The 105,472-nt window shown below is 71.7% G+C and carries 87 protein-coding genes, 1 pseudogene and 1 riboswitch (1 of these 89 only partly in view); of the genes and pseudogenes, 34 read left to right on the top strand and 54 right to left on the bottom strand.

Annotated features, from left to right (window positions below; genetic code table 11):
• From AB0F56_RS07245 to ptsP, 3 genes are all read left to right on the top strand, one after another.
• On the top strand, positions 1-182 hold a 182-nt coding region (locus tag AB0F56_RS07245), incomplete at its 5' end, for a hypothetical protein (protein ID WP_362005067.1).
• Positions 183-524: 342 nt separating this feature from the next.
• On the top strand, positions 525-974 hold the full coding sequence (locus AB0F56_RS07240; protein ID WP_362005064.1) for a PTS glucose transporter subunit IIA: 450 nt from the start codon (positions 525-527) through the stop codon (positions 972-974).
• An 81-nt stretch (positions 975-1,055) separates the two neighbouring features.
• The gene (gene ptsP / locus AB0F56_RS07235) at positions 1,056-2,726 is read left to right on the top strand and encodes a phosphoenolpyruvate--protein phosphotransferase (RefSeq protein WP_362005062.1); all 1,671 of its coding nucleotides are present in this window, start codon (positions 1,056-1,058) and stop codon (positions 2,724-2,726) included.
• A gap of 81 nt (positions 2,727-2,807) precedes the next feature.
• Here the strand turns inward: ptsP and AB0F56_RS07230 are convergent, their stop codons facing one another.
• Positions 2,808-3,704, bottom strand: coding sequence for a hypothetical protein (locus AB0F56_RS07230; RefSeq protein ID WP_362005060.1), 897 nt, complete (start codon positions 3,702-3,704; stop codon positions 2,808-2,810).
• A 22-nt stretch (positions 3,705-3,726) separates the two neighbouring features.
• The gene (locus AB0F56_RS07225) at positions 3,727-5,010 is read right to left on the bottom strand and encodes an MFS transporter (protein WP_362005058.1); all 1,284 of its coding nucleotides are present in this window, start codon (positions 5,008-5,010) and stop codon (positions 3,727-3,729) included.
• A gap of 47 nt (positions 5,011-5,057) precedes the next feature.
• On the opposite strand from AB0F56_RS07225, the gene AB0F56_RS07220 reads away from it, so the two are divergent.
• Positions 5,058-6,386, top strand: coding sequence for an aminotransferase class I/II-fold pyridoxal phosphate-dependent enzyme (locus tag AB0F56_RS07220; protein WP_362005056.1), 1,329 nt, complete (start codon positions 5,058-5,060; stop codon positions 6,384-6,386).
• Positions 6,387-6,655: 269 nt separating this feature from the next.
• Here the strand turns inward: AB0F56_RS07220 and AB0F56_RS07215 are convergent, their stop codons facing one another.
• A complete protein-coding gene (locus tag AB0F56_RS07215) occupies positions 6,656-8,626 on the bottom strand; it encodes an acetoacetate--CoA ligase (protein ID WP_362005053.1) in 1,971 nt (656 codons plus the stop codon).
• A 217-nt stretch (positions 8,627-8,843) separates the two neighbouring features.
• Between AB0F56_RS07215 and AB0F56_RS07210 the strand changes: the two genes are divergently transcribed.
• A complete protein-coding gene (locus AB0F56_RS07210) occupies positions 8,844-11,198 on the top strand; it encodes a glycoside hydrolase family 31 protein (RefSeq protein WP_362005050.1) in 2,355 nt (784 codons plus the stop codon).
• A gap of 122 nt (positions 11,199-11,320) precedes the next feature.
• On the opposite strand, the gene AB0F56_RS07205 is transcribed toward AB0F56_RS07210, so the two are convergent.
• Positions 11,321-11,881 carry an NUDIX domain-containing protein gene (locus tag AB0F56_RS07205; protein WP_362005048.1) on the bottom strand — a complete coding sequence of 187 codons (561 nt, stop codon included), beginning with the start codon at positions 11,879-11,881 and terminating at the stop codon, positions 11,321-11,323.
• Between AB0F56_RS07205 and AB0F56_RS07200 the strand changes: the two genes are divergently transcribed.
• From AB0F56_RS07200 to AB0F56_RS07190, 3 genes are all read left to right on the top strand, one after another.
• A complete protein-coding gene (locus AB0F56_RS07200; protein ID WP_362005045.1) occupies positions 11,880-12,689 on the top strand; it encodes a M15 family metallopeptidase in 810 nt (269 codons plus the stop codon). The genes AB0F56_RS07205 and AB0F56_RS07200 overlap by 2 nt on opposite strands.
• A gap of 183 nt (positions 12,690-12,872) precedes the next feature.
• A complete protein-coding gene (locus tag AB0F56_RS07195; RefSeq protein ID WP_362005042.1) occupies positions 12,873-13,373 on the top strand; it encodes a zinc ribbon domain-containing protein in 501 nt (166 codons plus the stop codon).
• Positions 13,370-14,557 (top strand): lipid-transfer protein, encoded by a 1,188-nt coding sequence (locus AB0F56_RS07190; protein ID WP_362005041.1) that lies wholly within the window; start codon positions 13,370-13,372, stop codon positions 14,555-14,557. Before AB0F56_RS07195 ends, AB0F56_RS07190 begins: the two co-directional genes overlap by 4 nt.
• A 21-nt stretch (positions 14,558-14,578) precedes the next feature.
• Here the strand turns inward: AB0F56_RS07190 and AB0F56_RS07185 are convergent, their stop codons facing one another.
• Genes AB0F56_RS07185 through AB0F56_RS07170 form a run of 4 tightly spaced genes read right to left on the bottom strand, consistent with a single transcriptional unit; the run spans position 14,579 to position 18,818 of the window.
• Complete coding sequence (locus tag AB0F56_RS07185) at positions 14,579-15,181, bottom strand: ATP/GTP-binding protein (RefSeq protein WP_362005038.1); 603 nt, start codon at positions 15,179-15,181, stop codon at positions 14,579-14,581.
• A complete protein-coding gene (locus tag AB0F56_RS07180) occupies positions 15,162-15,623 on the bottom strand; it encodes a DUF742 domain-containing protein (RefSeq protein WP_362005036.1) in 462 nt (153 codons plus the stop codon). The genes AB0F56_RS07185 and AB0F56_RS07180 overlap by 20 nt, the downstream gene beginning before the upstream one ends.
• Before the next feature lie 13 nt (positions 15,624-15,636).
• Positions 15,637-16,077 carry a roadblock/LC7 domain-containing protein gene (locus tag AB0F56_RS07175; RefSeq protein WP_362005033.1) on the bottom strand — a complete coding sequence of 147 codons (441 nt, stop codon included), beginning with the start codon at positions 16,075-16,077 and terminating at the stop codon, positions 15,637-15,639.
• On the bottom strand, positions 16,074-18,818 hold the full coding sequence (locus AB0F56_RS07170) for a nitrate- and nitrite sensing domain-containing protein (protein ID WP_362005031.1): 2,745 nt from the start codon (positions 18,816-18,818) through the stop codon (positions 16,074-16,076). The genes AB0F56_RS07175 and AB0F56_RS07170 overlap by 4 nt, the downstream gene beginning before the upstream one ends.
• Before the next feature lie 428 nt (positions 18,819-19,246).
• Here AB0F56_RS07170 and AB0F56_RS07165 point away from each other — a divergent pair, with 428 nt between their 5' ends.
• Positions 19,247-19,675, top strand: coding sequence for a hypothetical protein (locus AB0F56_RS07165; protein WP_362005119.1), 429 nt, complete (start codon positions 19,247-19,249; stop codon positions 19,673-19,675).
• A gap of 139 nt (positions 19,676-19,814) precedes the next feature.
• Here AB0F56_RS07165 and AB0F56_RS07160 read toward each other — a convergent pair whose 3' ends face one another.
• The 5 genes from AB0F56_RS07160 to AB0F56_RS07140 form a co-directional block, all read right to left on the bottom strand.
• Positions 19,815-24,494, bottom strand: coding sequence for a hypothetical protein (locus tag AB0F56_RS07160; RefSeq protein ID WP_362005028.1), 4,680 nt, complete (start codon positions 24,492-24,494; stop codon positions 19,815-19,817).
• 60 nt (positions 24,495-24,554) lie between these two features.
• Positions 24,555-25,523 (bottom strand): hypothetical protein, encoded by a 969-nt coding sequence (locus AB0F56_RS07155; RefSeq protein WP_362005027.1) that lies wholly within the window; start codon positions 25,521-25,523, stop codon positions 24,555-24,557.
• Positions 25,520-25,852 carry a hypothetical protein gene (locus AB0F56_RS07150; protein ID WP_362005025.1) on the bottom strand — a complete coding sequence of 111 codons (333 nt, stop codon included), beginning with the start codon at positions 25,850-25,852 and terminating at the stop codon, positions 25,520-25,522. Before AB0F56_RS07150 ends, AB0F56_RS07155 begins: the two co-directional genes overlap by 4 nt.
• Positions 25,849-27,384 (bottom strand): hypothetical protein, encoded by a 1,536-nt coding sequence (locus tag AB0F56_RS07145; RefSeq protein WP_362005022.1) that lies wholly within the window; start codon positions 27,382-27,384, stop codon positions 25,849-25,851. Before AB0F56_RS07145 ends, AB0F56_RS07150 begins: the two co-directional genes overlap by 4 nt.
• 113 nt (positions 27,385-27,497) lie before the next feature.
• Positions 27,498-28,220 carry a GntR family transcriptional regulator gene (locus tag AB0F56_RS07140; RefSeq protein WP_362005020.1) on the bottom strand — a complete coding sequence of 241 codons (723 nt, stop codon included), beginning with the start codon at positions 28,218-28,220 and terminating at the stop codon, positions 27,498-27,500.
• A 182-nt stretch (positions 28,221-28,402) separates the two neighbouring features.
• Between AB0F56_RS07140 and AB0F56_RS07135 the strand changes: the two genes are divergently transcribed.
• The 4 genes from AB0F56_RS07135 to AB0F56_RS07120 all read left to right on the top strand — a co-directional run bounded on the left by AB0F56_RS07135 (position 28,403) and on the right by AB0F56_RS07120 (position 32,018).
• The gene (locus AB0F56_RS07135) at positions 28,403-29,683 is read left to right on the top strand and encodes an MFS transporter (protein WP_362005018.1); all 1,281 of its coding nucleotides are present in this window, start codon (positions 28,403-28,405) and stop codon (positions 29,681-29,683) included.
• A gap of 87 nt (positions 29,684-29,770) precedes the next feature.
• Positions 29,771-30,535 (top strand): 5-oxoprolinase subunit PxpA, encoded by a 765-nt coding sequence (locus AB0F56_RS07130; RefSeq protein WP_362005017.1) that lies wholly within the window; start codon positions 29,771-29,773, stop codon positions 30,533-30,535.
• A complete protein-coding gene (gene pxpB / locus AB0F56_RS07125; protein WP_362005015.1) occupies positions 30,532-31,158 on the top strand; it encodes a 5-oxoprolinase subunit PxpB in 627 nt (208 codons plus the stop codon). Before AB0F56_RS07130 ends, pxpB begins: the two co-directional genes overlap by 4 nt.
• Positions 31,155-32,018, top strand: a complete 864-nt coding sequence (locus AB0F56_RS07120; RefSeq protein WP_362005014.1) for a biotin-dependent carboxyltransferase family protein — start codon at positions 31,155-31,157, stop codon at positions 32,016-32,018. Before pxpB ends, AB0F56_RS07120 begins: the two co-directional genes overlap by 4 nt.
• A 50-nt stretch (positions 32,019-32,068) precedes the next feature.
• On the opposite strand, the gene AB0F56_RS07115 is transcribed toward AB0F56_RS07120, so the two are convergent.
• From AB0F56_RS07115 to AB0F56_RS07090, 6 genes are all read right to left on the bottom strand, one after another.
• Positions 32,069-35,656, bottom strand: coding sequence for a hydantoinase B/oxoprolinase family protein (locus AB0F56_RS07115; protein ID WP_362005013.1), 3,588 nt, complete (start codon positions 35,654-35,656; stop codon positions 32,069-32,071).
• A complete protein-coding gene (locus AB0F56_RS07110) occupies positions 35,653-36,690 on the bottom strand; it encodes an SGNH/GDSL hydrolase family protein (protein WP_362005010.1) in 1,038 nt (345 codons plus the stop codon). The genes AB0F56_RS07115 and AB0F56_RS07110 overlap by 4 nt, the downstream gene beginning before the upstream one ends.
• Positions 36,687-37,865 (bottom strand): glycosyltransferase, encoded by a 1,179-nt coding sequence (locus tag AB0F56_RS07105; RefSeq protein WP_362005007.1) that lies wholly within the window; start codon positions 37,863-37,865, stop codon positions 36,687-36,689. Before AB0F56_RS07105 ends, AB0F56_RS07110 begins: the two co-directional genes overlap by 4 nt.
• Positions 37,862-38,989 carry a glycosyltransferase family 1 protein gene (locus AB0F56_RS07100; protein ID WP_362005004.1) on the bottom strand — a complete coding sequence of 376 codons (1,128 nt, stop codon included), beginning with the start codon at positions 38,987-38,989 and terminating at the stop codon, positions 37,862-37,864. Before AB0F56_RS07100 ends, AB0F56_RS07105 begins: the two co-directional genes overlap by 4 nt.
• A gap of 314 nt (positions 38,990-39,303) precedes the next feature.
• Complete coding sequence (locus AB0F56_RS07095; protein WP_362005001.1) at positions 39,304-40,719, bottom strand: HEAT repeat domain-containing protein; 1,416 nt, start codon at positions 40,717-40,719, stop codon at positions 39,304-39,306.
• A 253-nt stretch (positions 40,720-40,972) separates the two neighbouring features.
• Complete coding sequence (locus AB0F56_RS07090; RefSeq protein ID WP_362005000.1) at positions 40,973-41,365, bottom strand: ankyrin repeat domain-containing protein; 393 nt, start codon at positions 41,363-41,365, stop codon at positions 40,973-40,975.
• Positions 41,366-41,745: 380 nt separating this feature from the next.
• On the opposite strand from AB0F56_RS07090, the gene AB0F56_RS07085 reads away from it, so the two are divergent.
• Together AB0F56_RS07085 and AB0F56_RS07080 are read left to right on the top strand one after the other, a co-directional pair.
• Positions 41,746-41,940 (top strand): hypothetical protein, encoded by a 195-nt coding sequence (locus AB0F56_RS07085; protein WP_046907412.1) that lies wholly within the window; start codon positions 41,746-41,748, stop codon positions 41,938-41,940.
• Between the two features lie 37 nt (positions 41,941-41,977).
• On the top strand, positions 41,978-43,591 hold the full coding sequence (locus tag AB0F56_RS07080; protein WP_362004997.1) for a hypothetical protein: 1,614 nt from the start codon (positions 41,978-41,980) through the stop codon (positions 43,589-43,591).
• A 60-nt stretch (positions 43,592-43,651) separates the two neighbouring features.
• Here AB0F56_RS07080 and AB0F56_RS07075 read toward each other — a convergent pair whose 3' ends face one another.
• Positions 43,652-45,151: a PLP-dependent aminotransferase family protein gene (locus AB0F56_RS07075; RefSeq protein ID WP_362004995.1), complete on the bottom strand. Its 1,500-nt coding sequence runs from the start codon at positions 45,149-45,151 to the stop codon at positions 43,652-43,654.
• Between the two features lie 102 nt (positions 45,152-45,253).
• On the opposite strand from AB0F56_RS07075, the gene AB0F56_RS07070 reads away from it, so the two are divergent.
• From AB0F56_RS07070 to AB0F56_RS07055, 4 genes are all read left to right on the top strand, one after another.
• Positions 45,254-45,934 (top strand): hypothetical protein, encoded by a 681-nt coding sequence (locus tag AB0F56_RS07070; protein WP_362004993.1) that lies wholly within the window; start codon positions 45,254-45,256, stop codon positions 45,932-45,934.
• Positions 45,931-46,695 (top strand): glycerophosphodiester phosphodiesterase family protein, encoded by a 765-nt coding sequence (locus tag AB0F56_RS07065; protein WP_362004991.1) that lies wholly within the window; start codon positions 45,931-45,933, stop codon positions 46,693-46,695. The genes AB0F56_RS07070 and AB0F56_RS07065 overlap by 4 nt, the downstream gene beginning before the upstream one ends.
• Positions 46,696-46,736: 41 nt before the next feature.
• Positions 46,737-48,101 (top strand): MFS transporter, encoded by a 1,365-nt coding sequence (locus tag AB0F56_RS07060; RefSeq protein ID WP_362004989.1) that lies wholly within the window; start codon positions 46,737-46,739, stop codon positions 48,099-48,101.
• 255 nt (positions 48,102-48,356) lie between these two features.
• The gene (locus AB0F56_RS07055) at positions 48,357-48,731 is read left to right on the top strand and encodes an RNA polymerase-binding protein RbpA (RefSeq protein WP_026278069.1); all 375 of its coding nucleotides are present in this window, start codon (positions 48,357-48,359) and stop codon (positions 48,729-48,731) included.
• A 105-nt stretch (positions 48,732-48,836) separates the two neighbouring features.
• Here the strand turns inward: AB0F56_RS07055 and fxsA are convergent, their stop codons facing one another.
• From fxsA to AB0F56_RS07035, 4 genes are all read right to left on the bottom strand, one after another.
• A complete protein-coding gene (gene fxsA, locus AB0F56_RS07050; protein WP_362004987.1) occupies positions 48,837-49,430 on the bottom strand; it encodes an FxsA family membrane protein in 594 nt (197 codons plus the stop codon).
• A 79-nt stretch (positions 49,431-49,509) separates the two neighbouring features.
• Entirely contained in the window at positions 49,510-50,289 is a 780-nt protein-coding gene (locus AB0F56_RS07045) for a polyprenol monophosphomannose synthase (protein WP_362004985.1), read from the bottom strand.
• A 465-nt stretch (positions 50,290-50,754) separates the two neighbouring features.
• The gene (locus AB0F56_RS07040; protein ID WP_362004982.1) at positions 50,755-52,380 is read right to left on the bottom strand and encodes an amidohydrolase; all 1,626 of its coding nucleotides are present in this window, start codon (positions 52,378-52,380) and stop codon (positions 50,755-50,757) included.
• Between the two features lie 66 nt (positions 52,381-52,446).
• Positions 52,447-52,887 carry an Lrp/AsnC family transcriptional regulator gene (locus AB0F56_RS07035; RefSeq protein WP_362004979.1) on the bottom strand — a complete coding sequence of 147 codons (441 nt, stop codon included), beginning with the start codon at positions 52,885-52,887 and terminating at the stop codon, positions 52,447-52,449.
• A 245-nt stretch (positions 52,888-53,132) separates the two neighbouring features.
• Between AB0F56_RS07035 and AB0F56_RS07030 the strand changes: the two genes are divergently transcribed.
• Positions 53,133-53,501, top strand: coding sequence for a hypothetical protein (locus AB0F56_RS07030; RefSeq protein ID WP_362004976.1), 369 nt, complete (start codon positions 53,133-53,135; stop codon positions 53,499-53,501).
• A gap of 6 nt (positions 53,502-53,507) precedes the next feature.
• Here the strand turns inward: AB0F56_RS07030 and AB0F56_RS07025 are convergent, their stop codons facing one another.
• Both AB0F56_RS07025 and AB0F56_RS07020 read right to left on the bottom strand, forming a co-directional pair.
• The gene (locus AB0F56_RS07025; protein WP_362004973.1) at positions 53,508-54,608 is read right to left on the bottom strand and encodes a phosphotransferase family protein; all 1,101 of its coding nucleotides are present in this window, start codon (positions 54,606-54,608) and stop codon (positions 53,508-53,510) included.
• 37 nt (positions 54,609-54,645) lie between these two features.
• The gene (locus tag AB0F56_RS07020) at positions 54,646-55,767 is read right to left on the bottom strand and encodes a hypothetical protein (protein WP_362004971.1); all 1,122 of its coding nucleotides are present in this window, start codon (positions 55,765-55,767) and stop codon (positions 54,646-54,648) included.
• Positions 55,768-55,946: 179 nt separating this feature from the next.
• Between AB0F56_RS07020 and AB0F56_RS07015 the strand changes: the two genes are divergently transcribed.
• Positions 55,947-56,252, top strand: coding sequence for a hypothetical protein (locus AB0F56_RS07015; RefSeq protein ID WP_362004969.1), 306 nt, complete (start codon positions 55,947-55,949; stop codon positions 56,250-56,252).
• Here the strand turns inward: AB0F56_RS07015 and AB0F56_RS07010 are convergent.
• From AB0F56_RS07010 to AB0F56_RS07000, 3 genes and pseudogenes are all read right to left on the bottom strand, one after another.
• A complete protein-coding gene (locus AB0F56_RS07010) occupies positions 56,215-57,387 on the bottom strand; it encodes an acyl-CoA dehydrogenase family protein (protein WP_362004967.1) in 1,173 nt (390 codons plus the stop codon). The genes AB0F56_RS07015 and AB0F56_RS07010 overlap by 38 nt on opposite strands.
• Positions 57,388-57,576: 189 nt before the next feature.
• Positions 57,577-57,723 carry an SCO1431 family membrane protein gene (locus tag AB0F56_RS07005; protein WP_362004964.1) on the bottom strand — a complete coding sequence of 49 codons (147 nt, stop codon included), beginning with the start codon at positions 57,721-57,723 and terminating at the stop codon, positions 57,577-57,579.
• 72 nt (positions 57,724-57,795) lie between these two features.
• Positions 57,796-57,939 (bottom strand): annotated as a pseudogene (locus AB0F56_RS07000) (peptidase C39 family protein); the annotation flags it as partial.
• 309 nt (positions 57,940-58,248) lie between these two features.
• Here AB0F56_RS07000 and AB0F56_RS06995 point away from each other — a divergent pair.
• From AB0F56_RS06995 to AB0F56_RS06980, 4 genes are all read left to right on the top strand, one after another.
• The gene (locus AB0F56_RS06995; protein ID WP_362004963.1) at positions 58,249-58,485 is read left to right on the top strand and encodes a hypothetical protein; all 237 of its coding nucleotides are present in this window, start codon (positions 58,249-58,251) and stop codon (positions 58,483-58,485) included.
• A gap of 66 nt (positions 58,486-58,551) precedes the next feature.
• Positions 58,552-58,929: a hypothetical protein gene (locus tag AB0F56_RS06990; protein WP_362004961.1), complete on the top strand. Its 378-nt coding sequence runs from the start codon at positions 58,552-58,554 to the stop codon at positions 58,927-58,929.
• Positions 58,930-59,145: 216 nt separating this feature from the next.
• Positions 59,146-60,042, top strand: a complete 897-nt coding sequence (locus AB0F56_RS06985) for a hypothetical protein (RefSeq protein WP_362004959.1) — start codon at positions 59,146-59,148, stop codon at positions 60,040-60,042.
• A gap of 99 nt (positions 60,043-60,141) precedes the next feature.
• On the top strand, positions 60,142-60,651 hold the full coding sequence (locus tag AB0F56_RS06980; RefSeq protein WP_362004956.1) for an SUKH-4 family immunity protein: 510 nt from the start codon (positions 60,142-60,144) through the stop codon (positions 60,649-60,651).
• Positions 60,652-60,674: 23 nt separating this feature from the next.
• Here AB0F56_RS06980 and AB0F56_RS06975 read toward each other — a convergent pair whose 3' ends face one another.
• The 6 genes from AB0F56_RS06975 to AB0F56_RS06950 all read right to left on the bottom strand — a co-directional run bounded on the left by AB0F56_RS06975 (position 60,675) and on the right by AB0F56_RS06950 (position 75,446).
• On the bottom strand, positions 60,675-61,202 hold the full coding sequence (locus AB0F56_RS06975; RefSeq protein ID WP_362004953.1) for a transposase: 528 nt from the start codon (positions 61,200-61,202) through the stop codon (positions 60,675-60,677).
• Complete coding sequence (locus AB0F56_RS06970; protein WP_362004951.1) at positions 61,199-61,738, bottom strand: winged helix-turn-helix domain-containing protein; 540 nt, start codon at positions 61,736-61,738, stop codon at positions 61,199-61,201. Before AB0F56_RS06970 ends, AB0F56_RS06975 begins: the two co-directional genes overlap by 4 nt.
• A gap of 763 nt (positions 61,739-62,501) precedes the next feature.
• Positions 62,502-62,744: a hypothetical protein gene (locus tag AB0F56_RS06965; protein WP_362004948.1), complete on the bottom strand. Its 243-nt coding sequence runs from the start codon at positions 62,742-62,744 to the stop codon at positions 62,502-62,504.
• Between the two features lie 100 nt (positions 62,745-62,844).
• Positions 62,845-69,243 (bottom strand): RHS repeat-associated core domain-containing protein, encoded by a 6,399-nt coding sequence (locus AB0F56_RS06960; RefSeq protein WP_362004946.1) that lies wholly within the window; start codon positions 69,241-69,243, stop codon positions 62,845-62,847.
• A gap of 239 nt (positions 69,244-69,482) precedes the next feature.
• The gene (locus AB0F56_RS06955) at positions 69,483-73,070 is read right to left on the bottom strand and encodes a LamG-like jellyroll fold domain-containing protein (RefSeq protein WP_362004943.1); all 3,588 of its coding nucleotides are present in this window, start codon (positions 73,068-73,070) and stop codon (positions 69,483-69,485) included.
• A 1,014-nt stretch (positions 73,071-74,084) separates the two neighbouring features.
• A complete protein-coding gene (locus AB0F56_RS06950; protein WP_362004940.1) occupies positions 74,085-75,446 on the bottom strand; it encodes a peptidase C39 family protein in 1,362 nt (453 codons plus the stop codon).
• Positions 75,447-75,653: 207 nt separating this feature from the next.
• On the opposite strand from AB0F56_RS06950, the gene AB0F56_RS06945 reads away from it, so the two are divergent.
• Together AB0F56_RS06945 and AB0F56_RS06940 are read left to right on the top strand one after the other, a co-directional pair.
• Positions 75,654-76,319 carry a hypothetical protein gene (locus AB0F56_RS06945; RefSeq protein ID WP_362004938.1) on the top strand — a complete coding sequence of 222 codons (666 nt, stop codon included), beginning with the start codon at positions 75,654-75,656 and terminating at the stop codon, positions 76,317-76,319.
• Between the two features lie 365 nt (positions 76,320-76,684).
• Positions 76,685-78,580, top strand: coding sequence for an AAA family ATPase (locus AB0F56_RS06940; RefSeq protein ID WP_362004936.1), 1,896 nt, complete (start codon positions 76,685-76,687; stop codon positions 78,578-78,580).
• A gap of 43 nt (positions 78,581-78,623) precedes the next feature.
• Here the strand turns inward: AB0F56_RS06940 and AB0F56_RS06935 are convergent, their stop codons facing one another.
• The 10 genes from AB0F56_RS06935 to ribD all read right to left on the bottom strand — a co-directional run bounded on the left by AB0F56_RS06935 (position 78,624) and on the right by ribD (position 87,157).
• Positions 78,624-79,700: a hemolysin family protein gene (locus tag AB0F56_RS06935; protein ID WP_362004935.1), complete on the bottom strand. Its 1,077-nt coding sequence runs from the start codon at positions 79,698-79,700 to the stop codon at positions 78,624-78,626.
• Positions 79,697-81,037 carry a hemolysin family protein gene (locus tag AB0F56_RS06930; RefSeq protein WP_362004933.1) on the bottom strand — a complete coding sequence of 447 codons (1,341 nt, stop codon included), beginning with the start codon at positions 81,035-81,037 and terminating at the stop codon, positions 79,697-79,699. The genes AB0F56_RS06935 and AB0F56_RS06930 overlap by 4 nt, the downstream gene beginning before the upstream one ends.
• Positions 81,038-81,294: 257 nt before the next feature.
• Positions 81,295-81,756 carry a PH domain-containing protein gene (locus AB0F56_RS06925; RefSeq protein WP_362004930.1) on the bottom strand — a complete coding sequence of 154 codons (462 nt, stop codon included), beginning with the start codon at positions 81,754-81,756 and terminating at the stop codon, positions 81,295-81,297.
• A 35-nt stretch (positions 81,757-81,791) separates the two neighbouring features.
• Entirely contained in the window at positions 81,792-82,640 is an 849-nt protein-coding gene (hisG, locus tag AB0F56_RS06920) for an ATP phosphoribosyltransferase (RefSeq protein WP_362004927.1), read from the bottom strand.
• A 63-nt stretch (positions 82,641-82,703) separates the two neighbouring features.
• A complete protein-coding gene (locus AB0F56_RS06915; RefSeq protein WP_053643769.1) occupies positions 82,704-82,976 on the bottom strand; it encodes a phosphoribosyl-ATP diphosphatase in 273 nt (90 codons plus the stop codon).
• 35 nt (positions 82,977-83,011) lie between these two features.
• Positions 83,012-83,497 (bottom strand): 6,7-dimethyl-8-ribityllumazine synthase, encoded by a 486-nt coding sequence (gene ribH / locus AB0F56_RS06910; RefSeq protein WP_260231098.1) that lies wholly within the window; start codon positions 83,495-83,497, stop codon positions 83,012-83,014.
• A 45-nt stretch (positions 83,498-83,542) separates the two neighbouring features.
• A complete protein-coding gene (locus tag AB0F56_RS06905) occupies positions 83,543-84,820 on the bottom strand; it encodes a bifunctional 3,4-dihydroxy-2-butanone-4-phosphate synthase/GTP cyclohydrolase II (protein ID WP_362004923.1) in 1,278 nt (425 codons plus the stop codon).
• The gene (locus AB0F56_RS06900) at positions 84,817-85,413 is read right to left on the bottom strand and encodes a nicotinamide mononucleotide transporter family protein (protein WP_362005117.1); all 597 of its coding nucleotides are present in this window, start codon (positions 85,411-85,413) and stop codon (positions 84,817-84,819) included. The genes AB0F56_RS06905 and AB0F56_RS06900 overlap by 4 nt, the downstream gene beginning before the upstream one ends.
• A gap of 44 nt (positions 85,414-85,457) precedes the next feature.
• On the bottom strand, positions 85,458-86,066 hold the full coding sequence (locus AB0F56_RS06895; RefSeq protein WP_362004921.1) for a riboflavin synthase: 609 nt from the start codon (positions 86,064-86,066) through the stop codon (positions 85,458-85,460).
• A gap of 2 nt (positions 86,067-86,068) precedes the next feature.
• Positions 86,069-87,157: a bifunctional diaminohydroxyphosphoribosylaminopyrimidine deaminase/5-amino-6-(5-phosphoribosylamino)uracil reductase RibD gene (ribD, locus tag AB0F56_RS06890; RefSeq protein WP_362004919.1), complete on the bottom strand. Its 1,089-nt coding sequence runs from the start codon at positions 87,155-87,157 to the stop codon at positions 86,069-86,071.
• A 163-nt stretch (positions 87,158-87,320) separates the two neighbouring features.
• Positions 87,321-87,450, bottom strand: a riboswitch (FMN riboswitch).
• Between the two features lie 242 nt (positions 87,451-87,692).
• Between ribD and AB0F56_RS06885 the strand changes: the two genes are divergently transcribed.
• Positions 87,693-90,062 (top strand): chitinase C-terminal domain-containing protein, encoded by a 2,370-nt coding sequence (locus AB0F56_RS06885; protein WP_362004916.1) that lies wholly within the window; start codon positions 87,693-87,695, stop codon positions 90,060-90,062.
• Between the two features lie 128 nt (positions 90,063-90,190).
• Entirely contained in the window at positions 90,191-90,988 is a 798-nt protein-coding gene (locus tag AB0F56_RS06880) for an NAD(P)H-binding protein (RefSeq protein WP_362004914.1), read from the top strand.
• 5 nt (positions 90,989-90,993) lie between these two features.
• Here AB0F56_RS06880 and AB0F56_RS06875 read toward each other — a convergent pair whose 3' ends face one another.
• Positions 90,994-92,133 (bottom strand): ROK family transcriptional regulator, encoded by a 1,140-nt coding sequence (locus AB0F56_RS06875; RefSeq protein ID WP_362004912.1) that lies wholly within the window; start codon positions 92,131-92,133, stop codon positions 90,994-90,996.
• Positions 92,134-92,233: 100 nt separating this feature from the next.
• Here AB0F56_RS06875 and AB0F56_RS06870 point away from each other — a divergent pair, with 100 nt between their 5' ends.
• The 3 genes from AB0F56_RS06870 (at position 92,234) to AB0F56_RS06860 (ending at position 95,788) form a co-directional block, all read left to right on the top strand.
• Positions 92,234-93,454 carry an MFS transporter gene (locus tag AB0F56_RS06870; RefSeq protein ID WP_362004911.1) on the top strand — a complete coding sequence of 407 codons (1,221 nt, stop codon included), beginning with the start codon at positions 92,234-92,236 and terminating at the stop codon, positions 93,452-93,454.
• A gap of 123 nt (positions 93,455-93,577) precedes the next feature.
• The gene (locus tag AB0F56_RS06865) at positions 93,578-95,014 is read left to right on the top strand and encodes a solute carrier family 23 protein (protein ID WP_362004908.1); all 1,437 of its coding nucleotides are present in this window, start codon (positions 93,578-93,580) and stop codon (positions 95,012-95,014) included.
• A 75-nt stretch (positions 95,015-95,089) separates the two neighbouring features.
• On the top strand, positions 95,090-95,788 hold the full coding sequence (locus AB0F56_RS06860) for a DUF5995 family protein (protein ID WP_362004905.1): 699 nt from the start codon (positions 95,090-95,092) through the stop codon (positions 95,786-95,788).
• A 32-nt stretch (positions 95,789-95,820) separates the two neighbouring features.
• Here the strand turns inward: AB0F56_RS06860 and AB0F56_RS06855 are convergent, their stop codons facing one another.
• Complete coding sequence (locus AB0F56_RS06855) at positions 95,821-97,518, bottom strand: NAD(P)/FAD-dependent oxidoreductase (protein WP_362004902.1); 1,698 nt, start codon at positions 97,516-97,518, stop codon at positions 95,821-95,823.
• 58 nt (positions 97,519-97,576) lie between these two features.
• Positions 97,577-98,383 carry a carbon-nitrogen hydrolase family protein gene (locus AB0F56_RS06850; protein WP_362004900.1) on the bottom strand — a complete coding sequence of 269 codons (807 nt, stop codon included), beginning with the start codon at positions 98,381-98,383 and terminating at the stop codon, positions 97,577-97,579.
• Positions 98,384-98,671: 288 nt separating this feature from the next.
• Here AB0F56_RS06850 and AB0F56_RS06845 point away from each other — a divergent pair, with 288 nt between their 5' ends.
• On the top strand, positions 98,672-99,220 hold the full coding sequence (locus AB0F56_RS06845; RefSeq protein WP_362004898.1) for a Repetin: 549 nt from the start codon (positions 98,672-98,674) through the stop codon (positions 99,218-99,220).
• Positions 99,221-99,315: 95 nt separating this feature from the next.
• Here AB0F56_RS06845 and AB0F56_RS06840 read toward each other — a convergent pair whose 3' ends face one another.
• Both AB0F56_RS06840 and AB0F56_RS06835 read right to left on the bottom strand, forming a co-directional pair.
• Entirely contained in the window at positions 99,316-99,771 is a 456-nt protein-coding gene (locus tag AB0F56_RS06840) for an Lrp/AsnC family transcriptional regulator (protein ID WP_015032260.1), read from the bottom strand.
• A gap of 10 nt (positions 99,772-99,781) precedes the next feature.
• Positions 99,782-101,263 (bottom strand): amino acid permease, encoded by a 1,482-nt coding sequence (locus AB0F56_RS06835; protein ID WP_362004896.1) that lies wholly within the window; start codon positions 101,261-101,263, stop codon positions 99,782-99,784.
• 354 nt (positions 101,264-101,617) lie between these two features.
• Here AB0F56_RS06835 and AB0F56_RS06830 point away from each other — a divergent pair, with 354 nt between their 5' ends.
• The gene (locus tag AB0F56_RS06830) at positions 101,618-102,637 is read left to right on the top strand and encodes a GDSL-type esterase/lipase family protein (RefSeq protein WP_362004895.1); all 1,020 of its coding nucleotides are present in this window, start codon (positions 101,618-101,620) and stop codon (positions 102,635-102,637) included.
• Positions 102,638-102,670: 33 nt separating this feature from the next.
• Here AB0F56_RS06830 and AB0F56_RS06825 read toward each other — a convergent pair whose 3' ends face one another.
• The 4 genes from AB0F56_RS06825 to AB0F56_RS06810 all read right to left on the bottom strand — a co-directional run.
• Positions 102,671-104,113, bottom strand: coding sequence for a GuaB1 family IMP dehydrogenase-related protein (locus tag AB0F56_RS06825; protein WP_362004892.1), 1,443 nt, complete (start codon positions 104,111-104,113; stop codon positions 102,671-102,673).
• 105 nt (positions 104,114-104,218) lie between these two features.
• Positions 104,219-104,575, bottom strand: coding sequence for a barstar family protein (locus AB0F56_RS06820; protein WP_362004890.1), 357 nt, complete (start codon positions 104,573-104,575; stop codon positions 104,219-104,221).
• Complete coding sequence (locus AB0F56_RS06815; protein ID WP_362004888.1) at positions 104,562-104,963, bottom strand: ribonuclease domain-containing protein; 402 nt, start codon at positions 104,961-104,963, stop codon at positions 104,562-104,564. Before AB0F56_RS06815 ends, AB0F56_RS06820 begins: the two co-directional genes overlap by 14 nt.
• A gap of 68 nt (positions 104,964-105,031) precedes the next feature.
• A protein-coding gene (locus tag AB0F56_RS06810) for a sugar-binding domain-containing protein (protein WP_362004885.1) crosses the window boundary here: on the bottom strand, positions 105,032-105,472 show its final stretch. The gene runs 609 nt beyond the window's last position; the window shows 441 of its 1,050 coding nt (coding positions 610-1,050); its start codon lies beyond the right edge, outside the window — the gene reads right to left on this strand; it ends in the stop codon at positions 105,032-105,034.

The raw sequence follows: 105,472 nt of genomic DNA, 5'->3' as shown, positions 1-105,472 counted from the left end.
CAACTAATCTGGCGTTGATTTTTGGCACGCTGTTGAGTTCTCAAGGAACGGACGCTTCCTTTGTACTCACCCTCTCGGGCTTTCCTCCGGGCTTTCCCTTCGGTCTTTCGTGTTTCCAGCTTAGCAGACCCGATTTCTCGTTTCTGCCACCCGCTGGAGCGGGCTGCCGTTTTCGGAATTAGCTTTTCGCGCTTTCCCTTGCGGCGGGGTCAAACACTACCAGGCTTTTTCAGTCCCCCTGACCACCCCTCCGCAGGCATGCAGAGGTGTAGACCACTGGGGTTAGGATCTGGCTCGATAGGTGCTGCCGACCCACGACTCAAAGCCGCGTTGGGGTCAGGCAGGAGTACGACAGTACATCCCACCGTCAGCTGAGGCAAATCGTTTCCGGGTAGTCCCTAGGTCCGCCAACTGGTACGTCTCGTGCGGAACCGGGACTTCCTATGACTTAGGCTTCTGAACAGTACGCCGTCCAGGACAGGCAGTGACGGCGCCACACAATCTCCGCCCCTGGGAGGCTTCCCATGACATCCGTGACGTCGCCGCTTGCCGGAAACGCCATCGGTCTCGCCGCTGTACCCGACCCGGTCTTCTCCGGCGCGATGGTCGGTCCCGGCACCGCCATCGACCCCGTACGTGAGCCGTCGGAGGCCGTGTCTCCGGTCGACGGCGTCATCGTCTCTCTGCACCCGCACGCGTTCGTCGTCGTCGACGGCGAGGGTCACGGTGTGCTGACGCACCTCGGTATCGACACCGTTCAGCTCAATGGCGAGGGCTTCGAGCTGCTCGTCAACAAGGGCGACACCGTGCAGCGCGGACAGGCCGTCGTCCGCTGGGACCCGGCCGCCGTCGAGGCCGCCGGCAAGTCCCCCATCTGTCCCGTCGTGGCCCTGGAGGCCACGGCCGACTCCCTCTCCGATGTCGTCGAGAGCGGCGACGTGAAGTCCGGCGACGCGCTCTTCGGCTGGCGCTGACGACTGCGTCGTCCTCGGGACGACCACGGTTCGACATTCATCGCGGCGGCCGGATGCCGCCGCTCTATCGGAGACGGTGAGATGGAGACAACGCTGCGAGGCGTCGGCGTCAGCCACGGAGTGGCGATCGGCGAGGTCCGGCACATGGGTACGGCGGTTCTCGAGCCCCCGGCCAAGCAGATTCCGGCCGAGGAGGCGGAGCGCGAACAGGGGCGCGCCCGTCAGGCCGTGGAGGCTGTGGCTGCCGACCTGATTGCGCGCGGCAATCTGGCCGGTGGCGAGGCCCAGCATGTGCTGGAGGCCCAGGCGATGATCGCCCAGGACCCCGAGCTCATCGCGGACGTCGACCGCCGGATCGCGGTCGGCAGCACGGCCGAGCGCGGTATCTACGACGCGTTCTCCCACTACCGCGAGCTGCTCGCGGGCGCGGGTGAGTACATGGCCGGGCGGGTGGCCGACCTCGACGACGTGCGGAACCGTATCGTCGCGCGGCTGCTCGGAGTGCCGATGCCGGGCGTGCCGGACAGTGACGAGCCGTACGTACTGATCGCGCGGGACCTGGCTCCCGCCGACACGGCGCTGCTCGACCCGACGCTGGTCCTCGGCTTCGTGACCGAGGAGGGCGGGCCGACCAGCCACAGCGCGATCCTCGCGCGGGCGCTGGGTGTGCCTGCCGTGGTGGCGCTGCCGGGCGCGGGTGAGATCGGCGAGGGCACGGTCATCGCGGTGGACGGTTCCACCGGTGAGATCTTCGTGGAACCGAGCGACGAGAAGAAGGCGGTGCTCACGGCGGCCGCCGCCGAGCGCAAGGCGGCGCTCGCCGCGTCCAGTGGTCCGGGTGCGACCTCGGACGGGCACAAGGTGCCGCTGCTCGCCAACGTCGGTGGTCCGGCGGACGTGCCGGCCGCGGTGGAGGCCGGTGCCGAGGGTGTCGGTCTGTTCCGTACGGAGTTCCTCTTCCTGGACGACAGTAAGAAGGCGCCGACCGAGGAGAAGCAGGTCGAGGCGTACCGCAAGGTGCTCGAGGCCTTCCCCGAGGGTCGTGTGGTCGTGCGTGTGCTTGACGCCGGTGCGGACAAGCCGCTCGACTTCCTTACGCCGGCGGACGAGCCGAACCCGGCTCTGGGTGTACGCGGGCTGCGTTCGCTGCTCGATCACCCGGAGGTGCTGCGGACGCAGCTGACCGCGCTGGCGAAGGCCGTCGAGGGTCTGCCGGTGTACCTGGAAGTCATGGCTCCGATGGTGGCGGACCGTACGGACGCGAAGGCGTTCGCCGACGCGTGCCGTGAGGCGGGGCTGCAGGCCAAGTTCGGTGCGATGGTGGAGATCCCCTCCGCCGCGCTGCGGGCTCGTTCGATCCTGCAGGAGGTGGAGTTCCTGTCTCTGGGCACCAACGACCTGGCGCAGTACACCTTCGCCGCCGACCGTCAGGTCGGTGCGGTGTCGCGGCTGCAGGATCCGTGGCAGCCGGCGCTGCTCGACCTGGTGGCGCTGTCCGCCGAGGCGGCCAAGGCCGAGGGCAAGAGCTGTGGTGTCTGTGGTGAGGCCGCAGCGGATCCGCTGCTGGCCTGTGTGCTGACGGGTCTGGGTGTCACCTCTCTGTCGATGGGTGCCGCGTCCATTCCTTATGTGCGGGCGACGCTGGCGAAGTACACGCTGGCGCAGTGCGAGCGGGCCGCTGCCGCGGCTCGGGCCGCCGACACGGCCGAGGAGGCGCGGGTCGCCGCGCAGGCGGTGCTGTCCGGGGAGTGATCCCCGTGCGTTAGTGGGTGTCTTGGAGGGGCTCTCCGTCACTGGTGTGACGGAGAGCCCCTTCGGCGTGTGTGGCGCCCGTCAGTGGTGGGTGGGCCAGTCGTCCTCGTCGGGGGCGAGGGGGAAGCCGGCCCGGTGGTCGACGCCCGGTTCGGGGGCGATGGGTTCTCCGGTGCGGGCGTCGGTGCAGTAGGCGCTGAAGACTTCGGCTTCGGTGAGGGGGTGCAGGTTTCCGGCGGTGAGGCGCCAGCCGTGGAGGCGGTCGCGGGTTCCTGGGGTGGTGGTGCGCAGGACGACTCCCCCGGGGGTGTCGAGGGCGATGCCGACGGCGAGGACGGTGGCGAACTCGGCTGCTTCGTCGCGGTCGAGGTAGGCGGGGCCGTTGTCGTCGCGGGTCGCCTGGAGGACGGCGAGGAGGTGTTCGTCGTCGGCGGGGACGCTGCAGACGAGGTGGTGGGTGCCGGGGCCGGCTGCTTCGAGGAGTCGGGTGAGCTGGCGTGAGGCGTGGGCGAAGGCCTCGCGGCCGATGTCCTGTCCGCAGGTGGCGCAGTCGCCGACACCGGAGAGGAGTGTCGTGGCGTACTCCCAGGTGGCGTGGCGGACGGCGGTGTCGATGAGGGTGGGGACGAGGGTGGTCATGGGTTGTCCGGTGTAGGCGACGAGGGCTCCGGTGGCGGCCAGTTCGGCGGTGTAGCGGCTGCGGCTGGCGGGGCGGTCGGGGTCGAGGCCGGTCTTCTCGCAGAACTCCTCGTACTCCTCGGGGTCGAAGAGGGCGACGGTGGTGTGGCCGCCTTGGGTGGCGAGGGACTTGAGGAGGCCTTCGATCTGCTGGAGGTAGGCGGGGTGGTCGTCGAAGGCGAAGGTGGCGTACCGGCGCATGGCCGTGAAGTCGTCCTCGTCGGCGAGGAGGCCGACGGTACTGGGGACTTCGCGGCGCAGGGCGCGGCGCATCGATGTGGTGGTGCCGGGTCGTGTCATGTCTCCCCCTGGGCGCTGTCGATCAGTGCTCACTCACCGTAACCTTCGGCACTGACAGTGATGGTTTGGTGAGGCGGTCGCGGATCAGCCGGTGCTGTGCGGCGCCCGCTGCGACCAGGCCGAGGCCGAGCAGGGGCCAGGCGAGCGGGCCGGCGGACATGACGCCGGTGACGAGGAGGGGGCCGGCGAATCGCTGGGTGGACTGGGCGAGTCCGTGGACTCCGAGGTAGGAGCCCTGCGCGTGGGCGGGAGCCAGGGCGACGGAGAGTTCCCAGGAGGCCGTCGCGTGGATGATCTCGGCGAAGGTGAGGGCTACGACCGCGACGACCAGGGCCGTGACGGCGACGGCGGTGCCGCCTGCGGCCGAGGCGGCGAGGGCGAGGGTGCCGACGAGGAAGAGGGCGGTGAGGGGGACGAGGAGTCGGCGGGCGGCTCTCGTGGTGGCTCCGAAGCGGGCGAGCGGGACCTGGAAGAGGACGACGAGGACGGTGTTGAGGACGAGCAGGAGCGGGGCGAGTCCGACGGGTGCGGTGGTGGCGTGGACGATCCAGAGGGGGACGGCGACCTGGAGGATCGTGTCGTCGAGGAAGAGGACGGCGTCGGTGGCGGTGTAGCCGAGGAAGGTGCGGTCGCGCCACGGGGAGGTCGGTGGGGTGGGCGTACGGTCGTCCGCTCCGGCGGATGTGGCGGCGATGCGGGCGGGGGCCGGGGGTTCGGCGCAGCGGAGGGTGAGTGCGGCGATGACGAGGTAGGTGACGACGTTGCCGATGAGGAGCAGTGCGTACGCGCGGGTGCTGCCGGTGGCGAGCGCGGCGGCGGCGCCGAGGCCGCCGATGGACCAGCCGATGTTGACGGTGGTGCGCTGGATGGCCTGGTAGCGGACGCGGTCGGGGCCGGCGAGGCGGGCGGCGTAGAGCTTGATGAGGACGCTGCCGGCTCGGTCGGGGAGGGCGCCGAGGGCGGAGTAAAGCGTGAGGAGGAGCAGGTGGTCGGTGGTGAGGAGGAGCAAAAGGGCGGCGCCGCGCAGGAGTTGGGCGCCGACGATGATCTTGACGAGGGGGAAGCGGTCGGCGAGGCGGCCGGCGAGTGGCGCGCCGGCGATGCCGACTCCGCCGGAGACGGTCATGAGGAGGCCGACCTGGCCGAGGCCGAGGCCGGAGACGTAGGTGAAGTAGAGGACGGTGCAGCCGGCCCAGAGGCCGGTGCCGGTCTTGTCGATGATGCTGACGACGAGCATGCGGCGGCCGTCGCGACCGCCGGGTATGCGGTTGAGGACGGTGCTGGGCCACGGAGTCGGGCGGCTCACTCGGTTCCCCCTTGACCTGAGTATTGTATTGATACATAGTTTGGAACGTGGCAACACAATATTCGATCCAGGGGACGACGGCCAAGGGGATTGCCGCGTCCGTCGAGCGCGGTGTGACCGAGGGCGAGCTCGCGCCGGGGGACGCGCTGCCTCCGGTGCGGCGGCTCGCGGACGAGTTGGGGATCAGCCCCGGTACGGTCGCGACGGCGTACAAGGAGCTGCGGCGGCGCGGTCTGGTGGTGACGCGTGGGCGGGGCGGCACGGTGGTCGCGGAGGCGCCTTCGGTCGCGTCGCGGCGGCCGCCGCGCGTGCCGCCGGGGCTTGTGGACCTGGCCAGCGGGCTTCCCGATCCGGCCTTTCTGCCCGTCCTGCGGCCGCCGGCCGAGGTCCGGCCGGTGTACGGCTCGCACCGTGCCGTGCCCCGGCTCGCCTCCCTGGAGGAGCTCACGCGCGCGTGGTTCGCTCGGGACGGCGTGCCGGCGGAGCGGGTGACGTTCGCGCACGGGGCGCTCGACTGCGTCGCGCGGCTGCTCTCCGTGGAGCTGCGGCCGGGGGACGCGGTGGCGGTGGAGGATCCCGGGTTCCACCATCTCCTGGACCTGGTGCCGGCCTTGGGCCTGCGGATGGTGCCGGTGGCGGTGGACGGCGAGGGAATGACGCCGGAGGCGCTGGGGGCCGCGCTGCGTACGGGGGTGCGGGCGATGGTGTGCAGTCCGCGGGCCCAGAGCCCGACGGGGGCGTCGTTCACGGCCGGGCGGCGGGACGAACTGGCGGCGATGCTGCGGGAGTTCCCGGAGGTGCTGGTCGTCGAGGACGACTACAACGTGGAGCTCGCGGGTCCGGTGGCGCCGACGCTGGCCGCGGTGGGGCTGGAGCGGTGGGCGCAGGTGCGGACGGTCTCGAAGCGGTTGGGCGTCGACCTGCGGTGGGCCGGGGTCACCGGGGATCCGGTGACGCTCGCGCGGCACGACGGGCGGATGCTGATGACGTCCGGCTGGGTCAGCCACGTCCTTCAGGAGACGGTCGTCGGGCTGTTCTCCGACCCGGCGGTCGCCCGTCTTGCGGCGGCGGGCGAGGCGGCGTACGCGGAGCGGCGGGCGGCCCTTGTCGGCGCGCTCGGTTCGTACGGCGTGGGGGTGAGCGGGGGCGGCTCCGCGAGCGGGCTCAATGTGTGGGTGCCTGTACGGGACGAGTCGGCGGTGGTGAACGGGCTGCGGACGAGGGGGTGGTGGGTGGCGGCGGGGGCGCGGTTCCGGATCGCGTCGCCTACGGCCGTGCGGATCACTACGGCGACGCTGGGTGTGGCGGAGGCGGGGCGGTTGGCGTCGGACTTCGCCGATGTGTTGGGTGAGGCGCAGGCGACGTACGGGGGGTAGGGGGGTCTCCCCCATCCCACCCCTTCCCGAAACTCTGACGAGACCGGGGGCTGCGCCCCCGAACCCCCGCGACGCGGCAGCTCCGCGCCGCGGGGTGGGTTGGCGGCCGGGGGCCGGAGGTCGGGTGGGGGTGGGCTCCGCACACGGGCGCGGGGCGCGGCGGGGACCCGAGCTCTGGGTGTGGGGCGGCCCGTCCACAGCGCGCGGGCCGGAGTTCGGGGTCGCCTCCCAGCCCTCGCGGTGCGGGGCTGGGAGGGGCGCGCTGGGAGTTACTTGTTCCGGGTTTGGGCCAGGGATTCGTAGAAGTGGAGGAGGTCCAGGTTGTCCACCGAGCCTGGGTTGACGGCCTTCGACAGGGGGGTGCCCTGGAGGAGGCGTTTGATGGGGACCTCGATGCGCTTGCCGGTGAGGGTGTGGGGGACGGCGGGGATCTCGATGATCTCGTCGGGGACGTGGCGCGGGGAGAGTTCGGTGCGGATCGTCTGCTTGATGCGGGCGATCAGCGCCTCGTCCAGGGTCGCGCCGTCCGCGAGGTGGACGAAGAGCGGCATCCAGTAGCCGCCGTCCGGCTCTTCGAGGCCGATCACGAGGGATTCGCGGATCTCCGGGAGGCGTTCGACGGCCTCGTAGATGTCCGCGCTGCCCATGCGGACGCCCTGGCGGTTCAGGGTGGAGTCGGAGCGGCCGTGGATGACGACCGAGCCGTGGTCGGTGATCGTGATCCAGTCGCCGTGGCGCCAGACGCCCGGGAACATCTCGAAGTAGCTGTCGCGGTAGCGGCTGCCGTCCGGATCGTTCCAGAAGCGGATCGGCATGGACGGCATCGGGTTGGTGACGACCAGCTCGCCGACCTCGCCGATCAGCGGCTTGCCGGACGGGTCCCAGGACTGGAGGTCCGTACCGAGGCCGGCCGCCTGCAGTTCGCCGATGTGGACGGGGAGCGTGGGTACTGCTCCTGCGAAGCAGGAGCAGACGTCCGTGCCGCCGCTGACCGAGGCGATCCAGAGGTCTGCCCGTACCTCGTCGTGCAGCCAGCGGAAGCCGTCCGGCGGGAGCGGGGAGCCCGTGGTCGCGACGCACTTGATCGCGGAGAGGTCGAAGTCCCTGCCGGGGTGGACGTCCGCCTTCGCGCAGGCCATGACGTATGCGGCGGAGGTGCCGTACAGGGTGGCCCCGGTCCGTTCGGCCACGCGCCACTGGGCGCCCGTGTCGGGGTAGCCGGGGCTGCCGTCGTAGAGGACGACCGTGGTGCCCGTGAGGAGGCCCGAGACCAGGAAGTTCCACATCATCCAGCCCGTGGACGTGTACCAGAAGAACACGTCCTCGGGGCCCAGGTCGCAGTGCAGGCCGAGCTGCTTCAGGTGCTCGATCAGGATGCCGCCCTGGGACTGCACGATGGCCTTGGGCAGGCCCGTCGTACCGGAGGAGTACAGGACCCAGAGGGGGTGGTCGAACGGGACCTGCTCGAAGGTCGGTTCCGTGTCGGCCGCCGTGAGCGCCGACCAGGCGAGCGCTCCCTCGGGGGGCTCGGTGCCCAGGACCGGGATGTGGACCACGGCACGGAGGGTGGGGAGTTCGGCGCGGAGTTCGGCGACCGTCTCGCGGCGGTCGTGCTCCTTGCCGCCGTAGCGGTAGCCGTCCACGGTGAACAGGACGACCGGCTCGACCTGCTGGAAGCGGTCGAGGACGCTGCGGGCGCCGAAGTCGGGCGCGCAGGAGGTCCATACGGCGCCGACGGCGGCGGCGGCGAGCAGGGCCACGACCGCCTCGGGGATGTTGGGCAGGTAGCCGCTGACGCGGTCGCCGGGGCGCACGCCGAGGGCTCGGAGTTCGGCGGAGAGGGAGCCGACCTGGCGGCGCAGCTCAGCCCAGGTGATCGGACGCGGCTCATGTGTTTCGTCCACATGGAGCAGGGCCGTGTCGTGGGGGCGCTCGGTGGCGGCGCGCAGGGCGTGCTCGGCGTAGTTGAGGGCGGCTCCCGGGAACCACTCGGCGCCGGGCATCGAACGGTCGCCGAGGACCCGCTCGTACGGGGTGGAGAAGCGGACGTCGAACCACTCGGCGACGGCCCGCCAGAAGGACTCCAGGTCCTCGACCGACCAGCGGTGCAGGGCCGGGTAGCCGCCCGTGGCCGGGGCTCCGTGGTGTTCGGCGGCCCAGGCCTGGAAGCGGGTGACCGCGGCGGCGGCGATGTGCGCCTCGTCCGGCTGCCAGAGCGGTTCGGTGTGCGCTGATGTCATGTGGGGTGGCTCCCTGGGCGTACGCGGGGTCTGCGTGTGTCCCGCGCACGTGCTGGGGTGTGCGCGTGACGCGGCTGACAGGGACGATGCCATGGGAGCGGCGTTCGCACCAGGGTTCCCCGCCCATGGTCGGGCTGCTGAATATGTGCTCTCACCACGGGTGAACGGCAGTTGAACGAACCCCGCCAGGCCCAGGCCCAGTGGCAGGCTGAGCAGCATGGACGGTCGTGAGCTGGTGCGTTCGGTGAGGGTGTTCGGTTCGGTGCGGGGATTGCGGGCGGTGCGTTCGGCGTGGCGGCAGCGCAGGACGGACGCGTGGGGGTTGCCGCCGAGGGGTGAGGAGCGGGCGCGGGTGCCGGGTCCGGTGGGCGAGGCGGAGCCGCTGCCGGGCGGCGGGATCGTCAGTTTCGCCCGCTCGGAGCTGCGGATCAGCGTCTCGGCGGGGGGCACGGTGTTCTGGGGCTGGGACGGGGCCGAGCAGCTGCCGTCGTACGCGCTGGCCGGTCAGGCTCCGGAGCCGGATCCGCGGGCCCGGCTCGAACCGGACACCGACGGCGGCTGGCGGGTCGTCTCCGAACGGGTGACGGTCGCGGTCTCCCGGCACGGGGCGGTGGAGCTCCGTACACCCGGTGGGGTGGTCCTGCGCCGGGATCTGCCGCCGCGCTGGTGGGAGCCGGTGGCGGGCGGCCCCGCGCGGTGGGTGCAGCGCAGCGAGGTGCCCGCGGACGCGCGGTTCTTCGGGCTCGGCGGGCGGGCCTCGGGGCCGCGGCTGCGGGACGGCACGTACCGCCTCTGGAACACCGACCCGAAGGGACGCTTCTCCCCCGGCGACGATCCGCTGTACATCACGATGCCGGTGCAGTTCGTCGTCGCCGACGCGGGCACCCATCTGGCGTTCCACGACAGCACCTGGGACGGGCAGGTCACCCTCACCGAAGGTGAGGAGGGGGCCGGTTCGGGGCACGACCGGCCGGGGACCAGCGAGGTCCGGATGAGCGGGGGGCCGCTGCGCTGCTGGGTGGTCGTCGGGACCCCCGCGCGCGTGCTCCACGGCTGGGCGGCGCTCACGGGTGCGCCGGCGCTGCCGCCGTCCTGGGCCCTGGGGCCGCAGCACGCGCGGTGGGGGTTCGGCAGCGAGCGGGAGGTACGGCGCGTGGTGGCGGGCTACCGCGAGCGGGGGCTGCCGTTGTCCGTGCTCCACCTGGACATCGACCACTACGACGCGCATCAGGTGTTCACGGTGGACCGCGAGCGGTTCCCCGATCTGCCGGGGCTCGCGGACGAGCTGCGGGAGCAGGGCGTACGGCTGGTGTCGATCGTCGACCCCGCGGTGAAGGCGGAGCCGGGGAACGCCGTCTACGACTCCGGGACGGCGGCCGGGGCCTTCGTCCGCGACGGGCGGGGCAACGAGGTCCACGGGGTCGTGTGGCCCGGCGAGTGTGCCTATCCGGACTTCACGGACGCGGCGGTACGGGAGTGGTGGGGCGGTCTGTACGAGGAGCGACTCGCGCAGGGCTTCTCCGGGGTCTGGCACGACATGAACGAGCCGGTCTCCTTCTCCCCGTTCGGCGACCAGACGCTGCCGCGCTCGGCCCGGCACGCCCTCGATGGGCGCGGCGGGGACCACCGCGAGGGCCACAACGTCTACGGGCTGACGATGGCGCGGGCCGGCTACGAGGGGCTGCGCCGGCTGCGGCCGGACGAACGGCCGTTCCTCTTCTCCCGCTCGGGGTGGGCGGGCATGCAGCGGTACGGGGGGACCTGGTCTGGCGATGTGGCGACCGGGTGGCCGGGGCTCCGGGCGTCCCTGTCGCTGGTCCTGGGGCTCGGGCTGTGCGGGGTGCCGTACTCGGGTCCTGACGTGGGCGGCTTCGACGGAAGCCCCTCGCCGGAGCTGTTCCTGCGCTGGTACCAGCTCGGGGCGTGGATGCCGCTGTTCCGTACGCACGCGGCGATCGAGGCCGGGCGCCGCGAGCCGTGGGAGTTCGGCCCCGAGGTCCTGGAGCACGCGCGCGTGGCGCTCGCCGAACGGGAGCGCATGCGGCCGTACTTCGTGACCCTCTCCCAGCTCGCGCGGCTGACCGGGGCCCCGTACATCCGGCCCGTGTGGTGGGGGGCTCCGGAGGACCGGGCCCTGCGGGACTGCGACGACGCGTTCCTCGTGGGCGACGCGCTGCTCGTGGCCCCTGTGCTCGCCCGGGGCACCGACCGGCGGGCGGTGCGGCTGCCCCGCGGCCGCTGGTACGACACGGCGACGGGGCAGGCGTACGACGGGCCGGGCCAGGTCCTGCTGGACGCGCCCTGGTCCCGTATCCCGGTGCTCGCGCGGGCGGGGTCGGTGATTCCGGTCCGGGGCGAGGACGGGGAGCTCGCCCTGGAGGTGTGGGCCCCGGCCGCCGGGCGGACCGGTGGCGGACTCGTCGTACGGGACACCGGTGACGGGTGGGAGCCCGGCGAGATCGAGCGGTACGCGTCGCGCCTGGTGGACGGGCGGGTGGTGGTGGAGCGGGTGACGGACGACGGTGCGGCCGAGGTGGAGCTGCCGGTGCGGGTGCGGGGGGTGGAGGGGTAGGGCGGCCCGGCGGGAAGTGGGGGATCGAGGATCGGAGATTGGATATTGGACATCGGATATTGGATCCATGATCCGATATCCATGATCCAATCTCTGGATCCGATCTCCGATCCCCTTGGGCCTCAGGTGTACTTGCCGGCGAACCAGCGGCGGGCCGCCTCCGTGTGCAGGGGGAAGGCCAGTTCCGTCGGGGCGCGGAGGATGTGGTGGCCGCTGGTCTCGTCCGTCGGGGCGGAGGGCGGCAGTTCGTCCGCCGCGCGGGTGGGGAGCAGGCCGAAGAGAAGCAGGTGGCCGCCCGGGGAGCTGAGCGCGTCGGCGAGGCGTACGTCCTCCGCGGACGCCTCGATCCAGGTCTCCTCGCGCAGTTCGCGGACGACGGCGTCCCGCCAGTCCTCGGATTGGTCGATGAAGCCGCCGGGGAGGGCGATGCCGCCCAGCGCCGGTTCGATGGTGCGTGTGATGACGACAAGTCCGGTCCCCCGCGCGTCCGTGACGGGGAGCAGGGCGATGGCGACGGGCAGCGGGTTGCGGTAGGCGACCGCGCCGCAGGCGGCGCAGGTGCGGGGCCAGTCGGTCGGTTCGGCGTAGCGGGCGCCGCAGCTGGAGCAGTAGGTGTCCTTCACGTCTGGACCGTACGCGATCACTCTTTCCCGTACCCCGCGAACCTGATAGACGGTGCGCATGACGAGATTCGCATCTGCCTTACGTACGCTCGGTGTTCTCGCGGCCGCGGGGCTGCTTGCCGGCACAGCCGCCGCGCCGTCCGCGCAGGCCGGGCCGGAGCCGGAGGCGCCGAAGGAGTTCGTGGCGCTGAGCTCCGTGGACCGGACGATCCTTCAGGAGATGCGCTACACCACGGTGCACAACTTCGTGGGTGAGCGGGTCGACGGCTACCGGCAGCCGCTCTGCATCCTGACCCGTCCGGCCGCCGAGGCGCTGCACCGGGCCCAGGTGAAGCTGCGCGCGCGGGGCTACACGTTGAAGGTCTACGACTGCTACCGGCCTCAGCGGGCCGTCGACCACTTCGTGCGCTGGGCGAAGGACCTGGAGGACGAGCGGATGAAGAAGGAGTTCTATCCACTCGTCGACAAGTCGAGGTTGTTCGCGGACGGTTACATCGCGGAGAGGTCGGGGCACAGCCGGGGCTCGACGGTCGATGTGACGATCGTGCGGCTGCCGGCTCTGCCCACGCGCCCGTACGTGCCCGGTGAGCCGCTGGTGGAGTGTTCCAAGCCTCGGGTCGAGCGGTTTCCGGACAACTCCGTGGACATGGGTACGGGCTTCGACTGCTTCGACACGCTCTCGCACACCGACGATCCGCGGATCCAGGGGGCCCAGCGGGCGAATCGGCAGCTCCTGAAGGAGACGCTCGCCGGGCAGGGCTTCGTGAACCTGCCCGAGGAGTGGTGGCACTTCACCTTCAAGCCGGAGCCGTTCCCGAGCACCTTCTTCGACTTCCCGGTGGCCCGGCGGTCCGTGGCCGGGCACTGACGGAGGGGCGACGAAGGGACGAAGGAAGGAACGAGCGGCCGGGACCACCCCCGTGGGCCCCGGCCGCCCGTTCCGTACGTAGGGACGCGATAAAGGCCCGTACGGTTCTCAGCGCGCGGCATCCATGACAAACTTCCTGACGCTTCGTCAGGTACAGGTGATCTCGGGGTCGGGGAGGCCGTCGTGACACGGACGCGCAGGCCGGTGGTGGCCGGATGGTTCACGGACGACAGCGGCGGGGCCGGGCCGGGCGGGGAGGCCGAGTTCCGGCTCCTCGGGACCCGCTGCACGGCCTGCGCCTCGGTCTTCTTCCCGCGCGAGGACGGCTGGTGCCGCAACCCCGGCTGCGCGGGCGGCGGAACGCTCGTCGAGACGCCGCTCTCGCGACGGGGCCGGGTGTGGTCCTACACCGACGGCCGCTACCGACCGCCCGCGCCCTACGTCTCCGACCCGGACGCTCCCTGGGAGCCGTACACCCTCGTCGCCGTGGAACTGGAAGCGGAGGCGATGGTGGTGCTCGGGCAGGCGGCGCCGGGGGTGCGGACCGCGGACCTCGCCGTCGGCATGGAGGTCGAGGTGGTGCCGGGCGTCCTCAACGAGGACGACGAGTACATCTGGACCACGTGGAACTGGCGGCCCGTCCACGCGCGCGTGGAGCGCGAGGCAGAGGGGGAGCGGTCATGAACGACATCGCCGTCCTCGGTGCCGGGATGCACCCGTGGGGCAAGTGGGGCCGGAGCTTCGTCGAGTACGGAACGGCGGCGGCGCGGGCGGCCCTCGCGGACGCCGGCATCGGCTGGCGGGACGTCGGCTCGGTGGTCGGCGCGGACACCGTGCGGTGCGGGTACCCGGGCTACGTGGCGGGCGCGACGTTCGCCCAGGCGCTCGGCTGGCAGGGGGCGCGCGTCACCAGCGTGTACGCGGCCTGTGCCTCGGGCGCGCAGGCCGTCGGCACGGCGCGGGCCCAGATCCTGGCCGGCCTTGCGGACGTGGTCCTCGTCGTCGGCGCGGACTCGGCGCCCAAGGGGTTCTTCGCCCCGGCGGGCGGGGACCGGCCCGACGACCCCGACTGGCTCCGGTTCCGCGTGCTCGGGGCGACCAACCCGGCGTACTTCGCGCTCTACGCCCGCCGCCGGATGGCGCTGTACGGCGACACGGTGGACGACTTCGCCCAGGTGAAGGTGAAGAACGCGGCGGCCGGGGCGCTCAACCCGCTGGCCCGCTACCGCAAGACGGTCAGCGCCGAGGAGGTCGCCGCCTCGGCCGTCGTCGCCGATCCGCTGCGGCTGCTCGACATCTGCGCCACCTCGGACGGGGGCGCGGCGCTCGTGCTCTCCAGCATCGAGTTCGCCCGCCGCCACGGGCACCCGGACCCGGTCCGTATCCGGGCCGTCTCCACCGTCACGCCGACGTACCCGAAGGCCGTCCTCGACCTGCCGGACATCGCGACCGACTCGGCCGTCGCCGTCTCCCCCGCGCCGCACACCTTCCGCGCGTCGATCGCCCGCGCGGCGTACGAGGAGGCGGGGCTCGGGCCCGAGGACCTGTCGCTCGCGGAGGTGTACGACCTGTCCACCGCGCTGGAACTGGAGTGGTACGAGGACATCGGCCTCTGCGGGACCGGTGAGGGCGCGAAGCTGGTACGGGACGGGGTCACGGCCCTCGGCGGCCGTGTCCCGGTCAACACCAGCGGTGGTCTGGGGTCGTTCGGCGAGGCCGTGCCCGCCCAGGCCATCGCGCAGCTCTGCGAGCTGACCTGGCAGTTGCGAGGCACGGCCGGAGACCGGCAGGTGCCGGGAGCCCGTGCCGGCATCACCGCCAACCAGGGGCTGTTCGGGCACGGTTCGGCGGTCGTCGTGGTGCGGTGAACTCAGCGGGTGTCCCGCCGATCAGGGGGCCACGGGCGCGCCCTGGTCGGCCAGGACGAGGGCGTGCTCGACGACCGCGACGAGGACGTTCTTGACCGACTCGCGGTCGCGCGCGTCGCACATCAGCAGCTCGACCTCCGGGTCGAGGTCGAGCGCGCCCCGGACGGTCTCCGTGGGGAACCGCCGGGCGCCCTCGAAGCAGTTGACGGCGACCGTGAAAGGGATGCCGCGCCGTTCGAAGTAGTCGATCGCCGCGAAGCTGTCCTCCAGGCGCCGGGTGTCCGCGAGGACGACCGCGCCGAGCGCGCCCTGTGCGAGCTCGTCCCAGAGGAACCAGAACCGGTCCTGCCCGGGCGTGCCGAACAGATAGAGCACCAGGTCCTCGCGGAGCGTGATCCGGCCGAAGTCCATGGCGACCGTGGTCGTCGACTTGTTCTCCACGCCGTGCAGATCGTCGACGGGCCGGCCGGCCTCGCTGAGGATCTCCTCGGTGCGCAGGGGTCTGATCTCGCTGACGGCGCCGACCAGCGTCGTCTTGCCCACCCCGAAGCCGCCCGCGACCAGGATCTTCAAGGTCACCGGTTCGACGAGCGGCTTGGTGCGGCTAGAGCGCCCGAAGGCCATTGATCACCTCGCGGAGAATGCTCACGTCCGGCAGCTCGGCCGGCGGAACGGGGCGGGTCACATGGACGAGTTCGTCCTCGACGAGATCGCCGACGAGGACCCGGACGACCCCGACGGGGAGGTCGAGTCCGGCGGCGAGTTCGGCGATCGACTGGGGGGTGTCCGAGCAGCGTTCGACGATCTCCACGTGTTCCGGGGACAGGGTCTGGTCCCGGCCGGGGTCGTCGGCGGCGAGCTCGGGCACCACCAGGGCGATCAGGTCGAGACGGTGGCGGGTGGCGGTGCTGGTCCGGCCGCGGGTCATCGCGTACGGACGGACCACCGGCCCGGCGTCGTCGTCGAACCAGTGGTGGGCCGGCTGGGCGCTCTGGTCCCACGAGTCCGGGGCGCGCTCGCCCTCGGCCGTGCGCCCGACCGTGCCCTCCGTCGTGCCGTCAGTCATGGTGTCCCCCCACTCACCCTCCGGCGGTCAGCCCGGAGCGAGGCGCCGTCCCCAGGTGGATGCCGACCCGCTTGACCATCAACGTCATCTCGTACGCGACCTGGCCGACGTCCGAGTCGGCCTCGGCGAGCACGGCGAGGCAGCTGCCGTCGCCCGCCGCCGTGACGAAGAGGAACGCGTCCTCCAGTTCCACCACCGTCTGGCGGACCTTGCCGGCCTCGAAGTGGCGTCCGACGCCCTTGGCGAGGCTGTGGAAGCCGGAGGCGACGGCGGCCAGGTGCTCGCCGTCCTCCCGGGTCAGGTCGGCGGAGGCGCCGGTGGCGAGTCCGTCGCTGGAGAGCACCAGTGCCTTGCGGATGGACCCGACCCGCTGGACCAGCTCGTCGAGGAGCCAGTTCAGCTCGCCGTTGCCGTTTCCGGAGGTGTGGGTTGCTGCGGCGTTCGGTGCGGTCATCGACCGTCCCCCTCGGGTGTCGTTCCTGGTGCTGTCGTCTCGGCGTTCTGCCGTCGTCCGCGCTGCCAGCCCCGTTGCATCGAAGCCATGCGGTCGCGCACTTCCTCGGCGTCGCGCTCGAAGTCCGTGCCGGCCGGGGCGGTGGAGCCCGTGGCGGCCGTGGAGTCGGTACGGTCGTCCGTCTCGCGCAGCTGGGGCGCGAGGCTCGCCTGCCGGACCCGGCGGGGCAGCCCGCCGAACGGCGCCGGGCCGTCGGGCGGTACGGGGACCAGGGTGGGCGGGGTGGGCGGGGTGCCTCCGCTTCCCCTGCCCCTGCCCTTGCCGCTGCCGGTGCCGCCCGTTCCCGGGGCCTCGGGGTCCTGCGCGGGGATCGGGTGGGCGCGGCCGGGCTCGTCCACGCGGCGGCCGCGGTCCACGACGAGCGTGGGCGGACGGCGCCGGGGCAGCGGTACCGGGCCGCGGTCCTGGGACCTGTCGGGCGACTGGTCCGGGGTCTGCTGGTGCTGCTCGCCGTCCGGCGCGGGGGCCGGGGCGAGGCCGCGACGGTGGCCCCGGGGCCGGAAGAGGCCGCCGCGCTCGCTGTCGGTGTCCTCCACGTCGGCCGCGGAGGGCTTGAGGAGCTCGTCGAACCCGGCCGTGCCCAGGGGCGCTTCGAGCTCGACGGGGCCGTCGAGCGGCACGCGGAACGGCGTGTCGAGCCCGCCGTCGGAGCCGCCGTCGAGCAGCGAGTGGGCGCCGGACCGGGTGGGTCCGGTGACCGGTGCGGCACCGCCCGGGACCTTGGTGAGCGCGGGCCTGCGCTCCGTGGACATCCGGTCCAGGCGGAAGCCGGCGCCCTCCGTCTCGGGGGCGTCGGTGAGCAGGGCGGCCGGGATGAAGACGACCGCGGTGGTCCCTCCGTACGGCGAGGGCTGCAGCGAGACCCGGACGTTCTGGCGCTGGGCGAGTCGGCTGACCACGAAGAGGCCGAGGCGGTCGGTGTCGGAGAGCTCGAACTCGGGGGTCTCCGCGAGGCGCAGGTTGGCGTCGAGCAGCAGGTCGGGGTTCATGCCGAGGCCGCGGTCGTGGATCTCGAGGGTGAAGCCGTTCGCGACCCGCTCGCCGAGGACCTGCACGGCGGTGTGCGGGGGCGAGAACACCGTGGCGTTCTCCAGGAGTTCGGCGATGAGGTGGGTGAGGTCGGCGACGGCGGGGCCGCCGACGCCGAGCCGGGGCAGGCGCCGTACCTCGATCCGCTCGTAGTCCTCGACCTCGGCGACGGCCGCGCGGACCACGTCCATGAGCTGGACGGGCTTGCGCCACTGACGGGAGGGCGCGGCGCCGGAGAGGATCACCAGGCCCTCGGCGTGGCGGCGCATGCGGGTGGTCATGTGGTCGAGGCGGAAGAGGTCTGCGAGTTCCTCGGTGTCCTCGGTGCGCCGTTCCATGGTGTCGAGGAGGGTCAGCTGGCGGTGCAGCAGGACCTGGTTGCGGCGGGCGAGGTTGACGAAGACCTCGGAGACACCGCGCCGGAGTTCGGCCTGCTTGACGGCGGCCTCGACGGCGGCGCGCTGGAGGGTGTTGAGGGCCTGGCCGACCTGGCCGACCTCGTCGTCCTCGTACCGCAGGTGCGGCACCTCGGTCTCGACGTCGACGAGTTCGCCGGCGGCGAGGCGGCGCATCACGCTCGGCAGCCGTACGCCGGAGACCTCCTGGGCCTCCTTGCGGAGCCGGCGCAGGTCGCGGACGAGGTCGCGGCCGACCCGGACGGAGACGACGACGGAGAGGAGCAGGGCGAGGAAGCCGAGGACGCCGGCGATGCCGGCCTTGAGGAGCACGCTGTAGGCGGCGGGCTGGACGCGGTCCTGGTAGCGGTCGCCCGCGGCGGTGTTCTCCCGCGCGAGGTCGTCGAGGACCGGGGTGGCCCGTTCCTCCCAGCGCGCGGCGGTGACGGCGCGCGGGTTCTTGGTGGGACCCGCGGCGATCAGGTCCTCCTCGGCGCTGCGCAGCGGCTCGGTCTCGGGGCTGCCCCAGTAGCGCTCGAACCGCTCGCGTTCGACGGTGGGGAGGATCTCCAGGTTGACCTCGTACAGCAGCTTGCGCTGGGCGACGAGATCGCTGATCGCGCGGATCTCCTCGGCCGTGACGCGCTCGGACTTGAGCGCGGAGAGGACCAGGGCGTCCTCGCGGGAGAGCATCTCGCGGCCGCGCGTGACACCGACGAGGGCCCGGCCCTGCTTGTCCATCTCCACGTTCTCCAGGGCGTGGAGGGTGGTGAGGAAGCTGTAGCAGGGGTCGACCAGGCGGTTGTAGAAGTCGAGCGCCTGAATTCGGCCGATGCTGCGGTTCTCGACGGAGCGGCGCAGGGCGTCCAGGCCGTCGAGGGCCGTGAGCAGCGAGTCGAGGCGCTGCGAGGCGACGGGCCGCATCTCGTCGCGTACGCCGGAGTCGGCGGCGTTGCGCCGGACCAGGGCGATCTGACGGTCGGTGGCCTCGCGCTGCTTGCGCAGGGTGGTGAGTGCGTCGGAGGCGCGCGGGTCGGCAAGGTAGACGAGCGACTCGCGGCGCTCCTTCTGGATGACGCGCGCCGTGTCCTCGATCGGGTAGCCGACCTTCTCGACGATGTAGCCGACGTCGAGGAGTTGGTCGGCCTCGCGGCCGGTGAGCACGGTTGCGAAGCCCCAGAGCGCGGTGAGGGAGACGAGCGGTACGAGCAGCAACGCCACGATCTTCCGGCGGATGGACTTCCCGCGAAAGCGCATGGCCTCCCCCAGTTCGGCAGGCCCCCGCCCGGCGCGGAGGTCCTCCTGTGCGACGCGCGGCGTCAACACACAGCGTCAACCCAGGGCGTCAACCATCAGCTTCAACAATTGGCGGCGCGAGCCTACTACTGCATCACAGCCAACTCGAAGGCGCATCCAGGCGATTTTCAGCCTCTTGAGTGAGTGTTGATCTGGAGATGTCCCGCTATCCGGGGAGTTGAGATTCCGCAATGTGGCGCAGGACACGTGGCTGAACCTTGCGGTAGGCCGTCGAACGGATGGCTGGAATTTTTCGTTCCGGTATGGGGGTGGGGAAACCTTTTCCCCCCGCTGAGCGTCTTTGTCCGTGGGGAGGGGTGCGTCCGAGTAAAGCCGCTCAAGACGGGCAGCCACCCCTGAGGACGTCTGCGGTGGGGAGTGACGAAGCGATGGAGCACGAGGCGCGGTCCGCGCGGCAGTTGTGGGTGGAGGACGAGAAGGCCCGGCGCCGTATGCCGGACCCGGTGCGTACCGCCGCCGTACGAGCCGTGATGATCACGTCGATCACACTGGTACAGGCCGTGGTGGCCTTCTTCTGCGCGGTCACGAGTTCGTGGCTGGCGTTTCCGATGCTGCTGTCCACCGTGGGCAGCACGGTCGTGGCGACCTGGAGCGTGCTCGATGTCTGGGTGACGCGCCAGGTCTGGCGGCAGCGGAACGGCGTGGTGTCCGAACCGAGCAGCACGGCGCGCCCGTCGCGCCGCGAGCGGCGCCGGGAGCAGAAGGCCGCTCGGACCGTCTCGGAAGGCGACCCGGGCGGACACGGGGCCCCGGTCCTACGGCGCGCGGAGACACCGGCGCTGTCCGAGGCGGCCTGAGGGCCGGAAGGATCGACGGCCTATCGACGGCCTGAGGAACGGACGGCATGAGGGCCTGACGGCCTGAAGAACGGACGAGAACGGCCCGGTCCCCTTGCGGGGCCGGGCCGTTCGCCGTTGGACGCGCTATCGGGCCGCGTCACCTCTGCGCGGGCTCCGGCTGCTCCTCCGGCGAACGACGGAACATCCGGGTCGCGGTGATCTCGCCGTGGACGGCGCCGTCCTCGACGGTCGGCTGCGGAAGGCCCGGCCGCAGGTGCTCCTCGACGCTGATGTACTTCAGTCCCGCCCGCAGGTCCGCGTCGTTGCGCAACCGGATGACCAGCGGGAACTCGGCGAGCGCGGTCGTGTCGAACAGACCGGTCGTGTACAGCAGCTGGACGCCGAGAGCGTCCGAGACGGCCCGCTGGAGTTCCAGCAGGTACGTGGCGTTGGCGCGGCCGATCGGGTTGTCGAGGAACAACGTGCCCGCGTGGCGGTGCTTGTCTCGGCCCCGGTCGTTGGAGCGCAGCGCGGCCATCGTGCAGTAGAGGGCGATGGCGGCGGTGAGGAGCTGGCCGCCCGAGAAGACGTCGCCCATCTGTCCGACCGGCACGCGCTCGGCCCTCAGCACGGCGTCCGGCTTCAGGATCTCGACCGCGATGCCACGCGGCTCCAGAGCCGCCTGAACACCCCGCAGGAGCAGGGACATGCCGTCGCGGCGCAGGTCGGAGTTCTTCTTTACGGCGGCCCGGGTCGCCTCGTCGATGACCTCGCCGAGCCGCTCGGTGAGCGTGGCCTGGTCCGGCTCCTCGAAGCGGATGCGCAGGAACTCCTGGCCCGACCACTCGCCGAGCCCCTCCGGCAGCCGCGACAGACGCTGCGCGGAACGGAGCGTGGTCAGCGCGGACTCCACGAGCCCGCGCAGCCGGTCGACGATGGAGTCGCGGTTGCGCTCCAGCTGCTCCAGCTCGTCGGTGAGGACGCGGAGCCGGGGCGCGAAAGCCTCGGCCCACTTCGCGGCGTGCTCGGGGAGCGCGGCGGCGGGCAGTTCGCGGATCTGCTGCCGTGCAGGAGTACGTACCTGCTCGTAGCGGGTCGAGTTGGCGTGCCGGACGAGGATGTCGCTCGCCTCGCGGACGGCCGCGTCGGCGCCGGAGAGGTCGGCCGAGCAGCCGCGCAGCGAGCGGCGGGCCTCGGCGGCGGTCTGCCGTGCCTCCTCCAGCGTGCCGGGGTACGGCTCCGGGCCGTCCTCCTCGTCCTCGGTGTGGTCGCGCATCAGGTCACGCAGGAGGGCCGCCGTCTCGTCGAAGCCGCCGGCGGCGTCCTCGGCGGCGCGGTGGGCGCGCAGGAGACCGGTGTGCGCGGTGCGGGCCGCCTCCAGGGCGTCGCTGCGGGCCGCGAGTTCGGTGGTCGCGGTACGGAGCAGGGCCTGGGCGTGCTCGGCGTCGGCGGGGACCAGCTCCTCGGGGAGTTCGGTGTGCGCCTCGCCGTCCTCGGGGGCCAGCCGCTCGGACTCGCCGCGGAGCCGGCCGAGCTTCTCGCTCGCCTCGGTCGCCCGGCTCTCCAGCATCTGCACGAGGGACTCGGCGCGGGCGGCGGCGGCCTGCCGGGAGGGGCCGTCGGCGCCGTCGGTGGACTCCAGGAGCTGTTCGGCGCGGACGCGGACCTTGTTGGTGAGACGGTCCAGTTCGGCGAGGGCGGCGGACTCGTCGCTCTCGGCGCGCGCCTGTTCGGCGCGGAGGTCGGCGCCGACGCCGACCTTCTCGTACAGCTGGGACGCGGCGCGGTAGGCCTCCCGCAGGGTGGGGAGCGCGGTGCGCGGGGCGTCCGCGTCCTCCTCGGGGAGCTGGTCGGGGGCGCCGGCGATCTCGGCGCGCTCGGCGCGCAGGGCCCGGGCGGTGCGGTGGGCGTCGTCGGCGGCGCGCTGGGCGGCGCGGCGGTCCTCGTCGGCGGCCCTGGCGCGCTCCAGGCAGGTCTGGGCGCGGGCCTCGGACTCGGTCGCGTCGTCGGCCAGTTCGCGGAGCTTGGCCTGCCAGGCCGAGCGCTCGCGCAGCCGGAACGCCAGGCCCGCGAGGGCGTCGGCGGCGCGGCGGGCGCGCTGCGCGGCCTCCTGCCGTTCGTCGCGTACGCGGGCGGCGTCGGCGGCGACCTCGTCGGCCTCCGCCCGTACCGTACGGGCCTCGGTGAGCGTGACCGCGGCCGCCTCGGCGGTCTCGCGGGCGGTGGTGGCGACGGCGGCCAGCTCGGCGAGCATGCCGGGCGGGCAGTCGGCGCGCCAGGAGCCGATCCGGGCGGCGAGCGAGCGGTCGCCGGTGAGGCGGGCGGCGAGCGTACGGATCTCCTCGTCGCGCGCGGCGGCGCGGGCGCGCAGGGCGTGCCGCTCCTCGTCGGCCGCGTGCTCGTCGTGCATGGCCGGGTTCGGCGGGACGAGGAAGACGCCCTGGTCCTCGCCGGATTCCGGGCTCGGCACGGGTGCCAGGAGCGCGGCGGCGGTGCCGACGGCGACCGTGGAGCGCGGCAGCAGGGCGGCCGTGCTCAGCACCTCGCGGGCGCGGGCGTACGAGACGGGGTCGGTGATCACGACACCGTCGACCAGCTCGGGGCGGGCGGCAAGGACGGCGGCGTGGTCGGCGGGGTCGACGGCCTGGGCGAGGTAGCGCCAGCCGGGGAGGGCCGGGATGCCCTGCTCGCCGAGGTACTCGACGGTGTGGAGCACGTCCGGGCCGGGCGGCAGAAGCCCGCCGTCGCCGAGGGCGCCGAGGATGCGGGAGTCGTCGGCGGCGGCGGTGCGCAGGTCGAAGAGCTGGCGCTCGGCGGAGGCGATGGACTGGTCGAGCAGGCTCCGCAGTTCGTCGGCGTAGCGGTCGAACTCGGTGACGGTGAGCGGGCCGGGGGTCCCTTCGGGACCGGTGATTCCCTCGGGGGCGTCCGGGGCGGCAGCTCCGGGGCCGTCCTCCCCCGCGCGCTGACCGGGCAGCGGGGAAGCGGCCTGCGGGGGCAGGCTGAGGAGTTCGGCGAGGCGGGCGTCGTCGGCGAGGGACTCGGCCGCGCGGCGCTCCGCGCCGTAGGCGTTCTCGGCGGCCTCGGCGGCGTCCGTGGCGCGGGCGGCGGCGAGTTCGGCGCGGGACTCGGCGGAGGCGGCCTCGCGGGCACGGTCGGCCGCCTCACGGGCGGCGTCGCGGGCCGCGTCCCAGGCGGCGACCGCGGTCTTCTCGGCGTCGCTCGCGGCGAGGGCCGCGCGGGCCGGGTCGGCGTCCGGGGCCGAGTCGTCGAGCCAGCCCGCGCGTACCGCCTCGGCCGTCTCCTGCTCGACCTCGGCCAGGCGCTGGCGCAGGTGCCCGGCCTCGCTGCGGGCGCGCTGGGCCTCCGTCGCGGCGACGGTCGCGTCGCGGTGGGCGGTCTCGCCGGCCTCCTGGAGGGCGGCGGAGCGCTCCTCCTCCTCGGCGGCGTGCCGCTCACCGTCCTCGGCGGCCGCGTGCAGGGCCCGTACGAGGTCGGCGGCGGCCTTGGCGCGGGCTGCGAGCGCGGGGGCGGCGTCCCGTTCGGCCTCGCGGATCGCGGCGGCCACGCGCGCGGAGCGGTCGCTCGCGGCCCGGTGGCGGAGCACGGCCTCGGCGGCCTGCCAGGCGGAGTGCAGCGTGCGGGCCTCGATGAGCTCGCGCCGCTGGGAGGCGGCGCCCTTCTCGGCGACGGTCAGGGCCAGGGAGGCGTGCCGGAAGGCGAGTTCGGCCGCGATGAGGGAGCTGCGGCCGCGGGCGGTCTCGGCCTCGGAGACGGCGTGCGCGGCGGAGGTGACCTGCTGGGCGAGTTCGGCCGTACGCGCGCGTTCCTCGGTGGCGCGGGCGGAGAGCCGGCGGGCGAGCGTACGGGTGCGGCGCTCGGCCCCCGCGTGGACGTCACGCGCGCGTGCCCGGGTCTCGGCGGCCTCGACGATGCGGCCGAGGAGGTCGACGGAGCCGGCGGTGAAGTCGCGTTCGGCGGTGAGTTCGGCGCGCCGGCCGAGCTTGTTGCCGAAGCCGCTGACCAGGTCGGCGAGGCCGTCGGTGTCCCGGGTGTCGGTGACGGCCCGCAGGAGCAGGTCGGTGAAGTCGGAGTCCTTCTTGACCGCGAAGAGGCCGGCGGCCTCGCCCTCGTCGGCGTTCATCTCCCGCTGGTAGCGGAAGAGTTCGGGGTCGAGGCCCAGGTCGCCGAGGTGTTCGTTCCAGCGGTCGTGGATCTCCTCCCAGTAGACCTCCAGGTGCGGGTACGCCTTGCCCGCCTCCGTGATCGCGTCCCGGAAGCCCTTCATGGTGCGGCGGCGGCCCTGCGCGCCGGAGGCGCCCTCGACGGGCGGGCGTACGGACGTGGCCTCCGCGACGGGCAGGTTGTCCAGGCTGAGGCCGGGTCCGGGGCGGAAGGAGTACCAGGCCTCGGCGAACTTCCGGGGGTCGTTGGAGACCTGGCGTCCGCGCCACTCGCTGGCCTTGCCGACGACGACGAGCTCGCCGGTGAGGGTGTGCTGCCACTCCAGGGCGACATGGCCGCAGTCGTCGGCGAGCAGGAACTTGCGGAGCACGCCGGAACTGGCGCCGCCGAGGGTGTTGCGGTGGCCGGGGAGCATGACCGAGAAGATCAGCTTGAGGAGGACGGACTTGCCGCCACCGTTCTCCAGGAAGAGCACGCCCGCGGGGGCGGGGCGGCGCGGCGGGCCGACCGGCTCCTCCTCGAAGAACTCCGCCTGGGTGGGCGCGGGGTGGGGCACGGGCGCGCCGACTCCGCGCAGGTCCAGGACGGTGTCGGCGTAACGCGCACCGGCGGGACCGATGGAGTAGAGGCGGACCCGGGACAACTCGTACATGGCGGCGCGGCTCTCAGTCGTCTTCTGAAGCTTCTGAAGTCTGGTTCTGCGGTCTGGCGGTCAGGCGTGGAAGGGCAGGCCGGCGTCGGCGGCGAGCTCCAGGTCGTCGCCCTCGGGCGGCGGGAGGAGCGTCGCGGTGCCGTCGCTGACGGGGACCACGCCGAGGTCGATCAGCTCGGCCATGGCGGCGCTGCCGGCCATGTCGCGGACCTGGAGCTGGTAGCGGGCGGTGGTGCGGTAGGCGCCGCCCGCGTCGTCGCCGGTGCGCTGGAGGAAGCCGGATTCGGTGAGGAAGGCGACGGCCTTGCCGACGATGCCGGTGGTGGAGCCCGCGAGGCGGCGGGCGTCCTTGGTGGCGCCGGTGGAGCTGCGGCGGGCGTAGATCCGCCAGGCGGCCTCCAGGCCGGGGGCGTCGGAGGCCGGGTCGGTGTTCTCGCCCTGCTCCTCGGCGCGCTCTTCGAGCCGGCGGCAGGCCTGGCGTACGAAGGCGTCGACGCCGTTCACGGTGAGCCGGCCGATGTAGCCGTCGTCGGCGAGGTCCTCGGGGCGGGGGAAGGCCATGGCGGCGACGGCGAGGTGGGCGAGGCCGTGCAGGAAGCGGTCGGCCGAGTCGGTGTTGGCGCGGCGGGCGTAGTCGCCCATGCGGACGGCGAAGACGGAGTCCTCGCCGGCGGTGACGGCCATCCCCGCGCGCGGGGAGACCTCCAGGACGACGAGGCCGAGGCCGGTCGCGACGGCGTCGGCGAGGCGGGCGAAGGCGGGGTCCTCGCGGTAGCGCCGGAGCAGCTCGGTGTACTCGGCGTCCCGGGCCGGCAGCAGCTTGGGCTGGAGTCCGAAGGACACGAGCCGCGCGGCGTCGGCCGCGTCGGCGGGGGTCACGGCGTGCGGTGCGGCGGGGGTGGCGGTGTGCGCGTGGGGTGCGGCGGGGGTGACGCCGTGCGCGTGGGGTGCCGCCGGGTGGGCGGCGGGGGTGTGCGGGGGCTCCGGCTCGCTCCACGCGTCGGCGTGCTCGGCGTGGTGTTCGCTCACGGCTGGGGCTCCTCGGTGGGGGTGGTCGGCGGTGCGGTCGGTTCGGGGCGGGGCAGCGGGAGGCGGACCGGGGTGACTCGCACGGCGGGGCGCCGCGGCGCCGGGGCGGGCTCGACCGGGCGCGTGACGGTCAGGCGCATGGCCCGCACGTACGGCGCGGGGCTCCGGCGAACCGGCGCGGGTGGGGGCACGGGGACGACCCCCATGACCATGGGCGGCCGGGGCGGCGCGGGGACGGCCTCGACCGGGGCCGCGTCCGCAGTCGCGCCCGAAGCGCCCGAATCACCCGGCTCGGGAGTCGTCCGGGGGACCGTCTGCTCGGTGGTCATGAGGCCTCCGAGCGGTCCGCCGCCATGCCGAGCGCGTCAAGGAGCGCCGTACCGACTATCAGGTCGGCGCCGCCGAACTCCGGGTCGTCGAGCTGCGTGCCGTCGTCCACCGCGAAGAGCAGCCGCTCCTCGCCCTGGCGGTACGCCGTGCCGACCGGCGGGCTCGCGGCGTGCACGGCGAGGAGAGCGACCAGGTACGGGAGGTCGGGGTCGCCGGGGGCGCGGAGGCGGGCCTCGGCGAGCAGGCCGGAGAGGCGGCGCGGGGCGTCGTGCTCCAGGTCGAGCAGCTCCTTCGCGCTCGCCAGCTGCCCGTCGCTGAAGCGGCTGTCGTCGGGCGTGGCGATCAGGTCCGGCTCGGGCATCTCCGCGCCGAGGTGCTCGCGCTCGACGGGCGGGGTGAGGAGCATCTCGACGAGGTCGCCGACGCGCACGGACGCGGGGGTGCGCAGACCGGTGCCCCGGGCGAAGAACGCGTCCGTGACCCGGGTCGCCCGCTCGACGGGGAGCGGCAGGATCGGCGCGACGAGCTGCCCGTACAGGTCTATCCCGGTGTACGAGGTCGGGGCGGCGAAGGCCTGCCGGTCCTGCTCCGCGCGGAAGAGCGGTCCCGCTTCCAGGAGCCGGGACTGGAGCTGGGTGTGGCGGCGGATGCAGTCCTTGACGATGTCGACGAGCTCGGCGGCGCGGCGCTTGTGCTCGGGGTCCTCGGCCTCGTCGCGGGCCTTGCGGATATTGGTGAGGATCGCGTTCTCGTGGCGGTAGCGGTCGGCCACGTGGTCGAGGGCCTCGGCGATCATGTCCGGGACGGCTTCGAGCCAGTCCACCGCGCGCACGTTCCTGCGGGTCGCCTCCAGGGTCTTGCGGAGGGTCTCGGCGTACTGGACGGTGCGGTACCGCGCCTGCTCGGCGGCGAGCTGGGCGTCGGCGAGCCGGCCCCGGCTGATCAGCACCTCCAGCTTCACCTCGGCGGCGATCTGGGCGCTGGTGACATCGGTGTCCAGGGCGCCGACCAGGACGTTGACCGCTTCGTCGGTGGTACGGAGGTAGACCCCGCCGCCGTAGCCCGGGACCTCTTCGATCAGCTTGAAGTCGTAGTCGCGGCGGGTGTAGACGCCGTCGGCGCCGAAGGTGCCGTAGACGGCGCGGAAGCCGCGGTCCACGCTGCCGACGTTGATCAGGTTCTCCAGGACCCAGCGGGCGACCCGCTCGTGCTCGGCGGCGGGGCGGGCGGGGGCCTGGGCGGCGACACGGGGAAGCAGGCGCGAGACGATCTGCTCGTGGTCGGCGCCCGTGTCGAAGTCCATGTTGAGTGTGACGAGGTCGATGGCGGAGAGGGCGACCTCGGCCATCGCGTAGACCGAGTACTCACCGGCCAGGTTCGCCTTGCGCGTGTCCAGGTCGTGCAGCGGGGCGGTGCACGCGAGCGCGCGGAGGCGCCGCGCGAGCCCTTCGTCGGCGGCCGGACCCGGCGCGGGCCGCGGCCCCGCGCTGAGCTGGGGCGGAACGAGGTCCGTCGAGGCAGGCGAAGTCACGGTGCACAGATTAGGTCCTCGAACTGACAACGGTCGAAACGGCGCAGATACGACCCGGCCGCACCCGGGCCTCCGCCCCTGCAGGGTCTCGAGGCCGTCCCCACGCCTCCGCCCTACGTCTCCGCCCGCTCCGGTTCGTCGACCGCCTTCGCGTACGCCTGGGCGACCCGGGTGCGGGAGTCGTCGAGGTAGCCGGCCAGGAGCCGTTCCGCCGTCTTCCGTTCCCCGGCGAGCAGAGCTTCCAGAATCTCCTGGTTTCGTACGAGATAGGGCTCGTGCAGCCCGCGCGGGTCGTCCACGATGTGGAAGGCGAGCCTGAGTTCAGCGAGGACGCCCCGCATCAGCTCGTCCGTGCGCGCGCTGCCGGCCAGGGCGACCAGTTCGCGGTGGAAGTGGATGTTGGCGGTGGAGACGCCCTTCCAGTCCTCGGCGCGGGCCGCGGCCCGGCCCTCCTCGACAGCGGCGACGAGACCGTCCACGGCGAACGGCGGCTCCCCAAGGCCGTGGACGACGGCGCACTCGACGAGCCGGCGGGTGCGATAGATGTCGGCGACGTCCTCGACGGCGAGCACCCGGACGAAGACGCCCCGGTTGAGTTCGTGGACGAGCAGCCGCTCGTGGGTGAGCAGCCGGAACGCCTCGCGCAGGGTGTTGCGGGAGACCCCGAGCGCGCCGCCGATGCTGTCCTCGGAGAGCCGGGTGCCGGGCGGGAAGAAGCCCTCGGCGATCCGGGTGCGGAGGATGTCCGCCACGCGTTCCGCCGTGCTGGTCCGCCCGAGCAGGGCCCGGTCGTCGGCGAGTTCGCCGAGTTCACCGGATTGCCCGATTCCACCCATTCCGCCCACCGCGCCTCGTTCCTCTCGTCGTTCGCGGCCGAGTCAATCGCAGGTCGTGCCCGGAAACAAGAACGTGACGACATACCTCTTGTCGGATCGTTCAACGATCCCCTACCTTGACGACACCGCACGGTCCTTCAGCACGTCTCTCAGGCACGCTCCTCCCCCTCTGCGAGGTGCAGATGAGCACGACACAGACCCAGCAGCAGGCCCAGGGCGAACGGCCCGACGACACGGGCGCGTTCGCCTGGCTGCGCGCCCTCGGGCCGCGCGGCCGCCGCGCCTTCGGCGGCGCGTTCGGCGGATACGCCCTGGATTCCTACGACTTCTTCACCCTGCCGCTCTCGATGGTGGCCATCGCCGCCTACTTCAGCCTCGACAAGGGCCAGACAGGTCTGCTGACCACGGTCACCCTGGTCGTCTCTGCGATCGGCGGCGCGCTCGCCGGCATCCTGGCCGACCGCATCGGCCGGGTGAAGGCGCTGATGATCACGGTCATCACCTACGCGCTCTTCACCGTCCTGTGCGGCTTCGCGCCCAACTACGAGACCCTGATGGTCTTCCGCGCCCTCCAGGGCCTCGGCTTCGGCGGCGAGTGGGCGGTCGGGGCGATCCTGGTCACCGAGTACGCCTCCGCCAAGCACCGGGGCCGTACGCTCGGCGCGATCCAGAGCGCGTGGGCGGCCGGCTGGGCGCTCGCGGTCATCGTCTACACGCTGGTCTTCGCGTTCGTCGAGGCCGACCTCGCCTGGCGGATCATGTTCTGGACGGGCGCCCTGCCCGCGCTGCTCGTGGTGTACGTCCGGCGGAACGTCGAGGACGCCCCGCAGGCCGCCGAGATCCGGCGCGGCTCGGCCGAACGCGGTTCGTTCACCACGATCTTCAAGCCGCCGCTGCTGCGCACCACGCTCTTCGCCGTACTGCTCTCGACCGGCGTCCAGGGCGGCTACTACACCCTCGCCACCTGGGTGCCGACCTTCCTGAAGACCGAACGGGGACTGACGGTCGTCGGCACCGGCGGCTATCTGACGTTCCTGATCTCCGGGGCCTTCATCGGCTATCTGACCGGCGGGTACCTCACCGACCGGCTCGGCCGGAAGAAGAACATCGCGCTCTTCGCGGCCCTCTCGGCGCTGTCCGTCCTCGCGTACACGAACATCCCGCCCGGGGCGAACACGCTCCTCCTCGTCCTCGGATTCCCGCTCGGCTTCTGCATGTCGGCCATCTTCAGCGGGTTCGGCTCCTTCCTCGCCGAGCTGTACCCGACGGCGGTACGGGGCACGGGCCAGGGCTTCACGTACAACACCGGCCGCGCGGTGGGCGCGATCTTCCCGACCCTGGTGGGCTTCCTCGCCGAGAGCTGGGGCGTCGGCGGCGCGCTGGTCTTCGGGGCGATCGGCTACGGTCTGGCGGTCCTGGCGCTGCTCGGCCTGCCGGAGACCCGCGGAAAGGAACTGGTATGACCTGCGCGGTCACCGATGTGCGCGAGTCCGAGCACCGCGTCGCGGCCTGAGCCGCCCGCACCGCCGCACGTGACGGAAGGAACCACCATGACCCGGGTCTCGATCGACCTCAACGCCGACCTCGGCGAGGGCTTCGGCCGCTGGACGCTGACCGACGACGAGGAGCTGCTCTCCGTCGTCACCAGCGCCAACGTGGCCTGCGGCTTCCACGCCGGGGACGCGGTCACCATGCGCCGCGTCTGCGAACTGGCGGCGGCGAACGGCGTGACGATCGGGGCCCAGGTCTCCTACCGGGACCTGGCCGGTTTCGGCCGGCGCTCGATGGACGTCCCCGCGGACGAGCTGGCGGCCGAAGTCGCGTACCAGATCGGGGCGCTCGAGGTGTTCGCGCGGGCGGCCGGGTCGCGGGTCGCGTACGTCAAGCCGCACGGCGCGCTGTACAACCGGGTGGTCCGGGACGAGGCGCAGGCGGCGGCGGTCGTCGACGGGGTGCTGCTCGCGGGCGGCGGGCTGCCCGTGCTCGGGCTGCCCGGTTCGCGGCTGCACGAGGCGGCCGGGAAGGCGAGCCTGCCGGTGGTGACCGAGGCGTTCGGCGACCGGGCGTACACGGCCGACGGTTCCCTGCTGCCACGGGGGCAGGAGGGGGCCGTCGTCACCGATCCGGCCGAGGTCGTCGAACGGTCGGTTTCCATGGCCCGGTTCGGGGTCGTCACCGCGCACTGCGGCCGGTCCGTCGCCGTACGGGCGCGCTCGCTCTGCCTGCACGGGGACACCCCGGGCGCGGTGGGCCTGGCCCGGCGGGTGCGCGCCGAACTGGAGGCGACGGGAGTCAGGGTGGAGGCGTTCGCATGAAGGCGCGACGGGTGTACCGGGTGGGCGAGCGGGCGCTGCTCGTCGAGTTGGGGAGCGGTACGGAGACGGAGGCGTTCCACGCCGAGCTGCTGCGGCGGCGGGCGGGCGGTGTGCTGCCGTCCGTACGGGAGATCGTGCCGGCGGCGCGGACGGTGCTCCTCGACGGGGTCGACACGCCGGATCTGTTGGCGGGGCAGTTGCGGGAGTGGTCGATCCCGCCGCTCCACGCGCGCGTGGAGCGGGCCGTCGAGGTTCCGGTCCGTTACGACGGTCCCGATCTGGCCGAGGTCGCCGCGCTCTGGGGGGTGTCCGTGGAGACGGCGGTCCGGATCCACTCGGCCACCGAGTTCCGGGTCGCGTTCTGCGGGTTCGCGCCGGGCTTCGGCTATCTGACCGGGCTCGGCGAGCAGTACCAGGTGCCGCGCCGGGCGACTCCGCGCACGTCCGTCCCGGCCGGGTCGGTCGCGCTGGCGGGACCGTACACGGGGGTGTACCCGCGCTCCTCCCCCGGCGGCTGGCAGTTGATCGGTTCCACGGACACGGTGCTCTGGGACGCGGGCCGTGAGCCCGCAGCGCTGCTCACGCCCGGTGCCCGGGTGCGCTTCGTCGTGGAGAGCCGGTGACCGATCGTGCGTTGGCGGTGGTCCGGGCAGGCGCGCTGACCACCGTGCAGGACCTCGGGCGGACCGGGTACGCGCATCTGGGCGTGCCCCGCTCCGGGGCGCTGGATCCGGGCGCGGCCCGACTGGTGAACCGCCTCGTGGGCAACCCGGAGGACGCGGCGGTCCTGGAGACCACGGTCAATGGGTGCGCGGTGCGGCCCCGTTGCCCGGTCACCGTGGCTGTGGGCGGGGCGCCGTGCCCGGTCACGGTCGACGGCAGGCCGGCCGCCTGGGGAACGGCGGTACGTGTGCCGGCGGGGGCGCTCCTGGAGATCGGCCGGGCCACCCGTGGCCTGCGCGCGTACGTGGGGTTCGGCGGCGGGCTCGCCGTCGAGCCCGTCCTCGGCAGCCGCTCCACCGACCTGCTGTCCGGGCTCGGCCCGGCGCCGCTGGCGGACGGGGCCGTGCTGCCGCTGGGAGCGGAGTCGGCCGCACGGGGGTGGGTCGACTCTCCCCCCTGGCCGGGTCCGACGGACGAACTCGTCCTCCGGGTCCGGCTGGGCCCGCGTCACGACTGGTTCACCCCGGCGGCCCTGCGCACCCTGTCCACGCGCGCGTACCGGGTCTCCCCGGCCACCAACCGGATCGGTCTGCGCACCGAGGGACCGCCTCTTGAGCGGGCCGTGACGGCCGAACTCCCCAGTGAGGGCATGGTCCTGGGCGCGGTCCAGGTGCCTCCTGACGGCCGCCCGGTGATCTTCCTCGCCGACCACCCGACGACCGGCGGCTATCCGGTCGTGGCTGTGGTGCGGGAGGCGGACCTGGCGGCAGCGGCGCAGGCGGTACCGGGGACGGTGGTGCGGTTCGTACCGATGGGCTGAGGCGGTCGGTCTCTTCCTCTCCGTCAGACGGTGAACATCACCCGGCTGCCCTAGCGCGTGCCGTAGCCCCCGCCGCCGGGTGTGCGCAGGACGAGGACGTCGTCCGGGGCGACTTCGGTCGTGTCGACGCCGTCGAGGTGGTCGACCGTGCCGTCGGCGCGTTCGACCAGGTTCTCGCCGAGCCGGCCCGGCTCCCCGCCGGCCATTCCGTACGGCGGGACACGGCGGTGGCCGGTCAGCAGGGTCACCGTCATCGGTTCCAGGAAGCGGATGCGGCGTTCGACGCCGTCGCCGCCGTGCCAGCGGCCGGTCCCGCCGCTGTCCTTCCGTACGGCGAAGGAGTCCACCCGGACCGGGTGGCGCCACTCAAGGATCTCCGGGTCGGTGAGCCGGGAGTTGGTCATGTGGGTCTGGACGGCGTCCGCCCCGTCGAAGCCGTCGCCCGCGCCGGAGCCGCTCGCGACGGTCTCGTAGTACTGCACGCGCGCGTTGCCGAACGTCAGGTTGTTCATCGTGCCCGAGCCCTCGGCCTGCACGCCGAGGGCCGCGTAGAGGGCACCCGTGACCGCCTGGGAGGTCTCCACGTTCCCGGCGACCGTCGCCGCCGGGTAGGCGGGCGCCAGCATCGAGCCGGGCGGGACGCGGACGTCCAGGGGCTCCAGGCAGCCGCTGTTGAGGGGGATGTCGTCGTCGACGAGGGTCCGGAAGACGTACAGGACGGCGGCCATGACGACGGAGGTGGGCGCGTTGGCGTTGCCGGGCAGCTGCGGCGAGGTGCCGGTGAAGTCCAGGACGGCGGAGCGCCGTTCGCGGTCGACGCGGACCGCCACCTGGACGACCGCGCCGCCGTCGGTCTCGTAGCGGTACGAGCCGTCCCGGAGGCCTGCCACGATCCGGCGTACGGACTCCTCGGCGTTGGCGCGGACGTGCCGCATGTAGGCGTGGACGACGTCCAGGCCGAACTGGTCGACCATGGCGCGCAGTTCCTCGATCCCCTTCTCGTTGGCGGCGATCTGGGCGCGGAGGTCGGCGAGGTTGGTGTCCGGGTCGCGGGAGGGGTACGGGGCGCCGAGGAGCAGCGCCCGCGTCTCGTCCTCGCGGAGGCGGCCGTCCCGTACGAGCAGCCAGTTGTCGAAGAGGACGCCCTCCTCGTGGACGGTCCGGCTGAAGGCGGGCATGGAGCCGGGGGTGATGCCGCCGATCTCGGCGTGGTGGCCGCGCGAGGCGACGAGGAAGAGCATCTCGCGGCCCGGCTCGTCGAAGACCGGGGTCACCACGGTGACGTCCGGCAGGTGCGTGCCGCCGTGGTACGGGTCGTTGATGGCGTAGACGTCGCCCGGGCGCAGCTCGTCGCCGCCGCGCCGCAGCACCTCCTTGATGGACTCGCCCATGGAGCCGAGGTGAACGGGGATGTGGGGGGCGTTGGCGATCAGGTTGCCCTCGGGGTCGAACAGGGCGCAGGAGAAGTCGAGTCGCTCCTTGATGTTGACGGAGTGGGCCGTGTTCTCCAGGCGGACGCCCATCTGCTCGGCGATCGCCATGAAGAGGTTGTTGAAGACCTCCAGGAGGACCGGGTCGACGTCCGTGCCGACGGCCACGCGCGCGGGGCGGGGTGTGGCACGGGTGAGGACGAGGTGGCCGCCGTCGCCGACGGTGGCCTGCCAGCCGGGGTCGACGACCGTGGTCGCGTCTGCCTCGGCAAGGATGGCGGGCCCGGTGACGGTGGCTCCGGGGCGGAGGTCCTCCCGGCGGTACAGCGGGGTGTCGGCGGCCGTGTGGCCGCTGTGCATCCGTACGGTCGCCCGGGGCGCGGCGTCGCCTGTCCCGGTGCCCGCGTCGACGACCACGGGACCGTGGGGTCCGGCGAGCCCCACGGCCTCCACGGACACGGCCTCCACGACGAGCGGGCGTTCCATGGTGAAGGCGTACCGCGCCCGGTGGATCCCCTCGAAGGCCTCGCGCATTCGCTCGGCGGGGGCGAGGTCGACCTGGAGGCTCGCGTCGGTGCCGGCGTAGCGCACGAGCACGCGCGCGTGGGTGGTGATCGCGGAGTCGGGCAGTCCGTCGGCGCGCAGTTCCTCCCTGGTCCGCTCGGCGAGTTCGGCGCAGAGCTCCGTCACGCGCGCGTGGGTCCCCTCCGCGTCGAGTTCGGCCTCCACCGACCGCTCGCGCATGGCGGTGGCGTCGGCGAGCCCGATGCCGTACGCGGAGAGGACACCGGCGAGCGGCGGTACGAGGACGGTGTCGACGCCCAGGGCGTCGGCGACCGCGCAGGCGTGCTGGCCGCCGGCGCCGCCGAAGCTGGTGAGGGCGTACCGGGTGACGTCGTGGCCGCGCTGGACGGAGATCTTCTTGACGGCGTTGGCCATGTTGAGGACGGCGATCTCCAGGAAGCCGGCGGCGACCTCCTCGGGGGTTCGGCCGTCTCCGATCTCCCGGGCGAGGGCGGCGAACCCCTCCCGTACGACGGTGTCGTCGAGCGGCTGGTCTCCCTCGGGGCCGAAGACGGCGGGGAAGTGCGCGGGCTGGACCCGCCCGAGCATCACGTTGGCGTCGGTGACCGTCAGCGGCCCGCCCCTGCGGTAGCAGGCGGGGCCGGGGACGGCGCCCGCGGAGTCGGGGCCGACGCGGTAGCGGCTGCCGTCGTAGTGGAGGACGGAGCCGCCGCCCGCCGCGACCGTGTGGATGTTCATCATCGGGGCGCGCATCCGGACGCCCGCGACCTGTGTACCGAGTTCACGCTCGAACTCGCCCGCGTAGTGCGACACATCGGTGGAGGTGCCGCCCATGTCGAAGCCGATGACCCGGTCGAAGCCCGCCTGCTCCGAGGTACGGGCCATGCCGACGACACCGCCGGCCGGTCCGGACAGGACGGCGTCCTTGCCCCGGAAGTGGGCGGCCTCGCGCAGGCCGCCGTTGGACTGCATGAACATGAGCCGGATTCCGGCGAGTTCGCGGGCCACCTCGTCGACGTACCGGCGCAGGATCGGCGAGAGGTAGGCGTCGACGACGGTGGTGTCGCCGCGCGGGACGAGTTTGATCAGCGGGCTGACCTCGTGGGAGCAGCTGACCTGGGTGAAGCCGAGCGCGCGGGCGAGGTCGGCGACCCGGCTCTCGTGGGCGGGGCTGCGGTAGCCGTGCAGGAGCACGACGGCGGCCGAGCGGTAGCCGTCGCGATGGGCGGCCCGCAGCTCCTCGGCGACGGCGTCCTCGTCGAGGGAGCGGACGGTCCGGCCCTCGGCGTCGACCCGTTCGGGGACCTCGACGACGCGTTCGTACACGGCCTCGGGGAGCACGATGTGCCGGTCGAAGAGCCGGGGGCGGTTCTGGTACGCGATCCTCAGCGCGTCCCGGAAGCCCTCGGTGACGAGGAGGACCGTCGGTTCCCCGCGCCGCTCCAGGAGGGCGTTGGTGGCGACGGTCGTGCCCATCTTGACGACGGAGACCCGGTCGGCGGGGACCGGCTCGTCGGGGCCGAGCCCGAGGAGGAGCCGGATGCCCGCGACGGCCGCGTCGTGGGGGCGGGCGGGGTCGTGGGAGAGCAGCTTGCGGGTGACGAGCCGCCCGTCGGGCCGCCGGCCCACGATGTCGGTGAACGTGCCGCCTCGGTCGATCCAGAACTCCCAGCGCCCGGTCATTCCCCCATTGTGGCCACCGGGGCGTCCAGGGACACGGCCGCGAGCGCGGCCGTCAGGGCCTGTTCGGCCTTCCGGTCGAGCCGGTCGTCGGTGCCGCGGGCCCGGTGGCGCAGTTCGGCGCCGGCCAGGTGCAGCAGCTGCGGCAGCAGGTCGGTGCAGCGCCGCAGGACCCAGCCGGTACCCGCGGTGGCGAGCCACAGCACCGCTTCCGTACGGGTGGGCGGCGGCTGCCGGGGCTCGGGCGAGGGCGGCGTGCCGTGGGCGAGGTCCCGGGCGACCAGGAGGTCGTGGAACCGCGCGGCGATCGCCCGGTGGCCGCGCTCGCCGGGGTGGAGCCGGTCGGCGCTCCACAGGGTCCGGTCGTCGGTCCACGTGGCGTCGGCGAGGTGGAGGTGGACGGCGTCGTAGCGGGCGGAGAGCGCGTGGACGAGGGTGTTCACAGCCCTCTGGCGCCGGGCGAGCGGGCGCGCGAGCGGCACCGGGAGGGCGAGCATCCGGCCCGGGTCGGGCAGGCAGGCGGTGAGGAGGACGGCTCCGCTCGCGGTGAGGTCCGCGCAGACGCGGTCGAGGCGGCGGGCGAGCTGCTCGATGTCGAAGGTGTGGCGGAGGGTGTCGTTGACGCCGACGACGACGGAGGCGAGGTCGGGCCGGAACGCCACGGCCACGGGCGCCTGGTACTCGGCGACCTCCCGGCTCTGGGCCCCGCTGAGGGCGAGGTTACGGAACTCCAGGCGCTGCCCGGGCCCGGCGAGGCCCTCGGCGAGCAGGGCCGCCCAGCCGCGCCAGGCGCCGTCGACCCGGTCGCCGACGCCCTCGCTGAGGGAGTCACCGAGGACGACGAACCGCAGCGGCGGGGGCGCCGCCGGATCGGATCCGGGTGCGCGGCGGGGGCCGGGGACGGCGGCACTCTGAGGACATATCGGATCCGATATCCAAGATATTGGATCCGATGTCGCATTGGATATTGGATCCGAAGTCCTGGTGCTGCCGCCCGGCGGCACGGCCTCCTCCGGGGCGGGAACCGTCGTCGTCATGTCCGCACCCCCTGCGGCGGAACGAGGATCGTGGCCGGGGCCGCGTCGTGCGCGTCGAGGAAGGCGGCGATCGAGCGGTCCCAGCCGAAGAGTTCGGCACGCGCGCGTGCCGCCGCGCGGCGGATCGGCCCCGGCCGGTCGAGCAGCCTGCGCACCGCCGCCGCGAAGTCGGCCGGGGCGTCCGTGGCGCAGGCGCCCGCGTCGCCGATGACCTCGGGGAGCGCCGAGGAGGAGCTGACCACCACCGGCGTGCCGCAGGCCAGGGCCTCCAGGGCCGAGAGACCGAAGGTCTCGGCCGGGCCGGGGGCCAGGCACAGGTCGGCGGAGGCCTGCAGGTCGGCCAGGGCCTCGCGGTCGGCCACGTACCCCAGGAAGCGGACGGGGAGCCGTTCCTCCCGGGCCCGCCGCTCCAGCGCGCCCCGCAGCGGCCCTTCGCCGGCCACGGCGAGCGTCGCCCGGATCCCTTGGCCCCGCAGGTGGGCGAGGGCGTCGAGGGCGGTGCCCGGACGTTTCTCCACGGAGAGCCGCGAGCACATCAGCAGCAGCACCCCCTCGCCGCCCGCGTGTTCGGCGCGCAGTGCGGCGCTGTGCCGCCCCGGGTGGCACCGCTCCAGGTCCACGCCGAGCGGCGCGCGCAGGACGTTGCGGGCCCCGATCCGTACGAACTCCCGCTCGGCCCACTCCGTCGTGCAGACGATCCGCGAGTACGCCCACGCGGTACGGCGGTTGAGCCGGTCCGCGGCACGCGCGGCGGCGGCCGCCGGTACGCCCCAGGTCCGCAGGACGCCGTCGGCGGTCTCGTGGGAGACCATCACCGAGGGCACCCTGGCCCGGCGCGCCCACTCCCCCGTCCAGCGCAGGGTCGTGCGGTCGGAGACCTCGATGCGGTCCGGGGCGAGTCCGTCCAGGAGCGCGCGGACGCGGCGCCGGTCGGCGAGGACGCGGTAGCCGCCGGTGCCGGGCAGCACGGGCCCGGGCAGGGTGATGATCCGCCCCTGGTCGGTGACACGGTCGCTCTCCACGTCGCCGGGGACGATGAGGACGGGCTCGTGCCCGGCGGCGAGGTAGCCGCGACCGAGCTGCTCGAGGGCGGTGCGCAGGCCCCCCGAGGTGGGGGTGACGAAGTTGGCGAGCCGGACGATGCGCAGCGGGCGGTCTGCCCCGGGGCCTCTCATGCCGCCACCGCCGTCCGCTCGCGCAGGACCTCCAGATAGTGGCCGATCAGCTCGTCGCCGACGGCCTCCCAGGTCCGGCCCTCGACGGCGACGCGCCCCGCCCGCCCGTAGGCGGCGCGCAGGGCCGGCGCGGCGGCAAGGGAGGCCACCGCGTCCCGTAGGGCGGTCGTGTCGTCCGGCGGGACGAGGAGACCGGTCCTGCGGTGGTCGACGAGGTCGAGGGGCCCGCCGGCGGCGGGGGCGACGACCGGGACACCGCTCGCCATCGCCTCCTGAACGGTCTGGCAGAAGGTTTCGTACGGGCCGGTGTGGGCGAACACGTCCAGCGAGGCGAAGATCCCCGCCAGGTCGTCGCCCGTGCGGCGGCCGAGGAACACCGCGCCGGGCAGCGTGGCGTGCAGGGCCGGTTCGCTGGGGCCGTCACCGACGACCACGACCCGTATGCCGGGCAGTCCGCAGACGCCGGAGAGCAGTTCGACGTGCTTCTCGGGGGCGAGGCGGCCGATGTAGCCGACGAGGAGCTCGCCGTTCGGGGCGAGTTCGCGGCGCAGGGCCTCGTCGCGCAGGTCGGGGCGGAAGCGGACGGTGTCGACGCCGCGCCGCCAGAGCCGTACGCGGCCGATGCCGTGCGTCTCCAGGTCGCGCGCGGCGGCCGTGGACGGCGCGAGGGTGCGGTCGGCGGCGCCGTGGACGGCCCGAAGCCGCCGCCAGGCGGCGCCTTCCCCGGCGCCCATGTAGGTACGGGCGTAGCCGGCGAGGTCGGTCTGGTAGACGGCCACGGCGGGCAGTCCGAGGCGGGTCGCGGCCGCCATCCCGCGTACCCCGAGCACGAAGGGGCTGGCGAGGTGGACGACGTCGGCCCGGTGCGCGGCGATGGCCGTCGCGAGGCGGCGGCTGGGGAGCGCGACGCGGACCTGGGGGTAGCCGGGGAGGGGCAGGGACGGGACGCGCACGACGGGGCACGGGGCGTCGGTGTCCGGGGTGTCGGTGGCTCCGGCGACGGCCGGGGCGATGACGAGCGGGGAGTGTCCGCGGCGGACGAGGTGGCGCGCGGTCTGCTGGGCGCAGTGCGCCACACCATTGACATCGGGAGGGAAGGATTCGGTGACGATGACGACACGCATACCGGTGTTGTCGTCGCGCCCGGCGTGTTCCCGCCGACGGGGATCTGGACGCCCGGGGAACGTCCCATGAGCGTTTGCCCCTGGCCCGGATCAGGGTCCCGAGGGGCCGTACGAAGCGGGTCGACGGCCGGGTCGACGGCGGGGTCTACGGCCGGGATGGCAGCGGGATCGACGCCCGGGTCGACGGCCGGGACGGCAGCGGGATCGACGGCCTCGTCGCCGACCGGGTCAGGCCCTCGGTTCTCCCCCGTACGCACACGCACCTCGGCACCCACCGTCCACCGGCGGGTGCCGAGCCCCTCACCAGGAGGGCGTCAGACCTGGAGGTCGGGGCCTATCCGGTTGCGGACCGCCGTCTGTACTTCGGCCTCCTCGGCCGGGTCGGCGGCCAGGCGGCGCAGCCGGTCCGCAACGCGGACGTCGCCGGCCTCGGCGTGCTGGGCCGCGACCTCGCGGGTGGTCTCCTCGCAGTCCCAGAGGCACTCGACGGCGAAGCCCGTCGGGAAGGTCGGGTCGGTGGCGGCGAGGGCGCGGGCGGCGCGGCCGCGGAGCTGGGAGGAGGCGGTCTCGCGGTAGACGTGGCGCAGCACGGGCGCGGCGCAGCCGATGCCGAGCCGGCCGGCGCCGTCGACCAGGGCGTAGAGGGCGGTGGCGTCGGGGCCCTCGGCCCTGACGGTCTCGCGGAGCGCGCCGAGAACGAGCAGGGAGTCCTGGGCCCCGCCCCGGCAGGCGAGGACGGCGCCGGCGGCGGCGCCGAGCGCGTCGGGCCGGTGGACCCAGCCGCGGGCGCGGTCGACGGCCGGCTCGCCGCACATCCGCTCGAACGCGGCGACGGCGACGTCGGCGACGGTACGGGAGGCACTACTGGCCGCGGCCTCGATCAGGTCGAGGACGGCGGGGTCCCGTGACTCGGCCAGGTAGTGCAGGGCGGCGCAGCGCGCCCCGTCGGGTCCGCTGCGGGCGGCCTCGACGATCCGGGGCCGGTCCTCGGGTCCCGCGACGGCGGTGAGGCAGCGGGCGGCGGGCCCGTGCAGTTCGGCGCCGCGCTCCAGGCCCTCCTGGGCCCAGTCGAAGACGGCCTGGACGCTCCATCCGGGCCTCGGCCCGCTCGGTCGCATCTGGCGCTGCCAGCGGTCGAAGGAGCCCTGTTCCTGGGCGGCCCTGACCCGTGCGCCCACCGCGTCGCGCCGGTCCTCGGCCCACAGCCGCCACGGGCGGGGCTCGAAGGCGTCCCGTACGGCGCTCGCCAGCGCGGCGTCGCCTTCGCGGCCGACCGGGAAGCGGGCGAGGACGGGGAGCGCGAGGGCGCGCAGGCCGGTGTCGTCGTCGCGCAGGGCGAGCTCGTCGAGGGCCCACGCCCAGTTCGTGCCGGTCGCGGCGTACCGCCGGAGCAGCAGCAGGGCGTCCTGGCGTCCGTAGGAGGCGAGGTGGCCGAGGACGGCGAGCGCGAGCCCGGTCCGGTTCTCCTCGGTGTCGAGGTGGTCCTCGGCGCCGAAGAGGTGGGCCTCGACCTCGTCGAGCTCGCCGGCGAGGTCGAGGTAGAGCCGCGCGTAGTAGAGGGACCGGTTCTCGACCTGCCAGTCGTGGCGGGGGTCGTTGAGAACGCAGTGGTTCAGGGCCGCGAGGGCCTCGGCACGGGGGGCGGCGAGCGCGTGCAGGGTGCCGTCGCCGCGGCCCCTCTGCAGCAGGCCGAGCAGGGTGCCGCTCGGCGCTATGACTGGATCGAACATGGAAGACGCCTCACATCAAGCTGTCGACACGACCGGAAGTACGGGGCACTGGTGATCGCCTAGGCCGCGCAGCAACATGTCGAGCCGCCCGTCGTCCTTCGCTTGGTGGTGACCATCTTCCTCTGCCTCTCGTCGGTGGCCCGTTGCGGGCTCGACGTCATGATGACCCAGCCATTTCGCCACCGCGACCACATTTACGACACCGCTCTCACCTGGGGTTCAGCGTGCGTTCACCCGGATATCGACCAGAACCTCAGCGGGTCCCGAACAGCTCCAGGAGTTCTGCCTTCCCAAACATCCGAGCAGTATCCACGGCAGACGGAGTCCCCGCTTCCGGATTTGCGCCGCCGGCGAGCAGCGCGCGCACGACGGCGTCCTCGCCCTTGAAGACGGCGCCCGCGAGCGGGGTCTGGCCGCGGTCGTTGGCGCGGTCGGGCTCGGCGCCGCGGGCCAGCAGCGCGGCGACCGCGTCGGCGTGGCCGTGGTAGGCGGCGAGCATCACGAGCGAGTCGCCGCGGTCGTTGGTGAGGTTCGCCGGGACGCCCGCGTCGACGTAGGCGGCCAGCGCGTCGGCGTCCCCGGTGCGAGCCAGCTCGAAGACCTTGCTCGCCAGCTCGATGACCTCGGGGTCCGGAGTCTCGCTCATCCGACGTACCCGCCTTTCGTTCCTCGGAACCCTGAACCGTGAATCTTGGCCTGCGCACGGCAAGCGCAGCCGTACGAGTGAATCGACAGGGTACTGCCCGTCCGGCGACATGACGCGAGGCGTCCACGGCAAAGATCACCGCAGCTCAACCCTGGTGCAACCCCAGCTGAACCTGACTCAACCCCAGCTGATTGCGACCCGTCCCGGCCCCGCCCTCGACCCCACCCACAGTCCTCCTCGCAACCCGGGCAAGCCTCCCACCTCGGCCAGTCAAGTGAAATCACCCGACTTTCACCCATATGCACCTTTAATCGCATAGATACTTGCTGTGAACCTGGAAGGACTCATGGTGACTGTCCCCTCAACCAGGAGAACCCGAAATGATCCTGTCCATCTCAGGCGTGGTCCTGCTCGGCATCATCTGCTTCCTGTTCTTCAAGAAGGACGGCATGAAGGCGTCCCACGCCCTCGTCAGCGCCCTCTTCGGTTTCTACCTCGCGGGCACCGCCATCGCCCCGAGCATCACCGCAGGCGGCCAGAGCCTCGCCAGCCTCTTGGGCGGGATCAAGTTCTGACGCCCGACAGCCCCTTCCACAACTCCAGGAGTACGACGTGGCCCGGCGACCACTCCCCCGCATTCTGACCAGCGGCAGCGACCGGATCGCTCGCAGTCGAGAGATCGCTCGCACGGCCGCCGACAGCGCCACCGACGTGCTCCATCCGCTGATCACCATCTCGCGTGGTCTGCGGAAGCTGGCCGCGACCGCGCGTGCCAGGTGGGCCGCGACCCCGAAGGAGCGGCGCGGTCCCACGCTGCTCCTGGTCGCGGCCTGCGTCCTCGTCGTCGCGCTCGTCCCGTACGGTCCGCTGCTCGCCCTTGTCTCGGTGATGGGCGCGGCCGCGTGGACGGGCCGTGAGCGCCCGGTCGTCAAGACCGGGCCGGACGACGCCGAGGTCGAGCGGCTCAAGGGCCTCTACGAGGCACTGGTGCCGTATCTCTCCGTCCCCGAGGACCCGGCTCCCCTCTTCGCCCACGGCGGCGACTGGAGCGGCGCCTTCGGGGACTTCACCTTCGACGACGACGGGCGCCTCACACGCCTTCGCATCCGGTACCCCGCGTACTTCACGGACGGCGAGGCGGACTCCCGGGCCCGTATCGAGCACCTGCTGCACGCCAAGTCCGGGCGCGGCCGCGAGTACCGCTTCGACTGGGACGAGGAGGGCAACCAGCTCGTCATGAGCGTGCTGCCCGCGCTGCCCACCACGATCGCCGCCCAGCGCTTCGTCACGGTGCCGGGCGAGACGGTCCTCGGCTTCACCGACGCGGACGCCGTCCAGCGGACCGTGCCGGTCCTCACCGCCGAAGGCGAGGAGGACGCTCCCCCGGTGCTCTGGCGGACGGGTCCGCGTTCGACCGAGCCGCACCTGCTCGCCGTCGGCCAGCCCGGCGGCGGCACGACCTCGCTGCTGCGCTCCATCGCCCTGCAGACCCTGCCGTACGGCGACGTGCTGATCGTCGAGGGCAGCGGCACCGGCGAATACGCCTGCCTGACCGGCCGTGCGGGCGTCCTGGCCGTCGAGTGCGGTCTCGCGGGCGCGCTGGCGAGCCTGGAGTGGGCGGCGCACGAGACGGAGCGGCGGCTGATCGCCGCGAACCGGGCCCGGCAGGCGGGCCGTCCCGCGCCCGACGACACCCGGCGCCCGCTCTGGATCCTCCTCGACCGGCCGAGCATCCTCGGTCACCTGGCGGCGGCCGACGGGCGCCCCGACCCGCAGGACCTCCTCCAGGTGCCGCTGCGCCACGGCCGGGCCGCGCAGGTCACGGTCGTGGTGGCGGAGCAGTTCGACAGCATGGACGCGCTGAGCGAGACCGTACGGACGCACACCCGCGCCCGCGTCGTCCTCGGCCCCGCGTCGCCCGGCCAGATCGAGTCGGTCCTCGGCGCCGCGCCCCACACGACACCCACCCCGGCCGTCCCGCCGGGCCGCGGCTACGCCCGCCTCGGTACGGGTCCCGTGCTGCGCCTCCAGGTGCCGGCGACGCCGGATCCGTACGACGAGGGAACGGGCGAGGCGCACCGGCAGGCGGTCCTCGCGCTGCTGCCGGAGCGGCAGGACGCGCCGGCGACGGCGGTGCCCCCAGCCCCCGGTTCGGCCCCCGACCCGGCTCCGGCCCACGGCCCCACCCTGGACCTCGGCCACACCCCGGTCCCCGCCGAGGGCTGACCATGCGAACGACGAAGGGCGCCCCCGCCCCGGGGGCGCCCTTCGCCATGCCACCAACAGCTATGCCACGAACGCCCGCGGCTGCTCGTTGCCCGTGCCCGCGCCCGACTCCACCAGGCGCGCCGCCGCCGCGAGCCGGGCCGCGGCCTCCTCCGCGACCGGGCCGCCGACGGTGAACGGCAGGCGCACGTACCCCTCGAACGCGCCGTCCACGCCGAAGCGCGGCCCCGAGGGCACCCGGACCCCCACCCGCTCGCCGACCTCCGCGATCCGCGAGCCGGAGAGCCCGCCCGTGCGGACCCAGAGCGTCAGGCCACCGGCGGGGACGTCGAACTCCCACTCCGGCAGCTGTGCCCGGACCGCAGCGACCAGCGCGTCGCGGTTCTCGCGCGCCTGGGCGCGGCGGATGGCGACCGCCTGCTCCCAGCCGCCGGTCCGCATCAGCCAGTTGACGCCGAGCTGCTCCAGGACCGGGGTCCCGAGGTCGGCGTAGGCCCGCGCGGCCACCAGGGAGCGGATCACGTCGGGCGAGGCCCGGACCCAGCCGATCCGCATGCCGGCCCAGAACGCCTTGCTCGCCGAGCCGACCGTGAGGACCGTGGCGCCCGACGGGTCGAAGGCGCAGACCGGCGGAGGCATCGTCAGGCCGTCGTCCAGGTGCAGCTCGGACATGGTCTCGTCGACGACGAGCACCGTGCCGGCCGAGCGGGCCGCGTCCACCAGCTGCCGCCGCTGGTCCTCGTCGGCGAGGGCGCCGGTCGGGTTGTGGAAGTCGGCGACGACGTACGCGAGGCGGGGCGCCGCGTCCCGCAGGACCTGGCGCCAGCGGTTCAGATCCCAGCCGGCCAGGCCCTCGGCCATGGCCACGGAGACCAGACGGGCGCCCGCGGCGCGCATGAGCTGGAGGATGTTGGCGTACGAGGGCGACTCGACGGCGATCCGCTCGCCGCGCCCCGCGAAGAGATGGCAGATGGCGTCCATCGCGCCCATGGCGCCGGTGGTGACCATGATCTGCTCGGGCATCGTCGGGATGCCGCGCTCGGTGTACCGGTCGGCGAGCATCTGCCGCAGCGCGGGCAGCCCGGCCGGGTAGTCCCCGTGGGTGTGCGCGTACGGCGGGAGTTCCTCCAGGGCGCCCTGGACGCTCCGGGTCAGCCACGGCTCGGGCGCCGGAAGGGCCGCGCAGCCGAGGTCGATCATCGAGCCGAGGGACTCCGGCGGCAGCGGTTCGAGGCCGCGCGCGGGCAGCGGGTTCCCGGCCGGTACGGCGGTCCAGCTGCCGGCCCCGCGCCGCGACTCCAGGAACCCTTCGGCGCGCAGCGCCTCGTACGCGGCGGCCACGGTCGTCCGGCTCACCGTCAGCGCGACGGCGAGTTCCCGCTCGGCGGGCAGCCGGGCCGCGACCGGCACCCGGCCCTCCAGGACGAGGAGGCGGATCCCGTCGGCCAGTGCGCGGTAGGCGGGCGGCTTGCGTGTGCCGGGCCCGGCGGGGCGGGGCTGCTGCGCCTGGAGCTGCCGGGCGAGCTGAGCCGGCCCGACGGCCGAGGTCCACTGAGCCATAGAATCCAGTCCACCTTCCTCGAATTGGCCATGGTTGGCATCCGATCCCCCGCCACAGAGTGTCATGAGTCAGTCCACTACCACCACACAGGGGGCACCACCTTGTCCATCGCCTCCGGCCTGCGCGGCCGGCTCACCGCTCGCCATCTGCCCCGTCGGCTCGCGCAGCTGTACATCGGCCTCGCGCTGTACGGGATCAGTTCGGCGCTCCTCGTCCGCGGCGGGCTGGGCCTGGAGCCGTGGGGCGTTCTCCACCAGGGTCTCGCCGAGAAGACGGGTCTGACCATCGGAGTCGTCTCGATCATCGTCGGGGCGGCCGTCCTGCTGCTGTGGATCCCGATCCGGCAGAAGCCCGGCCTGGGCACCGTCTCGAACGTCTTCGTCATCGGCGTGGCCATGGACGGGACGCTCGCCCTGGTCCCGGAGGTCCAGGCCCTCGCCGTACGGATCCCCCTGCTCGCGCTCGGCATCGTCCTCAACGGCGTGGCGACCGGCCTCTACATCGCCGCCCGCTTCGGCCCCGGCCCGCGCGACGGCCTGATGACCGGCCTTCACCGGCTCACGGGCCGCTCGATCCGGCTCGTACGGACGGCGATCGAGGTGGCCGTCGTCGCCACCGGCTTCCTGCTCGGCGGCTCGGTCGGCGTCGGCACGGTCCTGTACGCGCTGACCATCGGCCCCCTGGCGCAGTTCTTCCTGCGCCGGTTCGCCATCCCCGAGCAGGACACGAGCAGCGCCGTCGTCGCCTCCGGGACACCGGAACAGGCGATACTGCGGCCGTGACTCGCGTACGCCACCCCTATCTCGACCACCCGTCCCCCATCCCGTTCGCCCACCGCGGCGGCACGGCGGACGGCCTGGAGAACACCGCCGCCGCCTTCCGGCGGGCGGCCGAGGCCGGATACCGGTACTTCGAGACCGATGTGCACACCACCGCGGACGGCGCCCTGGTCGCCTTCCACGACTCCACGCTCGACCGGGTGACCGACACCACCGGCCGGATCCGCGACCTCCCCTGGGACGCCGTCCGTGAGGCGCGCGTGGCGGGCAAGGAGCCGCTGGCGCTCTTCGAGGAGCTGCTGGAGGAGTTCCCCGAGGCCCGCTGGAACGTGGACCTCAAGGCGGAGTCGTCCCTGATCCCGCTGGTCGACCTGGTCCGCAGGACCGGGGCCTGGGACCGGGTCTGCGTCGGCTCGTTCACCGAGAGCCGGGTGGCCCGCGCGCAGCGCCTCGCGGGGCCGCGGCTCGCGACCTCGTACGGCGTGAAGGGTGTCCTCGGGCTGCGGCTGCGCTCGTTCGGGATCCCGGCCGCGATCCGGGCGGGCGCGGTCGCGGCGCAGGTCCCGGAGAGCCAGAGCGGCATCCCGGTCGTGGACCGCCGTTTCGTCCGCGAGGCCCACGCCCGGGGGCTCCAGGTGCACGTCTGGACGGTCAACGATCCGGAGCGGATGAACGCTCTCCTGGATCTCGGGGTGGATGGCATCATGACCGATCATCTGGAGACGCTGCGCACAGTCCTGACCGAGCGGGGCGTGTGGGTCTGAGCGCGCGTCCCGCCACGGGGACGAACGAGGGGGCCGCGGTCTTGACTGCCGACACCACCGAACCGGACCGGCCGGCCGCCGATCCGGCCGATCCGAGCGCCCGCAAGCGCGAGCAGCGCGGCTGGTACTTCTACGACTTCGCCTGCTCGGTCTACTCGACGAGCGTGATCACGGTCTTCCTCGGCCCCTATCTGACCTCGGTCGCCGAGGCGGCGGCGGACGCGGAGGGGTTCGTCCACCCCCTGGGCGTCCCGGTGCGCGCCGGGTCCCTCTTCGCGTACGCGGTCTCGGCCTCGATCGTGGTGGCGGTGCTCGTGATGCCGCTGGTGGGCGCGATGGCGGACCGTACGGGACGCAAGAAGCCGCTCCTCGCGGTCTCCGCGTACACGGGCGCGGCGGCGACCGCGGGCATGTTCCTCCTGAGCGGGGACCGGTATCTGCTGGGCGCGTTCCTGCTCATCGTGGCGAACGCCTCACTCGCGGTCTCGATGGTGCTCTACAACGCCTATCTGCCGCAGATCGCCGAGCCGAACGAGCGGGACGCGGTCTCCTCGCGCGGCTGGGCGTTCGGCTACACCTCCGGCGCCCTGGTCCTGGTCCTCAACCTGGTCCTGTACTCGGGGCACGACTCCTTCGGGCTCTCCGAGGGCGAGGCGGTCCGGATCTGCCTGGCCTCGGCGGGCCTGTGGTGGGGCGCCTTCACCCTCGTACCACTGCGGCGACTGCGCGACCGGCGGGTCGAGCCGCAGGGCGAGGGCGCGGTCGGCGGTGGCTGGCGGCAACTGGTGGCGACGCTGCGGGACATGCGCCGGTACCCGCTGACGCTCTCCTTCCTGCTCGCGTATCTCGTCTACAACGACGGGGTGCAGACGGTGATCTCGCAGGCGTCGATCTACGGCTCCAAGGAGCTGGGGCTCGACCAGACGACGCTGATCACGGCGGTGCTCCTGGTGCAGGTGCTCGCGGTCGCGGGCGCGCTCGGCATGGGGCGGCTCGCGCGTTCGTACGGTGCCAAGCGCACGATCCTGGGGTCGCTGGCGATCTGGACGCTGATCCTGGCCGCCGGGTACTTCCTGCCCGCCGGCGCGCCGGTGGCGTTCTTCTGTCTGGCGGCGGCGATCGGTCTGGTGCTCGGCGGGAGCCAGGCGCTGTCGCGTTCGCTGTTCTCACATCTGGTGCCGCGCGGCAAGGAGGCGGAGTACTTCTCGGCCTACGAGATGAGCGACCGGGGCCTGAGCTGGCTGGGCCCACTGGTGTTCGGTCTCGCGTATCAGCTGACCGGCAGCTATCGGGATGCCATCATTTCCCTGGTGATCTTCTTCGCGGCCGGTTTTCTGCTGCTCGCGCGGGTCCCGGTACGGCGTGCCGTGGCCGCCGCGGGCAACCCGGTTCCGGAGCGGATTTAGACGCGGCAGTGAAAGGCCGGTAGTGTACGCCTTTGGCCTGCCAGGCGGACCGTTACTGCGTGCTGCTTTGGTGAAGACGCTGGGTGACATCTGCTGTCAGATGTGACAAACCGGGCACTGGTGGGTAGAACAAGGGGCGGCACGACGGGCGACGCATGACCCGGAACGGGAATCTTTACCGCCGACCGGACGTTGACCGGATGACGACGACAGCGACACCTGTCCTGTGGGCGACAAGCCCGGGAGGCACGATTCATGAGTGAGCGAGCTCTTCGCGGCACGCGCCTCGTGGTGACCAGCTACGAGACCGACCGCGGCATCGATCTGGCCCCGCGCCAGGCCGTGGAGTACGCATGCGAGAAGGGCCATCGTTTTGAGATGCCCTTCTCGGTGGAAGCGGAAATTCCGCCGGAGTGGGAGTGCAAGGTCTGCGGCAGCCAGGCACTCCTGGTGGACGGGGACGGCCCCGAGGAGAAGAAGGGCAAGCCGGCGCGTACGCACTGGGACATGCTGATGGAGCGGCGCACCCGTGAGGAGCTGGAGGAGGTGCTGGCCGAGAGGCTGGCGGTCCTTCGGTCCGGCGCCATGAACATCGCCGTGCATCCGCGCGACAGCCGCAAGTCCGCCTGACGGACGGCACGGCCCGAGCGACGCCGCGGGGCCCGGTACACATCTCGTGTACCGGGCCCCGCGGCGTTTCTCGTTCTCTAGGACGTCTTTTCTACGTCTCCCGCGCTACGGCGTCAGCGGCGGGCGGGGGTCCTGGGGCTCACGCGCGCCCTGAGGGGCGTCCTCGCGGATGACCTCACCCTGGACGACCTTGCCGTCCGGGCGGTGGATGCGGGCCTGCTGGAAGGCGTCCTGGAGGCTGCCGGGCGGTGCCGCGGCCATCCGGCGCTCGGCGACCTTGTCCGCGTACCGGCCGAGGACCGAGCGGACGGGCGGTACCAGCAGCAGCAGACCGGCCACGTCGGAGATCAGGCCGGGGATCATGAGCAGCAGACCGCCGAGCATCAGGAAGCCGTTGCGGTCGCGGGCGCCCGCCCGCTCGCCGGCCGCCGGCGGGGTGCCGGTCTGCGCCGCCGCCTGGGCCTGCTGGAAGGTCTCGGTGAGGTTCTTGAAGGCGCGGCGCCCGGCGCGCTTGATCACCACGGCGCCGAGGACGGCGCCGCCGACGAGCAGTCCGAAGACCGTCAGGCCGCCGGCCGCGCCCGCCACCACGATGAGCAGCCAGATCTCCAGGACCGCCCAGGCGGCCAGGGCCAACGGAAGAAACGTACGCGCGCGTGAGCGCTTGGGGGCGAGGGGAGGCGGTGCGCCGGTCGTCATGTCCCCCAGTGTGCCTGGCGCCCCGCCGGAACGTCGTAAAGAACGGATCAGCGTGAACCGTCGGCCGAAACCGACGGCTTCAGCTCCCGGACCTGCGCCCGAGGATCTTGCCGACCTTGTTCGCACGGGCCGTCAGACCCCAGCCGGTGACCCGCCACAGCGCCTCGACGACGATGTTGCGGCTCATCTTGGAGTCGCCGATCTCGCGCTCCACGAAGGTGATCGGGACCTCCACGACATGGAAGCCGGCGGCGACGGCGCGGCGGGCCAGGTCGACCTGGAAGCAGTAACCGGCCGAAGCCACGTCCTCCAGGCCCAGGCCCTCCAGGGTCTCCTTGCGGAAGGCCCGGTAGCCGCCGGTGACGTCGCGGATCGGCACGTCGAGCATGACACGCGAGTAGAGGCTGCCGCCGCGGGAGATGAACTCGCGGGACTTGGGCCAGTTCACGATGCGGCCGCCGGGGACCCAGCGGGAGCCGAGCACGAGGTCGGCGCCCTTGAGGGCGGTCAGCAGCCGGGGCAGCTCCTCGGGCTGGTGCGAGCCGTCGGCGTCCATCTCGACGAGGACGCCGTAGCCGTTCTCGATGCCCCAGCGGAAGCCGGCCAGGTAGGCGGCGCCGAGCCCTTCCTTGCCCTTGCGGTGCAGCACGTGGACGTGGTCGTCCTCGGCGGCGATCTCGTCGGCGAACTTGCCCGTGCCGTCGGGGCTGTTGTCGTCGGCGACGAGGATGTGCGCCTCCGGTACGGACTCCCGTACGCGCGAGACGATCGGCTTGATGTTCTCCGCCTCGTTGTAGGTCGGAATGATCACCAAGGCTCTGCCGAGCGGGCCGTAACGCCTCTGGCCACCGTCGTTCACTACTGCCCCTTCGGATACATACGCGAACCCCCACCATAGCGAGCCCGTCTCGCGGCTCGGTCGCGGCGGGGCTGGTCGCGCGTCGGGGCGCCCCTCCGGGGCAGCGGGGACGGCGGCACGCGGGGCGTGCGGATCGGGGCCCGGCGCCCTTCGGGCCGACCTGGAACCCGCTGGCTGCGGGTCGACCGAGAGCCGTTGTCTACTGGACGTCCGGGCCCCACCCGGGTCGCACCCTCCGCCGGAAAAAACCTTCCCTCGCCCCCGAGGCACGGGTGCTGAACCTGAGGTTTGAAACCGGTCGGACGTCCCTTGGTGGACGCGGGAGAACCTACCCGCCCCCCGCCGCACACTGTCAACACTCGTTTGACCTGCGGAGATGACCGATACTGCCAGGTCAGTGGGGAAGATCCGCAGGTCGTCTACCGGCCGGTTGATCATCGATCGGCGGTACGAAATGTCCCGACGTCACTCGTTCGGCCGTACGAAGACAGTTTGTCCGCACACCACCGTGCGCAGGCAGACCGGCAGCTCGCCGCCGGGGGTCAGATCGGGCAGACCGGGCGTCCCGGAGCGCGGGTCGGTCGACCAGCGGGCCACCCGGTCGTCCGGCGCCTGCACCACGAGTTCGTCGGTGCGCCAGATCGCGTAGTCGGCCGGGGCGCCGGGGACGAGGGTGCCGGCGTCGTCGCGCCCGACGGCCCGCCAGCCGCCCCGCGTGTGGGCGGTGAAGGCGGCGCGGACGGAGATCCGGTGCTCGGGGGTGCGGTGGAAGGCGGCGGCCCGGACGGTGCCCCAGGGGTCGAGCGGGGTGACCGGGCTGTCCGAGCCGAAGGCCAGGGGCACACCGGCGCGGAGCAGGGCGGCGTACGGGTTGAGGGTGCGGGCCCGCTCGGCGCCGAGACGCTCGGCGTACATGCCGTCCTCGCCGCCCCAGGCGGCGTCGAAAGCGGGCTGGACGGAGGCGGTCAGACCGAGTTCGGCGAAGGCCGCGATCGTCTCGGGGGTGAGCATCTCGGCGTGTTCGACGCGGTGGCGGGCGGCCCGGATCCGGGCGAGGCCGAGCTTCTCGGCGGCGGCCCGGACGCCGTCGACCACGGCGCCGACGGCGGCGTCGCCGATGGCGTGGAAGCCGGCCTGGAGGCCCGCCTCGGTGGCGGCGGCGACATGGGCCGCGACGGTGGCGGCGTCGAGGTGGGCGACCCCGGTGTGGCCCGCGTGGTCGGCGTACGCGGCGTGCAGGCAGGCCGTGTGGGAGCCGAGGGAGCCGTCGGCGAAGAGGTCGCCGGCCGCGCCGACGGCGCCGAGCGCGCGGGCCCGTTCGACGTCGAGGTCGGCCCAGTAGCCGACCACGCGCGGGCCGCGCTCGGTGCGGGCGAGGTCGAGGAGCCCGGTGAAGTCGTCCTCGGAGGAGATCTCGGGGCCGCCGCACTCGTGCAGGGTGCCGATGCCGAGCGAGGCGGCGTGCTGCCGGGCCGCGCGCTGGGCCTCGGTGCGCTGGGCGGGCGAGAGGGCCGCGTAGGCGGCGGCGCGGACGGCGTGGTGGGCGTCGCCGGTCAGCGGCTCGCCGTCGCGGAAGCCTGTGCGGTCGCGGACGCCCGGAACGAGGTCGAGCAGGGCGGTGGTGACGACGGCCGAGTGGACGTCGATCCGGGTGAGGTAGAGCGGGCGGCCGCCGGTGAGTTCGTCCAGCTCCTCGCGGCGCGGGGCGCGCCGCTCGGGCCAGCGCGCAGCGTCCCAGCCGTGGCCGATGAGGATCCGGTCGGCCGGGCGGGAGCGGGCGTACGAGCGGATCAGCTCGGCGGCATCGGCGAGCGAGGCGGCGCCGGACAGGTCGAGGCCGGTGAGCGCGAGACCGGTCGCGGTGGTGTGCACATGGGCGTCGACGAACGCCGGGGTGACGAGCGCGCCTTCGAGGTCGACGACCTCGTCCACGCCGGAGGCGAAGGCGTCGGCGGCCCCCTCCGAGCCCACCCAGGCGACGTGTCCCCGTTCCACCACCATGGCGGTGGCGAAGGGGTCGGCGGGGCTGTGGACTTCTCCACCGCGCAGGAGGACGGTGCGGTGCTCGCTGTCGACAAGGGTCTCGCTCATGGTGACCAGGCTAGAGGCGCGGCGGCGCCCCGCCGCACGCCGGGGCCACGGCAGCACCCGGGGACGCTAGACGCGCGGCGGCCTGGCTTCGTACGGGGTCGACAGGACGACCGTCGTACGGCTGGAGACGCCCGCCTGGGTGCGGATCCGGGTGAGCAGGTGCTCCAGCTCCAGCGGGGTCGCGACGCGCACCTTGAGGATGTAGTTCTCCTCGCCGGCGACGCTGTGGCAGGCCTCGATCTCCGGGATGTCGGCGAGCCGGTCGGGGGTGTCGTCCGGGGCGCTGGGGTCGAAGGGTTTGACGGAGATGAAGGCGGTCAGCGGGAGACCGACGGCCTCCGGGTCGACGACGGCGGCGTAGCCGCGGATGACACCGCGCTGCTCCAGTCGGCGGACGCGCTGATGTACGGCCGAGGTGGACAGGCCGGTGGCCTTGCCCAGGTCGGTGTAGCTCATGCGTCCGTCTCTGACGAGCAATTCGACGATCTGACGATCCAGCTCCTCCATGCGGTCAACCTATTGCCCCGGGGTGCCTTCGGCACAGCGGGGGTACGGAACGTTCCGGCACCGGCCGTCGCTTTGGACGGCTATGCGCATCCTCGGGGCACCTGCGAGGGGCATGTGACGAACACCACAGGTTTGTCGAAGGCTCGATCGAGACCTCACGGTTATGCGGCGGACCGTATGGGAATTGCTAGCTGTGGTCGAGGCCATACGTACTTCGGTCGACCCACCCGAGGGGGAGATTCTCCATGCAGGAGCCTGTTGATTCGGTCGAGACGACCGACGAGCTCGACGCGTACGACACATTCGAGATGTACCGGGTGATCTGCCCGGACTGCGTCCAGCCGATCGCGCTGCTCGCGGACGAGGACACGCTGCCGGAGCACGCGCTGTGCCCGTCGCCCTGGAACCCGTTCGTGCTGACGGTCTGCTCCGGCACCGGCCTGGCCGCCTCGGAGGCGCGCCCCGCCGACGAGACGCTCGAGGTCCAGGAGCAGGACACCGCGCTGCTGCTGACGCTCCCCCAGGGGCTCGACTGGCGGACGCAGCCCTTCTCGCACGTCGGCGGTCCGGGCTCGCGTCCGATCAAGGTGCCGCAGATGCGGCGCGCGGCGTAACGACACCTACCAGTAGCTTCCCCGCACCATCGCCGCGAGCGTGGCGTGGTGCAGGATCAGCCCGTCGGCCTCTCCGCCGTTCCCCGGCACCTGGACCTCTCCGAAGTGCGCCTGGCGGTACGCGACTCTGAGCATCACGATCGCGTGCCGCAGCGCCGCGTAGAGGGTGTGGAACTCCATGTCGCGCGGCGCGTGCCCGGTGAGGGCCGCGTACCGCCGCTCGATCGCGTCCCGGCGCAGGAAGCCCGGCAGTCCGGGCTGGCCGAAGCTCACCGTCAGGTCCTGGAAGAAGCGGTGGAGGTAGACGGTCCAGCCGAGGTCGACCTCGCGCGGGGCGAACCCCGCCATCTCCCAGTCGAGGACGGCGGCGGGACGGAACCCGTCGTAGACGATGTTCCCGATGCGCGCGTCGCCCCAGTTGAGGACGGCGGGCCCCTCGTCGGCGGGCCAGTGCGCCTCCAGCCAGTCGAAGGCCGACTCGATCAGCGGGGACGGCGCGAGGTCCTTCACGACCCAGGCGTAGTAGGCGCGTTGGGCATCGACATGGCGCCGCAGCGGGCTCCCGGCCCCCTCGGGCAGCAGGAACTCCGCCTCCTTGGCGGGGAACTGGTCGTGCAGCCGGGCCAGTACGGAGACGGACTCGGCCTCCAGAACGGCGCGTTCGGCGTCGGTGGCGGCGTGCAGCCAGTTCCCCTCGTACGTGTAGGGCATGACGTCCGGCGGTACGCGCCCCTCGGCGCGGGCCATCACGAAGAAGGGGGCTCCGAGCGGCTCCGGGTCGCTCTCCAGCCAGAGGACGCGCGGGACGGGTATGTCGGTGTGCTCCCCGACCAGCCGCATGACCCGGTGCTGCCGCTCCATGTCGTAGACCGGGAAGATCGTGTACGCGGCGGGGTCGGCGGCGAGCCGCAGGGCGCAGCCGCGCACGGGGGCGTCGGGGTGCTCGATGTCGAAGAGCAGGGTCTCGCTGGACATGCCGTTGGACCCGGGTACGGCGAGCCCGGTGACCCTGGCCCCCGGGAGCCGGGGTTCGAGCCAGTCGCTGAGCCGGCGGCCCAGCTCCTCGGGGTCGCGGGTGCTGGTGCGCGGGCGTGGGGCGGTGGCCATGGGCGCTCCTTGTCGTGGGCGGCTCGTTCGCCGGAGGTCAGTCGGCGGTGGAGGTGTAGTCGGCGAAGCCGCTCGGGTCGTGGCGGCCGAAGGAGCCGTGCTCGAAGATCCCGTAGCCGGTGCGGCCTTCGAGGGTGAAGCGGGCCGCGTGGTCGGTGACGCCGAAGGCGGCCATGGGGTGGGCGGCCGGGTCGGAGAGGTCGTAGACCCTGCGGTCGGTCCACTCGCGGCCCTGCCAGGTGCCGTGCTGCCAGTCCGTGGCGGGCGGGTAGCCCGCGCCGACGGCGAGCGGGGAGGAGGCGAGGATCTCGACCTCGACCTCCAGGGGCTTGCCTGCCGGGTCGGCGAGGTGGACGACGGCCCGCTCGGGGGTGCGGGTGCCCGGGCGGTACGTGATGTCGGTGCGGGGCCAGCCGAGTTGGGCGTCGCGCTGCCCGTTCCGTACCAGCAGGGCCTCGTTGAGGGTGCGGTAGCCGTCGGCGTCCTCCTGGGCGATGACCATGAGGAAGCGGTCGTCGAAGCGCATGGGTATCCAGAGCCAGTGGAAGCCCTCGGGCCGGAACTCGTCGGCGCGGCCGGGTTCCTCGCCGGGGATGGGCCGGACGCCCCAGCTGCGGTCGCGGGTGCCGGTCCACTCCCCCGCCGTGACGGCGAACTCCTCGCCGCCCGCCCGGACGGTTCCCGTGCAGTGGCCGGCCTGGACGAAGCGGCGGCCCTCCAGGGTGAGCCGGTCGCCGCGGCGCTGGGTGTGGTGCGGCTCCCAGACGGGCGGGAAGTCGCCGGTCCAGGTGAGGTCGAAGGAGAGCGCCTCGGGGTCGGCCGGGTCGGGGTCGCAGTGCAGGCTCAGCGTCTTCAGGGGTTCGTCCACGGTGATGCGGAGCGGGCCGACGGCGAGGTTCATCCGGTCGTCGCCGAGGGCGTCGGAGGCGCGGACGGCGTGCAGCCGGTCGCCGGTGCGCAGGGTCGCGTAGGCGTCCACGACCCCGGCGTTGGGGTACACGCCGAGTCCGGCGATGAGCAGGGCGCGGCCCTCGTGGTCGAAGACGTGGAAGATGCACCGGTCGTAGGCGTTGCGGTCGCCGCTGACGTGGTGCTTCATCGAGAGCGGTGCCTGGTGCACGGGGTACTCGTCGAGCGGGACGGGCCGGTCGTCTGACACGTGTGACCTCCTGGTCGACAGCGGGATCTGACGGTAAGTCAGAAACCCGGTCGGAGGCCAGAGCCGTGCGGGACCCGATCGCCCGCGCCCGCCGGAGCCCGGGCGGCCGGGTAGCCGTCGAACGCCTCCTCGAATCCGCCCGGCGGTGACCCGGCAGGGCAGGGCGCGTTGGGTACGGCATGACGACGCTGTACACGGCTCCCATCGGCAGCGGGCGGCGGCGCCTCGCCGAGCCCCGCTTTGAAGAATCGGTTCCCCGCCCGCCGGCACCGGCACCGGCGTCGGCGCACCTCGCGGACCCGCCCATCTACCGGGCGATGCTCACCCAGTGGGCGAGCCACGGCCGGACCCTGCCGGGCCGGGCCGACCAGGAGTGGAACCGGCTGACCGCCGCCCCCGTGTGGGCGGACCGGACCGTGCGCGTGAGCGGGGTCAGCGGGACCCTGGTCAGCGGGACTCCGGTCCGACCAGGTGGCGTGCGATGACCATCCGCTGGATCTGATTGGTCCCCTCGACGATCTGCAGCACCTTCGCCTCGCGCATGTACCGCTCCACGGGGAAGTCCGCCGTGTAGCCGTAGCCGCCGAGCACCTGCACCGCGTCCGTCGTGACCTGCATCGCCGCGTCCGAGCAGAACAGCTTCGCCATCGCCGCCGCGCGCCCGAAGGGCCGCCCCTCGTCGCGCAGGCGCGCCGCCTCCAGGTACAGCGCACGGCCCGCCTCGATCCGGGTGGCCATGTCCGCGAGCAGGAACCGGAGCCCCTGGAAGTCGGCGATCGGCCGGCCGAACTGCCGCCGCTCCAGGGCGTACGCGACGGCCGCGTCGAGCGCCGCCTGGGCGACGCCCACCGCGCACGCCGCGATCCCCAGCCGCCCCGAGTCCAGGGCGGAGAGCGCGATCGTGAACCCCTGCCCCTCCGCGCCGATCCGACGCGCGTCGGGGACCCGCACCCCGTCGAGGTGGAGCTGGGCCGTGGGCGAGCCCTTCATCCCCATCTTCCGCTCGGGCGGCGCCGCGCTCAGCCCCTCCGCGTCCCCCGGAACCAGGAAGGCCGTGATCCCCTTGGGTCCCTCGCCACCCGTGCGGGCCATGACGGTGCAGAAGTCGGCGACCCCGCCATGGGTGATCCACGCCTTGGTCCCGGTGAGCACCCAGTCGTCCCCGTCCCGTTCCGCCTTCGTCCGCAGCGAGGCCGCGTCGGATCCGGAGGTCGGTTCGGAGAGGCAGTACGCGCCGAGAAGGCCGCCGCCGAGCATCGCCGGGAGGTGGGCGGCGCGCTGTTCGTCCGTACCGAAGTTCGCCAGGGCGTGGCAGGAGAGCGAGTGCACGCTGACGCCGAGCCCGACGGTGAGGCGGGCGGCGGCCAGCTCTTCGAGGACCTGGAGGTACACGGCGTAGGGCTGGTCGCCTCCGCCGTACGCGGAGTCGTACGGAAGGCCCAGCAGGCCGGAGGAGGAGAGCAGCGAGAACACCTCGCGCGGGAAGTGGCCCGCGGCCTCCTCCTCGGCGGCGCGGGGCGCGATCTCCCGCTCGGCGATCTCCCGGACCAGGGCGAGCAGCTCCCGGGCCTCCTCGGTCGGCAGCCGGCGTTCCACTCCCTGCGGGGCACGGTCGGGCATGGCGGCGTACTCCTCCCTCTGGGGCGCCGCTTCGGTGCGCGCGGATCACGCGCGTCACACGGCGCCACCGGTGATCACTGCTGCGCCGATGCTGCCCCCGCCGGTTCGCGGCAGGGGTCGCCCGGCGCCCGTGGCGCGGGGAGTATGCCCGTTCGGCGGCGCCCGGTCACCCGGGGCGCCGGGCCGGGATCACATCAGGCCGGCCTGCGTGACGAACATGGCGAGGACCACGACGAGGGTCCAGCCGAGGACGTGCTCGAGGATCTTCGGCCCGTCTTCCTTGGGGCCGCCGGTGCGGGCACGGGAGCGGGCGGCGGAGTGGGTGGTGGCGGTCATGCCGACCACAGTGCCAGCCGGGCACGGCCCCGGGGTAGAGACGTCGGTCACGCCCCGGGGCCCGTACGACCCTCACCGCCGGACGCCGACAGCAGCCAAGGCCTTGCGCTGCGCGGATGTCGGCCGCTCGGGGAAGTAGAGGTAACAGACCCCTCCTGTGCCGGAGACCACTGCACCGCTCGCGTTGTACCGCTTGGTACGCAACCAGATGTTCTCCAAATGGGAGGGCGCCGCTTACCACGCGACGCCCTCCTGCACAAACATGCAGGTCAGAGGCGCGGACAGCGCGAGACAAATCGAGCGCGAACGCGCTGGTGCTGACCTGGTGCTGACTTCCGCTGGTGTCCGTTCCGGTCCGTTCGGGTGCGTCGTGCTGGATCCGTGCGGACTCCGGGAACCCCGTCGCGGCGAACTCCACCGGACGGTTCGTAGTCACCGCCGGAAGCGCGTGGTCTGGCCGGGTCTCTGGGCATGGGCCCCGGCCAGACCGCGACGTAGGAACTTGCCGAACGGCACCTTCCGATCATGCCCCGTACGCAGCTTGAACAGCCGAGAGCCACCCCCGTGGCCCCTCCGGCGTCCACGCTGCGATCCGCCCGCCCCGGCGTCGTCTCCCGCGACGCGGCGAACGTCGCCGACATCCTCCTGCGCCTGCCGCCCACCGAGCGCCGCAACGCCTTCAAGCACCACCTGACCGCCCGAGAGCGGGCGGTGGTGATGACGGAGGTCGAGCGGGCCACCGGATCTCTGTACGGCCTGTGACGGGACTCGCCCAGCGGGTTCGTCGAGGACGTTCTCGGCGAGAGCCTGTCGTCGAAGCAGCGGTCCATGCTCGACGCGATCGTCGACCACAAGCGAGTCGCGGTCCCTGCGGCCTTCGGCGTCGGCAAGACCTATCTCGCCGCCCGCGCGGCCGTCTGGTTCACCAACGTGTACCCGGTCGGGACCGCGCTGTGCATCACGACCGCCACGCGGTTCCGTCAGGTGCAGCGGCAGCTCTGGCCGCACATCCGGAAGGTCGTCCCGCGCGCTGGCCTGCCGGGCTATTGCGACACCGTCCGGTACAAGATGCCCGACCCGTACGGGAACGACGTGGTCGCCGCGTACGGTTTCTCGGCCCGGCCAATGATCAGGCCGCGATGCAGGGCATTCATATGCCGCACCTGCTGCTCATCGTCGACGAGGCGGGCGGCATCGCCCCGATGATCGGGCACGGCACCAACAACTTGTTGACCGGCGGGCACGCCGCCATGTTGGCCATGGCAACCCGGCGATGAATGATCCGTCCAGTGGTTCGAGGAGCTGTGCGTCGAGGGCGACGACGCGGCTGAGCCGACCACCGTTACGACCCCGATCTCCTCCCTCGACTCCCCCGCGATCACCGGGGAACGTGCCCCGTACTGCACGGACTGTCCGGCCGGAGTGGAGCGGCACTCTCTCGCCCACCACATGCCCGACCAGGACTGGGTCGACCGCACGATCCGCTCGTACGGCGAAGACCACCCCTATGTGATCGCGAAGGTGTACGCGCGGTTCCCGAAGGGCGGTGGCGACGTCGTCATCCCGCCGAGCTGGGTCGAGTCCGCCATGGCGTTCGAGGACCCCGTCGGCGACGGCTGGCGCCGGATCTGCGACCTCGACCTGGAGGGCGAGACCGCGACGCACACCGTCCGCGACGGAGCGTGGGTCCGCCTCGGGGTGGACGTGGCCGCCGACGGCGGCGACGAGTTCACGGGCTACCGTGCGGTAGGAGACGCACTCGAATTCCGTCACGCCTCCGCCGGCGCGGCGAACGACAACCAAGTCTCCGTCGCCGAGAAAGCCTTGGAGGAGATACGCGCGGCGCAGCGGCTCGCCGACGCTCTCGGCTCACCGCACCCGGTCCGAGTCAAGATCGACCAGAACGGCATCGGTCACGGTGTCGTCAGCATGCTCGAACGCTGGGCGGAGACCGGGCAACACGGGGCGCAGATCGTCGGCGTCATGGTGTCGGAGTCCCCCAGCCAGGACGACCGCGGAGCTGTCATGCGGCCGTGGCGGAAGCGCGACGAGATGTGGCTGGCCATCAGATCCCTCCTCCAGCCCGATCCGTCCTCGGGCCGGGGGCGGCTACGGCTCCACGTCGACAAGAAGGCCACCGCGCAGCTGTCGACGCCGAAGCTGCTGTCGACGACGAGCGGCTACACCCAGGTCGAAAGCAAGCGGGCCATGAAGGCGCGGGGGATGAAGTCGCCGGACCGCGCCGAGGCCCTCCTCCTCGCCTTGTACGAGCCCGAGCCTCTGCACAAGCCCCGGCGCCGCGGACTGTTGAACTACTGAACTTGAATGCGTGATGTCGGGGCTGGACGCTCGGCATGAGTCGCCCGTCTCGCGGGCCCATGGATGTTGCCGGGCAGCCCGTCGGGAGAGGATCCTCCTGTGAGCCAGCCCCTGCCGCAGTTGCCGAAGCCCGACTTCGTCTTGATCGCCATCGAGGCGCCACCCGAGGTGCCCGCCCAGATTGCTGCCGGCCTCAGGGAGACCGGCATCCCGGGCGGGTTGATCGGATACGAGTACCGGCCGCTGAGCCAGTCGGTGTACTTCGGGGGGATCGGCGAACGGGGACTGGTCGCCATCGCGACGAGTGGCCTGTTCGGACGCATCGCCATCGATGTGGCCAGTGGTCACGTGGTGCAGATCCTCGAGGTCGAGTCGGCCACTGCCAGTCACGTGAACAGGGACCTCGACTCCTTCAACCGATGTGTCGCGGCGGCGATCTCACGCTTCCCGTTCTATGTGGAGGGCGACGAGGAGAGGTTCGAGGAGGTGGCGGAAGAGCTCCGCGATCTCGTCTCCGGCATCGACGAGACCGCTCTCGTGCACAACGGGTTCTGGGAGACCTTCTGCGACGACGTGGCGATCGGAGACTATCCGGACTGGGATGTGTGATCCGGACGAGTTCCCGACCCCGGTCAGCCGCCCAGGCTCAGGCCGGTGGCAGCGATGCAGCCGTCGACGAGGTCAGGGCGGTACTGGATCTTCTTGAGCCGACGTTTCACGGCCCTGGTGATCTCGCCGAGGTCCGCGGCGGCCAGGTTGCCCAGGTCGCGCTTCACCAGCGCCCAGATCCCCTCGGTCGGGTTGAGGTCAGGAGCGTAGGCCGGGAGCTGGAACACGGTCAGCCACTCGGCGTTCGCCTCGATGAACTCCTTCATACCGACCGTCAGGTGGAGCCGGACGTTGTCCCAGACCAGCACGATCGGGCCCCCCAGCTGGATCCGGGCGCGGACGACCAGGTCGCGGAAGTCGCGCCAGCCGAAGCCCTTCGGCTCGTCCTTGCGGCCCCGGTACTCTCGGATCGCATAGATGAGCCGGGATCGCCGGCCGGGCTTGAAGCAGACCATGCCCGCCATCGACACCCGCCCGGAACCCCGGCCCCGCACCCGCACGACCGGGGTCTGTCCGACCCGGCCCCAGGTCCTGGCACGCGGCGGAGTCATCGACTGTCCGGCCTCGTCCTCGAAAACGATCCAGGCACCGCGCTCCGCCGCAGTCCTCTTACCCGCGGCCAGGTCTCCTTCCTCCACACCTCGACCGCGTCGTCGTCCCGCTCGATGGCGCGCCGGGCCGGCTGCTGCCAGCTCCAGCCATGCCGCTTCAACAAACGCCACGTGCCCTCGACGGTGTAGGAGACGTGGAACAGCCGACCGATCAACGTCTTGATCCGCGCCAGCGTCCATCGCTGGTCCGCCCAGCCGTGGACCAGCGGGCCACGCTCCAACTCCCGCTCCAGCCTGGCGATCTGCGTTCCGCTGAGCCGCGACCGCCCCGGAGAACCCTGCGACAGGACCCCGGCCTCGCCGCGCTCGCGCCAGGCCCGGCGCCACCGCTCCACCGACCGCTCGCTCACCCGCAGCACGGTGGCGATCTCGCGGTTCGTCTCCCCGCCCTCGAAGCGGACGACAGCCTGCAACCGAATTCGCTCCCGCGCGTCTCTCTCGGCGTCGGTCAGCCCACCGCCCTGCGCGTATCTCACTCCCCAGGAGCTACCGGAGCGAGCAGGCCGCTGTCAGGCAAACCGCCCCGACATCACTCAATCAAGTTCAGTAGCAGGAGGGGACTTCGTCACGGATTCACCTCGATTGTGAGCCACGCTCCCGGCACGTGGTTGGCGTTCAGATTGGCCTGCCGCTGGCCGATTCCCCGACCGGGATCCATGAGGAACTTATAGTCGTAGATGATCCCCGCTGCCGGATCATAGACGTCTGGGCGGGCACTCCCCTTAGTCCCATGTGGCACGACAACCCCATTCAGGTAGCTCTGCTCCGTAACCAGACCGCGTGATCCGTAGATACCCTGATAGCGGGTCAGCAGTTTGTCGGCGTACGCGTGCTTCTTGGTGCCCGCAACTGATCCACTTCCACCGACCGCAACACCCGTTACTGACCGGCAGGAACGGCCGCAGCCGTTCCCACTCGGCATCACTCAAATCACCCCGCCCCATGCCCTCAGGAACGACTCGGGCACGGAGTAGTCACATGATCGGCCGGACAGGTCCTAGCTGTCCAGTAGACGCAGCAGCACGGCATATTCGGCCGGCGAACCGCGACACAAACAGGAAATGGAACGGCAGGGCCCCCGCCGACTCGGCGAGGGCCCTGCCTGGCGATTTTGAAAGCCTCTCTGGTGACTCTCAATTAACGACCGAAGGGTCCACTTCGACTCAGGCCAGAATCTCGCCTCACAGCTCAATGGGCCTGTACGAAAGTGCGGCTCCCTCGATGCACCTTGGAGCAGCTTCAGCCGCCGAACACCGGCAGTTGATCTTCATAGTCGCAAGCGGCAACTGCACGATAGCCCCCATCCCACAGTGACTGCAGGACGACTGCGACAGCATCGACGGCTTGAGCCAACGACGATCCGGGTACAGCTTCACACTCCAGCACCGTCCCCCATTGAACAAAGTCTTCCGGGTCGCCTCCCGCTTCCTCGTAGTCATTATGGGCGGCAGCCACTTCCAGTGAGGAGAATTGAATCCTCATCGAATTATTGGGGGCCCCGAGGGTGCGCGAAAGGAATCCGAGAACCGAACCCCAGGACTCCGAATCGACGTAGATGCTGCAATCCAGGTCGAATCCGAACCTACCGTCCGATTCCGATGAACGGACCATTGTCGAATTCACCCCCCATTCGGATGATCGACACATCTACATGGTGGACCTCGTCACCCAGGATTGCTTGCACCTGATCCCTGATTCCACTCAACTTTGGCCTCGCATCTCCGGCTGTAATCTTGCCGGTTGCAATCGCATGGTCTCTCGTTCGCGCCTTCGATGAACCGGGGTTCGCGTTAGGCCATCGCGCCGCAACCAGCGCATCAAAGGTACCAGGAGACACGCGAACTGCGACATCAAGGTCCGATCTGCCGGATACGTTTCCAGTGACCCTACTGCCCTGAACGACAACATTCGCCTTGATTTTCAGTTCCTGGCGGAATACGGTTGCGATTTCGGAGAATTGCCCCCTTGTAATCCCCTCCGGGAGTTGAACTGCCTGATTCCATCGGGTCCCCGGGCGAAGACCGAAGAAACCTATCGAGCCACCCTGCATTCCCGAAAGTGCGGCGAACTTGTACAGGTTATTTCGAACTCCGCAAACCCATGCAGGGTCCCCTGCCAGGCAGGGAAGGTCCGGAATGTCGGTGGATACTGGAGGCGCGGCTGGAGGTGCACAGGAGCCAGCCATAGCGTAGATGCATACCCCATTCGGCGCCTGGTACTGATACTTCTGCGGCTCCGGGCTGTCAGCTGCTTCAGCCAAGACGATCGTGGTGCCAGCGGTTCCGTCCTGCCCTGCGGTGCCACCCCCACCGCCACCGCCGCCTGTACTTCCGGTCTTGGCGCCACTTGTCGTCGCCATCGACCGCTTGAGGCAGGCTTCAGGGACCCGCATACAGTCGCCCTTCGGGTCAGCTGGACCGTCATCCGTCCGAAGGCCTGTTGGGTCGGTGGTGGTGGTGGGGTTGTTGTTGGCGTAGCTGTAGCCGTTGAGGGACTGGTGCTGGTCAAGACTGAGGACGGGGTCGACGCTGATGAACTGTCCGATGGACGCGTCGTATTGGCGGGCCCCGATGTGTGTGAGGCCGGTTGCACTGTCGAGGGTCTTGCCCAGGAAGCCCTTGTCGGAGGGCCATGTGCCGACGGAGCCGCCTCGGTCCGAGCCGAAGGGGCTCATGAAGCGCTTCGTGACGGTTTGTTCGCTGTCCGAGCTGACGTTCAGGCTCTGGGTGCCGTGGTGGTCGCCAGCGAGGAAGGAGACCTTGTTGATTCCGGATTGGGTCGACCGCAGCGCGATCGCTACCCCGCCGGCGCTGTAGGTGCGCTGGCCCCAGGCTGCCGACCCCTGGCTTGAGGGGATGTGGAGTTCGGTGCCGCCCGCGTACAGGATGCGTTCGCCACCCTCCGTGCCGCGGATGAGCAGTTCTCCGTCCGCGTCGTAGAGGTAGTCGGTGTCCTTGCCTTCCTTGGTCAGCTTGTCGAGTCTGCCCTCCTGCGACCAGACGAGATCCTGCTGAGCCGTGGCGCCGGGGCGCTTGGTGGTGTTGCCGGACGTGTCGTAGTCGTAGACCTTGTCCTTGGCCGGGTCGACCGTGCCGCACTCGGTGCGGGCGGTGGTGAAGCGGAGGGCGTGCGGCTGGTCGGTTGCGTTGTAGCAGTACGTCGTCTGGGTGTTGCCCGAGGGTGCGTGCTGCGTCTCGGTCTTCCGCTGGCCGGCCTGGTTGTAGGTGTACGAGGTCCAGTACGGTGCCGGGCCGGACAGTTGATTCACGTCGCGCGCGTCGGCGCAGTTCTTGGAAGTGGGTGTCCAGGCTTCGAGGAGGCGGCGGTGGCCGTCGTAGGTGAAGCACTGGGTCTCGGCCTGGCTGGTGCCGCCGAGGGTGGTGGGGTCGGCAATCGAGGTGACGTTGCCGGCCTGGTCGAAGGTGTAGGTGAGGTTCTGCAGCATGTACGGGTGGGTCTGGTCCGTGACATTGCTGTTGGTCAGTCGGCCGGTGCCAGCCTCGTAGGAGTTGGTGACGTAGACGTTCCGGCTACCGGTGCCGCCCACGCCCAGCGTGAGCTGCCGGACCTGGCCGAGCGCCGAGTAGTCGACGTTCTGGAGATAGTCGGTCGTGCCCTTGGCCGAAGTGAGCTGGCCGAGGTCGCCGTAGCCGTACTTGACGATTTCGGACGGCAGTCCGCCGAGTGCGGGCTCGGACGCGGTGTCCAGCGTTCCGTCGATCCGGTAGGAGCTCGTGTGTGAGAGCTTCCCTCCGGGGATGGCCGCGGTGATCGGGTCCGCGGCTGGGAGCGCGAGTTCGGTCGTCGTGGGACGGTTCAGTATGTCGTAGGCCGTGACGGACTTGGTGTAGGCCGATCCGGTCTCGCCGCCGACGTAGCGGGTGGACGAGGTCGGAAAACCTTTGAGAAGGCTGTCGTAGGTGCGATTGGTGAGCAGGTTCGCGGCTGTCGCCGTGCCCGCCCATGTTGCGGTCGGTCGCCCGATGGTGTCGTAGGCGGTGACGACGCTCTTCCCGCCCGTGGTCGTCTTCACGACCCGGTCGAGAAGGTCGTACTCCGTAGCCGTCGTGCCCTTGTCCGGGTCGGTCGCACTTTTCTGGCGGCCGAACAGGTCATAGGAATAGGTCCACGCAGCGCCGTCGGGGCCCGTGATCCTGGTCTGTTTGCCGTCGAGGGTGTATGCGAACTTCGTCGACGTGTAGGACGAGCCGAGCGTTGCGCCGTACTGGGTGTCCGCCGGGCTGGTGCCCGCGTATTCGCGGGTCTCCGTGGTCCGGCCCACAGCGTCGGTGATGGTGCGGGTTGCAGATCCGCCGTCGAGCGCTGTGGTGGCCACCGAGTCGCCGGTGTAGTTGGTGGTGGTCGTCCACTTGGGGACGCCGAGGACGAGCAGGCTGCTGGTGACGGCGCGCTCCGCGCCGTCGAAGGTGGTGAGTGTCTGCTTCGGCGCCTCTCCGTACTCGGCTCGGGTGTAGGTGCCGTTGGGGGTGCTGGTGTTGTCGAAGATGTCCGCGTAGGTCTCGGAGGCGAGGCCGCGTGTGTTGTAGCGGGTGTCCGTCAGCAGCCGTCCGCCCTGCGGGGTTGGCGTCTGGGTCTGGAGTGGTCGCAGCAGGGCGTCGTAGATCGTGTAGCTGGTCTTGTACGTCTCGCCGTCGGCCTTCAGGGAGGACGTGGAGACCCAGGACTGCTGGGTGTTGCTGAGGCTGTACGCGTACTTGCTGTTGGGGCTCTGGGAGCCGCGGATTCGGTTGGGCAGCCAGACGTCGGTCAGTCGGCCGAACGCGTCGTAGGCGAGTTCCGTCTTCCGCGAGTTCGCATCGTAGATGCGAAGGGGCTGTCCGCGACGCGGGTCGATGAACGTGACGGTCTGGTGAGCTGCGGCGTTGGCGTTGATCGTCCGGGCGAGCGGTCCGGAGTCGGTTGGTGTGTAGGTCGTGGTGGTCGACTTCTGGTCAGCGTTGGTGACCTTGGTGGGCCGGCCGAGGGTGTCGTAGGCCGTGGTGGTGCCCAGGTCCCAGGTGACCGCCCCTCCCGCCCCATATGCCTTGGCACGGCTGACCCAGGTGGGAAGGCCCTTGGTCGGCTTCATCGTGGTGGTCCACGCGAGGCCGTCATAAGCGGTGGCCGTGTCCGCGAGCACGTTCCCGCGTGTGCCGTCGGCCACTTCCAGCTTCAGGTCGGTCTCGGCGAACAAGCAGCCCAGGGACACGGTGCGCACACGCGAGACGAGGTTGCTGAGGCCAGCGCTGTCGTTGTCGGCGTACCAGGTCTGGGTGCAGGTCTCGTCGCCGGTCTTACCGAGGTCTCCGGTGTTGAGAACCTTGACTGCCCGGCCGTAGTGGTCGAAGTCCAGCGTTTCGACGGCACTGGAACGCCAGGCGCCCTCGGCCGTGAGGTGCGTGTAGCTGGTGGTTTTCTTCGTCTTCACGAAGCGGGCGACATGGTCGCCTGCGTCGGGCACGCCTGTCTGACGCGCGGTCTCCTGGGTCCAGGGTTCATTGACCGTGGCCGAGATCGGGGTCGCGCCGTCGTAGGTGACCTGCTCCCGCAGCGCCCCCGAGTACATGCCGCTGTCCTGGATGGCGGGCACGCCGATGGCAGGCTGGGCAAGCGGGGCGAGGGACACAGACTTGGTGGTGCCGTCCTTGTCCTTGTCGCCGTGCATGCCCTGCATGTACAGGGAGACCGTCTTGGATCGTGGTGAGACGTTGCGCGAGCCCTTGTAGACGGTGACCTCGCGGTAGCCGCGCCAGTCGGACCAGGTCCGCTCGGCCTTCGGCATGAAGGGGTCGTCGTCATAGTGCCAGGCGGCGCCGTTGTAGACGTACTCGTTCTCGACGGCGTCGTTCTGGCCGGCGGGGTCGGAGACGACCACGCTGAGGACGCGGTACTTGTGGAACCAGTCGACGGACGCGTTCTGGGCGCCGTTGATGTTCCAGAACCTCGGGTAGCAGTTGCGTGTGTTGGTGTCCTGCGGCGCGGTGAGGACCTGGCTGCGGACGCACTCGGGCGCGGACATGTTGACCGAGGTGATCGCGCCGGTCTCCGTGGTGACGGAGGAGACGCGGGGCCGGGTCATGGGAAGGATGTCGTCCGTGCCGTCCACGCGGTTCGGGCGCATGTGGTAGGTGAACGAGATCGGATTCGTCGGGATGGCCGCGCCGGCCTTCGGCGTGCGCTTGAGGGACTTGAGGGTGAGCACCTGGTCGGAGGTGTCGCCGATGTCGCCGCCGTCGAGGAATTCCTGGGTGAACGCCCATGTGTCCACAGGGTCGTACCCGCTGGTCGCCGCGTTCCAGGAGAACGTGTTGACGTCGGTGAGGCGCTTGCGGGTGAAGAAGGACGGGGACTGGGTCAGGCACTCGGTCGAGTCCTTGGCGCAGATCGCGTCGAAGGGGACGTCGGGCCAGTTGTCTGCCGTCTCCTTCGTCAGCGAGGTGCAGGCTGCGGCGGTGCAGCGCTCGGCGTAGCCGAAGGTGACTTTCGCGTCGGCGTTGTCGGTGAAGAGGGCGTCCTTGCGGAGGCCGTACTTGATCTCCGTCAGGTGGCCGCTGCGGACGTATTCGGTGTCGGCCTTGGTGGCCTTGTTCTTCTTGTAGTAGTTGGTGTCCTTGGCGTACCAGTAGGTGGCCGCGTTGCCCTGGGTGTCCTCGACGTAGTCGAGGTTCCATCGCCAGGCCTGGGTCACGGCACGGTCGGCGAAGGTGCTGCCCGCGTCGTAGCCGGGCTCGCCGCTGTCGTCGCCGAAGACGGGCACGGTCCAGGTGGAGTTGGTGCGCTGGGTGGTGGCCCCGTCGAGCTTGTCCTGGCCGAAGACGTACTTCGTGCCATCGCCGGTGACAAGCGTCCAGTACTCGCCGTCGTTGTCGTTGTTCGTGGCACCGGTGTGGCGGGTGACCTTGGAGGCGTCGTCGCTCTCCAGCTTCCAGACACCGGCCGTCGAGGTCTTCACCAGGCGGGAGGACTTGCCGTTGAGCACGAGACGGGCGTTGTCGTATGTCCAGCAGCGGTCGGCGACATCCGTCTGGCCGTCGTCGTCACAACTGCCGTACGTCCGCTCGATGTACGACTCGGTCAGGGAGAAACCCTCACCGACCGAGGTGGGCTGGTTGTTCGTGGTGGCCGTACGCCCGTCGACGCTGCCCGAGTCGTACGACAACGTCAGCGAGGGCGACGGCCCTGCCGCCGCAGGCGGCGTCGAGAGACCGTACGTCCAGGTGAACGCGCCCGAACTACCTCCACCCGCCCAAGAGGACGACGAGGCCAGCGGCGTCGCGCTGTAATCGCCCGTGCCCTTCGGCGACTGGCCTCCGCCACCTGCGGTGAGGGCGAGGACCGTGGCTCCCGGAGAGGAAGCAGCGCCGAGTTGCGGTACCGGACCACCGGGCGCCGCCGTGAGGGTGACGTCGGCCGAGACGGTCTGCTCACCGGCGTCGTTGCGCGAGCCGAGCGGGGTCTGCGTGCGGCACTCGGTCTTGGCCGGTGTCGTCAGGGCGCATGCGGGAAGCTGGACGAGCTGGAGGCGGCCTGACCAGCCGCCTCCGATCGCGGAGGCAAAACTGCCGTAATCGACACCGATTCGGGCCTTGCCCGCCGTGTCGGCTGCCGCTGTCAGCACGACGCCCGTGATACCGAGCCTGTCGGCCGCCGACTGATCAAGGACCGTGACGGTCGCCTCGGTTCCCGCGTCGGCTCCGGTCTTGCCGCTCGTGGGAGCAACAGTGACCGGAAGACCGCCCGGGGCTGCATCGGCATCGCCGGCGGTGAGCTTCAGGCTGGCGGCGCTGGCCTTCGGCCATCCGCCACCATGCTGCCGCTCGGAACGGGCTCGCAGCGCTTGGGCGGTGTTGTCGCGCAGATCCTTGGCAACCTGCTCGCGAGCCTTCTTCGCCCCTTGCCCGCTGACGGTCCTGACCTTGCTGACCCGCTGCTCGGGCAGGTCGGGGCGACCGAGTCCGCCCGGCTTTGCGTCCGCTGCCACGACCGGTGTGAGACCGATCGGAACGGACAGTGCCAGGGCCAGTGGCAGGACTACGAGCGCCCGGCGACGCTTGCGGCCTGCTCTGCCCCTCCGTGTGCGTGAACTACCTATGCCGAATGCCACAGATACCCTTTCCCACCCTTTGACTGACTGTGAAGTGGGCGTCGTGCGCCCGGGACATGGGTCGGGCCGGGCACGCACGCGCTCGCGTTGCCGCCCGGCCCGACGAAGCGGTCCGGTCAGGAACCGATCTGAGCGTCGATCTGGCTCTCGTTGTTCATGGCACCGACCCAGATCCGCACGTCGGTGACCTTGGCCGGCAAGAAGTGCTTCCACGTCCCGCCGGTCATGGCCTTGCCGACAGAGAGCCCGCCGGTGCCGGCCTCGGCGGTGTACGCCTTCCAGCCGCCGTTCTGCAAGCTGCCGACGCGCAGGGAGATCTCACCGCTCTGGGCGTCGAAGATGCCCGTCAGCCGGACGGTCGCGCCCATGACGGCCTCGAATTCCGACTGCACCGCCTCGAACGACCCGTCAGCCTTGAGCCGGCCGAAGAACCAGAAGCCGACAGGGTAGGTCTCCTCCTGCATCGTCTCCTCGTTCCAGTCCGACTTGGTGCCGGTCTTCTGGAACCACAGGCCCCAAGCGGAACCGTCAGCCGTGCGCTGGCCGACCACCTGACCGACGTAGCCGTTGGCCTTCGTGAGCGCCTTGCTGCTGTCCAGGGCGACCTGAGTCGACACCGTGAACGAACCCGTGTCGTCAATGACCGGGGCCGCAACCGTCATTGCATCGTCCACGCCGTCGAGCACGATCTCCTCGCCGACGTGCGCCGCGCCACCCTCCAACTGCATGGCGCGGCCGTACTCCGAGACGGAGTCGCCGACGATGGTGCCGTTGCAGTTGGCCGCCGTCCAGCTGCCGACGAGTTCCACTCCGTTCATGCCGCCGGGCATCGTCAGCCGGGCCTCGTCCGCGATCTCCGCGTCGTTGAGCGCGCGCTGCCAGGCCGCTGTCTCGTCGATCGAGCCCTTCCAGTAGTCGTAGTACCCGCTGTGCCACCAGACCCGGCCGATCTGGAACTTCCCCGTGGCCGTCCATGACTGGGCGACGGTGTCGGTGCCCTGGAGTTCACCGTTGACGTAGAGTTTGATCACCTTGGCGTCGTTGTCGTAGACGGCAGCCAGATGTGTCCACGCACCGAGCACCGCAGGACGCTTGGACTGGACAATCTGGTAGCTGATGTCACCGTCCGCCGCATCCTTCGGCGAGGTGCGCAGCTCCCACTTCTTGGAGTCCGACCGGTAGCCGAGGTAGAAGGCACTGTAGTAGGCGGGCGTCATGGCGCCGTCCTGGCTCAGAGCCGTGCTCGTACGACTGCCGTCCTCCAAACGCACCCACGTAGAGACGGTGTAGGACGATCCCGTGCCCACAACGGGTCCGGTTGTCGCCGCGTAGCCGCTGGTGCCGCCGTACGTGAGGCCCTTGTCCGTGACGGGGGTCTCCAGCTGCGATCCCTTGTCATCGTGCGTGATCAGGCCGCGTCGACCTCGGCTGTCCCGGTCGACAAGGCCAGCCAGCGTCACGTTGGACGCGCCCCCAGTTGGGGCCTTGTCCAGAGCCGCACCATCGGGCTCATCGAAGCTCCAGCGGCCAACGGCCTCCGCACCGCTCGCCACCTTGAACTGGACCGCCTTCGTGGCGCCCGCGCGTCCCAAGGCGTCCTTCGCCCGGACCTCCAGGACATACGTTCCGGCGGCCGGAGGGTTGACGGTCGCATTCAGGGCGCCGGCACCGAGCGTGGTCCAGGTGGTGGCTGCGGGCAGCAAGCGGTACTCGTACTGCTTGTTGGTGTCACCAGGTGCGGGGCCGAAGGTGAAACCACCCGCCACACCCGGAGCACCGGCGCCCGCGCAGTCGTCGGACAGGCACTCGAGGTACGGGCCGTTGAACGCCACCGTGGGGGCCTTCGGAGCCGTCGGGTCGACCTTGAAGTAGCAGTGGGGGCTGTAGCCCGAGGACGATGCATGGGCACCGTTGTCGTAGTACACCTGCGTCAGCGACATGTACTTGTGCAGAGGCCCCTCGGCAAGGCTGGCGCCCCAGGAGTGGGTGACCTTGACGTTGTCGCCGACGAAGCCGCTGCCTCCCGGAACGGCGATGCCAGAGCCGGACCATGTGCCGTTCGTGGCCTGCGTCTCGATACGGAACCAAGCCTTCAGCTTCGCGCCCACCTCGCCGCCGGCTGCGGTCTGCGGCGTCGAATTCAGCGTGGGAGTCGGGTCGGAGACAATCGTCGGGTCCGCGGCATTGGTGCTGCAGACCGCGCCGGATCCACCCACGATGCCAACCCCGGTCGGCTTCGCCGGGATAGCCACGTAGTCAACCCGGAGCACAGCGTCGTTCTTGAACCGCTTCCAGGCCGAGGTGTCCGTCTCGTCGTTGGCACGCAGCTCCAGCGTGAGCCGGGAGAACTTGCCGGCCGCGAAGTCACGCACGGTCGGCGTGAGGTTCTCGTTCGGCTCTTCCGGGTTGTCATTGAACTCGATCGGCGCGTCAGGGGAATCGGGGTCGCAGAGCGAGCCCCGGCCAGCCGAGACCCACCTGTCGACCATCCAGTCCAGTTCCTTGGGGGCCCAGGTCGTGGTGGAGGAGATGTTCTCCGTACGGACCAGGTCAACCACTCGGGGCTCGCACTGGAAAGCCCATGGTTCGGTCACCGCGAAGGTCGCGTCGAGGACCTGCTTGCCCTTGAGCTGGTCGGGCGCGAACTCGAAGTAGAGGCGCTGCCTGTAGCCGGGACCGCAGTAGTAGCCGTTCCAGCTTCCGCACTTGCCGACACCCATGCCGCGATCGTCCGAGCCGTTGCCCCAACCGTACGACTCGTAGCCGTCGTCCCGCAGCAGCGTCCGCTCGGACTCGCCCCAAGTCACCGTCGGGTCGATGAAGATGGGGAACGCGGAAGTGTCGGTCGTGGTGAGCATGGCAGCGTCGGGCACAACGGACAGGGTGCCCTCGCCCAGCTTGACCTCCATGCGCTTGACCTCGTCGCCCTGACCAGGAGCCAGACCCTCGCCAGAGGGCGCCGTCTCGGATGTATCAGCCGGCGTAGGGTCGGCCGAGACGGCCGTGGCGGAGTTCCGCGTCGTCGAGGTCGCGGCGGAATTCAGCTCACCCGGCGTCTCAGCCGCCTCCGACTTGGCCGGGGTCTCGGTAGCCGAGCCCGCAGAGTTCCACATCCGCGCCGGCGGCGCACGGAAGATCGTCTTACCGGTCTCGTCCACTGCGCTGAGGTTGCCCGCAGCACCCGCACGGACGTCTAGGCCCTTGGCCTTGAGGCCAAAGGTGACTTCCTTCAACTTCGGTTCGGCAGCAGCCTGCGGAGTCTTGACCACCAGGACGTGCTGAAAGCTCTCGACGGTGGCCGTGACCCTCAGGTCGACATCCGGAAACACGTCACGATAGACCGCGCTGGTTCCGTCGACGACCGGCGTCGGCAAGGCGCCCGGCCATCCGAGTTCCAGAGAGCGGCCTTGCTCCTCGAGGGAGACGAGCGGCTGCGAAGAACCGCCGCCCGAGAACGTCATAGCCGCCGAGGCCCCCTTGGGGCCGATCGTGCCGTCCGCTCTGCGGACGAGGGTCGCGTCCGGCGCCTGCCAACCGCCTCCGGGCTTGGCAACCCGCACCGGAACGGTGGACTGCTCCAACGTGAAGGTCTGGCCATCAGGATTGGCGAACACAGTGGTCCGCTCCGACCGTTCACCCTCGACCTCGACGCGCTGGCCAGAGTCAGCGGCCTCTTCGAGCGCTCGGTGCGCCTCGTCCAGCACGGGCGAGTCCACGGCCGGAATGGCCGCATGAACCGATGGGAGCGGACCCACGAAACCGACGGCCGTAGTAGCGCAAAGCGCGACCACGACTTTTCGGGCACGCCAAGGCACCCACTGTCTCTTCACAATCCCCACCCCTGTATTGCACACAGATCACAGTAGGTGGATCACCCAACGGCATACCTCAACACCACGTCAAGAAGGTTCACGACCTCGGCGGGACGCGACACCGATGCGCAACTGCGGACATACGACCCCACTTCCCAGCAGGCTCTTCGCGACGCCCTCGAAGAATGATGGTCGCAGTGAGTAGCCAGACCGCGTAGGACAGGAAGGGTGGCGCCCAACCGGCATTGCGCAACTGGTAAGTGATAGCTGCGAGTCAGATCTCCGCGACCCATGAGCACCTCGGTTTCCGGAACCCAAACCTCCGCAAACGCTGCGCAGCGCGACATCGCGAAGGCGATAGAGAAGGTGATGGAGGTCACGTCCGCGCGCTCGATCAGTGACAACCACGCGGACGCCCGCGGCCTACGACTCGGGGCGGCAGCCCAGCGAGACCACCGCACCAGGCGCCCGGCGACACTGGCAATGAGGCATCGGGTCCTGCCGGCTCCGGATCTCGCCGGAGAGCGTGCTCACGCTTCATTCCGATTCCGCCGGGCACCCCCGACGGCGGGAGCCGTCCGTGCGGTGCCGGAACGGGGATTCCCATGAAACCCATGGTGCAGGCCAAGAAGCTGGATATCCCTCCCCGGCAGTGAAGGGAAAGTCTCCAGCCTCGGACGAGTTGACCGCCATCGCCAAGGCGATCGGACCTCGCCTGTCTCTGGCGAAATGGCGCATGCCGGGTTGCGAAACCGGTAAGGGAATCTTTCAGAATCTTCCCGGAGGACACGCGCGACGGCACTATGCGAATGGGACGGCAGGTGATTCGCCACACGGTACGCCCCCGGCGAGTACATCGCGAAATACGCCCCGTTGTCATCGACACGGCTAGGGGGCCGCACATGCTCACACCAGGCCGAGCGCCCGCAGTGCGCGGTGCTGACTTGGTGCTGACTTGACCGGCCAGAAGAGGTAGCAGACACCGCCCGTACCGCTTCTGACCTTGCCGTTCGCGTCGTACCGCTTTGTCCTCAACCAGATGTTCTCCCACTCCCGCCGCGCGTACACCCGGCGGACCGCCTCGTTGCTGGGGGAGGCGGGGTCGTTGGCGATCACGTCGCCGGTCCCCGTGAAGCCGATCACGGTCATCAGGTGGCCGGAGGTGCCGTAGCCGGCGCCGGTCAGTTCCTCCTTGCGGAAGGACTGGGACGTTATGGCCGGGATGCCCGCCCGGATCAGGGTCTCCAGGTCCGTGAGCGAGCGCAGCCGGGTCACCACCGCGTTCATGGCGGGGTAGGTGGCGGCGTACGCGGCGTTGAAGGGCCAGTTGCCGCAGCCCTCGTACTGGTGGTCGTAGGTGAAGCGGGCCGCGTGGCAGACCTGGGGGTCGGCGAAGTCCGGGTTCACCCAGGCGAGGTCCTCGGGGCGGGGCCGGCGGCCCCAGAACTCGACGATCATCTGCGAGGAGGTCGGGCTGCACCAGGCCTCGCCGCCGTTGTCGTACTCCGGGTACTGGCCGACGTGGGTGTTCTGCGAGTAGCGCGGCACCGCCAGTTCACGGGCGAGGCCGGGCGTCGAGGCGGGCACGGTGAAGCGGTCGGGGATGTCGGAGGCCATCGCGCCGAGCCGCCACACGGTGGGCGTGAGCCGGGTGCCGGGGGTCCGGTGGAGGGTCAGTCGCAGCTGGTACGAGGCCAGCCGGAGCCCGCTCGCGGGGTCGTCCACGGCGAAGGTGTCGGTCCAGATCGAGCTGCGGCCGTCGCTCTGGTCGTCGACCGAGGTCCGCCGGATGTCGCCGTCGCCGGACGCCCAGCGGCCCATCACGTACCAGGGGGTGGTGGTGGCGTCGGTGTACGTGCCGCGCAGCTCGATCTGGATCCAGGTACCGGGCGGGGTCGCCGCGTTCCAGGAGGCGATGACCTCGGTGGCCGGTACGGAGGAGGTGTGGACCGGGGAGGTCCAGGTCGCGTACTCCCAGGTGGACGTCGTACCGGTGTGCGGGTCGCGGTAGTCGGTGACCCCGGCCGGTCCGCCGATCACCAGGCCGGGGCGGGGGCCGAGGACGAGGCGGGTGGCGGCGTGGGCGCCCGACCACCAGTCGGTCCAGGAGACCCAGAAGCGGTTGTCGACGAGCGCGGGTTCCGGGGCCTGGCGGCGGCCGGTGCGGTCGGCCGCGACGGCGGCCGATGCGGTGGAGGCCACGGCCGTGCCCGCGACGGCGGCGAGGGCTGCGGCGAGGACGGTTCTACGCGGAGCGGAGTCGGCCATGAGCGGTGACGACCTCCAGTCGGGAGCGACGGACGACGGCGACGGACGGGCTGCGCGAGGGGTGGAAGCGTGGACCACTATCGCCGCTCCCGGAGCGCTTCGGCCAGCGATTCGGCACGCGTCGCCGGACCAATATTGGTCTCCACCAGTGGCAGCTCCGCGCCCCTGAACTGCGGCGCCGCCACGCGGAATCGATACGCTTGCCGCATGACCGACGGGACCGACCTCGCCCCCGACCGCGACCCCGACCTCGCTCTCCGCCGGGCCGCCGCCGCACTGCGCGCCCTGCCGCCGTCCTGCGGGCCGGTCCGGCTGATCGCGGTCGACGGTCACGCGGGCTCGGGCAAGTCCACCTTCGCCGCCCGGCTCGCCGGACTCCTGGACGCGCCCGTCCTCCACCTCGACGACCTCGCGAGCCACGAGGAGCTCTTCGCGTGGACCGGGCGGATGCGGGAGCAGGTGCTCCTGCCCCTCTCCCGGGGCGAGGTCGCGCCCTATCACCCGTACGACTGGAATCTGCGGGCCTTCGGCGCGCCCCGGGAGCTGCCCCCGGCTCCGGTCGTCCTGGTCGAGGGAGTCGGCGCGGGAAGGCGGGCGCTGCGCCCCTTCCTCGCGGCGCTGCTCTGGATGGAGCGGGACCCCGAGGAGTCCTGGGCGCGCGGCCGGCACAGGGACGGACCTGCGCAGTCGGCGTTCTGGGACGGATGGACGGTGGCGGAGACTCGCCATTTCTCCGAGGACCCTTCGCGGCCCTTCGCCGACACCCTGGTACAGGAGTGTCCAGGGGGCTACGAACTGCTCCCTGGGCCTCAAGTGACCGCAGGCCCGAACCAGTTCATCACGGAACGTGACAGCTCCCGCACACGGAAATGAGTAGCCGAAAGTCGACTTCCGCAAGTGCCTCAACTCCGCTTGACCCAAGGGGCGTACAGGTCTTACGTTCTCAATGTGCGGCTTTTCGGAGCCGCCGCGGACACGAAGCCCCCGGTTGTTCCCCCGTGATCGGGGGCTTCGTTCTGCCCCGATCATCCCTTTCTCCGAGCCGTCGACGACCTTGATGCTCACCCAGGGTCACGGCTACCGGATCATGCGCTTCTCCTTAGTAGCGCCCCCTCTGCGCAGGTACGATGCCCTTCGGTGGGGTCAATTCCCGTCCACGAGAAGGCGGTTCTGTACGGCTTCCGGCGGGCACCCGCCAGCCGGGACAGCAAACGGGGGCACGTTTTGTGGGGGACCCGATGGACATCGGCACGCAGGGCGGACCGGCCCCGGCCGAACTCGCCTGGCTGCGGGGAGTAGACGCCTACACGATGGGCGCCTATCCGCAGGCGGAGGAAGAGTTCCGGACGGCGGTACGGATCGACCCCGGCATGGCGGACGCCTGGCTCGGGCTGCACGCGCTGCGGGTGGACACCACCACCGCGCTCCTGCGCATGTACCGCAACCGCGACCGGTTCGGCGAGCAGCGCGCACGCCACCGGCGGACCCTGAACTCCTGGTACTGGCTGGGCTGGTGGGTGCAGCCCGTCCTGGAGAGCCCGCGCGATCTGCTCCTCGCGCACGCCTCGCACTGGCTCGACGGCCGCCATGTGCCCGAGCTGGACCGGGCGTTGGCGGGCCTTCCGCCGGTCGACACCGATCCGCAGGTCCGCTTCCTGCACGCCTGCCGGTCCTATCTGGTCAAGGACTGGGACCAGTTGGTCCGGCACACCGAGACCCTGGTGGACGATCCCCTCCTCGGCATCGAGGCCGGCCTCTTCGGCGGGATGGCCCGGGTCCGCCTGGAGATGTACGGCCAGGCGGAGCCGCTGCTCTCGTCGGCCCTGATGCGCTGTCGCAGCGAACAGCCGCAGCGCAAGGAGCTGCGCTACTGGCTGGCCAGGGCGCACGAGGGCACCGGTCGGAGCGCCGCCGCGCTCCCCCTCTACCGGGCGGTGCACCGGATCGACCCCGCCTTCATGGACACCGCCGCCCGGCTCGCGGCGATCACCGAGTACGACGGCTTCGAGGGCCCGGACGAGCCCGCGGGGCTCGCGACCGTCGCGCTCGGCGGGGTCGGCCAGGACACCGCCGCCGACGCGGCGCAGACCACCGACGTCGACGGCCCCTCCCCCGACGGGCTGCGGCTCGGTTCCGAGCCCCCGGCCCCCGCCCCGCCGGTCCCCGCGGGGCCGCCCGAGCCCCCCGACGTCGTACGCCAGAAGGCGTCCCTGCCCGCCCAGCCGGCCCCGCCGCGCTTCCCCGCGAGCCCCACCGACCCCGCCCTGCTGGCCGAGGCACTCGCCGAGCTGGAGCGCATGGTCGGGATGGAGCCGGTGAAACGGCAGGTCAAAGCGTTGTCGGCGCAGCTGGAGATGGCCCGGTTGCGCGCCGGGCAGGGCCTGCCCGTCCAGCCGCCGAAACGTCACTTTGTCTTCTCCGGCCCCTCGGGCACCGGGAAGACCACCGTCGCCCGCATCCTCGGCCGGGTCTTCTACGCGCTCGGGCTGCTCGGCGGAGACCACCTGGTCGAGGCCCAACGGGCCGACCTCGTGGGCGAGTTCCTGGGCCAGACCGCCGTCAAGGCGAACGAGCTGATCGACTCGGCCATCGGCGGGGTCCTCTTCGTGGACGAGGCCTACTCGCTCTCCAACACCGGCTACAGCAAGGGCGACGCCTACGGCGACGAGGCGCTCCAGGTCCTCCTCAAGCGCGCCGAGGACAACCGCGACCACCTGGTGGTGATCCTGGCGGGCTACCCCGAGGGCATGGACCGGCTGCTCGCCACCAACCCCGGGCTCTCCTCCCGCTTCACGACCCGGGTCGACTTCCCCTCGTACCGTCCGCTCGAACTCACCGCCATCGGCGAGGTCCTCGCGGCGGCGAACGGGGACGGCTGGGACGAGGAGGCGCTGGACGAGCTGCGCTCGATCAGCGGGCACGTCGTCGACCAGGGCTGGATCGACGAGCTGGGCAACGGCCGCTTCCTGCGCACGCTGTACGAGAAGTCCTGCGCGTACCGCGACCTCCGGCTCTCGGGGTACCCGGGCACGCCGACCCGCGACGACCTCGCGACGCTGCGCCTCGCCGACCTGATGCAGGCGTACGGAGAGGTCCTCTCGGGGCGCCGGGGACCGCAGGACCCTTCGGTGTGACCCGGTGCCGGTCCCGAGGAGGGACCGGCGCCGGAAGGCCGCCTCAGGCCGTCAGCACCTGCTCCGCCGCCGGCGCACGGTGCGCGGGGTCGCGGACCGCACGGTGCGCGGGGTCACGGACCTCGCCCACCAGCATCTCCAGGACGTCCTCCAGGGCGACCAGGCCGAGGACCCGGCCCGACCCGTCCGACACCTGGGCGAGATGGGTCGCCGCGCGCCGCATCACGGTGAGCGCGTCGTCGAGCGGCAGCTCGGCCCTGACCGTCGCCATGGGCCGCCAGATGTGCTGCGGCACCGCCCGTTCCCGCTCCTCCAGGTCCAGGACGTCCTTGACGTGCACGAACCCCATGAACGTCCCGCGCCCCTCGGCGCACACCGGGAAGCGCGAGTAGCCCGTGCGGACCGTCAGCTCCTCGATCTCCCGGGGCGTGACCGCCGGCGTGACCGTCACAAGCCCCGAAGGGGCGATGAGGACGTCCGTGACCGGGCGGCTGCCCAGCTCCAGCGCGTCCCCCAGACGCTCCTGCTCGACCGGGTCGAGCAGGCCCGCCTGGCCCGCGTCCGCGACGAGCCGGCCGAGCTGGGCGCTGGTGAAGACCGCCTCCACCTCGTCCTTGGGCTCGACGTGGAAGGCCCGCAGCACCAGACCGGCGCACGCGCCGAGCGCCCGGGTGACCGGCCGGCAGAGCCGGGCGAAGCCGACCAGGGCGGGGCCGAGCCAGAGCGCGGTCCGCTCCGGCGCGGCCATCGCTAGGTTCTTCGGCACCATCTCGCCGATGACGAGGTGGAGGAAGACGACCGCCGCGAGCGCGAGGACGTAGCCCAGCGGATGGATGAGCCCGGCCGGCACGCCGACGGCGTGGAAGACCGGTTCGAGGAGGTGCGCCACGGTCGGCTCGGCGACCGCTCCCAGGGTGAGGGAGCAGATCGTGATGCCGAACTGGGCGGCCGCCATCATCCGGGGCAGGTTCTCCAGGCCGTACAGCACCTGGCGGGCCCGCTTGCCGCCGAGCGGCTCGATCTGGCTGCGGCGTACGGAGACGAGGGCGAACTCGGCGCCGACGAAGAAGCCGTTGGCCACCACCAGGAGGGCGGCGAAGAGCAGTTGGAGCAGGCTCATCGGACCGCCTCCGCCGCCGCGGGCAGTTCGGCCGTCCGGACGATCCGCACCCGCTCGGCGCGGTAGCGGTCGACCTGGCGCACCAGGAGCCGCCAGCCGGGGAGTTCGGCCCGGTCGCCGGGGGCCGGGATGCGGCCGAGGAGATCGGCGACGAGTCCGGCGACCGTCTCGTACGGCCCGTCGGGCACGTCGAGGCCTATCCGGTGCAGGGTGTGCACCCGGCAGGAGCCGTCGGCCTCCCAGGCGGGGTGACCGTCCTCGGCGGCCACGGCGGCCAGTTCGGGCCGCTCGTCGGCGGCGGTGTCGTGCTCGTCACGGACCTCGCCGACGAGCTCCTCCACGATGTCCTCCAGGGTGACGACCCCGGCGGTGCCGCCGTACTCGTCGACGACCACGGCGATCGGCTGCTCGCGCCGCAGCCGCTCCAGGAGCGCCTGCGCGGGCAGGGTCTCCGGGACGAGCAGCGGCGGTACGGCGATCCGGCCGACCGTGGTGCGGTGGCGCTCCTCGGGCCGTACGGCGAGGGCGTCCTTGAGGTGGACCATGCCGACGATCTCGTCGATCCGCTCGCGGTAGACGGGGAACCGTGAAAGGCCCGTCGCCCGGGTGAGGTTGAGGACGTCGGCCGCGGTCGCGTCCGACTGGAGGGCGCTCATCCGCACCCGCGGGGTCATCGCCTCCTTGGCGGTGAGTCCGCCGAGCGTGAGGGTTCGTACGAAGAGATCGGCGGTGTCCTGTTCCAGCGCGCCCGCCCGGGCCGAGTGCCGGGCGAGGGCGACCAGCTCGCCGGGGGTGCGGACGGAGTCGAGTTCGTCGGTGGGCTCGACGCCGAACAGCCGGACGAGCCGGTTGGCGACCCGGTTGAGCAGGGCGATGACCGGGCGGAAGAGGGACGAGAAGAGGTGCTGCGGCCCGGCGACGAAGCGGGCCACCTGGAGCGGCCGTGAGACCGCCCAGTTCTTCGGGACGAGCTCGCCGACCACCATCTGGACGGCGGCGGCGAGGAACATCCCGATCGCGACCGCGATCACGGAGACCGCGCCGTCGGGCAGACCGGTGGCGGTGAGGGGCCCGTCGAGGAGCTGGGCGAGCGCGGGCTCGGCGAGCATGCCGATGACGAGGGAGGTGATCGTGATGCCGAGCTGGGTGCCGGAGAGCTGGAAGGACAGCTCGCCGAGCGACTCGACGACGGTGCGGGCGCGCCGGTCGCCGGCGGCCGCGGCCCGCTCGGCCTCGGGGCGTTCCACGGTGACGAGGCCGAACTCGGCCGCCACGAAGAAGCCGTTGGCGAGGATCAGGAGGAAGGCTGCGGCGAGCAGCAGTAGGGGGACGATCATGCCGCCGCCTCCGTGGAGGGGGCGGCGCAGGTACTACCGGACGATCCGTCCATTGCTGGAGGGAGTCACTCCTTGGGTCGCAGGGTGGCCCCGCGGGCCGCCGCGCGGCGGCCGTGCACATGCGAGGCGGTGGTGCCGCTGGGCACCACCGCCTCCAGAGTAGTCACGCGAACCCCGCCGGGGGCAGGGGGTCGGCCCCGTATGGGGGACGGCTCACCCGGGCGACTCAACCCGCGCCGGCTCCCGGTGAGGGCGACTCAGCCCGCGTCCGGCCCGGTGCCGCGGCTGTCGGCCAGGGCCCGCAGGGCGCGGGCGTCCCGGATGGCCTGCTCCTTGGCGATGCCGGGCTGGATGCCGAGCGCGGGCATGCTCGTGCCGTCGCTGAGGTCCAGGAAGACCCAGGGGTCGCCGGGGCGGAGGTTGACCTGGAGGATCTCCGCCCAGGCGAGCCGGCGGGTCCGGGTGATGTTGACGACCGTGACCCCGCTGTCGTCGGCGACGACCTTGGGGCGGCTCAGCATCACGAGGACGGCGAGGAAGAGCGCGCCGATGAAGATGAAGCTGATCCGCTCCCCCGGGCTGAGCCGCTCCAGCATCAGCGTGACGGCCGTGATGACGGCGAACATGACCGTCCCGATCGTCAGCAGGACCGCGCGGGTGCGGCCCGGCCGGAAGGTGACCGGGAGGGCCGGGAGGGTGGGCGTCGGGGCGTCGGACATCGCTGTTCCTCGGTACGTACGGGGGTGCCGGGCGGTCAGAGACGGCAGGCGTGGATGGCCGTCGTCAGGATCGCGCGGGCGCCCAGCTCGTACAGGTCGTCCATGATCCGCTGCGAGTCCTTGGCGGGGACCATGGCACGGACGGCGACCCAGCCCTCGTTGTGCAGGGGCGAGACGGTCGGCGACTCCAGGCCCGGGGTGAGGGCGACGGCCTGCTCCAGGTGCTCGGCGCGGCAGTCGTAGTCCATCATCACGTAGGTCCGGGCCACCAGGACGCCCTGGAGGCGGCGCAGGAAGGTCTGGACGCGGGCGTCCTCGGTGCCGGCGCCCGCCTGCCGGATGACGACGGCCTCGGAGGTGAGGATCGGGTCGCCGATGACCTCCAGACCCGCGTTGCGCAGGCTGGTGCCGGTCTCGACGACGTCCGCGATGATCTGGGCGACCCCGAGCTTGATGGCGGTCTCGACGGCGCCGTCGAGGTGGACGACGGAGGCGTCGATGCCCTGGTCGGCGAGGTGCTTGGCGACGATGCCCTCGTAGGAGGTGGCGATCGTCATGCCGTGGAAGTCCTCGGGGCCCTTCGCGGTGCCCGGGCGGGTGGCGTAGCGGAAGGTCGAGCGGCCGAAGTTCAGCGGGAGGATCTCCTCCGCGTTGGCTCCGGAGTCCAGCAGCAGGTCACGGCCGGTGATGCCGATGTCCAGCTTGCCGGAGGCCACGTAGATGGCGATGTCCTTCGGGCGCAGGTAGAAGAACTCGACCTCGTTCTCGGGGTCGATGACCACGAGCTCCTTGGACTCCTTGCGCTGGCGGTAGCCGGCCTCATGGAGCATCGCCGACGCAGGTCCGGACAGTGAACCCTTGTTGGGGACGGCGATGCGCAGCATGGGGAGAGCTTCCTTTGCCTGGGAGTTTTCGGGGAGGGTGTTCGGTGCGCTCAGAAGGGCGGGTCAGAGATGGGCGTAGACGTCGTCGAGCGAGATCCCGCGGGCGACCATCATCACCTGGACGTGGTACAGCAGCTGCGAGATCTCCTCGGCGGCGGCTTCCTTGCCCTCGTACTCGGCGGCCATCCAGACCTCGGCGGCCTCCTCGACGACCTTCTTGCCGATGGCATGGACGCCCTTGTCCACCAGTTCCGCGGTGCGGGAGGTGGCCGGGTCGCCGTTCTCGGCCTTGAGCTTGAGCTCGGCGAAGAGCTCTTCGAAGGTTTTGTTCGCCATGATGGTCCTAAGAGTACGGGGTGCCTGCGTGCTACTCAGCGCCAGGGTTCGCTGACCGTGCGCAGCGTGGTCGCGGTGGCGACGGCGGCGGTGACGGCCTCGTGGCCCTTGTCCTCGCGGGAGCCCTCGAGGCCGGCCCGGTCGAGGGCCTGCTCCTCGTTGTCCACGGTCAGGACACCGAATCCGACGGGTACGCCGGTGTCGATCGAGACCTGGGTGAGGCCGTGGGTGACGCCCTGGCACACGTACTCGAAGTGCGGCGTTCCGCCGCGGATGACGACGCCGAGCGCCACGATGGCATCGTAACCGCGCCCGGCGAGCACCTTCGCCACCACCGGGAGCTCGAAGCTGCCGGGGACGCGGAGCAGGGTCGGCTCGTCGATGCCCAGCTCGTGCAGGGCGCGCAGCGCGCCGTCGACGAGGCCGTCCATGATCTTCTCGTGCCACTGGGCCGCGATGACGGCCACTCGCAGGTCGCCGCAGTTCTTCACGCTGAGGACGGGTGCGCCCTTGCCGCTCATGTCTCTCCCTGTTCCGTACCGAGGTGTTGCGTACTGATCGCTTGACTACTGGTTTCCGCAGGTGGACGCCGTGGACGCGTCCAGCCAGGGCAGGTCGTGGCCCATTCGGTCGCGCTTGGTGCGCAGGTAGCGGAGGTTGTGCTCGCCCGCCTGGACCGGCATGGCCTCGCGGCCCTGGACCTTCAGGCCGTGCCGGGTGAGGGCGTCGATCTTGTCGGGGTTGTTGGTCATCAGGCGCAGGCTGCGGACGCCGAGGTCGCCGAGGATCTGGGCGCCGGCCGCGTAGTCGCGGGCGTCGGCGGGCAGACCGAGCTCCAGGTTGGCGTCGAGGGTGTCCCGGCCGCGCTCCTGGAGTTCGTACGCGCGCAGCTTGGACAGCAGGCCGATGCCGCGGCCCTCGTGGCCGCGGAGGTAGACCACGACACCGCGGCCCGCCTCGGTGATCCGGTCCATGGAGGCCTGGAGCTGGGGGCCGCAGTCGCAGCGCAGCGAGTGGAAGATGTCGCCGGTCAGGCACTCGGAGTGGACCCGGACCAGGACGTCCTCGCCGTCGCCGATCTCGCCGTGGACGAGGGCGACGTGCTCGACGCCGTCGACGGTGGAGCGGTAGCCGTACGCGGTGAAGTCGCCGTGGGCCGTGGGCAGCCGGACCTCGGCCTCGCGGCGGACGGTCGGCTCGGAGGAGCGGCGGTACGCGACGAGGTCCTCGATCGAAATGATCGTGAGGCCGTGCTTGCGGGCGAACGGGACGAGCTCGGGCAGCCGCAGCATGACGCCGTCCTCGCCGGCGATCTCCACGATGGCGCCGGCCGGGCGCAGGCCCGCGAGGCGGGCGAGGTCGACGGCGGCCTCGGTGTGGCCGTTGCGGGTCAGGACGCCGCCGGCCTTGGCGCGCAGCGGGAAGATGTGGCCGGGGCGGACGAAGTCGCTCGGCTCGTGCGCGCCGCTCGCCAGCATCCGCAGGGTGGTGGCGCGGTCGGCGGCGGAGATGCCGGTGGTGACGCCGTGGGCGGGCGCCGCGTCGACGGAGACGGTGAAGGCCGTCCGCATCGACTCGGTGTTGTGCTCGACCATCTGCGGGAGCTGGAGCCGCTCCAGTTCGTCGCTCTCCATGGGCGCGCAGATCAGGCCGCGGCACTCGCTCATCATGAAGGCGACGACCTCGGGGGTGGCCTTCTCGGCGGCGATGACGAGGTCGCCCTCGTTCTCGCGGTCCTCGTCGTCCACGACGACGACGGGGCGGCCGGCCGCGATGTCGCGGATGGCCTGCTCGACGGGGTCGAGAGCGAGGTCGGTGACGTCCCAGACGGGCAGCGCACTCATGCCGGGGCTCCTTCCAGGGAGGGCTTGGCGTCGGTACGCGTCCGGAGCCACCAGTCGCGCATGCCCCAGATGACGAGGGCGAAGTAGATGACGTAGACCAGGCCGGAGAAGGCGAGGCCGCTGTTGAAGGCCAGGGGGACGCCGACGAGGTCGACGAGGAGCCAGGCGAACCAGAACTCGACCAGGCCGCGGGCCTGGGCGACCATCGCGACGAGCGTGCCGACGAAGATGTACGCGTCGGCCCAGGGGCTCCAGGAGAGCGATGGGTAGAGCGTGAAGAGGCCGCCGACCGCGAGGGTGCCGAGGACGGCGCCGGCGATGAGGTAGCCGCGCTCCTTCCAGCTGGCGAAGCGGACGGCGATGGAGCCGTCCTGGGCCTGCTGCCTGCCGCGGTTCCACTGCCACCAGCCCCAGGCGGCGACGCCGATGACGAGGAGCTGCTTGCCGACGCCGCCGCTGAGGTGGGCGGAGGCGTAGGCGCCGACCAGGATCAGGCCGGAGAGCAGCTGGGCGGGCCAGGTGAGGATGGAGCGGCGCCAGCCGAGCGCGAGGGCGATCAGACCGATCGTGTTGCCGATCATGTCGGACCACATGATGTGCTGGTCGAGGACGGTGAACGCCTCGGAGTTGAGCCAGTTCACTTGACGTTCTCCTGGGCATTCGGGCCGAGCAGCCGCTCGACGTACTTGGCGATGACGTCCACTTCGAGGTTGACCGGGTCGCCGCTCTTCTTGATGCCGAGCGTGGTCAGCGCGAGCGTGGTGGGGATGAGGCTGATGGTGAACCAGTCCTCGGCGGCCTCGACGACGGTGAGGCTGACGCCGTCGACCGTGATCGAGCCCTTCTCGACGACGTACCGGGAGAGGTGGGCGGGCAGCGCGACCCTGACGATCTCCCAGTTCTCGGACGGGGTCCGGTCGAGGATCGTGCCCGTGCCGTCGACGTGGCCCTGGACGATGTGGCCGCCGAGGCGCTCGCCGACCGCCATGGGGCGCTCCAGGTTGACCCGGGAGCCGACGTCGAGCGCGCCGAGGGAGGACCGCTTCAGCGTCTCGGCCATCACGTCGGCGGTGAACTCGCCGTCGCCGTGCTCGACGACCGTGAGACAGACACCGTTGACGGCGATGGAGTCGCCGTGTTTGGCGCCTTCCGTGACCAGGGGGCCGCGCAGGCGGAAGCGCGAGGCGTCGGCCAGCTTCTCGACGGCGGTGACCTCGCCCAGTTCTTCGACGATTCCGGTGAACACGGTCAGGCTCCCTTGAGGGTCGCGGTGATACGCAGATCGGGTCCGATGCGCACGGTCTCGGTGATGTCGAGCCGCAACGCTTCGGTGATGGTGGTGATTCCGGCGTCGGCGAGGGCGTTGGGGCCCGCGCCGAGGAGGACCGGGGCGAGGTAGCCGACGACCTGGTCGACGGCGCCCGCGCGGACGAAGGCGCCGGCCAGGGTCGGCCCGCCTTCGAGGAGGACGGAGCGGACGCCCTGCTGGTGGAGCATGGCGAGGAGTTCGGGGATGTCGAGGCCGCCGCCCGGGGCGCGGCTCAGCCGCCACGTCTCGGGAAAGTGGACGGTCTCCTCCACGAGCATGTCCTCGGCGACGGCGATCACGGTGCGTGCCGCGTCGTCCAGGACCCGGGCGCCGGGCTTGACCGCGCTCGCCTCGGTGTCGACGACCACGCGAAGCGGCTGGACGGCGCCTTCGACGCCGCGTACGGCCAGGTGGGGGTCGTCGGCGCGGGCGGTGCCGGAGCCGACGACGACGGCGTCGGCCTCGGCGCGCAGCCGGTGGACGTCGGCGCGGGACTCGGCGGAGGTGAGCCAGCGGGAGGTCCCGTCGGCGGCGGCGCTCCGGCCGTCGAGGGTGGCGGCGTACTTCCAGCGGACGAAGGGGCGGCCGAGGCGTACGGAGGTGAGCCAGGCGATGTTGCCGGCCTCGGCCTCGTCCGCGAGCAGGCCGCCGACGACCTCGATCCCGGCGGCGCGCAGGGTGTCCGCACCGCCCGTGGCCTGCGGGTTCGGGTCGCCGACCGCGTAGACGACACGGCGGACGCCGGCCTCGATCAGCGCCTGGGCGCAGGGGCCGGTGCGACCCGTGTGGTTGCAGGGTTCGAGGGTGACGTAGGCGGTGGCGCCGCGGGCGTGGTCGCCGGCGGCGCGCAGGGCGTGGATCTCGGCGTGCGGGCCGCCGGCCCGCTGGTGGTAGCCCTCGCCGACCGGCTGTCCGGAGGCGTCGAGGAGGACGCAGCCGACGACCGGGTTGGGGCTCGTGGAGCCGAGGCCGCGGGCGGCGAGCGCGACGGCGCGTCGCATGGCGGTGATGTCGGCGTGGTCCGCCACCGGGTCCTCCTGCCTCTTCGGGCACGGACTCCGGGGCCTGTCGATGACGACAGAGAGCGGGTACGACGGCTCACACAGGGGTGCCGAGGCCGGACACACCGGTCGCCGACAAGGGCGACCAGCGGCGATACGGCCGACAGCGCCCCCGAAGAAGGGTCGCCCGCCGCGCACTGCCTCCCATCCGGACTTTCACCGTCGGTCCAGGAGTTTCACCTGGTCAACCGGCCGCTGGCTGCGGACGGGTCGCGGACTATACCGCCGGTTCGGAATTACACCGACCCCGGAGTGCGCTGCTGCTGATACAGGGCCAGTGTGCCACGGTCGGTCGTCTGCCATGCGGGCGATGCCCTGTGGGCTGGCTCACAGGGCATCTTCCTTCCCTTCTTTGGTCCAGACCTATTGACGCACTGGTCTAGTCCTCTTAATCTCCGTGTCACCTCCGAGGTACGGCCCGCCGGTGTGCGCACTCCACGGGCCCAACACGACCCACCCGTTTGTTCGTTGTGTCTGCCGACCTCCCCTGGAGGAACCGATCGTGTTGTCCCCCACGAAGACGAGGGTCTCGCTGCTCGCGTCCGGCGCGGCCGTCGCCGGCCTGCTGATCAGCTCCCTCGCCGGCGGTGTCTCGTACGCCGCCGACAACGAGAGCTGTCGCCCGGACGGGCTGTACAAGACCCCCGGTGTAGACGTCCCGTACTGCTCGGTCTACGACACCGAGGGCCGCGAGAAGATGGGCGCGGACCACCAGCGCCGCGTCATCGGTTACTTCACCGGCTGGCGCACCGGCAAGAACGGCGAGCCCGCCTACCTCGCCAACAACATCCCGTGGGACAAGATCACCCACATCAACTACGCCTTCGGACACGTCGGTTCCGACAACAAGCTGTCCGTCGGCGCGGACGGGCCGAACAACGCGGCCACCGGGATGACCTGGCCCGGCGTCGCCGGCGCGGAGATGGACCCGGGCTTCTCCTACAAGGGCCACTTCAACCTGCTGAACAAGTTCAAGAAGCAGCACCCGGACGTCAAGACGCTGATCTCGGTCGGCGGCTGGGCGGAGACCGGCGGCTACTTCGACGACAACGGCACCCGGGTGAACTCCGGCGGCTTCTACTCGATGGCCACCAACGCCGACGGTTCGGTCAACCAGGCCGGGATCGACACGTTCGCGGACTCGGCCGTCGCCTTCATCAAGAAGTACGGCTTCAACGGCGTCGACATCGACTACGAGTACCCGACGACGATGAAGGACGCGGGCAACCCGCTCGACTGGCAGCTCGCCAACGCCCGCCGCGCGGGCCTGGTCAAGGGCTACGACGCCCTGATGAAGTCGCTGCGCGAGAAGCTCGACCGGGCCGGCGCCGCCGACGGCAAGCACTACCTGCTGACCGTCGCCGCGCCCTCCTCCGGCTACCTGCTGCGCGGCATGGAGACCTTCCAGATGCAGAAGTATCTGGACTACGTCAACATCATGTCCTACGACCTGCACGGCGCCTGGAACGAGTACGTCGGCCCCAACGCCTCGCTCTTCGACGACGGCAAGGACGGCGAACTGGCCGCCGCGGGCGTCTACGGCAGCCAGCAGTACGGCGGTGTCGGCTACCTCAACACCGACTGGGCGTACCACTACTTCCGCGGCTCGATGCCGGCCGGCCGGATCAACATCGGCCTGCCGTACTACACCCGCGGCCACAAGAACGTGCAGGGCGGCACCGACGGCCTGTGGGGCAAGGCCACCGCGACCACCTGCCCGGCGGGCGCGGGTCTGACCAAGTGCGGTGACGGCGCCGTCGGCATCGACAACCTGTGGCACGACAAGGACACCAACGGCGCCGAGTCGCCGGCCGGTTCCAACCCGATGTGGCACGCCAAGAACCTGGAGAAGGGGATCGTCGGCGACTACGTCACGCAGTACGGCTTCCCCGCGAACACCACGCTGACCGGCACCTACGCCCGCAAGTACGACTCGACGCTGGTCGCGCCGTGGCTGTGGAACGCGCAGAAGAAGGTCTTCCTCTCCACCGAGGACGAGCAGTCGGTGGCCGCCAAGGCCGACTACGTGGTCGACAAGGGCATCGGCGGCACGATGGTCTGGGAGATGGCCGGCGACTACGACTGGAACGCCGGCAAGGGCCAGTACGAGATGGGTGACACGCTCACCTCGCTCATGTACGACAAGTTCAAGGCGGCCGCCCCGTACGGCGCGAAGAAGTCCAACGCCACGCTGCCGACCCAGGCCGTGAACGTGGGCGTGGAGTTCACCGAGTTCAAGCTGGGCGACTCCAACTACCCGATCACGCCCAAGCTGAAGATCACCAACAACACGGCCACCACCCTGCCGGGCGGCACGGAGTTCCAGTTCGACTACGCGACCGCGGCCCCGGCCAACGCCTCCGACCAGTCCGGCTTCGGTACGAAGGTGATCAGCAGCGACCACACCGGCACCAACGTGGGCGGTCTGAAGGGCGACTTCCACCGGGTCTCGCTGAAGCTCCCGGCCTGGCAGACGCTGGCCCCCGGCGCCTCGGTGGACCTGGCGTTCAACTACTACCTGCCGGTGTCCACGCCGTCGAACTGGACGGTCAGCATCAGCGGTACGACGTACGCGCTCGCCGGTGACCTTGCGCGCGGGGTGACCGTGGTGGAGCCGGGGACGACCACCCCGCCCACGACGCCGCCGACCACGCCGCCCACCACCCCGCCGACGACTCCCCCGACCACGCCTCCGACGACCCCGCCGGGTGGCACGTGCACCGCTCCGGCGTATGTGGCCGGCACGGTCTACAACGGCGGCACCGAGGTCTCCCACAAGGGCCGCAAGTGGAAGGCCCAGTGGTGGACGCAGAACGAGGAGCCGGGCACGACCGGCGAATGGGGCGTCTGGAAGGACCTCGGCGCCTGCTGATGCCCTGACCTCCTCCCCGTAAGCGCCCGGCGGCGGTTCTCACGGCCCTTGCCGCCGCCGGGTCCTCCCCCTCTTCGCCGCGGTCCGCAGCACGTGCGGGCCGCGGCGAAGGCGTTCACCCTGGAGACATGACCACGTTTCTGGTGACCGGAGGGACGGGGACGCTCGGCCACCCCGTCTGCGAACGACTGCGCGCGGCCGGCCACGAGGTGCGCGTCCTGAGCCGGCACGCGCCGCCGTACGCGGTCGACCTGCGCCAGGGCGGGCCGCTCCTGGATCGGGCGCTCCGGGGCGTGGACACGGTCGTCCACTGCGCGAACATCATGCGCGGCGACGACCAGGCCGTCCGCAATCTGCTCGATGCCGCGCGCCGGGCGGAGGTGCGGCACCTGGTCTACATCTCGATCGTCGGCGTGGACCGCGTACCGCTGCCGTACTACAAGGCCAAGTACGCGGCCGAGCGGCTGATCGAGCAGTCGGGCATCGACTGGACCATCCTGCGGACCACCCAGTACCACGATCTGATCCTGCGGCTCCTGGCCGGCCTGGCGAAGCCGCCGGTGATGCTGATCCCGAAGGACGTGCCGGACCAGCCGATGGAGGTCACGGAGGCCGCCGAGCGCCTCGCGGAGCTGGCCATGGGCGAGCCCGCGGGCCGGGCGGAGGACATGGGCGGCCCCGAGGTCCGTACGCTCGCCGAGCTGGCGGCCGCGTATCTGGCGGCGACCGGCAAGGAGCGCCGGGTCGTGGAGGTCCCGCTCGCGGGCAAGGCGTACCAGGGGCTGCGCGACGGCGGCCACCTCGCCCCGGAGCAGGCGGTGGGGCGGGTGACCTTCGAGGAGTTCCTGAAGAGCCGGTTCGGGGCGGAGGCGGGGACGGAGGCGGACTCGTCGCCCACGGACGACTCGAAGCCCACCGGCCCCTGAGGACCCTAAGGGTTCGGCTCCTGCGGGAAGAGCGCGTTCTGGGCCGCGTCGCGGGCCGCGAGCAGGGCGCCGCGCAGGACCGCCGTGTCGCCGAGGGCGGTGGCGCGGACCTCCGTACGGAGCGGGGAGAGCACGGCGAGTTCGGCCTCCACGCGGGCGGCGAGCGCCGGGCCTCCCAGGTGGCCGGTCCGGCCGCCGAGGACCACACAGCCCGGGTCCAGGACCGAGGCGACGGCCGCCGCGCCGACCGCGAGGCGGCGGGCGAGGGCGTCCAGGAACGGTCCGTGCCCGGAGCCGAGCGCGCCCGCCGGGTCGAGGCCGTGCTCCACGGCGAGGGCCTCCACCGCCGCCGCGCAGGCCAGCTCGTGGAAGCCGCCGTCGCAGCCGGTGGCCGAGGGCAGCCCGGAGGTGCCGGGCACCGGCAGGAAGCCGAGTTCGCCCGCGCCGCCCGAGGACCCTCGGCGCAGCCGGCCGTCGAGGACGACGGCGGCGCCGACGCCCTGACCGAGCCAGAGCAGGACGAAGGTGTCACGGTCGCGGGCGGCGCCGACCCGCTGCTCAGCTACGGCCGCGAGGTTGGTCTCGTTCTCGACGAGCACGGCCGCGGGCAGGCGTTCCTGAAGCGCGGCCATCAGCCGCCGGTGCCACTCGGGCAGCCCGGACGAGTCGCGCAGCTCCCCCGTCGCCGGGTCGATCAGTCCGGGCGCGCCGACAACGACGCTGTGCAGCTGCTCCGCGCCCGCCGATTTCGCGGTCCGCTCCAGGAGCGAGACGGCCTTCTCGACGGCGGGCCCGGTCCCGTCCTCGCCGCCTATCGGGGCCGAGGCCTCGGCGAGCGTGGTGCCGAGCAGGTCGGCGACGGTGAGGGCCACGGAGTCGGTGCGGACGTCGAGCGCGGCGAGGTGGGCGCGGTCGGCGGCGATCCCGTACAGCTTGGCGTTGGGGCCGCGCCGCTCCGCGCCGGACTCCCCCACGACCCGGACGAGTCCGGAGCCCTGGAGCCGCTCGACGAGGTCGGCGACGGTGGGCCGGGAGAGTCCGGTCAGGGTCTTGAGCTGAGTCGCCGTCAACGGGCCCTCGTCCTGGAGCAGTCGCAGGGCGAGCCGGTCGTTGATGGCTCGGGCGGTGCTCGGGGATGCGGCCATGCCGGGATCCTCTCAGACGCGGACGCGTGCTCTGCGCCTGCCCACTATTTATCAGGCAGGGTTCCTGATAGTTTACCGCCCACCAACCGAGGGAGGGCACATGGCGGGCGAGACCGTCTTCACCACCGAGCGACTGCGACGGGCGCGGTTCGCCGTCGCCGCCGTCTTCTGCGTCCACGGCGCGGTCACCGGCAGCTTCGCCACCCGGATCCCCTGGATCCAGGACCACGCGGGCGTCAGCGCGGGCCAGCTCGGCCTCGCCCTGGCCTTCCCCGCGATCGGCGCCTCGCTCGCGATGCCGCTGGCCGGCGCGATCAGCCACCGCTTCGGGGCCCGTACGGCGCTGCGCGGACTCCTGGCGCTCTGGACGATGGCCCTCATCCTGCCGTCCCTCGCCCCCAACATCTACGGGCTCTGCGCGGTGCTCTTCGTCTACGGCGCCACGGCCGGCATGTCCGACGTGGCGATGAACGCCCTCGGGGTCGAGACCGAGAACCGCCTGGGCAAGTCGATCATGTCGAGCCTGCACGGCATGTGGAGCGTGGGCGCGCTGATCGGCTCCGCCGCCGGCACCGTCGCCGCCCACCTGGGCGGGGACGCCCGGCTTCACCACCTGATCGCGGCGCTCGTCCTGACCGGGCTCGGCCTGTTCTTCTGCCAGGGCGTCCTCGATCTGCAGAGCGCCCCGGAGGAGGAGGCGCCGCCGCGCTTCTCGCTGCCGCCGAAGTCCGCGCTGATCATCGGCGCGATCGGGTTCTGCGCGGTGTTCGCCGAGGGCGCCAGCCTGGACTGGTCGGCGGTCTACCTGCGAGACGAGCTCGGCTCCTCGGCCGGTGTCGCGGCGGCCTCCACGACCGCCTTCGCGCTGACGATGGCCATCGCCCGGCTCGTCGGCGACCGGGTGGTGGACCGGTTCGGCGCCGTACGGACGGTACGGGTCGGCGGCGTCGCCGCGACCGCCGGCGGCCTGCTCGTGGTCCTCGCCCCGCACGCCGTCGTGGCGATGGCCGGTTTCGGACTCATCGGCCTCGGTGTCGCCGTCGTCGTACCGCTCGCGTTCGCGGCGGCCGGGCGGAGCGGCCCGAACCCCAGCCAGGCCATCGCGGGCGTGGCGACCATCACGTACACCTCGGGCCTCATCGCCCCCTCGGCCATCGGCGGCATCGCCGACGCGACCTCGCTGACGTTCTCCTTCGGCCTGGTCACCCTGCTGGCCTTCGGGCTGGTCCTCGGCGCCTCGGTGCTCCGCCCGGGGTCCCGGGCCACGACCGCTCCGGCGACAAGCGGAAGCCCGAGGGCCAGCTCAGGAAAGGTGTCGTGACCGGCTCCCCGACTTCCCGTCGGGACCCCGGTGACCTGCGGCGGACTACCATGTGTCTGATCTTTTTCGGCTGAGTCTCGCGCGGCGAACCGGCCGCCGTCACCGAAGAACTGGAGCGACCACATGAACCTCGGCGTGCGCTGGACCCTGCACGGCGACGGGCGAACACCCGCTCCGGGAGCCGTCGTCCGGCCCGACGAGCGGCTCTCCTGGCCCCGTACGGCCGGCCTCGGCGCGCAGCACGTGGTCGCCATGTTCGGCGCCTCCTTCGTGGCGCCCGTCCTGATGGGGCTCGACCCGAACCTCGCCATCATGATGTCCGGCGTCGCGACGGTGATCTTCCTGCTCGCGACGCGCGGCACGGTCCCAAGCTACCTGGGCTGCTCGCTCTCCTTCGTCGGTGTCGCCGCGGCCATCCGGGCCTCCGGCGGCACCAGCGCGACCGTCACCGGCGCGGTGTTCGTCGTCGGCGGCGTGCTGTTCCTGGCGGGTCTGGCGGTACGGAAGTTCGGCGCGCGGATCATCCACGCGGCGATGCCCCCGATCGTCACGGGCGCGGTCGTGATGCTGATCGGCTTCAACCTCGCCCCGGTCACCGCCGCCACCTACTGGCCGCAGGACCAGTGGACGGCGCTGCTCGTCATGCTCTTCACCGGCCTCGCCGTGGTCTGTCTGCGCGGTTTCTGGTCGCGGATCGCGATCTTCCTCGGCCTGATCTTCGGCTACGCCATCTCCTGGGTCTTCGACCTGGTCTTCGGCAAGATCCACTCGATGGGTCCCGGTGGTGAGGTCACCGACCACTGGCGGCTCGACCTCTCCGGTGTCTCCAAGGCCGACTGGATCGGCCTGCCGACCTTCCACGGTCCGAGCTTCGAGTGGTCGGCGATCCTCGTCGCGCTGCCGGTCGTCATCGCCCTGATCGCCGAGAACGCCGGGCACGTCAAGGCCGTCGGCGAGATGACCGGCGACCCGCTCGACGACAAGCTCGGCACCGCCATCGCGGCCGACGGCGCCGCCTCGATGCTCTCGACCGCCGTGGGCGGCCCGCCGAACACCACGTACTCCGAGAACATCGGCGTCATGGCGGCCACCCGCGTCTACTCCACCGCCGCCTACTGGGCCGCGGCCGGCTTCGCGCTGCTCTTCGGCCTCTGCCCCAAGTTCGGCGCGGTCGTGGCGGCGATCCCGGGCGGTGTGCTCGGCGGCATCACGGTGATCCTCTACGGCATGATCGGCCTGCTCGGCGCCCAGATCTGGATCAACGCCAAGGTGGACCTCCGTAACCCGCTCAACCTGGTGCCGGCCGCGGCGGGCATCATCATCGGCGTCGGCGGGGTCAAGCTCACCTTCACCGACACCTTCGAGCTCGGCGGCATCGCGCTCGGCACGATCGTCGTGATCACCGGCTACCACGTGCTGCGGGCCTTCGCCCCGGCGCACCTGAAGCAGCAGGAGCCGCTGCTCGACTCCGGCACCAGCTCCTACGAGGGCAAGGGCCCGGACTCGGAAGCAGGCACGGACACGGACACCAAGGACGACGAGCCCACCACCAAGTCGTAGGCATATTCGCCCGTTCTGGGGAAGCCGGGCCGGGGGAGTTCCCTCCCGGGCCCGGCTGCTGGGACGCTGCTGCCCATGGCGCAGACCACGCAGATCGGGCAGTTCACCGCCGTCGACCCGGTGGTGGAGCGGATGCGGTCCATCCGCTCGGCCTGGCATCCCGCCGACGGCGTCGGCGTCTTCAACCGGGTCTATCTGACCGTGACGGAGGAGATCGGCCGGGCCATCGACTCCGGTACGTTCGCCGACCGCCGGGCGGCCGCGACCCTGGACGTGCGCTTCGCCGAGCGCTATCTCGCGGTCGTCGACGCCGTCTCCACCGGCGCCCCCGCCCCGGCCTGCTGGCGCCCGCTCTTCCACTACCGGCGCCATCCCGGCGTACGGCCGCTGCAGTTCGCGCTGGCCGGGATCAACGCGCACATCGGCCACGACCTGGCGCTCGCCGTGGTCGACACCTGCCGGGCGCTCGACTGCGCTCCGCGCGACCTGGAGGACGAGTTCGACCGGGTCGGCGACATCCTCGTCCTGCTCGAGGAGCGCATCCGCGAGGAAGTGATGCCGGGCCCGGACCTCCTGGAGATCACGGACCCGCTGACGCATCTGCTCGGCTGCTGGAGCCTGGAACGGGCCCGCGACGGAGCCTGGCTCGCGGCCCGCTCGCTCTGGCAGCTGCGCGAACTGCCCGAGCTGGCCGAGGAGTTCACCGAACGCCTCGACCGGTCGGTGGGCCTGGTGGGGCGGATGCTGCTCACCCCACTGGGCCCGCGCGGCTGAGGGCACTCGGCCCTCAGCCGCACTGAGGACGGTCAGTCCTCGGGGAGCTCGACCGGGGCGATCTCGTCGTAGACGTCGCCCGGGCCCGGGTTGGTGGCGTCGGTCGCGCCGCCGAAGTGGTGCATGACGCCCCACACCGCGTTGAGCGCGGTCTGCACGGCGCCCTCGGCCCAGCCGGCCGTCCAGGAGATGTCGTCGCCCGCGAGGAAGATGCCCCGCTTGTCCTCCGGCAGCCGGTCCTGCATGAAGTGCGTGAACAGGCGGCGCTGGTAGCGGTAGTGGCCCGGCAGGTTCGCCTTGAAGGCGCCCATGAAGTAGGGCTCGTTCTCCCAGGAGACCGTCACCGGATTGCCGATGATGTGCTTCCGGATGTCGACCTTCGGGTAGATCTCGCCGAGCGACTTCAGCATGACCTCCATCCGCTCGTTCGCGGACAGCGGCAGCCACTTCAGGCTGTCGTCGCACCAGGTGTACGAGAGGCAGATCGAGGCCGGCTTGTCCGGGCCGTCGTCCAGGAGGTACGTGCCGCGGGTCATCCGGTCGGTCAGCGTCATCGACATGACGTCCCGGCCGGTCTCCTCGTCCTTGTCCAGCCAGAACGGCCGGTCCACGGGCACGAAGAGCTTCGAGGACTCCATGTAGTGGGTGCGCTCGATCGCCGTCCAGTGGTCGATCGGGAAGAGCGAGTCGTCGCAGGCGATCTTGGAGAGCAGCATCCAGGACTGGGCGGTGAAGATCGCCGCCTGGAAGGTACGGATGTCACCGGAGGCGTCCGTCACGGTGATCCTGTTGCCCGCGGTGCGGTTCAGCCGGGTGACGGCCGGCTTCGGCTCGCCCTCGTGCAGGGACCGCAGGGAGGTGCCCTGCGCCCAGTGGACGATCTTCTCCGGCTCGCGCTCCCACAGGCGCAGCGGCAGCTGCTGCGAGCCGCCCACGATGCCGCGATGGTGGTCGTCGGCCTCGGTGTAGACGACCCGGAGGATCTCCAGGATGGAGTTGGGGAAGTCGGTGTCCCAGCCGCCGGTGCCGAAGCCGACCTGGCCGAAGATCTCGCGGTGCCGGAAGGACTTGAAGGACTCGGACTCGCAGAGGAAGCCGTAGAAGGTCTGGTTGTCGAGCTTCTCGACGAGCTTCGACCAGATCTCGCGGATGCGCGGGACGTCCCGCTCGCGCATGGCCTGGTTCATGTCGGAGAAGTCGGCGCCCTCGTCCAGGCACGCGTTCCACGCGTTCATCACGTCGCGGTAGACCTGCGGGAGGTCGTCCACGGTCTGCGCGTAGTGCGACTCGCCCTTGAGGTCGACGACGGTCGACGGAGTGGACTCGGCGAGCGGATTGGGGAACGGCTGCGTCTCCAGGCCCACCAGGTCGATGTAGTGCTGGAAGGCGGTCGAGGAGGGCGGGAAGCGCATGGCGCCCATCTCCGCCGTCAGGCCCTCGGTGCCGGTGCCCTCGAAGCCGACGGTCCGCAGTCGGCCGCCGATCTGGTCGGCCTCGTAGACGACGGGCTTGAGGCCCATCTTCATCAGCTCGTACGCGGCGATGATGCCCGACAGACCGCCGCCGATGACGGCGACCTCGGTGCCGTGCTCGGTCGCGGGTATCTGGCCGAGCCCGGCCGGGTGGGCCAGGAAGTCGTCGTAGGCGTACGGGAAGTCCGGACCGAACATGGTGATCGGCGGCTGGCCGTCGCTGTGCGGGACGGCGGTCGTGGGCACCGTGGACGTCATGGGGTACGGACTCCTTGCGGGGAAAGCGGGGAAGTACGGGAAGAGAGTGGGGGACGGCTCAGACGAGGGAGCCGTAGAGGCCGGGGCGCCGGTCGCGGAGGTAGGGGTTGTCCTTGCGCGAGGCGGCCAGCAGGGCGGGGTCCACGTCGCCGATCACGAGGTCCTCGCCGCGGCCGGCCCTGACCCGGGCGGTGCCGTCCGGGGCGGCGAGCGTGGACAGGCCCACGAACTCGAAGTCGCCCTCGGGGCCGGTCCGGTTGGCGTACGCGATGTAGAGCTGGTTCTCGAAGGCGCGCACGGGGACGACCGACTCGGGCACGACCTCGGCGGGGTGCATGAGCGCGGTCGGTACGAGGAGGAGGTCGGTGCCGGCCAGGGCCTGCGCCCGGACGTTCTCCGGGAACTCGACGTCGTAGCAGATCATCATTCCGACCGTGAGGCCGCCGAGCTCCGTCTGGACCACGGCCTCCTCGCCGGGCGTGAACCAGTGGGCCTCGAAGTCGCCGAAGAGGTGGGTCTTGCGGTAGCGCAGGAGGGTGGCTCCGTCGGCGCCGATGAGCTGGGCCGCGTTGTAGAGGACGCCGTGCTGCTCGGTGTCGCGCTCCGGGTAGCCGTAGCCGATGGCCAGTCCGTGGCGGGCGGCCAGGGCGGCGACGGCGCGCGCGGAGGGGCCGTCGGCCGGTTCGGCCAGGCGCGCCATGTCGGCGCCGATGGCGTAACCGGTGAGGAAGAGCTCGGGCGCGAGGAGCAGATCGGCACCGGCGGCGGCCGCGCGGGCGGCGGCCTCGTCGAGGACCTTGAGGTTCGCGGCCACGTCACCGAGCTCGCCGGAACTCTGGAGCAGGGCGGTGCGCAGCGGCGGCATCGGCAGGGTCCTTCGCTGGTGCGGGAGGGAAGAGTGAGGCGTCAGAGCGACGTCAAAAACGGTACGGTTCCGGGCCTCATCGGGACAAGGCGCGACCGTTGCGGACCGACCGTCGAACCGTTGCGCGATGCGCGGGCGTCACGGCGATTCGTTGCGCGCGCCCTCGTGCTCGGGTCGGAGGGCTCCCCCGCCGCGCGGCGGAGAGCGGACCGTCCCCTGGCGCGACGCCCCGGGGCGGGCCGCGCGGAAGGGTGGTGGCTGTCCGGTTGACCTGCTGAAAGGACCACCATGAACCGCCGTAAGAAGATCGCCTCGCTGGCCGCCGCCCTGCTGATCACGGCCGGCGCCGCGGGCTCCGCCGTCGCCTCGGGGGACGGGAGGGGCGGCAACCGGGAGGCCGCCGCGCTCACGGGCACGGCCAAGCTGTTCCGGCCGGCTCCGGCCACCGACGACATCACCTTCACCTTCGACGCGCACCTGGCGCAGAAGGACCGGAAGGACCCGCAGGCGGCGACCGGCACCTTCCGGTTCAGCCACTACACGGAGGACGAGGGCTTCGGCGGCTACGCGGTGGCCAAGGTCGACTGCCTGGTGACCGGCGGGAAGGTCGCGGTGGTGACGGGCGTCGTCCACGACACCGACGTGGAGGGGCTGCGGAACAAGCGGGTCGGGGTCACGGTGCACGACCTCGGGAAGCAGGACCGGCTCGGCTACAGCTGGGTCGGCCGCGAGAACGCCCTGGAGGTGCCGCCCTGCCTCAGCTCGGCCCCGTTCGAGCAGGTGAAGGCCGGCACGGGCGACTTCAAGGTGCTGCCCTGGCAGCCTCCGTACAACTAGGGCCTTTCGTTTGGATCATGCCGGGCTCGCGGGGTGAAGCCGGGCGGCGCGGGAACCACGGCCCGCACCACCCTTCGGCCCGCCGCCCGCCAGGGCTACGCGGGCGAGCCGGAGGAGAAGCGCCGCAGCAGCGGCGAGAGCACCAGGACGGACTTGGTGCGCTCCACGAACGGCTCGCCCGCGATGCGCTCCAGGACGCGCTCGAAGTGGCGCATGTCGGAGGCGAAGACCTGGACGACGGCGTCCGCGTCGCCGGTGACGGTCGACGCGGACACCACCTCGGGGTACCGCTCGAGACCTCGCCGGATGTCGTCCGGCGAGGTGTTGTGGCGACAGTAGATCTCGACGAACCCCTCGGTCTCCCAGCCGAGCGCCGCCGGGTCCACCCGTACGGTGAATCCGGTGATGGCGCCCTCGGCCCGCAGCCGGTCCACGCGCCGCTTGACGGCGGGCGCGGAGAGGCCGACGAGCGAGCCGATGTCGGCGTACGAGCGGCGGGCGTCCTCCGCGAGGGCGTGGACGATGCGTTCGTCGAGGTCGTTGAGTCGCACTACGGGTGGATCACTTCTCTGCGTGGACGGCCCCGGCTTCGGTGGCCAGGCGGGAGCGGCGCATGCCGTACAGGAAGTAGAACACGAGGCCCGCGGCCATCCAGCAACCGAAGACCACCCAGGTGACCGAGTCCAGGCTGAACATGTTGTAGACGCAGAACCCGAAGCCGAGGATCGGGAAGGTCCAGCCGAGCGGCACGCGGAAGGTGCGGTCCATGGTCGGGCGGGTGCGGCGCAGCACGATCACCGCGATGTTGACCAGGGCGAAGGCGAACAGCGTGCCGATGCTGGTGGCGTCGACGAGCTTGCCCAGCGGGATGACGGAGGCGAGGGCGCCGCAGAACAGCGACACGATGATCGTGTTGACGCGCGGGGTGCCGGTCTTGCCGCTGACCTTGCCGAAGACCTTGGGTACGAGGCCGTCGCGGGACATCGCGAAGAGGACTCGGGTCTGGCCGTAGAGGACGGTCAGGACGACGCTGGCGATCGAGATGACGGCGCCGGCGGCGAGCAGCGTGCCCCAGAAGGCCTGGCCGCTGACATCGTTCATGATCGCGGCGAGCGTGGCCTCGGAGCCCTCGAAGTCCTTCCAGTTCCAGGCGCCGACGGCGACGGCCGCGACGAGGACATAGAGGACGGTGACGATGAGGAGCGACAGCATGATCGCGCGGGGCAGGTCGCGCTTCGGGTCCTTCGCCTCCTCACCGGCGGTGGAGGCGGCGTCGAAGCCGATGTACGAGAAGAAGAGGCTCGCGCCCGCGGCGCTGACGCCGGCCATGCCGAGCGGCATGAAGTCGGCGTAGTTGCCGGACTTGAAGCCCATGAAGCCGATGGCGCAGAAGAGCACGAGCGCGGCGATCTTCACGAACACCATGACGGTGTTGACGACCGCGGACTCGCGGGCGCCGCCGAGCAGGAAGACCATCGCGAGCAGGACGACGATCAGACCCGGCAGGTTGATGATGCCGCCCTCACCCGGTGCCGAGGAGAGCACGTCGGGGACGGTGACGCCGATCGTGCCGTCGAGCAGTTCGTTGAGGTACTCGCCCCAGCCGACCGCCACGGCGGCGACGGAGACGCCGTACTCCAGGACCAGACACCAGCCACAGACCCACGCGACGAGTTCACCCATCGTTGCGTACGCATACGAGTAGGAGGAACCCGCGACCGGTATGGAGCCGGCCAGCTCGGCGTACGAGAGGGCGGAGAACAGCGCCGTGAGACCGGCGATGACGAAGGCGATCGTGACCGCGGGGCCGGCCTTCGGGACCGTGTCGCCGAGGACGACGAAGATGCCGGTGCCGAGCGTGGCACCGATGCTGATCATGGTCAGCTGCCACATCGAGAGCGTGCGGCGGAGCTGACCGCCCTCGCCCTGGCCACCCTCGGCGACCAGGCGTTCTACCGGCTTGCGCCGGGTCAGGGCGGAGAGCCCGGAGGTCTTGGGGACGGTCGGCTCGGTGGCCGGTGAGGCTGTGCCTTGATCCAGCACTGCGAAGGCTCCTTGATCGCTGCCTGTCGAAATGCGACGACCACGGCGGTACGCGGGCATGACGAATGAGCCCGCGAGGGAGGGGGAACCGCCGAGAAGGCGGTCGCCGCCACTCCTGGTACGAGGCATGAGCCTAAGCCCCCGCGCTTCGCGCTCGTAATGCAGGGTTGTTGCGCACTCGCAGATGATCATTGCGCGCTCGGGGCCCAGACGGGGAAACATTGCGCCCCACCGCATGAATCGGCACATTGGGGCCCGAACGGGGGTGTGAAGCGACCCTCGCGTGCGCATTGACTCCTCGTGCCCGATGAACGACTCTGCGAGCCCTTTGCGTCCCCTCGATCGGAGGCTTCGGTGGGCTGGCTGGAACCCATTCCGTACCTGCGCGGCACGGCCTGGCTCGACGGCGGCCGGGCCGTCCGCGCCGACCCCGCCGATCTGGACCGGCTCCCCCTGGACACCGCCGAGCGGGCGGCGCTGCCGATCGGCGTACGGGTGGAGTTCACGGCCACGCCCGGCACGCGCGCGGTCGAGCTGCGCTACCGCGCGGCCGTCCCCGCCGCCGGGGACGCGCTGCGCGACCTGCGGCACTGCTTCTCGCTCTGGCGGGACGGGCGGTGCGTGGGCGAGAGCTTCACGGCCCCGGCGGAGGAGGCCACGATCGCGCTCGAACTCCCGCCCGGAGGAGGGACGTTCGCGGTCCATCTGCCGGAGAGCCAGGCGCCGGTGGTGCTCGGTCTGCGGGCGCGCGAGGGCGCTCTCTCCCCCGCCCCGAGGCGGCCGCGCTGGCTGGTGCACGGGGACTCGATCACCGAGGGCTGGTGGTCGACCCGGCCCGCGCACTCCTGGCCGGCGACGGCGGGGCGGGCGCTCGGCCTGGACACGGTGAACCTCGGCTTCGCGGGCGGGGCGCGCGGCGAGCTACCCCTGGCCGAGCAGCTCGCGAGCCTCCCGGGCGAGCTGGTCACCCTCGCGTTCGGCACCAACTGCTGGTCCAGGGCGCCCAGTTCGGTCGGCTGGCTGTACGAGACGGTACGGGCCTACGTGGGCCTGGTGCGCCGGGGCCACCCGGACGCCCCGCTGCTGATCCTCTCGCCCGTGCTCCGCCCCGAGGCCGAGGACGTCCGCAACGCCCTGGGCGCCTCGCTGGCGGAGCTGCGCACGGCCATGGAGGCCGCGGGCCGGGACCTCGCGGCGGAGGGCGACGGGCGGCTCCTGGTGCTCTCCGGGCGCCCCCTGCTCGATCCGGAGGACCTGGCGGACGGCCTGCACCCCAACGACCGGGGCCACGCCCGGATCGCGGAGGCGGTCACGGAGGCACTGGGGCCGTACGCGGAGGCGGGTACGTACGCCGAAGGCCCCCGCGAGTCGTGACTCACGGGGGCCTTCGGCGTAAGGACGGGAAGACTAGCTCCAGCTGGCGTGCAGCGGCTTGCCCTCGGCGTAACCGGCGGCGCTCTGGATGCCGATGACGGCCTTCTCCTCGAACTCGGCCAGCGAGGCCGCGCCCGCGTAGGTGCAGGAGGAGCGGACACCGGCGATGATCGAGTCGATCAGGTCCTCGACGCCCGGGCGGGCCGGGTCGAGGAACATCCGCGAGGTGGAGATGCCCTCCTCGAAGAGCGCCTTGCGGGCCCGGTCGTACGCGGACTCCTCGCTCGTGCGGTTGCGCACGGCGCGGGCGGAGGCCATGCCGAAGGACTCCTTGTACGCACGGCCCTGGGCGTCGTGCTGGAGGTCGCCCGGGGACTCGTAGGTCCCGGCGAACCAGGAGCCGATCATCACGTTGGACGCGCCGGCGGCGAGCGCCATGGCGACGTCGCGCGGGTGACGGACACCGCCGTCGGCCCAGACGTGCTTGCCGTACTTCTTCGCCTCGGCGGCGCACTCCAGGACGGCGGAGAACTGCGGGCGGCCGACACCGGTCATCATGCGCGTGGTGCACATGGCGCCGGGGCCCACGCCGACCTTGATGATGTCCGCGCCGGCGTCGATGAGGTCCTTGACGCCCTCGGCGGCGACGATGTTGCCGGCGACGATCGGAACCTGCGGGTCGAGCGCGCGCACGGCCTTGATCGCGGCGATCATCGACTCCTGGTGGCCGTGGGCCGTGTCGATGACGAGCGTGTCGACGCCCGCGTCGAGGAGCTGCTTGGCCTTGCCCACGAAGTCGCCGTTGATGCCGACGGCGGCGGCGATGCGCAGCTTGCCGTCGGCGTCGGTGGCCGGCGTGTACAGGGTCGCGCGCAGGGCGCCCCTGCGGGTCAGGATGCCGACGAGACGGCCGTCCTTGTCCACGGCCGGGGCGTAGCGGCGGTTGGCGTGGTCGAGCGTGTTGAACGCGTCGCGCGGCTCGATGTCGGCGTCGAGGAGCAGCAGGTCCTTCGACATGACCTCGGAGAGCTGCGTGAAGCGGTCCACACCGGACAGGTCCGCGTCGGTGACGACACCGACCGGACGGCGGTCCTCGTCCACGACGACACCGGCGTCGTGCGCGCGCTTCGGCAGCAGCGAGAGCGCGTCGGCGACGGTCTGGTGGGGCTCCAGGACGATCGGGGTGTCCAGGACGTGGTGCCGGCTCTTCACCCACGAGATGACGTCGGTGACGACCTCGATCGGGATGTCCTGGGGAATGACGACCAGGCCGCCACGGCGGGCGACGGTCTCGGCCATGCGGCGGCCGGCGATCGCGGTCATGTTGGCGACGACCAAGGGGATCGTCGTACCGGTACCGTCCGGCGAGGCGAGGTCCACGGCCTGGCGGGAACCCACGGCCGAGCGGCTCGGCACCATGAACACATCGTCGTACGTCAGGTCATAGGGCGGCTTGACGTCATTGAGGAAACGCACGTGCTGACATCCCAGTCGTTCGGATCGGCCCCTAGGCATTTCAGCCAGGGGAAAAAGCACGTAGTTCATTGTCCCACGCCGGTGGGCGTACCCGGCCCGGGCGATTCATCCGAGGCTTGCCGGACCCTCGTCGTCCGATCCTCCAAGGGTGTTCCCCCGTGGGGTCCCCAGGGCGAGCAGGACGGTCAGGCCCGTGGTGCTGGTGTCCGCGGCCGTGGCGAAGACGTCCTGGGCGGTCTCCCAGTCGCTCGGCCGGGCCGTGGCATAAGCCTGCCAGCCGGTGACGACGAGGGCTACCGGGCGGGGCAGGTCGGTCAGACAGTCGGCGAGGGCGTCCCAGTTCCGGCCGAACCAGCGCGGGAGCGCGAGGGCGCCCGCGCAGCGGTCCATGAAGGCGGCCTTGTCGACGACCCCGTGCAGATCGAGGACGACGGGGTCGTGCAGCGCCTCAGCGAGCTTCATCGGGCAGGACCTCCCGGAAGGTCTCGTAGTGGTCGTCCGTGTAGTACACCTCGCCGCCCCGCCCGGTGACGAGACGCCGGGCGCCCCGGTCGCGTTCGCCGGGGGTGCGGACGGTGTACTCGCGGTAGTAGCCGCGTTCGCGCCGGGGCAGGATCCGCTCGAAGTTCGAGAAGGTCGCGCCGTCCTTGGCGTACGGGAAGGGCCCGCCGCCCTCGATGAGCCGCAGGGTCGCCCGCGCTTCGTCCGGCAGCTGCGCCACGCGGACGGTCTCCAGGCCGGAGGAGCCGGTGGGTGCGGGGCCGGCGCCGCTCTGGGCCGTGGAGCAGCCGACGAGCACGCCGACGCAGAGGAAGAGCCCGAGAAGGGCGCGCAGGGGCCGCAGGAGCATGCCCCGACGCTACGACGGGCCCGGCCGCCCCGCCCGCCGTGCGGGCGGACGGGGCGTGACGCGAGGTCTCAGACGCCGTCGGGGTCGGCGCGCTCCAGCGCGGGGCGCGGGCCCGGGACGGACTCGGTGAGCAGGTAGTCGGCCGCGGCCCGGTCGGTCACGAGGCTGGTGACGAGCCCGGAGCGCAGGACCGCCCCGATCGCCGCCGCCTTGCGCTGACCGCCCGCGATCGCCACGACCTCGGGGATCCGGCGCAGCCGGTCCGCCTCGACCGTGATGCAGCGCTCGCCCAGGTCGCGGCCGACCCGGCGGCCCTCGGAGTCGAAGAGGTGCGCGGACATCTCGGCGGCGACACCCAGGGAGGCGTAGTGGGCGCGCTCCTCGTCGGTGAGCATGTCGTGCACGGTCGAGATGCCCGGCTCCCAGGAGCCGATGGAGACACAGGCGACGGTGACCTTGTCGAAGTACTCGAAGGCCCGGGCGATGCCCGTCTGGTTGCGCAGCGCGGC

Source organism: Streptomyces sp. NPDC026092 (assembly GCF_040638605.1).
Lineage (GTDB): Bacteria > Actinomycetota > Actinomycetes > Streptomycetales > Streptomycetaceae > Streptomyces.
This window is presented reverse-complemented; position numbering and strand designations above follow the sequence as displayed.

What these genes read in the sequence shown, in the direction of transcription:
- AB0F56_RS06925 (WP_362004930.1), bottom strand. Translation starts at nt 81,756, where the DNA reads ATGTCCGACGCCCCGACGCCCACCCTCCCGGCCCTCCCGGTCACCTTC.
- AB0F56_RS07150 (WP_362005025.1), bottom strand. Translation starts at nt 25,852, where the DNA reads ATGACCACCGAGCAGACGGTCCCCCGGACGACTCCCGAGCCGGGTGAT.
- AB0F56_RS07180 (WP_362005036.1), bottom strand. Translation starts at nt 15,623, where the DNA reads ATGACTGACGGCACGACGGAGGGCACGGTCGGGCGCACGGCCGAGGGC.
- AB0F56_RS07100 (WP_362005004.1), bottom strand. Translation starts at nt 38,989, where the DNA reads ATGCGTGTCGTCATCGTCACCGAATCCTTCCCTCCCGATGTCAATGGT.
- AB0F56_RS06875 (WP_362004912.1), bottom strand. Translation starts at nt 92,133, where the DNA reads ATGGCCGCATCCCCGAGCACCGCCCGAGCCATCAACGACCGGCTCGCC.
- AB0F56_RS06845 (WP_362004898.1), top strand. Translation starts at nt 98,672, where the DNA reads ATGAACCGCCGTAAGAAGATCGCCTCGCTGGCCGCCGCCCTGCTGATC.
- AB0F56_RS06990 (WP_362004961.1), top strand. Translation starts at nt 58,552, where the DNA reads ATGCTCGACGCGATCGTCGACCACAAGCGAGTCGCGGTCCCTGCGGCC.
- AB0F56_RS07215 (WP_362005053.1), bottom strand. Translation starts at nt 8,626, where the DNA reads ATGACATCAGCGCACACCGAACCGCTCTGGCAGCCGGACGAGGCGCAC.
- AB0F56_RS07075 (WP_362004995.1), bottom strand. Translation starts at nt 45,151, where the DNA reads ATGGCTCAGTGGACCTCGGCCGTCGGGCCGGCTCAGCTCGCCCGGCAG.
- AB0F56_RS07040 (WP_362004982.1), bottom strand. Translation starts at nt 52,380, where the DNA reads ATGAGCGAGACCCTTGTCGACAGCGAGCACCGCACCGTCCTCCTGCGC.
- AB0F56_RS07010 (WP_362004967.1), bottom strand. Translation starts at nt 57,387, where the DNA reads ATGCCCGACCGTGCCCCGCAGGGAGTGGAACGCCGGCTGCCGACCGAG.
- hisG (WP_362004927.1), bottom strand. Translation starts at nt 82,640, where the DNA reads ATGCTGCGCATCGCCGTCCCCAACAAGGGTTCACTGTCCGGACCTGCG.
- AB0F56_RS06935 (WP_362004935.1), bottom strand. Translation starts at nt 79,700, where the DNA reads ATGAGCCTGCTCCAACTGCTCTTCGCCGCCCTCCTGGTGGTGGCCAAC.
- AB0F56_RS07030 (WP_362004976.1), top strand. Translation starts at nt 53,133, where the DNA reads ATGCAGGAGCCTGTTGATTCGGTCGAGACGACCGACGAGCTCGACGCG.
- AB0F56_RS07175 (WP_362005033.1), bottom strand. Translation starts at nt 16,077, where the DNA reads ATGACCGCACCGAACGCCGCAGCAACCCACACCTCCGGAAACGGCAAC.
- ptsP (WP_362005062.1), top strand. Translation starts at nt 1,056, where the DNA reads ATGGAGACAACGCTGCGAGGCGTCGGCGTCAGCCACGGAGTGGCGATC.
- AB0F56_RS06940 (WP_362004936.1), top strand. Translation starts at nt 76,685, where the DNA reads ATGGACATCGGCACGCAGGGCGGACCGGCCCCGGCCGAACTCGCCTGG.
- AB0F56_RS07095 (WP_362005001.1), bottom strand. Translation starts at nt 40,719, where the DNA reads ATGTTCGATCCAGTCATAGCGCCGAGCGGCACCCTGCTCGGCCTGCTG.
- pxpB (WP_362005015.1), top strand. Translation starts at nt 30,532, where the DNA reads ATGAAGGCGCGACGGGTGTACCGGGTGGGCGAGCGGGCGCTGCTCGTC.
- fxsA (WP_362004987.1), bottom strand. Translation starts at nt 49,430, where the DNA reads ATGACGACCGGCGCACCGCCTCCCCTCGCCCCCAAGCGCTCACGCGCG.
- ribH (WP_260231098.1), bottom strand. Translation starts at nt 83,497, where the DNA reads ATGAGCGGCAAGGGCGCACCCGTCCTCAGCGTGAAGAACTGCGGCGAC.
- AB0F56_RS07025 (WP_362004973.1), bottom strand. Translation starts at nt 54,608, where the DNA reads ATGGCCACCGCCCCACGCCCGCGCACCAGCACCCGCGACCCCGAGGAG.
- AB0F56_RS07005 (WP_362004964.1), bottom strand. Translation starts at nt 57,723, where the DNA reads ATGACCGCCACCACCCACTCCGCCGCCCGCTCCCGTGCCCGCACCGGC.
- AB0F56_RS06815 (WP_362004888.1), bottom strand. Translation starts at nt 104,963, where the DNA reads ATGCTCCTGCGGCCCCTGCGCGCCCTTCTCGGGCTCTTCCTCTGCGTC.
- AB0F56_RS07185 (WP_362005038.1), bottom strand. Translation starts at nt 15,181, where the DNA reads ATGGCCTTCGGGCGCTCTAGCCGCACCAAGCCGCTCGTCGAACCGGTG.
- AB0F56_RS07165 (WP_362005119.1), top strand. Translation starts at nt 19,247, where the DNA reads ATGGAGCACGAGGCGCGGTCCGCGCGGCAGTTGTGGGTGGAGGACGAG.
- AB0F56_RS06905 (WP_362004923.1), bottom strand. Translation starts at nt 84,820, where the DNA reads ATGAGTGCGCTGCCCGTCTGGGACGTCACCGACCTCGCTCTCGACCCC.
- AB0F56_RS06975 (WP_362004953.1), bottom strand. Translation starts at nt 61,202, where the DNA reads ATGACTCCGCCGCGTGCCAGGACCTGGGGCCGGGTCGGACAGACCCCG.
- AB0F56_RS07130 (WP_362005017.1), top strand. Translation starts at nt 29,771, where the DNA reads ATGACCCGGGTCTCGATCGACCTCAACGCCGACCTCGGCGAGGGCTTC.
- AB0F56_RS07205 (WP_362005048.1), bottom strand. Translation starts at nt 11,881, where the DNA reads ATGCGCACCGTCTATCAGGTTCGCGGGGTACGGGAAAGAGTGATCGCG.
- AB0F56_RS07170 (WP_362005031.1), bottom strand. Translation starts at nt 18,818, where the DNA reads ATGCGCTTTCGCGGGAAGTCCATCCGCCGGAAGATCGTGGCGTTGCTG.
- AB0F56_RS07190 (WP_362005041.1), top strand. Translation starts at nt 13,370, where the DNA reads ATGAACGACATCGCCGTCCTCGGTGCCGGGATGCACCCGTGGGGCAAG.
- AB0F56_RS07015 (WP_362004969.1), top strand. Translation starts at nt 55,947, where the DNA reads ATGACGACGCTGTACACGGCTCCCATCGGCAGCGGGCGGCGGCGCCTC.
- AB0F56_RS06995 (WP_362004963.1), top strand. Translation starts at nt 58,249, where the DNA reads ATGCCCCGTACGCAGCTTGAACAGCCGAGAGCCACCCCCGTGGCCCCT.
- AB0F56_RS07055 (WP_026278069.1), top strand. Translation starts at nt 48,357, where the DNA reads ATGAGTGAGCGAGCTCTTCGCGGCACGCGCCTCGTGGTGACCAGCTAC.
- AB0F56_RS07210 (WP_362005050.1), top strand. Translation starts at nt 8,844, where the DNA reads ATGGACGGTCGTGAGCTGGTGCGTTCGGTGAGGGTGTTCGGTTCGGTG.
- AB0F56_RS06930 (WP_362004933.1), bottom strand. Translation starts at nt 81,037, where the DNA reads ATGATCGTCCCCCTACTGCTGCTCGCCGCAGCCTTCCTCCTGATCCTC.
- AB0F56_RS07230 (WP_362005060.1), bottom strand. Translation starts at nt 3,704, where the DNA reads ATGACACGACCCGGCACCACCACATCGATGCGCCGCGCCCTGCGCCGC.
- AB0F56_RS06965 (WP_362004948.1), bottom strand. Translation starts at nt 62,744, where the DNA reads ATGAGGATTCAATTCTCCTCACTGGAAGTGGCTGCCGCCCATAATGAC.
- AB0F56_RS06820 (WP_362004890.1), bottom strand. Translation starts at nt 104,575, where the DNA reads ATGAAGCTCGCTGAGGCGCTGCACGACCCCGTCGTCCTCGATCTGCAC.
- AB0F56_RS07140 (WP_362005020.1), bottom strand. Translation starts at nt 28,220, where the DNA reads ATGGGTGGAATCGGGCAATCCGGTGAACTCGGCGAACTCGCCGACGAC.
- AB0F56_RS06865 (WP_362004908.1), top strand. Translation starts at nt 93,578, where the DNA reads ATGAACCTCGGCGTGCGCTGGACCCTGCACGGCGACGGGCGAACACCC.
- AB0F56_RS07090 (WP_362005000.1), bottom strand. Translation starts at nt 41,365, where the DNA reads ATGAGCGAGACTCCGGACCCCGAGGTCATCGAGCTGGCGAGCAAGGTC.
- AB0F56_RS07035 (WP_362004979.1), bottom strand. Translation starts at nt 52,887, where the DNA reads ATGGAGGAGCTGGATCGTCAGATCGTCGAATTGCTCGTCAGAGACGGA.
- AB0F56_RS07110 (WP_362005010.1), bottom strand. Translation starts at nt 36,690, where the DNA reads ATGACGACGACGGTTCCCGCCCCGGAGGAGGCCGTGCCGCCGGGCGGC.
- AB0F56_RS06850 (WP_362004900.1), bottom strand. Translation starts at nt 98,383, where the DNA reads ATGCCGCCGCTGCGCACCGCCCTGCTCCAGAGTTCCGGCGAGCTCGGT.
- AB0F56_RS07135 (WP_362005018.1), top strand. Translation starts at nt 28,403, where the DNA reads ATGAGCACGACACAGACCCAGCAGCAGGCCCAGGGCGAACGGCCCGAC.
- AB0F56_RS06880 (WP_362004914.1), top strand. Translation starts at nt 90,191, where the DNA reads ATGACCACGTTTCTGGTGACCGGAGGGACGGGGACGCTCGGCCACCCC.
- AB0F56_RS07240 (WP_362005064.1), top strand. Translation starts at nt 525, where the DNA reads ATGACATCCGTGACGTCGCCGCTTGCCGGAAACGCCATCGGTCTCGCC.
- AB0F56_RS06855 (WP_362004902.1), bottom strand. Translation starts at nt 97,518, where the DNA reads ATGACGTCCACGGTGCCCACGACCGCCGTCCCGCACAGCGACGGCCAG.
- AB0F56_RS06870 (WP_362004911.1), top strand. Translation starts at nt 92,234, where the DNA reads ATGGCGGGCGAGACCGTCTTCACCACCGAGCGACTGCGACGGGCGCGG.
- AB0F56_RS06900 (WP_362005117.1), bottom strand. Translation starts at nt 85,413, where the DNA reads ATGTGGTCCGACATGATCGGCAACACGATCGGTCTGATCGCCCTCGCG.
- AB0F56_RS06950 (WP_362004940.1), bottom strand. Translation starts at nt 75,446, where the DNA reads ATGGCCGACTCCGCTCCGCGTAGAACCGTCCTCGCCGCAGCCCTCGCC.
- AB0F56_RS06945 (WP_362004938.1), top strand. Translation starts at nt 75,654, where the DNA reads ATGACCGACGGGACCGACCTCGCCCCCGACCGCGACCCCGACCTCGCT.
- AB0F56_RS07105 (WP_362005007.1), bottom strand. Translation starts at nt 37,865, where the DNA reads ATGAGAGGCCCCGGGGCAGACCGCCCGCTGCGCATCGTCCGGCTCGCC.
- AB0F56_RS06915 (WP_053643769.1), bottom strand. Translation starts at nt 82,976, where the DNA reads ATGGCGAACAAAACCTTCGAAGAGCTCTTCGCCGAGCTCAAGCTCAAG.
- AB0F56_RS07085 (WP_046907412.1), top strand. Translation starts at nt 41,746, where the DNA reads ATGATCCTGTCCATCTCAGGCGTGGTCCTGCTCGGCATCATCTGCTTC.
- AB0F56_RS06860 (WP_362004905.1), top strand. Translation starts at nt 95,090, where the DNA reads ATGGCGCAGACCACGCAGATCGGGCAGTTCACCGCCGTCGACCCGGTG.
- AB0F56_RS07200 (WP_362005045.1), top strand. Translation starts at nt 11,880, where the DNA reads ATGACGAGATTCGCATCTGCCTTACGTACGCTCGGTGTTCTCGCGGCC.
- AB0F56_RS07160 (WP_362005028.1), bottom strand. Translation starts at nt 24,494, where the DNA reads ATGTACGAGTTGTCCCGGGTCCGCCTCTACTCCATCGGTCCCGCCGGT.
- AB0F56_RS07115 (WP_362005013.1), bottom strand. Translation starts at nt 35,656, where the DNA reads ATGACCGGGCGCTGGGAGTTCTGGATCGACCGAGGCGGCACGTTCACC.